The sequence below is a fragment of the Streptomyces sp. NBC_00370 genome (genome assembly GCF_036084755.1).
Classification (GTDB): Bacteria; Actinomycetota; Actinomycetes; order Streptomycetales; family Streptomycetaceae; genus Streptomyces.
Genome location: NZ_CP107968.1, coordinates 2,621,703 through 2,733,930, shown reverse-complemented (window position 1 = coordinate 2,733,930; position 112,228 = coordinate 2,621,703). Strand labels below are relative to the sequence as shown.

General features: G+C 70.5%; 104 protein-coding genes, 4 tRNA genes and 1 pseudogene (2 of these 109 only partly in view). 55 read left to right on the top strand and 54 right to left on the bottom strand.

All coding sequences use genetic code 11. From position 1 onward, the window contains the following. On the top strand, positions 1-407 hold the 3' portion of the coding sequence (locus OHS57_RS12020; protein ID WP_328581907.1) for an NADPH-dependent FMN reductase. It extends 196 nt beyond the left edge of the window; the window shows 407 of its 603 coding nt (coding positions 197-603); the start codon falls outside the window, past its left edge; the stop codon is at positions 405-407. Between the two features lie 66 nt (positions 408-473). Next, complete coding sequence (gene cutA / locus OHS57_RS12015) at positions 474-800, top strand: divalent-cation tolerance protein CutA (protein WP_328581906.1); 327 nt, start codon at positions 474-476, stop codon at positions 798-800. A gap of 4 nt (positions 801-804) precedes the next feature. On the opposite strand, the gene OHS57_RS12010 is transcribed toward cutA, so the two are convergent. Then, entirely contained in the window at positions 805-1,488 is a 684-nt protein-coding gene (locus OHS57_RS12010; RefSeq protein ID WP_328581905.1) for a SanA/YdcF family protein, read from the bottom strand. Between the two features lie 464 nt (positions 1,489-1,952). Between OHS57_RS12010 and OHS57_RS12005 the strand changes: the two genes are divergently transcribed. The 4 genes from OHS57_RS12005 (at position 1,953) to OHS57_RS11990 (ending at position 8,077) form a co-directional block, all read left to right on the top strand. Further along, positions 1,953-3,293 carry a deoxyguanosinetriphosphate triphosphohydrolase gene (locus tag OHS57_RS12005; RefSeq protein WP_328581904.1) on the top strand — a complete coding sequence of 447 codons (1,341 nt, stop codon included), beginning with the start codon at positions 1,953-1,955 and terminating at the stop codon, positions 3,291-3,293. Between the two features lie 168 nt (positions 3,294-3,461). Then, complete coding sequence (locus OHS57_RS12000; protein WP_041990049.1) at positions 3,462-4,736, top strand: NAD(P)/FAD-dependent oxidoreductase; 1,275 nt, start codon at positions 3,462-3,464, stop codon at positions 4,734-4,736. 86 nt (positions 4,737-4,822) lie between these two features. Continuing rightward, positions 4,823-6,754, top strand: a complete 1,932-nt coding sequence (gene dnaG / locus OHS57_RS11995) for a DNA primase (RefSeq protein WP_041990052.1) — start codon at positions 4,823-4,825, stop codon at positions 6,752-6,754. 240 nt (positions 6,755-6,994) lie between these two features. Continuing rightward, complete coding sequence (locus OHS57_RS11990) at positions 6,995-8,077, top strand: RNA polymerase sigma factor (RefSeq protein WP_443042877.1); 1,083 nt, start codon at positions 6,995-6,997, stop codon at positions 8,075-8,077. A 94-nt stretch (positions 8,078-8,171) separates the two neighbouring features. On the opposite strand, the gene OHS57_RS11985 is transcribed toward OHS57_RS11990, so the two are convergent. From OHS57_RS11985 to OHS57_RS11970, 4 genes are all read right to left on the bottom strand, one after another. Next, positions 8,172-10,103 carry an ABC transporter ATP-binding protein gene (locus OHS57_RS11985; protein WP_041990053.1) on the bottom strand — a complete coding sequence of 644 codons (1,932 nt, stop codon included), beginning with the start codon at positions 10,101-10,103 and terminating at the stop codon, positions 8,172-8,174. Beyond that, positions 10,103-11,836, bottom strand: coding sequence for an ABC transporter ATP-binding protein (locus OHS57_RS11980; protein WP_041990054.1), 1,734 nt, complete (start codon positions 11,834-11,836; stop codon positions 10,103-10,105). Before OHS57_RS11980 ends, OHS57_RS11985 begins: the two co-directional genes overlap by 1 nt. Positions 11,837-12,026: 190 nt before the next feature. Beyond that, positions 12,027-13,505, bottom strand: coding sequence for an FGGY family carbohydrate kinase (locus OHS57_RS11975; RefSeq protein ID WP_328581903.1), 1,479 nt, complete (start codon positions 13,503-13,505; stop codon positions 12,027-12,029). Positions 13,506-13,596: 91 nt separating this feature from the next. Next, complete coding sequence (locus OHS57_RS11970; RefSeq protein ID WP_328581902.1) at positions 13,597-13,911, bottom strand: YtxH domain-containing protein; 315 nt, start codon at positions 13,909-13,911, stop codon at positions 13,597-13,599. 198 nt (positions 13,912-14,109) lie between these two features. Between OHS57_RS11970 and OHS57_RS11965 the strand changes: the two genes are divergently transcribed. From OHS57_RS11965 to OHS57_RS11955, 3 genes are all read left to right on the top strand, one after another. Further along, positions 14,110-14,182, top strand: a tRNA-Asn gene (locus OHS57_RS11965). A 5-nt stretch (positions 14,183-14,187) separates the two neighbouring features. After that, positions 14,188-14,260: transfer RNA gene (locus tag OHS57_RS11960), tRNA-Asn, on the top strand. Positions 14,261-14,425: 165 nt separating this feature from the next. Further along, positions 14,426-14,499, top strand: a tRNA-Ile gene (locus OHS57_RS11955). Between the two features lie 232 nt (positions 14,500-14,731). Here OHS57_RS11955 and OHS57_RS11950 read toward each other — a convergent pair. The 3 genes from OHS57_RS11950 to OHS57_RS11940 are packed head-to-tail and all read right to left on the bottom strand — an operon-like array spanning position 14,732 to position 16,172. After that, positions 14,732-15,130, bottom strand: coding sequence for a hypothetical protein (locus tag OHS57_RS11950; protein WP_328581901.1), 399 nt, complete (start codon positions 15,128-15,130; stop codon positions 14,732-14,734). Between the two features lie 2 nt (positions 15,131-15,132). Beyond that, positions 15,133-15,840, bottom strand: a complete 708-nt coding sequence (locus OHS57_RS11945) for an RraA family protein (RefSeq protein ID WP_328581900.1) — start codon at positions 15,838-15,840, stop codon at positions 15,133-15,135. Between the two features lie 32 nt (positions 15,841-15,872). Next, positions 15,873-16,172, bottom strand: a complete 300-nt coding sequence (locus OHS57_RS11940; RefSeq protein WP_041990062.1) for a trypco2 family protein — start codon at positions 16,170-16,172, stop codon at positions 15,873-15,875. A gap of 154 nt (positions 16,173-16,326) precedes the next feature. On the opposite strand from OHS57_RS11940, the gene OHS57_RS11935 reads away from it, so the two are divergent. The 8 genes from OHS57_RS11935 (at position 16,327) to OHS57_RS11900 (ending at position 28,998) form a co-directional block, all read left to right on the top strand. After that, entirely contained in the window at positions 16,327-17,994 is a 1,668-nt protein-coding gene (locus OHS57_RS11935; RefSeq protein ID WP_328581899.1) for a serine protease, read from the top strand. Next, positions 17,991-20,450: a serine/threonine-protein kinase gene (locus OHS57_RS11930; protein ID WP_328581898.1), complete on the top strand. Its 2,460-nt coding sequence runs from the start codon at positions 17,991-17,993 to the stop codon at positions 20,448-20,450. The genes OHS57_RS11935 and OHS57_RS11930 overlap by 4 nt, the downstream gene beginning before the upstream one ends. A 41-nt stretch (positions 20,451-20,491) precedes the next feature. Further along, positions 20,492-22,000: a VWA domain-containing protein gene (locus tag OHS57_RS11925; RefSeq protein WP_328581897.1), complete on the top strand. Its 1,509-nt coding sequence runs from the start codon at positions 20,492-20,494 to the stop codon at positions 21,998-22,000. Next, the gene (locus OHS57_RS11920; RefSeq protein ID WP_328581896.1) at positions 21,997-22,932 is read left to right on the top strand and encodes a hypothetical protein; all 936 of its coding nucleotides are present in this window, start codon (positions 21,997-21,999) and stop codon (positions 22,930-22,932) included. Before OHS57_RS11925 ends, OHS57_RS11920 begins: the two co-directional genes overlap by 4 nt. Continuing rightward, positions 22,929-24,206: an ABC transporter substrate-binding protein gene (locus tag OHS57_RS11915; protein WP_328581895.1), complete on the top strand. Its 1,278-nt coding sequence runs from the start codon at positions 22,929-22,931 to the stop codon at positions 24,204-24,206. Before OHS57_RS11920 ends, OHS57_RS11915 begins: the two co-directional genes overlap by 4 nt. Before the next feature lie 46 nt (positions 24,207-24,252). After that, on the top strand, positions 24,253-25,092 hold the full coding sequence (locus OHS57_RS11910; protein ID WP_328581894.1) for a hypothetical protein: 840 nt from the start codon (positions 24,253-24,255) through the stop codon (positions 25,090-25,092). Positions 25,093-25,318: 226 nt separating this feature from the next. After that, a complete protein-coding gene (locus tag OHS57_RS11905; protein WP_078863663.1) occupies positions 25,319-27,802 on the top strand; it encodes a PQQ-dependent sugar dehydrogenase in 2,484 nt (827 codons plus the stop codon). Next, complete coding sequence (locus OHS57_RS11900) at positions 27,802-28,998, top strand: ThuA domain-containing protein (protein ID WP_328581893.1); 1,197 nt, start codon at positions 27,802-27,804, stop codon at positions 28,996-28,998. Before OHS57_RS11905 ends, OHS57_RS11900 begins: the two co-directional genes overlap by 1 nt. Before the next feature lie 78 nt (positions 28,999-29,076). Here the strand turns inward: OHS57_RS11900 and OHS57_RS11895 are convergent, their stop codons facing one another. The 3 genes from OHS57_RS11895 to OHS57_RS11885 all read right to left on the bottom strand — a co-directional run bounded on the left by OHS57_RS11895 (position 29,077) and on the right by OHS57_RS11885 (position 32,619). Further along, the gene (locus OHS57_RS11895; protein WP_328585049.1) at positions 29,077-30,525 is read right to left on the bottom strand and encodes a GAF domain-containing protein; all 1,449 of its coding nucleotides are present in this window, start codon (positions 30,523-30,525) and stop codon (positions 29,077-29,079) included. Between the two features lie 67 nt (positions 30,526-30,592). After that, positions 30,593-31,636 carry a rod shape-determining protein gene (locus OHS57_RS11890; RefSeq protein ID WP_041990082.1) on the bottom strand — a complete coding sequence of 348 codons (1,044 nt, stop codon included), beginning with the start codon at positions 31,634-31,636 and terminating at the stop codon, positions 30,593-30,595. Positions 31,637-32,055: 419 nt separating this feature from the next. Beyond that, positions 32,056-32,619, bottom strand: a complete 564-nt coding sequence (locus OHS57_RS11885) for a hypothetical protein (protein WP_328581892.1) — start codon at positions 32,617-32,619, stop codon at positions 32,056-32,058. A 98-nt stretch (positions 32,620-32,717) separates the two neighbouring features. Between OHS57_RS11885 and OHS57_RS11880 the strand changes: the two genes are divergently transcribed. Next, positions 32,718-33,533 carry an SCO2400 family protein gene (locus OHS57_RS11880; RefSeq protein ID WP_328581891.1) on the top strand — a complete coding sequence of 272 codons (816 nt, stop codon included), beginning with the start codon at positions 32,718-32,720 and terminating at the stop codon, positions 33,531-33,533. Between the two features lie 37 nt (positions 33,534-33,570). Here OHS57_RS11880 and OHS57_RS11875 read toward each other — a convergent pair whose 3' ends face one another. After that, a complete protein-coding gene (locus tag OHS57_RS11875) occupies positions 33,571-34,017 on the bottom strand; it encodes a MarR family winged helix-turn-helix transcriptional regulator (protein ID WP_041990087.1) in 447 nt (148 codons plus the stop codon). 119 nt (positions 34,018-34,136) lie between these two features. Between OHS57_RS11875 and OHS57_RS11870 the strand changes: the two genes are divergently transcribed. The 3 genes from OHS57_RS11870 (at position 34,137) to OHS57_RS11860 (ending at position 36,665) form a co-directional block, all read left to right on the top strand. Continuing rightward, positions 34,137-35,150 carry an NADP-dependent oxidoreductase gene (locus tag OHS57_RS11870; protein WP_328581890.1) on the top strand — a complete coding sequence of 338 codons (1,014 nt, stop codon included), beginning with the start codon at positions 34,137-34,139 and terminating at the stop codon, positions 35,148-35,150. A 109-nt stretch (positions 35,151-35,259) separates the two neighbouring features. Next, complete coding sequence (locus OHS57_RS11865; protein WP_041990093.1) at positions 35,260-35,688, top strand: organic hydroperoxide resistance protein; 429 nt, start codon at positions 35,260-35,262, stop codon at positions 35,686-35,688. A 122-nt stretch (positions 35,689-35,810) separates the two neighbouring features. Then, on the top strand, positions 35,811-36,665 hold the full coding sequence (locus OHS57_RS11860) for an EI24 domain-containing protein (RefSeq protein ID WP_328581889.1): 855 nt from the start codon (positions 35,811-35,813) through the stop codon (positions 36,663-36,665). Here OHS57_RS11860 and OHS57_RS11855 read toward each other — a convergent pair. Continuing rightward, on the bottom strand, positions 36,625-37,209 hold the full coding sequence (locus OHS57_RS11855; protein ID WP_041990099.1) for a TetR/AcrR family transcriptional regulator: 585 nt from the start codon (positions 37,207-37,209) through the stop codon (positions 36,625-36,627). The genes OHS57_RS11860 and OHS57_RS11855 overlap by 41 nt on opposite strands. Positions 37,210-37,324: 115 nt before the next feature. Between OHS57_RS11855 and OHS57_RS11850 the strand changes: the two genes are divergently transcribed. Beyond that, positions 37,325-39,811 carry a glycoside hydrolase family 3 protein gene (locus OHS57_RS11850; RefSeq protein ID WP_328581888.1) on the top strand — a complete coding sequence of 829 codons (2,487 nt, stop codon included), beginning with the start codon at positions 37,325-37,327 and terminating at the stop codon, positions 39,809-39,811. Between the two features lie 103 nt (positions 39,812-39,914). Here the strand turns inward: OHS57_RS11850 and OHS57_RS11845 are convergent, their stop codons facing one another. Together OHS57_RS11845 and OHS57_RS11840 are read right to left on the bottom strand one after the other, a co-directional pair. After that, positions 39,915-40,901, bottom strand: coding sequence for an aldose epimerase family protein (locus tag OHS57_RS11845; RefSeq protein ID WP_328581887.1), 987 nt, complete (start codon positions 40,899-40,901; stop codon positions 39,915-39,917). 9 nt (positions 40,902-40,910) lie between these two features. After that, a complete protein-coding gene (locus OHS57_RS11840) occupies positions 40,911-41,828 on the bottom strand; it encodes an SGNH/GDSL hydrolase family protein (RefSeq protein ID WP_328581886.1) in 918 nt (305 codons plus the stop codon). Positions 41,829-42,073: 245 nt separating this feature from the next. On the opposite strand from OHS57_RS11840, the gene OHS57_RS11835 reads away from it, so the two are divergent. After that, positions 42,074-42,568, top strand: a complete 495-nt coding sequence (locus tag OHS57_RS11835) for a DUF3145 domain-containing protein (RefSeq protein WP_328581885.1) — start codon at positions 42,074-42,076, stop codon at positions 42,566-42,568. A gap of 57 nt (positions 42,569-42,625) precedes the next feature. Beyond that, positions 42,626-43,501 (top strand): NAD(P)-dependent oxidoreductase, encoded by an 876-nt coding sequence (locus tag OHS57_RS11830; RefSeq protein WP_328581884.1) that lies wholly within the window; start codon positions 42,626-42,628, stop codon positions 43,499-43,501. Positions 43,502-43,580: 79 nt separating this feature from the next. Here the strand turns inward: OHS57_RS11830 and fabF are convergent, their stop codons facing one another. The 5 genes from fabF to OHS57_RS11805 all read right to left on the bottom strand — a co-directional run bounded on the left by fabF (position 43,581) and on the right by OHS57_RS11805 (position 48,454). Continuing rightward, on the bottom strand, positions 43,581-44,843 hold the full coding sequence (gene fabF / locus OHS57_RS11825) for a beta-ketoacyl-ACP synthase II (protein WP_328581883.1): 1,263 nt from the start codon (positions 44,841-44,843) through the stop codon (positions 43,581-43,583). A gap of 77 nt (positions 44,844-44,920) precedes the next feature. Further along, a complete protein-coding gene (locus OHS57_RS11820) occupies positions 44,921-45,169 on the bottom strand; it encodes an acyl carrier protein (RefSeq protein ID WP_041990116.1) in 249 nt (82 codons plus the stop codon). Positions 45,170-45,233: 64 nt separating this feature from the next. Next, positions 45,234-46,232, bottom strand: coding sequence for a ketoacyl-ACP synthase III (locus OHS57_RS11815; RefSeq protein WP_041990118.1), 999 nt, complete (start codon positions 46,230-46,232; stop codon positions 45,234-45,236). A gap of 12 nt (positions 46,233-46,244) precedes the next feature. After that, positions 46,245-47,183 carry an ACP S-malonyltransferase gene (locus tag OHS57_RS11810; protein ID WP_328585048.1) on the bottom strand — a complete coding sequence of 313 codons (939 nt, stop codon included), beginning with the start codon at positions 47,181-47,183 and terminating at the stop codon, positions 46,245-46,247. Between the two features lie 89 nt (positions 47,184-47,272). After that, positions 47,273-48,454, bottom strand: coding sequence for a PucR family transcriptional regulator (locus tag OHS57_RS11805; protein ID WP_041990122.1), 1,182 nt, complete (start codon positions 48,452-48,454; stop codon positions 47,273-47,275). Positions 48,455-48,512: 58 nt separating this feature from the next. On the opposite strand from OHS57_RS11805, the gene OHS57_RS11800 reads away from it, so the two are divergent. Continuing rightward, the gene (locus OHS57_RS11800) at positions 48,513-49,169 is read left to right on the top strand and encodes a pirin family protein (protein ID WP_443042876.1); all 657 of its coding nucleotides are present in this window, start codon (positions 48,513-48,515) and stop codon (positions 49,167-49,169) included. Positions 49,170-49,198: 29 nt separating this feature from the next. Here OHS57_RS11800 and OHS57_RS11795 read toward each other — a convergent pair whose 3' ends face one another. Together OHS57_RS11795 and OHS57_RS11790 are read right to left on the bottom strand one after the other, a co-directional pair. Continuing rightward, entirely contained in the window at positions 49,199-50,020 is an 822-nt protein-coding gene (locus OHS57_RS11795) for a serine hydrolase domain-containing protein (protein WP_328581882.1), read from the bottom strand. A 20-nt stretch (positions 50,021-50,040) separates the two neighbouring features. Further along, the gene (locus OHS57_RS11790) at positions 50,041-50,508 is read right to left on the bottom strand and encodes a GNAT family N-acetyltransferase (protein WP_328581881.1); all 468 of its coding nucleotides are present in this window, start codon (positions 50,506-50,508) and stop codon (positions 50,041-50,043) included. Between the two features lie 86 nt (positions 50,509-50,594). On the opposite strand from OHS57_RS11790, the gene OHS57_RS11785 reads away from it, so the two are divergent. After that, the gene (locus OHS57_RS11785; protein ID WP_041990128.1) at positions 50,595-51,062 is read left to right on the top strand and encodes a MerR family transcriptional regulator; all 468 of its coding nucleotides are present in this window, start codon (positions 50,595-50,597) and stop codon (positions 51,060-51,062) included. Positions 51,063-51,068: 6 nt separating this feature from the next. Beyond that, on the top strand, positions 51,069-52,085 hold the full coding sequence (locus OHS57_RS11780) for an aldo/keto reductase (protein WP_328581880.1): 1,017 nt from the start codon (positions 51,069-51,071) through the stop codon (positions 52,083-52,085). Between the two features lie 42 nt (positions 52,086-52,127). On the opposite strand, the gene OHS57_RS11775 is transcribed toward OHS57_RS11780, so the two are convergent. From OHS57_RS11775 to OHS57_RS11755, 5 genes are all read right to left on the bottom strand, one after another. Then, a complete protein-coding gene (locus tag OHS57_RS11775; protein WP_328581879.1) occupies positions 52,128-53,171 on the bottom strand; it encodes an alpha/beta hydrolase in 1,044 nt (347 codons plus the stop codon). A 118-nt stretch (positions 53,172-53,289) separates the two neighbouring features. Beyond that, the gene (locus tag OHS57_RS11770) at positions 53,290-53,970 is read right to left on the bottom strand and encodes a response regulator (RefSeq protein WP_041990136.1); all 681 of its coding nucleotides are present in this window, start codon (positions 53,968-53,970) and stop codon (positions 53,290-53,292) included. Between the two features lie 165 nt (positions 53,971-54,135). After that, on the bottom strand, positions 54,136-55,044 hold the full coding sequence (locus OHS57_RS11765; protein WP_328581878.1) for a DUF4429 domain-containing protein: 909 nt from the start codon (positions 55,042-55,044) through the stop codon (positions 54,136-54,138). Between the two features lie 63 nt (positions 55,045-55,107). Further along, positions 55,108-56,325 carry an alpha/beta hydrolase gene (locus OHS57_RS11760; protein ID WP_328581877.1) on the bottom strand — a complete coding sequence of 406 codons (1,218 nt, stop codon included), beginning with the start codon at positions 56,323-56,325 and terminating at the stop codon, positions 55,108-55,110. Between the two features lie 88 nt (positions 56,326-56,413). Next, a complete protein-coding gene (locus tag OHS57_RS11755) occupies positions 56,414-57,091 on the bottom strand; it encodes a TetR family transcriptional regulator (RefSeq protein ID WP_328581876.1) in 678 nt (225 codons plus the stop codon). Positions 57,092-57,220: 129 nt separating this feature from the next. On the opposite strand from OHS57_RS11755, the gene OHS57_RS11750 reads away from it, so the two are divergent. Together OHS57_RS11750 and OHS57_RS11745 are read left to right on the top strand one after the other, a co-directional pair. Further along, positions 57,221-58,828: an MFS transporter gene (locus OHS57_RS11750; protein ID WP_041990148.1), complete on the top strand. Its 1,608-nt coding sequence runs from the start codon at positions 57,221-57,223 to the stop codon at positions 58,826-58,828. Between the two features lie 176 nt (positions 58,829-59,004). Next, positions 59,005-59,400 carry a peptidase inhibitor family I36 protein gene (locus tag OHS57_RS11745; RefSeq protein ID WP_328581875.1) on the top strand — a complete coding sequence of 132 codons (396 nt, stop codon included), beginning with the start codon at positions 59,005-59,007 and terminating at the stop codon, positions 59,398-59,400. A gap of 206 nt (positions 59,401-59,606) precedes the next feature. Here the strand turns inward: OHS57_RS11745 and aceE are convergent, their stop codons facing one another. Continuing rightward, the gene (gene aceE, locus OHS57_RS11740; RefSeq protein WP_041996452.1) at positions 59,607-62,354 is read right to left on the bottom strand and encodes a pyruvate dehydrogenase (acetyl-transferring), homodimeric type; all 2,748 of its coding nucleotides are present in this window, start codon (positions 62,352-62,354) and stop codon (positions 59,607-59,609) included. A 491-nt stretch (positions 62,355-62,845) separates the two neighbouring features. Between aceE and OHS57_RS11735 the strand changes: the two genes are divergently transcribed. The 6 genes from OHS57_RS11735 (at position 62,846) to OHS57_RS11710 (ending at position 67,550) form a co-directional block, all read left to right on the top strand. Further along, the gene (locus OHS57_RS11735) at positions 62,846-63,283 is read left to right on the top strand and encodes a DUF3052 domain-containing protein (protein ID WP_041990154.1); all 438 of its coding nucleotides are present in this window, start codon (positions 62,846-62,848) and stop codon (positions 63,281-63,283) included. 197 nt (positions 63,284-63,480) lie between these two features. Next, a complete protein-coding gene (locus OHS57_RS11730; protein ID WP_041990158.1) occupies positions 63,481-63,945 on the top strand; it encodes a peroxiredoxin in 465 nt (154 codons plus the stop codon). Between the two features lie 120 nt (positions 63,946-64,065). Beyond that, positions 64,066-64,641, top strand: a complete 576-nt coding sequence (locus OHS57_RS11725) for a TerD family protein (protein WP_041990162.1) — start codon at positions 64,066-64,068, stop codon at positions 64,639-64,641. Between the two features lie 178 nt (positions 64,642-64,819). Then, positions 64,820-65,395 carry a TerD family protein gene (locus tag OHS57_RS11720; protein WP_041990167.1) on the top strand — a complete coding sequence of 192 codons (576 nt, stop codon included), beginning with the start codon at positions 64,820-64,822 and terminating at the stop codon, positions 65,393-65,395. Positions 65,396-65,446: 51 nt separating this feature from the next. After that, positions 65,447-66,592: a DUF475 domain-containing protein gene (locus tag OHS57_RS11715; RefSeq protein ID WP_041990170.1), complete on the top strand. Its 1,146-nt coding sequence runs from the start codon at positions 65,447-65,449 to the stop codon at positions 66,590-66,592. A 217-nt stretch (positions 66,593-66,809) separates the two neighbouring features. Then, positions 66,810-67,550 carry a TerD family protein gene (locus OHS57_RS11710; RefSeq protein ID WP_041990173.1) on the top strand — a complete coding sequence of 247 codons (741 nt, stop codon included), beginning with the start codon at positions 66,810-66,812 and terminating at the stop codon, positions 67,548-67,550. A 13-nt stretch (positions 67,551-67,563) separates the two neighbouring features. On the opposite strand, the gene OHS57_RS11705 is transcribed toward OHS57_RS11710, so the two are convergent. Then, the gene (locus OHS57_RS11705; RefSeq protein WP_041996455.1) at positions 67,564-68,469 is read right to left on the bottom strand and encodes a TerD family protein; all 906 of its coding nucleotides are present in this window, start codon (positions 68,467-68,469) and stop codon (positions 67,564-67,566) included. Between the two features lie 198 nt (positions 68,470-68,667). Here OHS57_RS11705 and OHS57_RS11700 point away from each other — a divergent pair, with 198 nt between their 5' ends. From OHS57_RS11700 to OHS57_RS11690, 3 genes are all read left to right on the top strand, one after another. Next, entirely contained in the window at positions 68,668-69,831 is a 1,164-nt protein-coding gene (locus tag OHS57_RS11700) for an HpcH/HpaI aldolase/citrate lyase family protein (RefSeq protein ID WP_041990176.1), read from the top strand. A gap of 143 nt (positions 69,832-69,974) precedes the next feature. Beyond that, on the top strand, positions 69,975-72,467 hold the full coding sequence (locus OHS57_RS11695; protein ID WP_328585046.1) for a phosphoribosyltransferase: 2,493 nt from the start codon (positions 69,975-69,977) through the stop codon (positions 72,465-72,467). A 68-nt stretch (positions 72,468-72,535) separates the two neighbouring features. Continuing rightward, complete coding sequence (locus OHS57_RS11690; RefSeq protein WP_328585045.1) at positions 72,536-73,351, top strand: HAD family hydrolase; 816 nt, start codon at positions 72,536-72,538, stop codon at positions 73,349-73,351. A gap of 9 nt (positions 73,352-73,360) precedes the next feature. On the opposite strand, the gene OHS57_RS11685 is transcribed toward OHS57_RS11690, so the two are convergent. From OHS57_RS11685 to OHS57_RS11675, 3 genes are all read right to left on the bottom strand, one after another. Then, entirely contained in the window at positions 73,361-73,582 is a 222-nt protein-coding gene (locus OHS57_RS11685; RefSeq protein WP_328581874.1) for an FmdB family zinc ribbon protein, read from the bottom strand. Between the two features lie 61 nt (positions 73,583-73,643). Beyond that, a complete protein-coding gene (locus OHS57_RS11680; protein WP_328581873.1) occupies positions 73,644-75,029 on the bottom strand; it encodes a hypothetical protein in 1,386 nt (461 codons plus the stop codon). Between the two features lie 72 nt (positions 75,030-75,101). After that, the gene (locus tag OHS57_RS11675) at positions 75,102-75,875 is read right to left on the bottom strand and encodes a DUF4097 family beta strand repeat-containing protein (RefSeq protein ID WP_157874364.1); all 774 of its coding nucleotides are present in this window, start codon (positions 75,873-75,875) and stop codon (positions 75,102-75,104) included. A 165-nt stretch (positions 75,876-76,040) separates the two neighbouring features. Between OHS57_RS11675 and OHS57_RS11670 the strand changes: the two genes are divergently transcribed. Continuing rightward, positions 76,041-76,112 (top strand) — tRNA-Val (locus OHS57_RS11670). 76 nt (positions 76,113-76,188) lie between these two features. Here the strand turns inward: OHS57_RS11670 and OHS57_RS11665 are convergent. After that, positions 76,189-76,380 (bottom strand): annotated as a pseudogene (locus OHS57_RS11665) (transcriptional regulator); the annotation flags it as partial. Positions 76,381-76,624: 244 nt separating this feature from the next. Here OHS57_RS11665 and OHS57_RS11660 point away from each other — a divergent pair. Continuing rightward, the gene (locus tag OHS57_RS11660) at positions 76,625-77,164 is read left to right on the top strand and encodes a flavoprotein (protein ID WP_328581872.1); all 540 of its coding nucleotides are present in this window, start codon (positions 76,625-76,627) and stop codon (positions 77,162-77,164) included. 231 nt (positions 77,165-77,395) lie between these two features. After that, positions 77,396-78,175, top strand: a complete 780-nt coding sequence (locus tag OHS57_RS11655; RefSeq protein WP_328581871.1) for a hypothetical protein — start codon at positions 77,396-77,398, stop codon at positions 78,173-78,175. A 295-nt stretch (positions 78,176-78,470) separates the two neighbouring features. Here the strand turns inward: OHS57_RS11655 and OHS57_RS11650 are convergent, their stop codons facing one another. Genes OHS57_RS11650 through OHS57_RS11630 form a run of 5 tightly spaced genes read right to left on the bottom strand, consistent with a single transcriptional unit; the run spans position 78,471 to position 81,317 of the window. Continuing rightward, entirely contained in the window at positions 78,471-79,274 is an 804-nt protein-coding gene (locus OHS57_RS11650) for a RipA family octameric membrane protein (protein ID WP_328581870.1), read from the bottom strand. A gap of 3 nt (positions 79,275-79,277) precedes the next feature. Next, positions 79,278-79,661, bottom strand: coding sequence for a TIR domain-containing protein (locus OHS57_RS11645; protein WP_041990193.1), 384 nt, complete (start codon positions 79,659-79,661; stop codon positions 79,278-79,280). Positions 79,662-79,692: 31 nt separating this feature from the next. Beyond that, positions 79,693-80,334 (bottom strand): HAD family hydrolase, encoded by a 642-nt coding sequence (locus tag OHS57_RS11640; protein ID WP_328581869.1) that lies wholly within the window; start codon positions 80,332-80,334, stop codon positions 79,693-79,695. Positions 80,335-80,393: 59 nt separating this feature from the next. After that, the gene (locus OHS57_RS11635; protein WP_328581868.1) at positions 80,394-80,756 is read right to left on the bottom strand and encodes a hypothetical protein; all 363 of its coding nucleotides are present in this window, start codon (positions 80,754-80,756) and stop codon (positions 80,394-80,396) included. 42 nt (positions 80,757-80,798) lie between these two features. After that, complete coding sequence (locus OHS57_RS11630; protein WP_041990196.1) at positions 80,799-81,317, bottom strand: GNAT family N-acetyltransferase; 519 nt, start codon at positions 81,315-81,317, stop codon at positions 80,799-80,801. Positions 81,318-81,549: 232 nt separating this feature from the next. On the opposite strand from OHS57_RS11630, the gene OHS57_RS11625 reads away from it, so the two are divergent. Both OHS57_RS11625 and OHS57_RS11620 read left to right on the top strand, forming a co-directional pair. Next, a complete protein-coding gene (locus OHS57_RS11625; protein ID WP_328581867.1) occupies positions 81,550-82,098 on the top strand; it encodes a siderophore-interacting protein in 549 nt (182 codons plus the stop codon). A gap of 65 nt (positions 82,099-82,163) precedes the next feature. After that, on the top strand, positions 82,164-82,436 hold the full coding sequence (locus OHS57_RS11620; RefSeq protein WP_041990201.1) for a DUF4873 domain-containing protein: 273 nt from the start codon (positions 82,164-82,166) through the stop codon (positions 82,434-82,436). A 40-nt stretch (positions 82,437-82,476) separates the two neighbouring features. On the opposite strand, the gene OHS57_RS11615 is transcribed toward OHS57_RS11620, so the two are convergent. From OHS57_RS11615 to OHS57_RS11585, 7 genes are all read right to left on the bottom strand, one after another. Next, positions 82,477-83,046 (bottom strand): peroxiredoxin-like family protein, encoded by a 570-nt coding sequence (locus OHS57_RS11615; protein WP_328581866.1) that lies wholly within the window; start codon positions 83,044-83,046, stop codon positions 82,477-82,479. Then, positions 83,043-84,017, bottom strand: coding sequence for an RNA polymerase sigma factor SigJ (gene sigJ, locus OHS57_RS11610; protein ID WP_328581865.1), 975 nt, complete (start codon positions 84,015-84,017; stop codon positions 83,043-83,045). The genes OHS57_RS11615 and sigJ overlap by 4 nt, the downstream gene beginning before the upstream one ends. Before the next feature lie 75 nt (positions 84,018-84,092). Beyond that, a complete protein-coding gene (locus OHS57_RS11605) occupies positions 84,093-84,872 on the bottom strand; it encodes a helix-turn-helix domain-containing protein (protein ID WP_328585044.1) in 780 nt (259 codons plus the stop codon). Between the two features lie 311 nt (positions 84,873-85,183). Beyond that, complete coding sequence (locus OHS57_RS11600; RefSeq protein WP_443042874.1) at positions 85,184-87,631, bottom strand: beta-glucosidase family protein; 2,448 nt, start codon at positions 87,629-87,631, stop codon at positions 85,184-85,186. Then, positions 87,628-88,467: a carbohydrate ABC transporter permease gene (locus OHS57_RS11595; RefSeq protein WP_328581864.1), complete on the bottom strand. Its 840-nt coding sequence runs from the start codon at positions 88,465-88,467 to the stop codon at positions 87,628-87,630. Before OHS57_RS11595 ends, OHS57_RS11600 begins: the two co-directional genes overlap by 4 nt. Continuing rightward, on the bottom strand, positions 88,464-89,438 hold the full coding sequence (locus tag OHS57_RS11590) for a carbohydrate ABC transporter permease (RefSeq protein WP_328581863.1): 975 nt from the start codon (positions 89,436-89,438) through the stop codon (positions 88,464-88,466). The genes OHS57_RS11595 and OHS57_RS11590 overlap by 4 nt, the downstream gene beginning before the upstream one ends. Positions 89,439-89,469: 31 nt before the next feature. Further along, positions 89,470-90,768 carry an ABC transporter substrate-binding protein gene (locus tag OHS57_RS11585; protein WP_328581862.1) on the bottom strand — a complete coding sequence of 433 codons (1,299 nt, stop codon included), beginning with the start codon at positions 90,766-90,768 and terminating at the stop codon, positions 89,470-89,472. A gap of 141 nt (positions 90,769-90,909) precedes the next feature. Here OHS57_RS11585 and OHS57_RS11580 point away from each other — a divergent pair, with 141 nt between their 5' ends. Together OHS57_RS11580 and OHS57_RS11575 are read left to right on the top strand one after the other, a co-directional pair. Beyond that, the gene (locus OHS57_RS11580; RefSeq protein WP_078863666.1) at positions 90,910-91,944 is read left to right on the top strand and encodes a LacI family DNA-binding transcriptional regulator; all 1,035 of its coding nucleotides are present in this window, start codon (positions 90,910-90,912) and stop codon (positions 91,942-91,944) included. A 103-nt stretch (positions 91,945-92,047) separates the two neighbouring features. Beyond that, positions 92,048-92,278, top strand: a complete 231-nt coding sequence (locus tag OHS57_RS11575; protein ID WP_041990216.1) for a DUF2277 domain-containing protein — start codon at positions 92,048-92,050, stop codon at positions 92,276-92,278. 40 nt (positions 92,279-92,318) lie between these two features. Here OHS57_RS11575 and OHS57_RS11570 read toward each other — a convergent pair whose 3' ends face one another. The 3 genes from OHS57_RS11570 to OHS57_RS11560 all read right to left on the bottom strand — a co-directional run bounded on the left by OHS57_RS11570 (position 92,319) and on the right by OHS57_RS11560 (position 95,623). After that, on the bottom strand, positions 92,319-93,005 hold the full coding sequence (locus OHS57_RS11570) for a DedA family protein (protein ID WP_041990218.1): 687 nt from the start codon (positions 93,003-93,005) through the stop codon (positions 92,319-92,321). Positions 93,006-93,161: 156 nt separating this feature from the next. Then, positions 93,162-94,841, bottom strand: a complete 1,680-nt coding sequence (locus OHS57_RS11565) for an alkaline phosphatase D family protein (RefSeq protein WP_041990220.1) — start codon at positions 94,839-94,841, stop codon at positions 93,162-93,164. 101 nt (positions 94,842-94,942) lie between these two features. After that, positions 94,943-95,623 carry an HNH endonuclease family protein gene (locus OHS57_RS11560; protein WP_041990222.1) on the bottom strand — a complete coding sequence of 227 codons (681 nt, stop codon included), beginning with the start codon at positions 95,621-95,623 and terminating at the stop codon, positions 94,943-94,945. Between the two features lie 363 nt (positions 95,624-95,986). On the opposite strand from OHS57_RS11560, the gene OHS57_RS11555 reads away from it, so the two are divergent. Then, positions 95,987-96,571 (top strand): TMEM165/GDT1 family protein, encoded by a 585-nt coding sequence (locus OHS57_RS11555; RefSeq protein WP_041990225.1) that lies wholly within the window; start codon positions 95,987-95,989, stop codon positions 96,569-96,571. A gap of 61 nt (positions 96,572-96,632) precedes the next feature. Here OHS57_RS11555 and OHS57_RS11550 read toward each other — a convergent pair whose 3' ends face one another. Further along, on the bottom strand, positions 96,633-97,235 hold the full coding sequence (locus tag OHS57_RS11550; protein ID WP_328581861.1) for a TetR/AcrR family transcriptional regulator: 603 nt from the start codon (positions 97,233-97,235) through the stop codon (positions 96,633-96,635). 103 nt (positions 97,236-97,338) lie between these two features. Between OHS57_RS11550 and OHS57_RS11545 the strand changes: the two genes are divergently transcribed. Together OHS57_RS11545 and OHS57_RS11540 are read left to right on the top strand one after the other, a co-directional pair. Then, positions 97,339-98,271: an NADP-dependent oxidoreductase gene (locus tag OHS57_RS11545; protein ID WP_328581860.1), complete on the top strand. Its 933-nt coding sequence runs from the start codon at positions 97,339-97,341 to the stop codon at positions 98,269-98,271. Between the two features lie 253 nt (positions 98,272-98,524). After that, entirely contained in the window at positions 98,525-99,454 is a 930-nt protein-coding gene (locus OHS57_RS11540) for an RNA polymerase sigma-70 factor (protein ID WP_241778609.1), read from the top strand. A 138-nt stretch (positions 99,455-99,592) separates the two neighbouring features. Here the strand turns inward: OHS57_RS11540 and OHS57_RS11535 are convergent, their stop codons facing one another. Beyond that, positions 99,593-100,501 carry a class I SAM-dependent methyltransferase gene (locus OHS57_RS11535; protein ID WP_328581859.1) on the bottom strand — a complete coding sequence of 303 codons (909 nt, stop codon included), beginning with the start codon at positions 100,499-100,501 and terminating at the stop codon, positions 99,593-99,595. A 47-nt stretch (positions 100,502-100,548) separates the two neighbouring features. Between OHS57_RS11535 and OHS57_RS11530 the strand changes: the two genes are divergently transcribed. Further along, positions 100,549-101,124, top strand: a complete 576-nt coding sequence (locus OHS57_RS11530; RefSeq protein WP_041990240.1) for a helix-turn-helix domain-containing protein — start codon at positions 100,549-100,551, stop codon at positions 101,122-101,124. On the opposite strand, the gene OHS57_RS11525 is transcribed toward OHS57_RS11530, so the two are convergent. Next, a complete protein-coding gene (locus tag OHS57_RS11525; RefSeq protein ID WP_443042873.1) occupies positions 101,114-101,779 on the bottom strand; it encodes an HAD-IA family hydrolase in 666 nt (221 codons plus the stop codon). The genes OHS57_RS11530 and OHS57_RS11525 overlap by 11 nt on opposite strands. A gap of 190 nt (positions 101,780-101,969) precedes the next feature. Between OHS57_RS11525 and OHS57_RS11520 the strand changes: the two genes are divergently transcribed. Beyond that, positions 101,970-102,533, top strand: coding sequence for a class I SAM-dependent methyltransferase (locus OHS57_RS11520; protein WP_328581858.1), 564 nt, complete (start codon positions 101,970-101,972; stop codon positions 102,531-102,533). Positions 102,534-102,635: 102 nt separating this feature from the next. Here OHS57_RS11520 and OHS57_RS11515 read toward each other — a convergent pair whose 3' ends face one another. Continuing rightward, a complete protein-coding gene (locus tag OHS57_RS11515) occupies positions 102,636-103,304 on the bottom strand; it encodes a TetR family transcriptional regulator (RefSeq protein ID WP_107070102.1) in 669 nt (222 codons plus the stop codon). 101 nt (positions 103,305-103,405) lie between these two features. On the opposite strand from OHS57_RS11515, the gene OHS57_RS11510 reads away from it, so the two are divergent. Further along, on the top strand, positions 103,406-104,389 hold the full coding sequence (locus tag OHS57_RS11510) for a quinone oxidoreductase family protein (RefSeq protein ID WP_328581857.1): 984 nt from the start codon (positions 103,406-103,408) through the stop codon (positions 104,387-104,389). Between the two features lie 43 nt (positions 104,390-104,432). Here OHS57_RS11510 and OHS57_RS11505 read toward each other — a convergent pair whose 3' ends face one another. Then, the gene (locus OHS57_RS11505) at positions 104,433-105,398 is read right to left on the bottom strand and encodes a peptidoglycan-binding protein (protein WP_328581856.1); all 966 of its coding nucleotides are present in this window, start codon (positions 105,396-105,398) and stop codon (positions 104,433-104,435) included. A gap of 187 nt (positions 105,399-105,585) precedes the next feature. On the opposite strand from OHS57_RS11505, the gene OHS57_RS11500 reads away from it, so the two are divergent. The 3 genes from OHS57_RS11500 to OHS57_RS11490 all read left to right on the top strand — a co-directional run bounded on the left by OHS57_RS11500 (position 105,586) and on the right by OHS57_RS11490 (position 109,557). Next, positions 105,586-107,652, top strand: a complete 2,067-nt coding sequence (locus OHS57_RS11500; protein WP_328581855.1) for an MDR family MFS transporter — start codon at positions 105,586-105,588, stop codon at positions 107,650-107,652. Between the two features lie 295 nt (positions 107,653-107,947). Next, a complete protein-coding gene (locus OHS57_RS11495) occupies positions 107,948-108,571 on the top strand; it encodes a hypothetical protein (RefSeq protein ID WP_041990251.1) in 624 nt (207 codons plus the stop codon). Continuing rightward, positions 108,571-109,557 carry a hypothetical protein gene (locus tag OHS57_RS11490; protein ID WP_328581854.1) on the top strand — a complete coding sequence of 329 codons (987 nt, stop codon included), beginning with the start codon at positions 108,571-108,573 and terminating at the stop codon, positions 109,555-109,557. The genes OHS57_RS11495 and OHS57_RS11490 overlap by 1 nt, the downstream gene beginning before the upstream one ends. A gap of 106 nt (positions 109,558-109,663) precedes the next feature. Here the strand turns inward: OHS57_RS11490 and OHS57_RS11485 are convergent, their stop codons facing one another. Then, positions 109,664-110,347, bottom strand: a complete 684-nt coding sequence (locus OHS57_RS11485; protein WP_041990254.1) for an O-methyltransferase — start codon at positions 110,345-110,347, stop codon at positions 109,664-109,666. A 177-nt stretch (positions 110,348-110,524) separates the two neighbouring features. On the opposite strand from OHS57_RS11485, the gene OHS57_RS11480 reads away from it, so the two are divergent. Further along, a protein-coding gene (locus OHS57_RS11480) for a bifunctional glycosyltransferase 87/phosphatase PAP2 family protein (protein WP_443042872.1) crosses the window boundary here: on the top strand, positions 110,525-112,228 show its 5' portion. 405 nt of this gene lie beyond the right edge of the window; the window shows 1,704 of its 2,109 coding nt (coding positions 1-1,704); it begins with the start codon at positions 110,525-110,527; its stop codon lies off the right edge, out of view.

Sequence of the window (112,228 nt, the reverse complement as noted above, 5' to 3'; positions counted from 1 at the left end):
CCCAGTCACTGGCCGAGCTCGCCAAGGTCACCTCGCGGCTCGCTTCCGCCGACGCCTTCGCCGTACTCACCCCCGAGTACAACCATTCCTATCCCGCCTGCCTCAAGGCGCTGATCGACTGGCACTTCGCCGAATGGCAGGCCAAACCCGTCGGGTTCGTCTCGTACGGCGGGATGTCCGGCGGCCTGCGCGCCGTCGAACACCTGCGCCAGGTCTTCGCCGAACTGCACGCCGTCACGGTCAGGGACACGGTCTCCTTCCACAACGCCGGCGCCCTCTTCGACGCGGCGGGCAGCCCCAAGGACCCCTCGGGCCCGGACGGCGCCGCCAAGGCGATGCTCGACCAACTGGCCTGGTGGGCCCTGGCCCTGCGCGAGGCGAAGTCCGTACGCGCGTACGCCGGTTGACGAAGGGCCCCTGACGGGCACCCGGCCGGTACGGTGGATCGCGCCGCCGACCGTAAGGGAGCCCCGATGGGCGCCGACCACCTGACCGTGCTGACCACCACCGACACCGCAGAGAAGGCCGAAGCCCTCGCACGCGGCGCCGTCGAGTCCCGACTGGCCGCCTGCGCCCAGATCTCGGCGCCGGTCACCTCGGTCTACCGCTGGCAGGGCGAGATCGAGACGGGGCGCGAGTGGCAGATCCTCTTCAAGACCACCCAGGCCCGCTACCCCGAACTGGAAGCCCATCTGCTGGCGGCGCACGACTACGCGACACCGGAGATCATCGCGACGCCCGTCGTGGCGGGCAGCGAACCGTACCTGCGCTGGCTCACCGAGGAGACCGCCGCCGGGTGACCCGTCAGTGGGCGGCCAGCACCGACGTCACGCCCGGCTCGCGCGGGCCGAGGAAGTGCGGATCCGGCCGTACCGCAGCGTCCAGCGCGGCCTTGCCCGCCGCGAACACCTCGCGCACCCCGCCGTAGTACCAGGTCACATCATGCGGCTCGGCGACCCCGACCCCGTACGACTCGACGCCCGCCGCCTGGCACAGCGCGACGGCGCGCCGGACATGGAAGCCCTGCGTCACGAGCACCGCGTGCTCGACGCCGAAGATCTTCTTCGCGCGGACGCAGGAGTCCCAGGTGTCGAACCCCGCGTAGTCGCTGACGATCCGTCCGTCCGGCACCCCCCGCCCGGTGAGGTACGCGCGCATCGCGTCGGGCTCGTCGTACTCCACCCGGCTGTTGTCGCCGGTGACCAGCACGACCTTCACCTTGCCCGTCCGGTAGAGCGTCACGGCCGCGTCCAGCCGGTGGGCCAGGTACGGCGTGGGCCGCCCGTCCCGCAGCCCCGCACCGAAGACCACGGCCACATCCCTCGCCGGCACGTCGGCGACGGTCCGGACCCGGCTGTCGGCGACGGCGTGCATCCAGGCCGCGGGAGCGAGCGCCAGGACACAGCCGGCCATGACGATCTGTACGGCACGCCGCTGCCCGCGCCGGGTACGGGGCAGCGTGATCTTCGGCAGCTTGAGTCGGCGCATGCCTATCAGGACGTGCCGAGACGCAGAACAGTTCGCTCGGGGAGCTGCCCGGACCGGGATGCGCCGAAAGACGCGCCTAACGCAACCACTGACGCAAAAGGCGCGAGACGACCGCCACAGCAACCACCCCAACCCCAGCAGTCACACCAGCACCCGGCCAGGCACACCACGAACCTCCCCCGCCCGGGCAGCCGCACCCGGCCAAGCACCCGCCACCACAAGCCCACCGTGCCCGTGGAGCCCCCCCCGGCCGCCCCCCTCAAAGAAGCCACTTGCGGTGGAGGGCCGGGGGTCAAGGGTGGAGCGAAGCGGAATCGGCGTAGCCGACGCGACGAAGGAGCGCCCTTGACGCCCGGACCGGAGCCGCGACACTCAAACCCCAGGGGCGGCCCGACAGCCGCCCTCGACTCCCGTTCGCCCAGCCTCGGGCTCACGACCCCACCGCTTCCGGTTACCGTCGGAGCATGGCAGGCACCACCGGCATCACTGTTCACCACCCCTCCGACTCCACCGGCAGCTACGACGAAGCCGCCACCGAGCGCTGGGCTCCCGAGCCCGACAAGCGCCCGGGGCGTACCGCGTTCCAGCGCGACCGGGCCCGGGTGCTGCACTCGTCGGCGCTGCGCAGACTCGCCGGCAAGACCCAGGTCGTGACCCCCGGGTCCAGCGCCCGGCAGTGGGACGCCAGCCCGCGCACCCGGCTGACGCACTCGCTGGAGTGCGCCCAGGTCGGCCGGGAACTGGGCGCGGCGCTCGGCTGTGACCCGGATCTCGTCGAGACCGCCTGCCTGTCCCACGACATGGGCCACCCGCCCTTCGGGCACAACGGCGAACAGGCGCTGAACGACTTCGCCGCCGACTGTGGCGGCTTCGAGGGCAACGCCCAGTCGCTCCGCCTGCTGACCCGTATCGAGCCGAAGCGCTTCATCATGTCTTCTGAGTCCGAGCCGACCGGCGACCTCATCAGCGTCGGCCTCAACCTCACCCGCGCCGCCCTCGACGCCGCCACCAAGTACCCCTGGCCGCGCGGCCGCCACCCCACCGACCCCACGTCCGTGAAGTTCGGCGTGTACGAGGACGACCTGCCCGTCTTCGACTGGGCCCGCAAGGGCGCCCCCGACGGCAGGACGTGCTTCGAGGCGCAGGTCATGGACTGGTCCGACGACGTGGCGTACTCCGTCCACGACTTCGAGGACGGTCTGCACGCCGGCCACGTCGATCCCGCAGCCCTCGCCTCGCCCGACGAGCGCAGCGAGATCTGGGCCGTCGCCATCGGCCGTTACGTACCCGCCGACACCGACCCGCAGGAGCTGGCCGCCGCGCTCGACCGCCTGATGGACCAGGAGTGGTGGCCGCACGGCTACGACGGTTCGGCCGTCGCCCTCGGCCGGCTCAAGGACGCCACCAGCCAGCTCATCGGCCGGTTCTGTCTCGCCGCCGAGAGCGCCACCCGCGACGCGTACGGCACGGGCCCGCTCACCCGCTACACCGCCGAGCTGGTCGTACCGCGCGCCGCGCGCCACGAGTGCGCCGTGCTCAAGGCGGTCGCCGACCGGTACGTCATGCAGCGCGCCGAGCAGGAGGCGCTCCGCCTCGACCAGCGGATCGTACTGGCCGAGCTGGCGAGCGTCCTGACGGACCGTGCGCCGGAAGGGCTCGACCCGCAGTTCCGCGGGCTGTTCCTCGCGGCGCCCGACGACCGGGCGCGCAAACGCGTCATCGTCGACCAGATCGCGTCGCTCACCGACGCGGCGGCCCGCGCCCTGCACGGCGGACTCACCGGTGGCGCACGCCTCTCCAGGTGACGGCGTCCGCGTACGATCGGCCTGCACGCCTCGGGCCTCCCGGCGCACGCTTGGATGAAGGCAGCCGGATCACGACAATCAGGCACGCGCACGGAGCGCCCCCTCTATCGCCATCACGCTCCGTGCGGGACGCTCGCAGATGGCGGCAGCGCAACGAGGAGGCATCAAGTGGTCGACGCACATCGCACATTCGTCATTGTCGGTGGAGGTCTGGCGGCGGCGAAAGCCGCGGAAACCCTGCGGGCGGAAGGGTTCACCGGCCGGGTGATCCTCATCGGCGACGAGCGCGACCACCCCTACGAACGTCCTCCACTGTCGAAGGGCTATCTCTCCGGCAAGGAGGAGCGCGACACCGTCTTCGTCCACGAACCGGCCTGGTACGCGCAGGCCGAGGTCGAGCTGCACCTCGGCCAGACCGTCACCTCCGTGGACCGTGAGGCCCGCTGTGTGCATCTGGGCGACGGCACGTCCGTGCGCTACGACAAGCTGCTGCTCGCCACCGGCGCCGAGCCGCGCCGGCTCGACATCCCGGGCACCGACCTGGCGGGCGTGCACCATCTGCGCAGGCTCGCGCACGCCGACCGGCTGCGCCAGGTGCTCGCTTCGCTCGGCCGCGACAACGGCCATCTGGTCATCGCGGGCGCCGGCTGGATCGGGCTCGAAGTGGCGGCAGCGGCCCGCAGCTACGGCGCCGAGGTCACCGTCGTCGAGTCGGCGGCGACCCCGCTCCACCAGGTCATCGGCCCCGAACTGGGCCAGATCTTCACCGAGCTGCACCGCGAGCACGGCGTGCGCTTCCACTTCGGCGCCCGGCTCACCGAGATCGTCGGCCAGGACGGCATGGTCCTGTCCGCCCGTACCGACGACGGCGAGGACCATCCGGCGCACGACGTGCTGGCCGCGATCGGCGCCGCGCCGCGCGTCTCCCTCGCCGAGGCGGCGGGGCTCGAACTCGCCGCCCGCGCCGAGGGCGGCGGCGTCGCCGTCGACGCCGGGCTGCGCACCTCCGACCCGGACGTCTTCGCGGCGGGCGACGTCGCGGCCGTCCCGCTCGCCTGGGGTCCTGACGCGGGCTCCCGGATCCGGGTGGAGCACTGGGCCAACGCGCTGAACTCGGGCCCGGAGGCCGCCCGCGCGATGCTCGGCCAGGACGTCGTCTACGACCGCGTCCCGTACTTCTTCTCCGACCAGTACGACCTCGGACTCGAATACTCGGGCTGGGCGCCGCCGGGCACGTACGACCAGGTGGTCGTGCGCGGCGACGCCGGAAAGAGGGAGTTCATCGCCTTCTGGCTGAAGGACGGCCGGGTGCTCGCCGGGATGAACGTCAATGTGTGGGACGTCACCGAGGACATCCAGCGGCTGATCCGGTCCGGCGTGAGCCTGGACGTGAACGCCCTCGCCGACCCGGGCGTACCGCTGTCCGGCCTCGGGAACGGCTGACGGGACGGCCGCCGCGCAGCCTCCCGGGAGACGGAAGAGTCCGTCCGGGGAGAGGGAGTGTCCCTCCGGCCCCGTAGAATTCATCCGTGGCCGGCAGGATCAACGATGACGACGTGAAGGCGGTTCGGGACGCGGTCCCGATCGACGCCGTCGTGTCCGAGTACCTTCAGCTGCGCAGCGCCGGAGGCGGCAATCTGAAGGGGCTCTGCCCCTTCCACGACGAGAAGTCCCCGTCCTTCCAGGTCAGTCCGAGCAAGGGTCTCTTCCACTGCTTCGGCTGCCAGGAGGGCGGAGACACCATCGCCTTCGTGATGAAGATCGACCATCTCTCGTTCTCCGAGACGGTCGAGCGCCTCGCCGCCCAGGCGGGCATCACCCTGCGCTACGAGGAGGGCGGCTACAACCCGTCGAGCCAGCGCGGCGAGCGCACCCGCCTGGTCGAGGCGCACAAGATCGCGGCGGAGTTCTACGCCGAGCAGCTCGGCTCGGCGGAGGCCGAGATCGGCCGCAAGTTCCTCGCGGAGCGCGGCTTCGACCAGGCCGCCGCCGAGCATTTCGGTGTCGGCTACAGCCCGGTCGGCTGGGACCACCTCACCCGCTTCCTGCGCGGCAAGGGCTTCAGCGACAAGGAGCTGATCCTCTCCGGGATCTCCCAGGACGGCCGCCGCGGCCCCATCGACCGCTTCCGCGGCCGGCTGATGTGGCCCATCCGCGACATCTCGGGCGAGGTCGTCGGCTTCGGCGCGCGCAAGCTGCGCGACGACGACAACGGCCCCAAGTACCTGAACACCCCCGAGACGCCGATCTACAAGAAGTCCCAGGTGCTGTACGGCGTCGACCTGGCGAAGAAGGACATCGCCAAGGTCAGCAGGGCCGTGGTGGTCGAGGGGTACACCGATGTGATGGCCTGCCATCTCGCGGGCGTCACCACCGCCATCGCCACCTGCGGCACGGCGTTCGGCGGCGACCACATCAAGATCCTGCGCCGGCTCCTGATGGACAACGGCAGCGCGCGGGTGATCTTCACCTTCGACGGTGACGCGGCGGGCCAGAAGGCCGCGCTGCGCGCCTTCGAGGACGACCAGAAGTTCGCCGCCGAGACGTACATCGCCATCGCCCCCGACAACATGGACCCGTGCGAGCTGCGTCTCGCCAAGGGCGACGAAGCGGTCCAGGACCTGGTCGAACCGCGCACGCCGCTCTTCGAGTTCGCGATCCGCCAGATCGTCTCGCGCTACGACCTGGAGACCCCGGCGGGCCGCGCGGCCGCGCTGGACGAGGCCGCGCCGATCGTCGCCAGGATCAAGAACGGCTCGTCGCAGCACGAGGTCGCGGTCCAGCTCGCCGGCATCCTGGGCATCCTCGACACCCAGTTCGTGGTCAAGCGCGTTTCGCAGGTGGCGCGCTGGGCCCGCGACCGCGGCGGCCGGGGCCCGGCCCAGGGCGGTCAGGGACAGGCAGGATCCGGCCGCGCCGGGCAGCAGCAGGGCGGTGCGTACGACACGGCGGCGCCGCAGGGGCCCCGGGGGCCCGCGCTCCATCTGCGCAGCCCCGCCCATCGCACCGAGCGTGAGCTGCTCAAACTCGCGCTCCAGCGGCCCGAGTTGGTCTCCCCGGCCTTCGACGCCTACGGGGCCGACGAGTTCACGGCCCCGCCGTACGCGATGGTGCGCCAGTGCGTCGAGGAGGCGGGCGGCGCCGAGCAGGGCGTGGCCGACGGGCGCGCGTATCTGGCGCGGGTGCTGGAGACCGTGCCGAACGACACCGTGCGCCATCTGGTCACGGAGCTGGCCGTCGAGGTGTTCCGCGGCAAGGCCATCGACGAGATGTACGCGGGCCAGCAGCTCGTCCAGGTCCGGCTGCGGGCCGTCGACCGCCGCATCCACGAGGTGACGGGCACCCTGACCCGGCTCGGCGGACAGGCCGACCCCGAGCAGTTCAACGCCGTGCAGAACGAGTTGTGGGTGCTCCAGCAGTACAGCCAGGCCCTGCGCAACAGAGGCGCCGACGCGCTCTGACGGGCTCCGGCACGCTCCGACGCGGCGCTCCGGGTCCTGCGTCCCCGTACGTCGTACGGTAACGGCCCGGTTACGTACCGGACTCAGAAAGTGGTCGCACGCCCCTCGTGGCAGCCCTGTGTCGTACCCCACACTGGTGAGCGGTGCCTGAGTTTCCGGAAGCGCGGCCGGCCCACGACAGGTGGGCGCCAACTCCCGCGGATCCGCTCGTAGTGCAGCGATCACCTGGAGGTCGCCCCCGTGCAGACCCAGACCCTGACCGAGCCCGTGACCGAGTCCCTGTCCGAGCCCCTGACCAGGCTCTTGACCGACACGCCGCAGACGGTCGTGGAAACCGTCACCGAGGCCCCCGTGGACGATTCCGCCCCCGACTCCCCGCAGAGCCGCAGCCGCAGCCGTGCGGACGCCGCCGGGGCGTCGTCCGACCTCTTCCGCCAGTACCTGCGGGAGATCGGCCGGATCCCGCTGCTCACCGCCGTCGAAGAGGTGGACCTCGCGCGCCGCGTCGAGGCCGGTCTGTTCGCCGAGGAGAAGCTGAGCACGTCTGCCGACCTGGACTCCCAGCTCGCGCTCGACCTCGACAAGCTCGTCGTCATGGGCCGGATGGCCAAACGGCGGCTGATAGAGGCGAATCTGCGGCTCGTCGTTTCCGTCGCCAAGCGCTACATCGGGCGCGGCCTCACCATGCTCGATCTCGTCCAGGAGGGAAACCTGGGCCTGATCAGGGCAGTTGAGAAGTTCGACTACGCGCGCGGCTACAAGTTCTCGACGTACGCGACCTGGTGGATCCGGCAGGCGATGTCCCGTGCCCTGGCCGACCAGGCGCGCACCATCCGGGTCCCGGTCCATGTGGTCGAGCTGATCAACCGGGTGGTACGCGTCCAGCGCCGGATGCTCCAGGAGCGCGGCTACGAACCGAGCCACGCCGAGGTCGCCGCACACCTGGAGCTGGCCCCCGAACGGGTCACCGAAGTGCTGCGCCTCGCCCAGGAACCGGTGTCGCTGCACACCCCGGTGGGGGAGGAGGACGACGTCGCGCTCGGCGACCTGATCGAGGACGGCGACGCCGCGTCCCCGTCCGAGTCGGCGGCCTTCCTGCTGCTGCGCCAGCACCTGGAGGCGGTGCTCTCGACGCTCGGCGAACGCGAACGCAAGGTCGTCCAGCTGCGCTACGGCCTCGCGGACGGCAGGCCGCGCACGCTGGAGGAGATCGGCAGGATCTTCGGCGTGACCCGCGAGCGGATACGCCAGATCGAGTCCAAGACCCTCAACAAGCTCCGCGACCACGCACTCGCCGACCAACTGCGCGGCTACCTCGACTGAGACGACGGAAGCCGGGGAGCGCCGCACCCGAAGGCGCGGCGCTCCCCGGCTCAGGACCCTGCCCAGCCGGACCCCGCTCGGCCGGACCTCCGGCTCAGTCGACCTCGGCCACCGCCTGCGCGAACTGCGCCGCGTACAGCCGGGCGTACGCGCCTTCCGCCGCCAACAGCTCGTCGTGCGTGCCCTGTTCGACGATCGCGCCGTCCTCCATCACCAGGATCACATCGGCGTCCCTGATCGTGGAGAGCCGGTGCGCGATCACGAAGCTCGTACGGCCGTGGGCGAGCCGCGCCATCGCCTTCTGGATCAGCACTTCCGTACGGGTGTCGACGGAGCTCGTCGCCTCGTCGAGCACCAGTATCACCGGGTCGGACAGGAACGCCCGCGCGATGGTGATCAGTTGCTTCTCACCGGCGCTGACGCCCGAACCCTCGTCGTCGATCACCGTGTCGTAGCCGTCGGGCAGCGTACGGACGAACCGGTCGGCGTGCGCGGCGCGCGCCGCCTCCTCGATCTCCTCGCGCGTCACCTCGCGGGAAGCCCCGTAGGCGATGTTCTCCGCGATCGTGCCGCCGAACAGCCAGGTGTCCTGGAGGACCATGCCTATCCCGGACCGCAGTTCCTCCCGGGACATGTTCCGCACGTCCATGCCGTCCAGCAGGATCCGGCCCGACGTCACCTCGTAGAACCGCATCAGCAGATTGACCAGCGTGGTCTTGCCGGCGCCCGTCGGGCCGACGATCGCGACCGTCTGGCCCGGCTCCACCGACAGCGACAGGTCCTCGATCAGCGGCTTCTCCGGGTCGTACCGGAAGGCCACATGCTCCAGCGCGACCCGGCCCTGCGGCTCGCGCAGCCGCTCGACGGCGGGGGCGTCCTTCTCCTGCTCCTCGGCGTCGAGCAGTTCGAAGATCCGCTCCGCGGACGCGACGCCCGACTGGATCAGGTTCGCCATCGAGGCGACCTGGGTCAGCGGCTGGGAGAACTGCCGTGAGTACTGGATGAAGGCCTGGACGTCACCGATCGACAGCGCGCCCGAAGCGACCCGCAGCCCGCCGATGACCGCGATCAGCACATAGTTGATGTTGGAGATGAACAGCATCAGCGGCTGCATCATCCCGCTGTTGAACTGCGCCTTGAACGCGGCCTCGTACATCTGCTCGTTGTGCTCGGCGAACGCCTCCGCCGACTCGTCCTGCCGGCCGAAGACCTTCACCAGGGCGTGCCCGGTGTACATCTCCTCCACGTGCGCGTTCAACTTGCCCGTGGACCTCCACTGCTGCACGAACTGCGGCTGCGACCGCTTGCCGACCCGGGTCGCGACGAAGACCGACAGCGGCACCGTCACGAGCGCGACCAGCGCCAGCAGCCAGGAGATCCAGAACATCACGATCAGCACGCCGAGGATGGTCAGCACCGAGTTGATCAGCTGGCCCATCGTCTGCTGCATGGTCTGCGAGATGTTGTCGACGTCGTTCGTCGCCCGGCTCAGGACCTCGCCGCGCGCCTGCCGGTCGAAGTACGACAGCGGCAGCCGCGACAGCTTGGCCTGTACGTCCTCGCGCATCCGGTACACGGTGCGGTTGATCACCCGGATGGACAGCCGCGACGACACCAGCTGCAGCAGCCCGGCGCCCAGGTAGATCACCAGGGTGATCAGCAGGACGTTGCCGACGGCGCCGAAGTCGATCCCGTCACCGGGGGTGAAGTCGACGCCGGACAGCAGGTCGGCCATCGACCCGTCGCCCTTCGCACGCAGCGCCGCGATGGCCTGCGCCTTGGAGGTGCCGGCGGGGAACTGCCGGCCGACGACACCCGCGAAGATCAGGTCGGTGGCCTTGCCCAGTATCTTCGGGCCGGTCACCGAGAGCCCGACGCTCAGTATCCCGGCCGTGACCATCCAGATCAGGGTGGCCTTCTCCCGCGCCAGCCGGCGCAGCAGCCGCTTGCCCGACCCCTTGAAATCCATGGACCGCTGCGTAGGAGCGCCGGCCCCGGCCGCCATCATGCGTCCCGCACCGCTCATCAGGCCGCCTCCGCCTCGGTCAGCTGGGAGAGCACGATCTCCCGGTACGTCTCGTTCGCCGCCATCAGCTCGTGATGGCGGCCCGTACCGACGACCCGGCCCTCGTCGAGGACGACGATCCGGTCGGCGTCACGGATGGTGGACACCCGCTGGGCCACGATGACGACCGTCGCCTGCGCCGTCTCCCGCAGCAGCGCGCGGCGCAGCGCCGCGTCCGTCGCGTAGTCGAGCGCCGAGAACGAGTCGTCGAACAGATAGATCTCGGGGCGCTGCGTGAGCGTGCGCGCGATGGCGAGCCGCTGCCGCTGGCCGCCGGAGACGTTGGAGCCGCCCTGCGCGATGGGGGCGTTCAGACCGCCTTCGAGCGCGGTGACGAAGTCCTTCGCCTGCGCGACCTCCAGGGCGTGCCACAGCTCGTCGTCGGTCGCGTCGGGATTGCCGTAGCGCAGATTCGTGGCGACGGTCCCGGCGAAGAGATACGGCTTCTGCGGCACCAGGCTCACCGTCTTCGCCAGCAGCACCGGGTCGAGTTCCCGTACGTCCTGGTTGTCGACGAGGACCTCGCCGCCCGTCGTGTCGATCAGCCGGGGGATCAGATGCAGCAGCGTCGACTTACCGCTGCCGGTCGATCCGATGATCGCCGTCATCTCGCCGGGCTTCGCCGTCAGCGAGATGTTCTTGAGCACGGACTCCTCGGCACCGGGGTAGTGGAACTCCGCGTCCCGTATCTCCAGATGGCCGTGCCTGCGCAGCTCCCGTACCGGGTTCTCCGGCGGCACCACGCTCGACCTGGTGTCCAGCACCTCCTCGATCCGCTCGGCGCACACTTCGGCGCGCGGCACCATGATGAACATGAAGGTGGCCATCATCACGGCCATCACGATCTGCATCAGGTACGAGAGGAACGCGGTCAGCGCGCCGATCTGCATGCCACCGCTGTCGATGCGGTGCGCGCCGAACCAGACGACGGCGATCGACGACAGGTTCACCACCGTCATGACGGTCGGGAACATCAGCGACATCAGCCGTCCGGTGGCCAGCTGGAGGTCGGTCAGCTCGGTGTTGGCCTCCTTGAACCGCCCCTTCTCGTACTCGTCCCTGACGAAGGCCCTGATCACCCGGTTGCCGGTGATCTGCTCGCGCAGCACGCGGTTCACGCTGTCGAGCTTCACCTGCATGGCGCGGAACAGCGGGCGCATCCGCCGGACGATGAGCGAGACGGAGACGGCGAGGACCGGCACGACGGCCAGCAGCACCGTGGACAGCGGGACGTCCTGGCCGAGCGCGGCGATGATGCCGCCGACACACATGATGGGCGCGGACACCATCAGCGTGAACGACATCAGCACCAGCATCTGGACCTGCTGGACGTCGTTGGTGGTGCGGGTGATCAGGGTCGGCGCCCCGAACTGCCCGACCTCGCGGGCGGAGAAGCTCTGTACGCGGGAGAAGACGGCGGCCCTGACGTCCCGGCCGAGGGCCGAAGCGGTCCGCGCGCCGTAGAACACGGCGCCGATGTTGCAGATCACCTGGACCACGCTGACGCCGAGCATGATGCCGCCGAAGCGCAGGATGTATCCGGAGTCACCGGCCACGACACCGTTGTCGATGATGTCCGCGTTGAGGCTGGGCAGATAGAGCGTGGCGACGGTCTGGAGGAGCTGCAGCACCACAAGGATGGATATGGGTCTTTTGTACGGTGCGAGATGGGATCGCAGGAGTCGAATGAGCACGCGTAGTCTCTCGGAGTCGGCAAGATCAGGGGTCCGACCCCATCTTGCGACACGCGGCCCGTTGATTCCCAAGGGTTAATGTCCAAGGACGGGTCAAGAAGTAAGGGACGGGACACGGCTGCGCCGATGACCCACCGCACACCCCCGGTCACCCCGCGCCGGTCACTCCGCGCCGCTTACCGTGCGCCGTTCACTCCGTGCCGCTCCCGTCGGTCCCGCTCGGCTGCTGCCGGTTCTCGAACGCGCCGGGGTGGATCTGGTCGCGCGTGGCCCCGTACTGCTGGCGCACCGCGGCGCCGACTGCGGCGTCCTCGCCCGGCTCGAACACCTGCGCCGCCGCGCCCTGCCAGGCCGGCGGGGTGTGCGGGGCGAGCGAGCCCTGCGAGACGCCGAGCGCCCAGGCCGCCTGCCGGGCGGCGCCGAGCGCCGCGTAGTCGGCGGGCTGCGGTACGACGACCTGCGCGCCGAAGATCGCGGGTGCCACGGTCTGAACGGCGGGCAGTTCGGCGGCGGCGCCCAGCAGGAACACCCGCCGCACCTCGACGCCGCGCCTGCGCAGGACGTCCAGCGCGTCGGCGAGCGAGCAGATCATGCCCTCGAAAGCGGCCCTCGCCAGATGCTCCGGCTTCATCGACTCACGGCGCAGCCCGGTCAGGGTGCCCGCGGTGTGCGGGAGATGCGGGGTCCGCTCGCCCTCCAGATACGGCAGGAAGACCAGCCCCGACGCGCCGGGCGTGGACTTGAGCGCCAGCGTGGACAGTTCGGCCAGATCCTCGGTGCCCAGCAGTTCGGCCGTGCCGCGCAGGGCCCGTACCGCGTTCAGCGTGTGGACGACCGGCAGGTGCATGCCGGTGGCGTCGGCGAACGAGGTGATCGTCCCGGACGGGTCGGAGAGCGCGTCGGGATGGACGGCCATCACGGAACCGGAGGCGCCGAGGGAGACGACCGCGTCGCCAGGACCGACACCCAGCCCGAAGGCGGCGGCCATCGTCTCGCCCGTACCGGCCGAGATCAGCAGCCCCTCGGGGGTGGTCCCTGCGGCCTCCGAAGGACCGAGCACCTCGGGCAGCGCCGCCGGGTGGCCCAGCGCCAGTTCGACGAGTTCGGGGCGGTACGAGCCGGTGCGCGCGGACCAGTAACCGGTTCCGGAAGCGGCGCCCCGGTCGGTGGTGCGGCGCGCCGGGCGGCCCAGCAGCTGCCACACCAGCCAGTCGTGCGGCTGCATCACGAACGCGGTGCGCCGCGCGGCCTCGGGATCGTTTCGGGCCATCCAGCGCAGCTTGGCGACGATCTGCCCGGACTGCGGTACGCCCCCGACCGCCTCGGCCCAGGGCTGCCGGCCGCCGAGCGAGTCGATGAGGTCGGCCGCGGCGACCTGGGCGCGCTTGTCGTTGCCGAGCAGTGCGGGACGTACGAGATTGCCCTGCCGGTCCAGCGCCACCATGCCGTGCTGCTGCGCGGAGACGCCGATGGCCTGCACGCCCTCCAGCAGCCCGCCGGACGCGGCCTCGCCGAGGGACAGCAGCCAGACCTGTGGATCGACCTCGGCGGTCTTGGCCTCGACCGGATGCGGCGCGTAACCCTGCCGCAGCACGGCACCCGTGTCCGTGTCGCAGACGACGATGCGTGTGGACCCGGACGAACTGTCCAACCCGGCGACTATTCCCATGCCACCCGATTCTGCCGCACGCGCGGCGCGACGTGCGCTGCCGGTACGGCTCGGGTGCGCACAGGAACGTCTGGTACTGCGCGGTTCGGGGTCAGGTGGCGCTGGTACCCCAGTCGTCCTGCCCGTTGCTGTGGCTGCGGTCACGCAGCGAGCGCACCCGCTGGGCCACCGAGGCCGGCACCCTGTCCCCGACCTTGTCTCCCACCTTGTCGCTGACCGAGTGATACGCCTTGCCGGCGAACTCCCGGCCGGTCTGTGCCGCCGACTCTGCGGCGTTGCGCACCGCGGGGTTCTGCGACACCTGCCGGGCCGATTTCTTCAGCTTCTCGTAGCGCTCGCGTCCGGCTCGCGTTCCGAGAACGTAACCGAAAGCCAGCCCCGCGATGAACGTGAGGCGGTACCGCATGGCTGCCATCCTTACCTAGCGTCGAAGCGTTGGGCCGTGTGCTCTGCGCCTACCCCGATACGGACCAGGATCACCCGACGTGACCCGGGACGATACCGATTGGCGGAGCACCCCCCTGCTTGCGCTAATGTATGTGTCGCAGCGAACGCGCGCCGCCCGGGAGACCCGGGGTAGGTACGTTCGGTGCAGACGCAGCAATCCCCTGTAGCTCAATTGGCAGAGCAGCCGGCTGTTAACCGGCAGGTTACTGGTTCGAGTCCAGTCGGGGGAGCGCGATCCCCTGTAGCTCAATTGGCAGAGCATTCGGCTGTTAACCGGAGGGTTGCTGGTTCGAGTCCAGCCGGGGGAGCAGCAACGAAGAGGACCCTTCGGGGTCCTTTTTCGTGTGCCCTGGAACCGGGCGGCGCGAAGGACAGTCCTCAAGGTCAGCGATGCCGACCATCCGAGGCAGGAGATCGTATGAGCGGCTATGCTGCGGCAGACGGCGCGCACAAATGTGCGCGACGCGCCGTTAGGGGCGGTAGCTCAGCCGGTTAGAGCAGCGGACTCATAATCCGTCGGCCGTGGGTTCGAGTCCCACCCGCCCCACCGGGACGCTTGTCAGCAGGATCGTTTCGACCTGCACGACAAGCGTGCACCCTGCCCGGGTGCCCTCCCCGCACGACACGCCGCAACGGCCACGCCCGCCCCCCGCCCGCCCCAATGACCACCGGTCACGGGGTGACGGGCCATCGGATACGTGTACGGCCGGATGGGCCAATCGTGGCGCCGGGTGACCGCCGGCCTGCTTGGCTCAGGACCGTGGGCCCGCCCGTCAGGTTCAGCTCGGCTCGCTCCGTGCGGGCTTCTGAGGTGGTGGCAGAGTCAACGGCGTCCACGGCAGCGCCTCGCGCCAGCCCGGGCGGGCGAAGGCCCAGTCCTGCAGCAGCTTGGCCACCGGTTCCACGGAGAACGGGCCCTGGCCGGCCGGCACGTGAGCCTGGAAGTGGCGGTCAGGGCCGTCTTCGCGGTACTCGACCTGGTAGCTCAGGTCGTCGTTGAGGTAGACCTGCATGTAGTGCTGACCGGGAGGTTCCGGGCCGAGCCGTTCGACGACGACGAACCTCCAGGTGAGGCTCATGTCGGCCAGCAGGTCGTGCAGTTGGTCCTCGGACGGGTCGTCCCAGGACGTCCCGTCCCACTCGATCGCCCGCAGCGCCGGCGTACCTCCGGTCGGCACGGCTATTCCTCGATCGCCCCGCCGACCGCGCGCAGATGCTCGCGGAACGTCAGCGACGGGTTCTCGCGCCGGGCGGCCAGGTACCTGTCGAACCGCACCTGGGCGCGCAGGGAGACACCGGAGCGGATCCGCTCCGCCTGCCGCCGTTCGGTGTCGCGGATCGTCTCCGCCAGGTCGAGGACGTCGGCCGCGTTCGAGGACGGTACGAAGACGACCCCGTCCTCGTCGCCGAAGGCCAGGTCGGCGCGGGTCACCGTCCAGTCGCCGACGACCGCCGACTCCAGCGCGTTCTCCGGCTGCGCCTCGATGCGCTGGGGGCCCGTCGAGAGCGACCCCGTACTGAACACCGGCAGGCCGATCGTCCGGATGTCGGCGGTGTCGCGGTGGAGGCCCCAGATGACGATGCCGGACACGCCGGCGGTCTCGGCCTCCAGCGCCACCAGGTCGCCCACGCAGGCCTCGTCGGTGCGCCCGCCGTTGTCGACCACCAGGACGTCACCCGGCTCCGCGTCCTCGAACGCCTCCAGGAAGACGTCGACGCTGCCGACGTGCCGGGCGGGCAGGGCCCGTCCCGCGACGCGGGTGCCCGGGACGACGGCCTGGAGTGCCGAAGGGGCACAGCGGACGGGGACCTGGGCGCGGATGCAGGCATCCGTGAGGTGGGCGGTGGTCAACGCCGCGAACCGGCGTCGCAGTTCCTGGGAGTCCATGCTCGGCATAGCTCCCGAAGCTAGCAGAGCGGCTATCGGGGCTGACGGCTGATCTTCGTCCGGCCGTCCTCCCACTCCGGCTGGAGATCCACCTGGACGCGGTGCGTGGTCCCGCGGTCGAGGCTCGCGCCGAGTTCGGCGGTCACCACACCGATCCGCAGGCCGCCTTTGCCGGTGCCGGTGCGGTGGACCTGCACGGTGAACTCCAGGCTGACGCGCTCCACGTTGAAGCCCAGGGGATGCGTGTCGCCCTCGTCCCGCGCCCGCTCCAGTTCGCTCCGTACCTGCCGGACCACCTCGGCCAGTCCTACGAAATCAGGCTCGCTCGCCATTCCGCTCCTCCCCGTCACCCACCCCGTCGCGACGAGTGTCGGCCATTCGTTCGCGGCCTCCGAGTATGGCAGCGGAGTCAGGGACACGGCCAAGGCGCAAGCGTATGATGTCCGGGCATGACGACCGATGGGGGAATCGGTGTCGAAACCTACGATGGGTACGCCTCGTTGGGCGGCCCGGATTCGGCGGAGCGACGGGGAGATCGTCGGCAGCGGGATCCTGCTGAGCCCTGACCGTGTGCTCACCTGCGCCCATGTGGTCCGTGAAGGCGAGCCGGTCACAGCGGAGTTCGTCGGGGCCGAGGGAGTCGACGTCCCGTCGGTCACGGCGCATGTGATCGACGGCATGTACAAGCCGGAAGAGCTGGACGCCGACCTCGATCCGATCGGCGACGTCGCGTTGTTGAGCCTGGACACCCCGCGCCCCGCCGACGAGGCAGTCCAGCTCCACCGGCTCTCGTCCCCCGGCAGGCCCGTGCGGATGTACGGCTTCCCCGAGGCGCACAACGGCGGCATCTGGCTGCCCGCCACCGTCCTCGGCGGCTGCGGACGCGACGGGCAGGTCCAATTGACGCCGCTGGGCCCGGGGTTGTTGGCGAGCCCCGGATTCAGCGGCGGCGGTGTGGTGGACACCGAGACCGGCGAAGTCGTCGGGATGGTGCTGAGCAAGTCCGAGGCCAGGCACGGCAGCGGGTTCACCTTCATGAGCCCAGCCGAGACCATCGTCCAGCATCTCGAAGACGTCGCCGACTGGACCACAGGGCTGGAAGCGGTCGACGTGCGACTGCGTTCCGGCGCTTCCGACGCCGACGAGGCCCTGCTCGACACCTTGTTCGCGGAGCGGCTCGCCACGTGGTTCAGGGACGACGGCCGGCAGGTGAAGATCAGTCTGGTGCCGGACGGTGACTCCGCGCGGGCCGCGACGCTGCGCCGCGCGATCACCCTGGCCGACCGGGAGTTACGCACCTGGGCCTCCACCCGGCGCGCCTCGCTCGACCCGCCCGGGACGGTGCCGTCGGCCGGTGGCCATGACCTCGCCGTGGTCGCCGACGGGCTGACGGCGGCCGAAGCGGCCGATCTGATCGCCAACCGGCTGGGGCTGTGGAAACCGCCCGACGCCCCCGCGATCGACCGGATCCGCGCGGCGAAAGCCACCCTCACCCTCGTCGTGGTGGGCGTCGACAAGGCCGCGGAACCGGACCGGTTACTCGATCTGCTGGCGCTGCTCAGGACCCGGGGCAGCAGGTTGCTGCTGGTGTTCGGTGAAGCCGGCGCACACTTCAGACGCGCCCAGTCCGAACTGGTGATCGAGCCGACCCAGCGGCAACACGACGCGCTCGTAGCGCTGTTGGACGAGATCACCGGACCGCTGGCGTCCGCGTTACGGCAGCGGATGGCGGCCGTGCACTCCGACACGGCGAAGCGCGCGCTGAGCGCCCTGGTGCGGGCGTACGCCATACAGCAGGAGTTGGCAGGGACGCACGGTTTCGTCGCGGGGCTCGGCCAGAACCACGACCTCGGGGTGTTCGGCGAGAGCGCGGCCCGGTCCGCCGACCGGATACGGTCCGCCATCGGCACGCACGACGAACTCGTCGCACGGCGCGACGAGTTACGCGGCCGACTCGCCGCCTACGGCGACCTCTACCAGGCGGAGGCCGACCACGAGGACCTGGACATGGCCGACCGCTACCTCGCCGCACACCAACTGCTGCAGGCCAGGCCGTGCGACGTACCGGCCGCCGAGGCCGCGGTGCTCCACTACATCCGCTCCGTCGAGGAGCCGGACGCGAGCCCGGCGCAGGAAGGTGAGCCGCCACGATGACACCCGCCTCCGACACCACGAGAACGGGCTGTCCCCGGCCCGGCTGCCCGGGGCACGTCATGGTCACCGGGTTCTGCGACACCTGCGACGAGAAGGCCCCGGACGGCAGCCCCACCGTCGCCGCCCCGCGGCCGGGCCCCCGTCACAACAACCTGCCGGGGCAGCGCCGGCCCGGTCGGGAGCAGCAGGAGCAGCAACGGCCTGACGCACCGTCCGCGAACCCGCCCGCCGACGAACTCGACGTCGACGGCGTGGTGTTGCTGCCCGACATCCCCAAGCCCAGGCCCGCCGACGTCGTCAGTACCACCGCACACGCACCGACCGGCAGCCGGCGGTGCGGTGTCGACGGCTGCACCGGCACCATCGGCGTCGGTCACGCCGGCCGGCCCGCGCCCGACCACGGGTTCTGCCCCGAGTGCGGGTCGCCGTACTCCTTCAAGCCCCAACTGTCGCCCGGCGACGAGATCGGCGGCCACTACCGGGTCGTGGGCTATCTCGCGGCCGGCGGCCTCGGCCAGGTGTATCTCGCCGAGGACACCCGGCTGAAGGACAAGTACGTCGTCCTGAAGGGCCTCATCAACACCCATGACGCCGCCGCCCGCCGCAACGCGGTCGAGGAGCGCCGGTCGCTCACCACCCTGCACCACCCGGACATCGTCGCGATCTTCTCCCACATCGAACACGAGGTGCCGGGCGAGGAGGAGCCGACCGGGTACATCGTCATGGAGTACATCGGCGGACGGCCGCTGGACAGTTACCTGTTCGCCTCCGACGAGGAGCTGGAAGGGCTTTTCGGCAAGCCGTTCGGGCTCGACCATGTCCTCACCTACGGCTGCAAGATCCTCAGCGCGCTGGAGTATCTGCACGACCAGGGTCTCCTGTACTGCGACATGAAGCCCGAGAACGTCATCCAGTACGGCCACGAGATCAAGGTCATCGACCTGGGCGCCGTACGCCCCATCGGTGACCAGACATCAGATCCCGTCTACACCAGGGAGTACGCGCCGCCCAGGAGGGAGCGGGAAAGCCGGGGCTTCCACGTCGACACCGATCTGTACACCGTCGGCAGGACCCTCCAGGCGCTGGCGACGCGCGCCGCCCCGGCGAAGGGGCTGGCCGCCCAGTCCTTCACGCGCCTGGTCGCGCGCGCCACGCACCAGGAGCCGGCGGCGCGCTTCACCTCGGCCGCGCAGATGTCCCGGCAGCTCTGGGAGGTGCTGCGGGAGTACCGGTCCCTGAGCAAACACGAGCAGTACCCGGAGCGGTCGACCCGCTTCGAGCCCGTCGCCGAACTCATCGGACCCGGCCTGGGCAGCATTCCCACGCTGGCGCACTGGTCGGCCCGCACCGGCCCGCCGCAGGATCTGGACATCGCGCCGCCCGGCCCCCGCGAGGCGGCATCGGGGCTGCCCCTCCCCGTCCCCGACCCGCAGGACCCGTCGGCCGTGCTGATCGACGGACTCGCCGCCGACAGCCCCGACCGGATCGCCGAGCGGGCGAAGGGCGACCGCGCGCTGGACACCGTCGAGGTCGCCCTGTGGCTGTGCCGCGCCTATCTGGAGGACAGCGGCGAGCCGAAACCGGAGGACGGCGCGGCCCCGCGGCGGACCGAGGCCGCGAACTGGCTGGCCAGGGCCACCGAACTGCTGGACCCCGACACGGCGGGGTACGACTGGCGGCTGGCCTGGCACCGGGGGCTGCTCGCGCTGGCGGGGGACGAGCCCGACCTCAAGGCGGCCCAGGAGATGTTCATGGCCACCTACGACACCCTGCCGGGCGAATGGGCGCCGAAACTGGCCCTCGGCTACTGCGCCGAGGCGCTCACCGTGCACGCCCTGGCCGAGCGGGCACTCGCCGAGCAGGCCGCCGCCGCGACGCCTCCCGGCACGCCGGTCACCGACCCGGAGGTGGTGCGGATCCCCGACCCGAAGGGGACCCAGACCGTCGAGTACTACGACGCCGTCTGGCAGCGGGACAGAACGCGCGGCAGCGCGGCCTTCGGCATGGCCAGGGTGCATCTGCGCCGTGGCGACCGCGCGGGCGCCGTCAAGGTGCTCGACGCGATCCCCACCACCTCGCGGCACTTCGACGCCGCCCGGATCGCCGCGATACGGGTACTCGCCGGCCGGCTCGGAGGTACGGCTCCGACCGCGGCGCAGCTGGCCCAGGTCAACGCCCGGCTGGGGCAGCTCCGGCTGGACGACGTCGGGGCCAGGGACCGGCTGGTCACCGAGATCCGGGAGAACGTGCTGGCGGGAGCGGCCGACAGCGAGCACCCCTGGGGGGCCGAAGGGCTCCCGGAAGGTGAGCTGTTCGAGGGTGCCGTGACCCGGCCCGCCCTGGCCGGGCTGCTCTACCAGTCACTGCGGAAGCTCGCCGACCAGGCCGTGACCGTCGAGGAGCGCGGCGAGCTGCTCGACCGGGCGTACGACGTCCGGCCGGAGACCCGCTTCTGACGGCGTACGACGATTCCGACCGCACAGGAGGGGGATACGACATGGACGCTCACGCGCGGAACGGCGGCGGCGACCCGTACGACGACGGCGACCCGGACAGCGACCCGTACGGGGACGACGACAGCGAGACCGGCACCGCGGCCGTCAAGCTCACGGTCAGCCAGCAGAAGTATCTGGCGGCGGGGAAGCAGAAGCAGGACATGCACGCGATCCTGACCGTCGAGGTCGAAGGGGTGGGCGGCGCCGCGGGGCCGGGGCCGGGGTCGATCCTGGCGCAGGTGCTGGTCATCGACTGCTCAAGCTCGATGAACGCGCCGCCGGAGAAGTTCCGGGCGGCGAAGGCCGCAGCGATAGCCGCCCTCCGCATGCTGCCCGACGACACACCGTTCGCCGTCGTCAGAGGCGCCCACGACGCGACCATGGCCTACCCGGCGACCCCGACCATGGTCCGGGCCACGCCTCGACTGCGCGCCGAGGCCGAACGCGCCGTGCACGGGCTGCTCGCGGCCGGCGGCACGGCTGTCGGCACGTGGCTGGATCTGACCCGCCGGCTCCTGACGGAACAGCCGGCGCCCATCCGGCACGCCCTGCTGCTCACCGACGGCAGGAACGAACACGACGAGCGGATGCCGCTGGCGTGGGTGCTCGACCGCTGTGAGGGACAGTTCATCTGCGACGGCTGGGGCATCGGCTCCGACTGGGACGCCCAGGTGCTGTTGCAGATCAGCAGCAGGCTGCACGGCGCGAGCAGCGCCGTACGCAAGCACGCGGATCTGCCGGGCGAGTACGAGCGGCTGATGCGCGGGCTGCTCGCCAAGGCGGTGCCCGAACTGGTCATCGAGGTGGCGCCGCGGCCGGGGAACACCGTGCGCTATCTGAAGCAGGTCGAGCCGACCGAGGTCAGCCTGGTCGACACGGGCCCCGAGAAGGGTCCTTCCGCGTTCGTCACCCGGGCGTGGGGCAACGAGCTGCGCAGATACCAGCTGTGCGTCAGCGCCGATCCCACCGGGCGCCGGACGCGGGTGGATCTCCAACTGGCCGTCGTCGGCGTCGCGATGCCGGCCGGCGGCGAGGCGCTGCTGCCCACACCGCTGCCGTGTCTGGTGCACTGGACCGACGATCCGGCCCTCAGCTCACGCACCGACAACCAGAACGACTTCTTCAGCCGCCATCTGGAGCTGGGCAAGACCCTGACCGCCGCTTCCGACGCCTTCCGGCGTGACGAGAAGGACCGCTCCGAGCAACTTCTCGGAAAGGCGGTCCAGTTGGCGCAGCAGGTCAACGACCAGAGCCAACTGGCCAAGCTGCGGCGGCTGGTCGAGGTGCTGGACGCGACGGCCGGCCGGGTGAAACTCCATCCGGGCCTGAAACCGGTCGACTTCCAGCATCTGATCACCGCGAGCAGCCGCAGTGCCTTCCCCGGGTCGTCCGGCGGTGAGACCGAGGCGCCGCCCGACGTCACGGCGCCGTGCCCGTCCTGCGGCGAACCCGTGGCGACCGGGGCCAAGTTCTGTACGTACTGCGGCGCCCGCAAGGCGGCGGCGACATGAGCGGTACGGCACAGGATCTCGCGCGCCGGCTGTGGGTGCTGCTGGCTCTCGGCGCCGTCTCCACCCTGGCGCTGTTCGGCGCGTACCGGGGGGTGCACGCCGACGCCGTACCGCTGGCCTCGGCGAGCACCCCGGGGGTGGTGGCCGTCGTCACCGCGCAGAACGCCCTGCAAGAGGCGCAGGAGAGCGCGGTGCAGAGCGGCGTGGCCGGGGTGCCGGGGACGAGCGATGCCTCGATCAAACTCGCGGTCGCCAACCAGAGCCTCGGCGTGGCGGCTTCGGAGCGCGTGACGGGGCTCGACGGCCAGCAGACCCTGGCGACCGTCGACGGACTGCTCACCGTCTATTCGGGCTGGATCGAGAAGGCCAACAGGGAACCGGCCGGATCGCCGCTCCAGGACGCGTACTTCCACACGGCGGCGACCGTGCTCGACGGGAACTCGCAGGCGCACCCGACGAATGACTCCCTCCTGGGCCGGCTCGCCGAACTCCAGCGCCGGCAGGAGCAAGTGGTCGACCAACAGGCGGAGTTCGGCTGGCCGCTGTGGATCGGCTGGGCTGCGGTGGTGCTGATCTGCGGCAGCTTCTGCCTCGCGCTGGTGGAGACCCAGCGCTTCACCCGGCGGCGCTTCCGGCACCGCTGGAACCGGCCGCTCGCCGCCGCCACCGTCCTGCTGGTCGCCGGGGTGCTCGTGCTCGCGCTGTTCACCTGGTGGACGCACGACGGGCTGACGGACTCCGCCGCGCTGCTGAACGGAGCGGTGGACGGGAGACTCCCGAACCCCGCGACGGTGAAAGGACATATGAGCGGCGCCGGGCCGCGGGCCGCCGTGGCCAACTGGATTCTCGCCGGGGGAGTGGTGTTGATGGTGCTGATCGCCGCAGGACTTGTGCCGCGGATCAGTGAGTACCGGCTCAGGTCGTCCCGGTGAGCCGCCCGCCGCGCCGCCCGAGGACCCGCACGCTCGTCGTGGTCGGCGTCTGTATCGCCGTCCTCGCGGGACTCGCCGTCGGCGTCAACACGCTCCGCTGGAAGGGCTCGGTGACGCTGCTCGCCAACTGGAGCGGCGCGAACGAGCAGAACCTGCGGGACAGCGTGATCGAACCGTTCGAGGACAAGTACCGCATCCATGTGGTCTACCAGGGCAGTTCGGCCGAGAGCCAGGTGCTGGCTGCCGACGTGGAGAGCGGTACGCCGCCCGACGTGGTCGTCATGCCGGGCCCCGGGGAGCTGGCCGACTACGCGAGCCAGGGCCGGCTCAAGTCCCTGGACGGGCTGGTAGGCACCAAGGACTTCGGCCCCACCTGGATGCCGGCCGTGCGGGGCGCGAAGAGCACCGGCGACCACACGTACTGGGTGCCGGTGGCCGCCGACCTCAAGAGCATGGTGTGGCACCGCGGGGATCTCCCGAAGGCGCGGCTGGCCGCCGTCGCCGCCGAGCCCGCCTCCTGGTGCCTCGGCATGGGCAACGGCGCGACCTCCGGCTGGCCGGGCACCGACTGGCTGGAGGACATCCTGCTGCAACAGGCGGGCCCGGACGCGTACCAGCGGTTCGCGAACGGCGATTTCTCCTGGAAGGGCGACGACATAGAGCGGGCCTGGCAGACCTGGGGCAAGCTGGTCGGCGCCGGCACGCCCCGGGCGGCGAAGGCGCTCATGACCGACTACGACAAGGCGTCCCAGGACGTCGGGCAGTCCACGTCGGGGTGCGGTCTCGAACACCAGGCGTCCTTCGTCCGCCACTTCCCCTCCTGGACGAAGGCCGAGGGCGCGTATGTGGCGTCCTCGGAGGTCATCCCGGGCGCCAGGCAGCAGAACACCTGGGAGATCTCCGGGGACCTGGCCGCCATGCTGACGAACACCCCGCAGGCCAGGAAGCTCATCCGGTACATGGCGTCGGCCGAGGTCCAACAGCGCTGGAACACCACGAAGTCGGGCTTCTCGGCCAACCGGAAGGTGCTGCGAACGGCGTACGCGGGCGACAGCACGGCGGAGACCATCGCGAGGACACTGAGCGACCCGACAGCGACGCAGTGCTGGGACGCGTCCGACGCGATGCCGTCGCAGATGCGGGACGCCTTCAGCGACTCGGCGCAGCGGTACCTGGCGACGGGAGAACTCGACGCGGAGCTGCACGACCTGGGCCAGGTCAAGGCGGGTCTGAAGGGGCAGTGGCCCCAGTTCGCCGTCTGCGGCTCCGGCTGAGCGGCGCGGGCCGACGCGTCCGCACGCCGTGTCCTACGATGCGACGATGTCAGCCCTCCCGCCCCGCGTCCTCTACGTCACCGACCTCGCCTACGAGGCCGCCGGGCGGCGGTACGGCGACGAGGACGTCTGGCTCTCGTCCCGGCTGCGGCGTGACTTCACCGTCGCGTTGTGCCACCCCCTGGACGCGGTACGGCTGATGGCGGACTTCGACGTGGTCCTGGTCCGCAACAGCGGTCCCGTCCTCCACTACCAGGAGCGGTACGACGCGTTCCGCGCCGCGGCCCTCGCCGCGGGGACGCGGGTCTACAACCCGCTGAGCGGGCGGGCCGACATGCGCGGCAAGCAGTATCTGGTGGAGCTGAGCGCCGCCGGGCTGCCGGTGATCCCGACCGTCGACAGCGCGGCCGGGCTGGGCAGGCTGCCGGCCGCCGACGAGTACGTCGTCAAGCCGAAGGCGGGCGCCGACTCGATCGGCATGCGGTTCGTGCGGGACCCCTCGGCCGCCGGTATCGCCTTCGGCGACGTCCTCGTACAGCCGCGGATCGCCTTCCGGTACGAGGTCTCGTTCTACTTCGTCGACCAGGACTTCCAGTACGCCCTGTACGCGCCCGACCCGGCGCGCCGCTGGGAGCTGGTCCGCTACGAACCGGCCCCCGCCGACCTGGACTTCGCGCGCCGCTTCGTCGAGTGGAACGACATCAGCCACGGCATCCAGCGCGTCGACGCCTGCCGCGCCCCCGGCGGGGAGCTGCTGCTCGTCGAGCTGGAGGACCTCAATCCGTACCTTTCGCTCGGGCTGCTGGACGCCGCGACCCGCGAGGCGTTCAGCACGCGGCTGACCACGTCGATCAATTTGTTCACGCAGTCAACCATCTCGGGATGAGGGTCTTCGCCCGCCCCTGCGGTCGCTAACTCCAGCCGCAGTCCCGCCCGTTAGAGATTTTGACACGACCTTGACAAATTAATTTCGTGTTGCCAGCATGCAATCGCTCACTGCGTTGACAGAGAACTCGACCCCACCCGAAATCCCTCTGTGACACACAAGCAAAGCGCGACGGCGCGCGCCTTGCCTGACACACCCCCCACCGCAGGGTCAGGAAGGAAGCTTCATGTCATCAAGTCCTCCAGCATGGTCCAGATTGGCGACGGCGCTCGTGCTCGCGCTCTCCGGCGGCATCGGGATCAGCACGGCGGCGACAGCGGCCCCCGCACCAGTGGCGAAGGCGGCTCCGGCGGCGAAGGCGGCACCGGCCGACATTCCGGCAGGCGACTACCAGCAGGTCCAACTCGCCTCCGGCGGCGCCGAACTGGGCGAGGCCATGTCCCTCGCCGTACTGCCCGACCGGGCGGTCGTACACACGGCGCGTGACGGCACACTCCGGTACACGGACGCCGCGGGCAACACCAAGACCTCGGCCAAGCTGAACGTCTACACCCATGACGAGGAAGGTCTGCAGGGGGTCGCCGCCGACCCCGACTTCGCGACCAACCACTATCTGTACCTGTACTACTCGCCCAAGCTGACGACCCCGGACGGCGACGCCCCGGTGAACGGGAGCGCGGCCGACTTCGAAGCGTTCAAGGGCCACTTGAACCTCTCACGGTTCGTCCTCAACACCGACGGCACCCTCGACACGGCCAGCGAGAAGGTCCTGCTCGAAGTGGCCAACGACCGTGGCCAGTGCTGCCACGTCGGCGGTGACATCGACTTCGACGCGCAGGGCAACCTGTACCTGTCGACCGGTGACGACACCAACCCGTTCGAGTCGCAGGGCTTCGCGCCGCTCGACGAACGGACCGACCGCAACCCGCAGTTCGACGCCCAGCGCTCCGCGGGCAACACCAACGACCTGCGCGGCAAGGTCCTGCGGATCCACCCGACGGCCGACGGCGGCTACACCATCCCCGACGGCAACCTCTTCGCGCCCGGCACGGACAAGACCCGTCCCGAGATCTACGCGATGGGCTTCCGCAACCCCTTCCGGCTCGCGGTCGACAAGCCCACCGGCATCGTCTACGTGGGTGACTACGGCCCGGACTCCGGTGTCACGGACGCCAACAGGGGCCCCGGCGGTCAGGTCGAGTTCGACCGGATCACCTCGGCGGGCAACTTCGGCTGGCCGTACTGCACCGGTACGAACACCACGACCGAGTCGTACAACGCCTACACCTTCCCCGACGGCCCCTCGGGCGCCAAGGCGGACTGTGCGGGCGGCCCGGCCAACAACTCCCCCCACAACACCGGGCTCAACAAGCTCCCCGCGCCCAAGGCCGCCTGGATCAAGTACGGCGGTGACGAGGGCTCCCCGCCCGAGTTCGGCGGCGGCTCCGAGTCCCCGATGGGCGGCCCGGTCTACCACTTCGACGCCAACCTCAACTCGGACGTGAAGTTCCCCGAGTCGCTCGACGGCAAGTTCTTCGCCGGCGAGTACGGCCGCCAGTGGATCAAGGCCATCACGGTCAACGCCGACGGCAGCCCCGGCACCATCGACGACTTCCCGTGGACCGGCACCCAGGTCATGGACACCGCCTTCGGACCCGACGGCGCGCTCTACGTCCTCGACTACGGCACCGGCTCCGACAACCAGGCGCTCTACCGCGTCGAATACGTCGCAGGCACCAACCGCAGCCCGATCGCGAAGGCGGCGGTCGACAAGACCTCGGGCCAGGCGCCGCTTGAGGCGACGTTCTCCTCGGCCGGCAGCTCCGACCCGGAGAACGGGGCGCTCAGCTACTCGTGGGACTTCGGTGACGGCGCGACGTCCACGGACGCCAACCCCACCCACACGTACACCACGACGGGCACCTTCCAGCCCACCCTCACCGTCAAGGACCCGGAGGGTCTGTCCGGCACCGCCAGCCTGGTGGTGACGGTCGGCAACACCGCCCCGACGGTCAAGCTCAGCACCCCCACCAACGGCCAGCTGTTCGCCTTCGGCGACACGGTCCCGTTCAAGGTCGAGGGCAGTGACCCCGAGGACGGCGCGATCGACTGCACCAAGGTCAAGGTCACGTACCTGCTCGGCCACGACAGCCACGAGCACCAGATCACCTCGGCCAACGGCTGCGAGGGCTCGCTGACCGTACCGACCGACGGTGAACACGACGCGGCGGCCAACCTGTACGGGGTCTTCGACGCCGAGTACACCGACGCGGGCGGCCTGACCTCGCACAGTGTCAGCAAGCTCCAGCCCAAGCACCGGCAGGCCGAGCACTACTCGACCCAGTCCGGCATCGAGGTGGCCAACCACGGCACCGCCGAGGGCGGCAGCACGGTCGGCTTCACCGACGACGGCGACTGGATCACCTTCACCCCCTACGAGCTGGACAAGGCCACCCAGCTCTCGGCCAGGGTCTCGTCCGCGGGCCCCGGCGGCACCATCGAGGTACGGGCGGGCTCCGCGACCGGCACCCTGCTGGGCACCGGGACCGTCACACCGACCGGTGACTGGGAGACCTTCGCCAACGTGACGGTCGACCTCAGCAATGCGCCGGCCGGCTCGACCGATCTGACCCTTGTCTTCAAGGGCCCGACGGGCCAGGGCAACCTGTTCGACCTGGACGCCTTCACCTTCACCACCGGAGGTGCCTGATGGAGCGTCAGACCACCAGCAGACTGCGGAAGTTGTCGTGCGCCGTGGCCGTGGTCCTGGGGGCGGCCCTGCTGACCCCGGCAACGGCGGCGCAGGCCGACGACCCGTACCAGGTGCTCGTCTTCTCCAAGACCGCCGGCTTCCGGCACGACTCCATCCCGGCGGGCATCGCGGAGATCCAGGCACTCGGCGCCGACAACGGCTTCAGTGTCACGGCGACCGAGGACGCCACGGCGATCAGCACGGAGAACCTCGCGCAGTACGAGGCCGTGGTCTTCGTCAGCACGACGGGTGACTTCCTCGACGACACCCAGCAGAACGCGCTGTTCGGTTACGTCGACGGCGGCGGCGGATTCCTCGGGATCCACGCGGCTGCCGACGCCGAGTACGAGACCCCCGCGTACGAACAGCTCGTCGGGGCCTGGTTCTCCGGCCACCCGGCCATCCAGGCGGCCACGGTCCGCACCGAGGACCTGACCAACCCGGCCACCTCGCAATTCGAGCCGGCCTGGACCCACACCGACGAGCTGTACAACTACAAGACCGACCCCCGGCCGAACGTCCACGTGCTGCAGACTCTCGACGAGTCGAGCTACGAGGGCGGCACCATGGGCGCGGACCACCCCATCACGTGGTGCCACCCGCAGGGCGAGGGACGGTCGTTCTACACCGGGCTCGGCCACACCGTCGAGACGTACGCCGATCCCGACTTCCAGCAGCTGCTGCTCGGCGGGATCGAGTACGCGGCAGGCCAGGTCACCGCGGACTGCGCACCGCCCGTGGGCGGTGGCGGCGACGAACCCACCGCAGTGGAAGGGGAGTCGTACTCCTCGTCGTCCGGCGTCCAGCCGGCCGGACACGGCGGTGCCAGCGGCGGGCAGACCCTCGGCTACATCGAGAACGGTGACTGGGCCGGCTACGCCTCCGTGGAGACGGAGGGCGCGACGACCTTCACCGCGTCCGTCGCCTCCGCCGGCGCCGGCGGCACCATCGAGATCCGTTCGGGCTCGGCCACCGGCACCCTGCTGGGTTCCGTGGCCGTGCCGTCCACCGGCAGCTGGGACACCTTCAGCACCGTGTCCACGCAGCTGACCGGCACCGGCAGCGGACCGCTGTTCCTGAGCTTCACCGGCGGTGCGGGCTCCCTGTTCGACATCGACACCTTCACGCTGGGGGGTGCGACGGCAGCGCGCTGAACCGGCAGGTGAAGCCGGTCGTGTCATGACAGGTGGCGTTGCCCCCGTCCCCCAGCAGGGGCGGGGGCAACGCCACGTTCACAGCGGCGCCTGCCACGTCGTCGTCGTACCCCGCCCGCCGTCCTCGCGCCGCCCGTCGTCGGTGACGGTCAGCCGCACACCGGACCGGCCGTCCGGCAGCCGGGCGGCGGCGTCGACCTCCACATCGACCGCGGTCACCTCGCTGCGCCGGTGCGCCGCTGCCAGCGCGCCGCGCAGCGCGGCGAGCAGCTGCTCGCCGACCGGCTCCTCGACGACGGTGTCCACCGGGCCCGTGAACTGCACGGACGGCCGCAGCCCCAGCAGCACCCCGGCGCCGCCCGCCTCGCGCAGCACCTTCCCGCGCAGACTCGTCGGCGCGTCGGCGGGCGGCTGCTGGAGCGCGAAGATCGCCGTCCGTACCTCCTGGATGGTGGAGTCCAGCTCGTCGACGGCCCGCCCGAGCAGATCGCCGAGACCGGCCTCGGCCCGCCGTCTGGTCGACTCCAGCATCATCTCCGTGGCGAAGAGCCGCTGGACGACCAGATCGTGCAGATCGCGGGCGATCCGGTCGCGGTCCTCGTACACCGCCAGCTGCTCCCTGTTGTGCTGCGCGTCGGCGAGGACCAGCGCGAGCGCGGCCTGGGAGGCGAACTGCGAGGCGAGCAGCCGGTCGACGGCGGTGTACGGCCGGCCGCCGCGCACCCGTGGCAGGGCGAGCGTCCCGATCAGCTTGCCGCCGCTCTGCAGCGGCAGCATCATGCTCGGCCCGAACCGCACCCGCACCCGGGTGGTCATCCGCGGGTCCGAGGCCGAGTCGTCGATGAACACCGGCTCCCCACCGAGCAGTTGGCGCAGGACCGGTGAGCCGGGCTCGATGGAGGCGCCGATCATGCCGGCCGGGTCGTTCTCGGACGAGGCGGCGACGATCTCCATACCGCCCGCGTCGGTGGGCAGCAGGATCACCCCGGCGTCGGCGTCCGCGAGGGTACGGGCCGACTCGGCCACCGTCATCAGCGCGTCGGCCGCCGTCTCACCCGTGAGCAGCGCCGTCGTGACGGCCGCCGCCCCCTGGATCCACCGCTCCCGCTGGCGTGCCGTCCCGTACAGCCGGGCGTTGCCGATCGCGATGCCCGCCTGCGAGGCGAGCACCCGCAGCAGGACCTGGTCCTCCTCGGTGAACGGGCCCGTGCGCTTCTGCGTCAGACACAGCTGGCCGAACCGCTCGTCCTCCACCTGGATCGGTACGCCGAGATGGCCGCCGTCGCCGCCGTCCAGGCCGTCCCCGCCGTCCCCGTCGGGCAGCCGCCGGACCCGGCCGAACTCGGCGCGCTGCTCGTCGTCGAGACCGGCCGAGAACAGTTCGGTGAGCATGCCGTGCTCGGGCTCGACCACACCGAGCGCCGCGTACCGCGCCCCGAGCAGATCGGCCGCCGTGTCCACGATGTGCTGGAGGGTGGTGCGCAGTTCGAGATCGGTGCCGATGCCGAGCACGGCTTCGAGCAGCATGGGCAGCCGGGGCGCGACGGAGTCACCCGCCGCCCACCCCGGGTCCCCGTACTCGCACACCGCGCCGTCAGCGGACTTCGGACAGCGGGGCGAGGACCAGCGGCTGGATCTTGCCCTCCAGCATCGCGCCGAGACCGAGGACCGTGCAGATGTCGGGGCGCTCGGCGATGGCCACCGGCATGCCCGTCGCCTCCCGCAGCATCTGGTCGAGGCCGGGCAGCAGCGCGCTGCCGCCGACCATCATGATGCCGCTCTCCGCCAGATCGGCGACCAGGTCGGGCGGGCAGTCGCGCAGCACCTTGCCGATGCCGTCGAGGACGGCGGTCAGCGGGGTGTAGATGGCGTCCCGCACGGCAGCCGTGTCGACGGTCACCGAGCGCGCGATCCCGGTGGCCACGTCACGGCCGTGGATCTCGGTGGACGAGGGGCCGTCCTCCGAAAGACCGTTGTTGCGCAGGGCCAGCTGGAGCGGGCGCACGGACTGGCTGGGCAGCATCAGCTCGTGGTGGTGGCGCAGGTACTGGATCACCGCGTGGTCGATGGCGTTGCCGCCGACCGGGATCCGCTGGGCCGTGACGATGGAGCCGAGCGACAACACGGCGACCTGCGTGGTCGCTGCCCCGCACACCATGATCATGGTGGCGGTCGGCTGCTCGACGGGCAGCCCGCAGCCCACGGCTGCCGCGATCAGCGTGTCGACCAGCTCGACCCGCCGGGCACCGAGCCCGACCAGCGTCTCCACGGCGGCACGCTGCGCCAGCGGGTCGCTGTCGTGCGGCGTGGAGGCGGCGGCCCGCAGCCGGGGCTTGCGGCGCAGCTGGCGGCGGAGCTTGTCGCCGATGAGATGGCGCAGCATCCGCTGCGCCATGTCGATGTCGACGACGGTGCCACCGGTGACCGGGCGTGCGACGCGGATGTAGTCGGGGGTGCGGCCCGTCATCTGTTCGGCGAGCGCGCCGACGGCGATGAGCGCGCCGGTGCGGGTGTTGACGGCGGCGCAGCTCGGCTCGTCGACGACGAGCCCGGCTCCCTTCACAAAGACCCGGGTTCTGGCGGCCCCCAGGTCGACGGCGATATGGCAACGTCGCAACTGCTCAAGACTGACGGTCACGGCAGGTTCTCCCGAGAGCGCTGAAAGTGGTCCACCGGCGGCCGCCGGCCCTGTTGGCATCGTCCGCCCGCGAGGGCCCCGGCGCGCGCTGGGCTGAGCCGGTCGGGGGAGGGCGGCGGGAGTGCGGAGCTGACGGGCCGCCAGATGGGGCGTGGCCGGCCCGATCCCCGTACAACCAGTACGGGGATGATCCTCCGCCTTGCGACGCACCGCACCGGACGCCGCGGGCTGATCCGCGAAGACCGACCGGACACGACCTAGGGCCTCTCGTTCGGATCTTGCCGGGCTCGCGGGCGCTGGTGCCGCGCCTCGCGGCGTTGTCGTCGGTCGGCGACGCTCCGCGTCGCCTCCCTCCTCCGCCTGGCGATCCACGACACCAGCGCCCGCTCCCTGATCCGGCCTGATCCGAACGACAGGCCCTAGGCGGCGGACCAGCGTTGCAGCAGGCCCCAGGTGAACTCCGCGACCGCCGCGCGGCCGTCCGGCAGGGTGAAGCCGAGGCCGAAGCGGGTCGGGGCCGTGCCCTCCAGCGGCCGGGCCGGCGGGAACGCGCGTGCGACCTCGTCCACCGTGCAGGACCAGGGCCGCAGGTCGTCGGCCGTACGCGGCTCGGGGCCCGCCGCGCCCGGCGCCCTCACCAGCCACTCGTTCCACACGGCCGAGCCGTTCGCCACCATGACCTCGAAGCGCAGGTCGGGCCAGAGCGGTACCGGCCAGAGCAGCGCCTCGCACGCCAGATCGCCGATCTTCCGCTGTTCGACCCGCTCGGGCGGCCCCAGTACGGAGCGGTAGCGGGACAGCGAACCGCGCCCGCGCGGCGAGCGCACCATCGCCTGCCAGCGGCGGTTGGCCTCGCGCATCTCGGCAAGTGACACACCGAGTTCACGGCGGGCGTCGTCGACGAGCTCCGGCTGGTGGTCGGCCATCCGGCGCAGCAGCACCAGCTGGAATTGGAGCGGTCCGAAGGACCCCGGAGATGTCATGGGAGCCATCCTGCCCATCCGCCGCGCGGTACTCCACACAAGATCTTTACAGCCCTGCCCGCCTGTGGCGACGTCCGATTGCATAATCTGCGAGCGCCATGGACTACTGCTACCAGTGCCGTCGGCACCTCAACGGCGCGTTGACCTGCGCCGGATGCGGCACAGCCGCGGAGGAGCTGCGACAGCACACCCCCCACACACCCCCGCAGCCCGGCGCCGAAGCAGCCGACGACGCCGGCCACGAAGCCGCCCACGAAGCCGCTGACGGCACCGGTGACGACGCCGGCGACGACGACCTGCTGGTGGCCGGCCACGAGCGTACGGACGGTGCCGAAGGACAGGACGTACGGACGCACCGCCGCCGGCGCACCGGACCCCGCAGGAAGCGCAGCAAGCGCAAGCGCCGAATAACGGCCGGCGTGCTCGGGCTCGTCCTGGCCGCGGCCGGGCTGAGCCTCGCCCAGCTCGCCATCGAGTCGTCCGCCGAGCGCTCCGCCACCTCCGTCAAGGAGGAGAACCCCGTCGACTTCGACGGCGGCCCCGACGCCTCGGACGGCCCGGTGGATCCGGCGGAGCCGGGCGACCCCGCCGCCACGGGCGCGGGCGGTACGGCCGAGGCTCCGGACGCGTCGGCGTCGCCCGGCGCGAGCGGCGACCCCGGCGCATCGGACTCCGCCGACGCGTCGGACGACGCCTCCGCCCCGGCGGACGACACGTCCGCCGACCCCGGTACGTCGGCCACGCCACGTCCCACCGGCACCCCCGCTCCCGGCGAGTCCGCACCGGAGAGCCCCGGGGCCACGACACCGGCGGACGAGCCGACCTCGCAGGCGCCACCCCCGCCGGACCCGGACCCGGAGCCGACCCCGTCGGAGACCGACGACTGCACCCACATCCTCTGGTGGTGCGCCTAGAGCGGCTCGGCCGCAGCGACTACACGCGCCGCGGCGACTACAGGGCCGACACGGCGACGTCCATGCCGAGCATCCGCTTCAGCAGGTCGCGCAGGACGGCGCGCTCCGCCGTGGAGAGACCGGCCAGCGGCTCGCGTGCGAAGTCCAGCGACTCCCTGAGCTGCCGCGCCGTCAGCCGCCCCTTCTCGGTCGGCGCCGCGAGCTTCACCCGGCGGTCGCCCGCGTCCGGACGGCGCTCGACGAGCCCCCGGGTCTCCAGCCGGTCCACGATGCCGGTGACGTTGGACGGCTCGCACTTCAGCTTCTGCGCTATCCGGCGCATGGGCATCGGTTCCAGGGACAGCAGACCCAGGACGCGTGCCTGCGCGCCGGTGAGTGAGTGCTTGGCCGCGGCCAGCTCGTACTCCTCGTAGTAGCGGGCCACGACATCGCCGATGAGCTGGACGACCTCAAGGGTCAGCGGGTCTGTACGGGAAGCGGCCATGGCATCAGGATACCCATTTGCTTGACAGCATGAAATATCCAGGTGCATGGTTGTTTCAGATGGTGAAGCTTATCGGTACGGTTCATCGTCGTTGATCTTTCTTGAGGAGGCCCCGCCCCATGACCGCACTTCCCACGTCCGGCCGCGCCTGGTATCTGGTAGCCCGCCCCCACGGCTGGCCCGAGCCGTCGGTCGTCGAGCTGCGCGAGGTCCCGGTGACCGAGCCGGGGGAGGGCCGGATCCTGGTCCGCAATCTGTTCTTCTCGGTCGACCCGGCGATGCGCGGCCGGATGAACGACGTGAAGTCGTACGCCCCGCCGTACGAGCTGGACAAGCCGATGCACGGCTCCGCCGTCGGCGAGGTCATCGCGTCGAAGGCCGAGGGCTTCGCCGTGGGCGACCACGTGCTGCACGGCCTCGGCTGGCGTGAGTACGCGGAGTTCCCCGCCGACCGCGCCACGAAGATCGACACCGCGCTCGCCCCGGCCTCCGCGTATCTCGGGGTCCTCGGCATGACGGGACTGACCGCGTACGCCGGCCTGTTCGACGTCGCGGGGCTCAAGAAGACCGACACGGTCTTCGTCTCCGGCGCCGCGGGCGCCGTCGGCAGCCAGGTCGGCCAGTTCGCCAAGATCAAGGGCGCCGCCCGGGTCATCGGCTCGGCTGGCAGCGACGAGAAGGTCAGGCTCCTCACCGAGGAGTACGGCTTCGACGCGGCGTTCAACTACAAGAACGGCCCGGTCAGGGACCAGCTCAAGGCGGCGGCCCCCGACGGGATCGACGTCTACTTCGACAATGTCGGCGGCGACCACCTCGAAGCGGCACTCTCCTCGTTCAACCTGCACGGCAGGGCCGTCATCTGCGGGATGATCGCGCAGTACAACTCCACGGAGCCCACCCCGGCGCCGCGCAACCTCGCGCTGGTGATCGGCAAGCGGCTGCGCCTCGAAGGCATGCTCGTCGTCGACCACTTCGGGCTCCAGCCGCAGTTCGTGAAGGACGTCGCGGGCTGGCTCGAATCCGGCGAGCTGAAGTACCACGAGACCGTCGTCCAGGGCATCGAGAACGGGTTCGACGCGTTTCTCGGCATGCTCCGCGGCGAGAACACCGGAAAGATGGTCGTCGGCCTCTGACGTCGGCCCGTCAGCTCACTCCTGAACTCCCACGCGTTAGGCTCGGACCCAGGCCGGCACGGTCCGTGGGCGCGAGCCGTGGCGTACAAGCAGAAGGAAACGCACCAGTATGAGCATCCAGAACATCGACGTGCTGTACACCGCGACCGCCACGGCGGAGAACGGCCGTGACGGCCGGGTCGCCAGTGACGACGGCAACCTCGACGTGACCGTCAACCCCCCGAAGTCGATGGGCGGCAGCGGCGCGGGCACCAACCCCGAGCAGCTGTTCGCGGCCGGCTACAGCGCCTGCTTCCAGAGCGCGCTCGGCGTCGTCGCCCGCCAGGAGAAGGCCGACATCAAGGGGTCGACCGTGACCGCCAAGGTCAGCATCGGCAAGACCGACGCCGGCGGCTTCGGCCTCGCGGTCGAGCTGATCGGTTCCTTCCCGACGCTCGACGAGGCCACGGCCAAGGACCTGCTGGAGAAGGCGCACCAGGTGTGCCCGTACTCGAACGCGACCCGCGGCAACATCAAGGTCGACCTCTCCGTCGCCTGACCCCGCCGCACCAGGCACAGCGCGACGCCGCGACACCACGCGGGGGCCCGGCCGGATTCCGGCCGGGCCCCCGTCCCGTTCGTCAGGAGCCTGTCAGGCACCGAGCCGATAGGCTTTGACGTATGCATGATCTCGGGGCGGGTTTCGGGTACTTGATGAAGGGCCAGCGCTGGGTCCTCGGCCACGGCCGGTGGTTCGGCTTCGGCCTGCTGCCCGGTCTGGTCACGCTCGTGCTGTACGCGGGCGCCCTGATCGGGCTCGTCTACGGCGCCGACGACCTGGCGGCCTGGGCCACGCCCTTCGCCGACGACTGGTCGTCGCCCTGGCAGGGCCTGTTCCGTGACGCCTTCACCGTGCTGATCTTCGCCCTCGTCCTGTTCCTCCTCGTGGTGACCTTCACCGCGGTCACGCTGCTGGTCGGCCAGCCCTTCTACGAGTCGCTGTCCGAGGCCGTCGACCGCGCCGAGGGCGGCGACGTGCCCGAGTCGGGGCCGTTCTGGCGGGAGTTGTGGATCTCGGCGCGGGACAGCCTGCGCATCCTGGTCCGGGTCGCGCTCTACGGCATCCTGTTCTTCGGCCTCGGCTTCATCCCCGTCGTCGGCCAGACCGTCGTCCCCGCGATCGGCTTCTGCGTCTCGGGCTTCTTCCTCGCCGAGGAGCTGACCGCCGTCGCGCTCCAGCGCCGCAGGATCGAGCTGCGGGAACGGCTCCGGATGCTCCGGGGTCGCCGGATGCTCACCCTCGGCTTCGGCGTCCCGCTGACGCTCGCCTTCCTCGTCCCGGTCGTCGCGGTCTTCCTGATGCCCGGCGCCGTGGCGGGAGCCACCCTCCTCGCGCGCCGTCTGACCGGCGAGACGTCCGAAGGCGACCCCGCGCGCGGCGAGACGTCCGCCGGCGAGCCCGCGCCCGGCACGGCGCCCGCCGCCGGCGCCCCCGTCACGCCGCAGGCCCTGAACCTCCCGCCCGCAGCAGGGTGAGGAAGTCGCGGAACGCGCCCGGCATGTCCACCGAGTCCGGGTCCAGCAGCCACTGGTACTGAAGCCCGTCCATCACCGCCGTCAGCAGCGGCGCCGCCTGCTCCGGGGTCAGTCCGCCCGGCAGCCGGTCGCCGAACTCGTCGCGCAACACCGCCGTCATGTTGCCCCGCACCTGGTCGTAGCGGTGCGTGAAGAAGTCCCGCGCCGGGTGGTCCTCCGTGACGGACTCGCCGAGGAGCGCGGAGAAGGTCTGCACGATGCCGGGCCGCATCGCGTTGTAGTCCACCAGTGAGGTGAGCAGTTCGAGCCGCCACCCCTTGCGGTCGCTGCCGCCGCCCCCCGTGTCCCAGGTGTCCCGGTCCTCCAGGACCGCGACCAGCAGGGCCTCCTTGGTGGGGAAGTGGTGCAGCAGCCCCTGCTGGGTGAGGCCCACCCGCTCGGCGACAGCGCCCAGCGTGGTGCCCCGGTAGCCGCGCTCGGCGATCACCTCCAAGGCCGCGCGGAGGATCTCGGCGCGCCGCTCCTCAGTCCTGGCTCTCGCCATCCAGCTCGGTCCTTCCCGCCATTAATGTAACGAAAGAATTACGAACCCTACCCACTTACAGGCAGCAGGTTCACCATGTAACCATCATTCCGGACGTTCACGAGGAGGTACGGCCGTGGCAGGCGCACCCAGCACAGGGGCCGACGAGGCACGTAACGACGCCGTGGAGGCGGCGCTCGGCAAGCTCGACCTGGACGCCAAGACACGGCTGCTCGCCGGGCAGGACCAGTGGTCCCTGCCGGCGCTTCCCCAGATCGGCCTCGCCTCACTGGTCATGTCCGACGGGCCCGTCGGGGTACGCGGCGTCCGCTGGACGGCCGACGACCCGTCCGTCGCGCTCCCCTCGCCGACCGCGCTCGCCGCGGCCTGGGACCCCGGTCTCGCCCGCCGGGCCGGCCGGCTGCTCGCCCAGGAGGCCCGCCGCAAGGGCGTGCACGTCCTGCTCGCGCCGACCGTCAACCTGCACCGCTCGCCGCTCGGCGGCCGGCACTTCGAGGCGTACAGCGAAGACCCCTTCCTCACCGGCGCGATCGGCACCGGCTACGTCCAAGGCGTGCAGGACGGCGGAGTCGGTACCACCGTCAAGCACTTCGTCGCCAACGACGCCGAGACGGACCGCTTCACGGTCGACAACGTCGTCACCCCCCGGCCGCTGCGCGAGCTGTACCTCGCGCCGTTCGAGGCGATCGTCGCCAACGCCCACCCCTGGGGCATCATGGCCGCGTACAACACGGTCAACGGCACGAGCATGACCGAGCACCGCTACCTCCAGCGTGAAGTCCTGCGCGGCGAATGGGGGTTCGACGGGTACATCGTCTCCGACTGGCTGGCGGCGCGCTCCACCACCGGCGCCCTCATCGGCGGCCTCGACGTCGCCATGCCGGGTCCCAAGACGGTGTACGGCCCCGCGCTCGCCGCCGCCGTCAGGGCCGGTGAGGTCGAAGAGGCGGCGGTCGACGAAGCCGTACGCAACGTCCTGCGGCTCGCCGCCCGCGTCGGCGTCCTGGACGGCGCACCCGCCGTCGTGACCGAGCCGCCCGCGACCGTCGACGGCGACGCGCTGACCCGCGAGATCGCCCGCCGCTCCTTCGTGCTCGTACGCAACGACGTACGGGACGGGCGCCCCGCGCTGCCGCTCGACCCGGCAGCCGGCACGATCGCCCTCAGCGGCGCCGCGGCGCGCGACGCCCGTATCCTCGGCGGCGGTTCGGCGACGGTCTTCCCCGACCATGTCGTCTCGCCGCTCGACGGGCTCACGGCCGCGCTGCCCGAAGGCGCCCTGACCTACACCGTCGGAGCCGACCCCAGCACCGAACTCGCCGTCGCCGAGAAGGGGTTCGCGCTGGCGGCCGTCTGCACGGCAGCCGACGGTCGGGTGCTGGCCAGTGACCCGCTGCCCAACGGCCGGGTCCAGTGGGTCGGCAGCGACCTGCCCGACGGCGTCGCGTTCGACGAGCTCCACACGGTCGAGATCCGCGGCACCTTCACCCCGCGCGAGAGCGGCGAGCACACCTTCGGTACCCGCGGCGTCGGCGGCCTCACGCTCGCCGTCGGCGGCGAGACCGTCTTCGAGGGAGAGCAGGGACGGGGCACCGACTCCGACCCGTTCGCCGCCTTCTTCGGCACGCCCACCGAGCGCGCCCGGGTCGAGCTGGCGGCGGGCGTGCCCGTCGAGGTCTCGCTGCGCGACGTCGTCCACAAGGCCGACGACCTCCCGATGGCCGCCGTCAGCTTCTCGCTGCTCCACCTCGGGCCGCAGTTCGACCCGGACGAGCTGATCGCCGAGGCCGTCGAGGCGGCCCGCGCCGCAGACACCGCTGTCGTCGTGGTCGCCACCACCGACGCCGTCGAGTCCGAGGGCTTCGACCGCAAGGACCTCAAGCTCCCGGGCCGCCAGGACGACCTCGTACGGGCCGTCGCCGCCGTCAACGCCAACACCGTCGTGGTCGTCAACACCGGCTCGCCCGTGGAGCTGCCGTGGCGCGACGACGTGGCGGCCGTCCTGCTGAGCTGGTTCCCCGGCCAGGAGGGCGGCGCTGCGCTCGCCGACGTCCTGCTCGGCGCCGAGGAGCCCGGCGGCCGGCTGCCGACCACCTGGCCCGCCGTGCTCGCCGACGCGCCCGTGTCGGACACCACCCCGACGGCCGAGGGCGAACTCCACTACACCGAGGGCGTCTTCATCGGCTACCGGGCCTGGGAGCGGGCCGGTACGACCCCCGCGTACCCGTTCGGCCACGGGCTCGGCTACACCGAGTGGAGCTACGAGACGATCGAGGCCACCGGCACCGAGGTGCGGGTGCGGCTGACCAACAGCGGGCCGCGCGCGGGCCGTGAGGTCGTCCAGATCTATCTCGCGCCCGTCACGAGCGCGGACGGCGCGCCGACGGTGGAGCGGCCCGCCCGCTGGCTGGCCGGGTTCGCCTCGGTCGAGGCGGCGCCGGGGGAGAGCGTCGAGGCGCGGATCCCGCTGCCGCGCAGGGCCTTCGAGATCTGGGACGAGGAGTCCGGTTCCTGGACGTACGTCGCGGGCAGATATGAGATCCAGGCCGCCCGTTCCGTCGCCGACCGCCGGTTGAGTGCCGTGGTGGATACCGAGGCATAGCCGGGGGTAGGGGGAGAAAACGTGTACGGCCCCGAGGCGGAACCTGACACCGCCCCGGGGCCGTACACATACGCGCGGCCCCCGGAGCACCTGAGGGTCCGGCTCAGCGGATCCCGAAGGCGTACGTCGTCGAGGACGTGTACACCTCGCCCGGCCGCAGCACCGTGGCGGGGAACTCCGGGCGGTTGGGCGAGTCGGGGAAGTGCTGTGTCTCCAGCGCGACACCGTCACCCGGCCCGAACGGCTTCCCGTCGAAGCTGTCGCCGGTGTACAGCTGCATCCCCGGCTCGGTCGTGGTCACGATCAGCAGCCGCCCCGAGACCGGGTCGTACAGCTCGGCCGCCACCTCGTCGGGACCCGCGGTGTCCAGCACGAAGTTGTGGTCGTACCCCTGGCCCACGGCCCGCGCCTCGCGGAAGTCGAACCGGGTCCCGCCGACCGGCGTCAGCTCGCCCGTCGGGACGGTACCCGGGCCCACCGGCGTGATGTGCCCGGCGGCGATGCGCAGTTCATGGCCGCCCGCGGGGCCGCTGCCGGCGCCGCCGAGGTTCCAGTACGTGTGGTTGGTCAGACAGACCGGCGTCGGCGCGTCCGTCACCGCCCGGTAGTCGATCCGCAGCGCCCCCGCGGCCGTCAGCGTGTACGCCGCCGATACGTCCAGCCGGCCGGGGAAGCCCTCCTCGCCGTCCGGGCTGGTCCGGGACAGCCGCACGCCGTCCTCGACGGGCTCCGCGTCCCACACCCGCCGGTCGAAGCCGTACCCGCCGCCGTGCAGGCAGTTGTCCCCGTCGTTGGCCGGCAGCCGGTACGTCCGGCCGTCCAGGGTGAAGGCCGCGCCCCCGATCCGGTTCGCGTACCGGCCGATCAGCGCGCCGAAGTACGGGCCGCTGGACGTCAGATAGTCCGCCAGGGCGGGCAGCCCCAGCACCACGTCCGCCCGCGTACCGTCCCGGCCGGGCACCTGGAGCGACTGGATGACACCGCCGTACGTCAGCAGCCTGACCCGGGTACCGGCCCGCTCCAGCGTCCAGGCGTGGACAGGGGTGGAGTCGGCCGTCGTACCGGCTTCTTCGCGGCGTATGTCAGTCACGGCGAAACCCTACGCCGGGGCTCTGAGAGCGGTGACATTGCGGTACGCGATCTCCGCCAGCTCGCCCTGGCCGTCCTTGCTGGGATGGAACCAGTCCCACGGGCTCAGCTGCTCGCCGGTGAACCGGAAGTCGAAGACCGCCCCGCCGTCGTAGCGGCAGCGCACATCCTTCGCGCACACGTCCTTCAGCACGCCGTTGTACGCCACGACCCGGTCGTACACCGTCTCCCTGCGGCGCTGCGCCGCCGCGCCGTCGTCCTGCGCATCGCCGAGCATCGACGCGCAGATCCCCAGCTTCCAGATCTGCCGGCCCAGCGGGTTGTCACGCCCCGTCGACCACAGCCGCTTCAGGTCGGGCACGCTCGACACGTACACCTGCGCCTTGGGGGCGCCGGTCCGCAGCCGGCGCATGGCGGCGGTGAACGACGTACGGAAGTCGGCCACCGGCGTCATCAGGTCCACCGAGTCCTGACAGGCGTCGTTGGCGCCGACCATGACCGTCACCAGATCCGGCACGCGCCGCGCCGCTTGCGCCATCTGGCCCGGCAGATCCGCCATCCGGGCCCCCGACCGCGCCTCGTTCCAGCTGCGTTTCGCGGCGGTCGGCGCGCCGACGAGCCGGGTGGCGAGGCTGTCCACACCGCTGTCCGTGCCGGTCGCCCAGGACACCTCGGGGCAGTCGCTGAACGGCACACACGCGTCGAAACCACGGGTGATCGAATCGCCGACCGCGGCCACCGAGCGCGGGCTGCGGTTCCAGACCGGGACGGGCTTCGGCGCCGGGCTTGCCCGCCTCGACGCACCGCCGTCCGGCGGTCCCCCGGACGAGCCACAGCCGGCCAGCGCCCCGCTGCCCGCGAGCACGGCCGCTGTCACGACCGTCGCGGCGCAGAACCGTACCCGGCCCTTCCGGCGTCCTACCCCCATGAACACGCTCCCCTGAGTCCTGGCGAGTGAAAGCTTCGCGTGAATCGGCCCCCGGACCGACCGTACGACACCCCCGGCCCTCCGCCGCACGGTAGCTTTTGCCACGTCGAACCAGAGGCGCCCGTTCCGCAGGCTCCGGTAAATTACATCACGTCACATGCTGTCCCTTTTGCGGAGTTTAACTCCCGATGATGTTTACTGAGGCCGCTGGGAAAGGCGAACCTCGTCCCACACTGGAGGTCCCGGTGACGACACGTGGAGTTCTGTACGTTCACTCCGCACCACGCGCGATGTGCCCGCACATCGAATGGGCGGTAGCAGGCGTGCTCGGCCTGCGGGTCCAGCTCGACTGGATCCGCCAGCCCGCGTCCCCCGGCACCTGGAGATCCGAGTTCTCCTGGCAGGGCCGGGCGGGCACCGCGTCCAAACTCGCGTCCGCCCTGCGCGGCTGGCAGATGCTGCGCTTCGAGGTGACGGCCGAGCCCTGCCCCACCGCCGAGGGCGAGCGCTACAGCGCCACGCCCGACCTGGGCATCTTCCACGCCGTCACCGGGATGCACGGCGACATCCTGGTCCCCGAGGACCGGCTGCGCGCCGCCCTCGCCCGCTCGCAGCACGGTGAGACGCAGCTGGAGGCGGAGATCGCCAAGCTGCTCGGCAAACCGTGGGACGACGAGCTGGAGCCCTTCCGCTACGCCGGTGAGGGCGCCCCGGTCCGCTGGCTGCACCAGGTCGTCTGACAGATCGTCCGACCGCCGTCCGCAGCCGCGCCACGGACCGCCCTTACGGTAGGTCCCATGGCTGAACATTCGACAGTAGCTGTCCTCGGTACCGGCATCATGGGCACGGCGATCGCCCACAACCTGCTCCGTACCGGCCACACCGTACGGGTCTGGAACCGCACCGCCGCCAAGGCCGAGCCGCTGGCCGCCGAAGGCGCCGAACTCGCCGCGACCGCGGCGGAGGCCGTGACCGGCGCCGACACCGTCATCACCACGCTGTACGACGGCCCCGCGGCCCTGGAGGCCGCCACGGCCGCGGCGCCGGGGCTGCGGCCCGGCGCCGTCTGGCTGCAGGCCACCACCGTCGACCTCGGCTCCGTCACTGAGCTGGCCGAGCTGGCCCGGCAGGCGGGCGTCCTGTTCGTCGACTCCCCGGTGCTCGGCACGAAGGGCCCCGCCGAGGCTGGACAGCTGACGGTGCTCGCCGCGGGCCCCGAGGAGGCGCGCGCCAAGGTCGGCTCCGTACTCGAAGCGATCGGCCAGCGCACGATCTGGGTCGCCGACGACGCCACGACGGCGGCGGCCACCCGGCTCAAGCTCGTCTGCAACAACTGGGTGCTGGCCCTCACCCACGGCACGGCCGAGACGCTGGGCCTCGCGAAGGGGCTCGGCGTCGACCCGCAGAGCTTCTTCGACGCGGTCGCCGGCGGGGGCATCGACTGCGGCTATCTCCACATCAAGTCCGACGTGATCCTGTCCGACGGCTACGAGCCGCCGAGCTTCGCCCTCTCCACGGCCGCCAAGGACGCGCGGCTGATCGTCGAGGCGGCGGAAGCGGCGGACGTACGGATGGACCTCACGGCGGCGGGCGCCGAACGCTTCCGCCGCGCCGAGGAACAGGGCCACGGCGACAAGGACATGGCGGCCTCGTACTTCGCCAGCTTCGACTAGAGCCTGCCGTCAGGCCCGGAACGCGCAGGTGCCCCGCCCGGAAACCGGGCGGGGCACCTGGCGTTGCGCTGTCGCGTCGTCAGACCGTACGGAACGCCACGACCACGTTGTGGCCGCCGAAGCCGAACGAGTTGTTGATCGCGCCGATCGTGCCCGAAGGGAGCGCGCGGGGCTTGTCGCGGACGATGTCCGCCTCCACCTCTTCGTCGAGCTCGTCGATGTTGATCGTCGGGGGAGCGGTGCGGTGGTGCAGCGCGAGGACCGTCGCCACCGTCTCGATACCGCCGGCGCCGCCCAGCAGATGGCCCGTCATCGACTTCGTCGCCGAGACGGCCACATGGTCCAGGTCGTCGCCCAGCACCTGGCGCAGCGCCCTGATCTCCGCGATGTCGCCCTGCGGGGTCGAGGTGGCGTGCGCGTTGAGGTGGACGACCTCGGCCGGCTTGAGGTCGGTCGAAGCCAGCAGGTTCTCCAGCGCCTTGGCGATGCCGCGGCCGGTCGGCTCGGGCTGCGCGATGTGGTGCGCGTCCGAGGAGACGCCCTGGCCGAGGATCTCGCAGTAGACCTTCGCGCCGCGCGCCGCCGCGTGCTCGGCCGACTCCAGGATGACGATCCCGGCGCCCTCACCGATGACGAAGCCGTCACGGCTCTTGTCGTACGGGCGGGAGGCCACCGTCGGGTTGTCGTTGTTCTTCGACATGGCCATCATGCTGGCGAAGGCGGCGACGGGCAGCGGGTGGATGCACGCCTCCGTGCCGCCGGCGACGACCACGTCGGCGCGGCCGGTACGGATCATCTCGACGGCGTACCCGACCGCCTCGGCGCCCGAGGCGCAGGCGGAGACGGGAGTGTGTGCGCCCGCGCGGGCCCCCACCTCGATGGAGACGTTGGCCGAGGGGCCGTTCGGCATCAGCATCGGCACGGTGTGCGGGGAGACGCGGCGTGCGCCCTTCTCGCGCAGTACGTCGTACTGGTCGAGCAGCGTGATCACACCGCCGATGCCGGAGGCGACGACGGTACCGAGCCGGTCGGGGTCGACAGCGGCGTCCTCACCGGCCTTGCCCGTGTAACCGGCGTCCGCCCACGCCTCACGGGCCGCGATCAGCGCGAACTGCGCCGAGCGGTCCAGTCGGCGGGCGAGCGGGCGCGGCAGGACGTCACCGGGGTCGACCGCGGCGAGGGCGGCGAACCGTACCGGCAGGTCGGCGAACCGCTCGTCCTCGATCGTGCGGGCGCCTGAGCGGCCCGCGAGGAGACCTTCCCAGGTCGATGCGCTGTCGCCACCCAGTGGTGTGGTTGCGCCGATACCGGTGACGACCACGGTGCGATTGGTCGGGCTCACTGGAATTCTTTCTCCACGTGTAGAGGGTGCTGAATTTTTACGGCGCCACCGCCGGGTGGCGTCACGCACGAACTGGATCAGTCCTGGTGCTTGGCGATGTAATCGGCAGCATCGCCGACCGTCTTGAGGTTCTTGACGTCGTCGTCCGGGATCTTGACGTCGAAGCGCTCTTCGGCGGCGACGACGACCTCGACCATGGACAGCGAGTCGACGTCCAGGTCGTCGGTGAAGGACTTGTCCAGCTGGACGTCCTCGACCGGGATACCGGCGATCTCGTTCACGATCTCGGCGAGACCGCTGACGATCTCTTCCTGGGTGGCGGCCATGTGGGCGCTCCTTCGATGTTGGGCTGAGGGAAATGTGGTGGCACGGTCCGGAAAGATCCGGTGCCTAGGGGAGGGTAACGACCGTCGCGGCGTACACGAGACCCGCCCCGAAGCCGATGACGAGCGCGGTGTCGCCGCTCTTCGCCGCTCCGGTCGCCAGGAGCCGCTCCATCGCGAGCGGAATCGAGGCGGCGGAGGTGTTGCCTGTCGTCTCCACGTCACGTGCGACCGTGACGCTCTCCGGCAGTTTCAGAGTCTTCACCATCGAGTCGATGATCCGCATGTTCGCCTGATGCGGAATGAAAACGTCCAGGTCGGCGGGGCTGACCCCGGCCGCGTCGAGCGCCTGCTGGGCGACCTTCGCCATCTCGAAGACGGCCCAGCGGAAGACCGCCTGGCCCTCCTGCGTGATGGCGGGGAACTTCTCGCCAGGGCCGCCCCACTCGGTCCAGGAGACCGTCTGCTTGATGGTCTCGGACTTGTCGCCCTCGGAGCCCCAGACGGTCGGGCCGATCATCGGCTCCTTCGCCGGGCCCACGACGACGGCGCCGGCGCCGTCACCGAACAGGAACGCCGTGGCGCGGTCGCTCAGGTCGGTCAGGTCGGACAGCCGCTCCACGCCGATGACCAGGACGTACTCGGCCGAGCCGTCGACGATCATGCCCTTGGCGAGGGTCAGCCCGTAGCCGAAGCCCGCGCAGCCCGCCGAGATGTCGAAGGCCGCCGGGCGGCCCGCGCCGATCTTGTCGGCGATCTCGGTCGCGATGGCCGGGGTCTGCTTGAAGTGCGAGACGGTCGAGACGATCACGCCGCCGATCTGCTCGGGGGTGATCCCGGCGTCGGCGATGGCCTTGCCCGCGGCCTCCACGGACATGGCGGAGACGGTCTCCTCGGGCGACGCCCAGTGCCGGGTCGCGATGCCGGAGCGGGAGCGGATCCACTCGTCGGACGAGTCGATCGTTTCGAGGATCACCTCGTTGGGCACCACGCGCGTCGGGCGGTAACCGCCGACGCCCATGATGCGCGCGTGCGCGGCGCCCCTGCTGGGCTTGATCTTCGACATGCTCTCTGGCTCCTATTCGGCCGTGGAGGAGTGCTCGGCGATCAGCGCGCGGGCCGCGTCGAGGTCGTCGGGGGTCTTCAGCGCGAGCGTCTTGACCCCGGGCATCGCACGCTTGGCGAGGCCGGTCAGCGTACCGCCGGGGCAGAGTTCGACAAGGGCTGTGGCACCCCGGTGCGTGAACGTTTCCATGCACAGGTCCCAGCGGACCGGGTTCGCGACCTGCCCCACCAGCCGGGTCAGGATCTCCTGGCCCGTGGCGACGGTCTCGCCGTCCTTGTTCGAGACGTACGGCACGACGGGGTCGGCCGGGTCCAGCGCGGCTGCCGCCGCCTCCAGCCGCTCGACCGCGGGTGACATGTGCCGGGTGTGGAACGCCCCGGCGACCTTGAGCGCCACGACACGCCGGACGCCCTCCGGCTTGTCCGCCTCCAGCGCAGCGAGCTGTTCGAGCGTGCCGGCCGCCACGATCTGCCCGCCGCCGTTCACGTTGGCGGGCGTCAGACCGAGCTTCGCCAGATGCGGGAGCGTCGTCTCCGGGTCGCCGCCGAGCAGCGCCGACATGCCCGTCTCCGTGACGGCTGCCGCGTCGGCCATGGCCATGCCACGCGTACGGACCAGACCCATCGCGGCGTCGTCCGACACCACGCCGGCCAGCGCGACGGCGGCGATCTCGCCGACGCTGTGCCCGGCGACGGCGCCGACGGCGGACGCCAGGTCACCGGCGGGGAAGAGCTGACGGGCCGACAGCAGCGCGGCGGCCACCAGCAGCGGCTGGGCCACCGCCGTGTCGCGGATCTCGTCCGCGTCGGCCTTCGTTCCGTAGTGCACCAGATCGAGGCCGATGGCGGCCGACCAGTCCCGCAGCCGGTCTTCGGTACCGGGGAGGTCGAGCCAGGGAGTCAGGAAGCCGGGCGTCTGAGCGCCTTGGCCGGGAGCGACGAGTACGAGCACCCTCACACTCTCTCTTGTGGACGGTCGTTGGCGCCCCTGGGGACAGGGACCAAGAACCGTGAAGCTAACTGTAAGAGTCCTACAAAAGCTTAGGACTTCGACTCCAAGGCGGCCAGCCTCCCCAGGATCAGGGCGATTCGCAGCGTGAACGCGGAGCGCACATCGGAGGGTGACCACCCGGTGACGTCAGTCACACGTCGTAGCCGGTAGCGGACGGTGTTGGGGTGGACGAAGAGCATCCTGGCCGCGCCTTCGAGGCTGCTCGCCTGCTCCAGATAGACACTCAGAGTCTCCAGGAGCGCGGAACCCGCTTCCTCCAGCGGTCTGTAGATCTCCTCCACCAATTGGACACGAGCGGCCGGGTCCGACGCGATGGCGCGCTCCGGCAGGAGATCGTCGGCGAGCACCGGGCGGGGGGCGTCCTGCCAGGCGGCGCACGCCTTGAGACCGGCAGCGGCGGCCTGCGCGGACTTCGTCGCTGCCAGCAGATCGGGTACGACGGGTCCCGCGACCACGGGCCCCGCCGCGTACGGGCCGATCAGCGCCTTCGCGACCTGCAGCGGATTGTCGCTGCCGCCCGCGATCACCACGAGCCGGTCCCCGAGCACCCCGGTGAGCACCTGGAGCTTGGCGTGCCTGGCGGCCCGCCTGATCGCCTCGACGGTCAGCTCGCTGTCCCCGTCGGGCGCCGTGCCGAGCAGCACGCAGACATGCTCCGGGGAGTTCCAGCCCAGCGCCGCCGCCCGCGAGACGGCGCCCTCGTCGGCCTCGCCCGACAGCACGGCGTTCACGACCAGGGACTCCAGCCGCGCGTCCCACGCCCCCCGCGCCTCGGCGGCCTGCGCGTAGACCTGGGCCGTCGCGAAGGCGATCTCCCGGGCGTAGACCAGCAGCGCCTCGCGCAGCACGGACTCGTCGCCCGGTGCGGCGACCTCCTCGATGGCGGTCTCCATGACCTGGATCGTGGTCCGCACCATCTCCACGGTCTGCCGCAGCGTGATGGCCCGGGTCAGCTCGCGCGGCGCCGTGCCGAAGACGTCGGTCGAAATGGCCTGCGGCGCCTCCGGATGCCGGAACCACTCGGTGAAGGCGGCGATACCGGCCTGGGCGACGAGACCGATCCACGAGCGGTTCTCCGGCGGCATCGCCCGGTACCACGGCAGCGTCTGGTCCATGAGCGCGATGGCGTTCGCGGCCAGCCGGCCGGAGGACTGCTCGAGGCGGCGCAGCGTCGCGGAGTGCTCATGGGCTTCGTTCGCGGGTTCAGGCACGGGGACAAGACTGCCTTATCAGGGCGAGTACCTGGCCGGGCGGGGCTACGGTAGTCCGGTGATTACTGTGCGGTACGCAGAGGACCGTTATCTCGGAGGCGATGCGGACCGGGGCATCGAGACCCTGCACGCCTTCTCCTTCGGCCGTTTCTACGAGCCGGACAATCTCCGCTTCGGCGCCGTGCTCGCCTGCAACGAGGAATGGCTGGCGCCGGGCGCCGGGTTCGACGAACACCCGCACAGCCACACCGAGATCGTCACCTGGGTCGTCGAAGGGGAGCTGACCCACCGGGACTCGGCGGGCAACGCCACCGTCGTACGGCCGGGCGACGTCCAGCGGCTCAGCTCGGGCGGCGGGGTACGGCATGTCGAACGCAACGACGGCACGGGCCAGTTGGTCTTCGTACAGATGTGGCTCGCCCCGCTGGAGCCGGGCGGCGCACCGGCGTACGAGATCGTGCGCGGCATCGCCGACTCCACGCCGTACGCACTCCCGCAGGCCGGTGCGATGCTCCACGTACGCCGGTTGCAGGAGGGCGAGCGGGCGGCCGTGCCGGACGCCGCGTACGTCTACGTCCATGTCGTGCGCGGCAGTCTGTGGCTGGGCGAGGAGGAGCTGGAATCGGGCGACTCGGCCCGGATCACGGACGCGCGGGGCATCGAGGTGACGGCCGGTGCGGCGGCCGAGGTGCTCGTCTGGGAGATGGCGGGCTGATCGTCGGGTGGGTGGTGCCGGGCCGACTCTCAGGCGCCTGCGGCCAGTTCGGCGAGCACGGCGTCGGTGAACGACGGCCAGGCCTGCACCGCCCACGGCCCGAAGTCCCGGTCGGCCAGCGCCACGCACGCGGCGCCCGCCTCCGGGTCGGCCCACAGGAACGTACCGGACTGGCCGAAGTGCCCGAAGGTGCGCGGCGAGGACGAACTGCCCGTCCAGTGCGGGGACTTGGCGTCCCTGATCTCGAAGCCGAGCCCCCAGTCGTTGTTCTTCTGGTTGCCGTAACCCGGCAGCACCCCGCTGAGCCCGGGGAAGACGACGGTCGTCGCCTCCAGGACCGTACGCGGATCCAGCAGCCGGGGCGTCTGGAGTTCGGCGGCGAAGCGCACCAGGTCGTCGACGGTCGAGACGCCGTCCTTGGCGGGGGAGCCGGCGACGGACGTCGACACCATCCCGAGCGGTTCGAGCACCGCCTGGTGCACATAGTCGGCGAACGGGATCTCGGTCGCCTTGGCGATGTGGTCGCCGAGGACTTCGAAGCCGGCGTTCGAGTAGAGCCTGCGGGTGCCCGGCGTGCTCGTCGCGCGGTGCTCGTCGAAGGCCAGACCGCTGCTGTGCGCGAGCAGATGGCGGACGGTCGACCCCTCGGGCCCCGCCGGTTCGTCCAGCTCGACGGCACCTTCCTCGTAGGCGACCAGCGCGGCGTACGCGGCGAGCGGCTTCGTCACGGAAGCGAGCGGGAACGCCCGCGACGTCGGACCGTGCGTCCCGACGACGGTGCCGTCGGCCCGTACGACGGCCGCCGCCGCGTTCGGCACGGGCCAGTTCTCGATGAGTGCCAGGCTCTCCATGGCCACGAGCCTAAAGGACGCTAGAGCGTCAGCCGCATGGCGGGAGCCGGGGTGCGGGCGAAGCCCAGGGAGGCGTACAGCGGCTCGCCCTCGGGTGAGGCGTGCAGATCGATCCTGCGGACGCCGCGCTCCTCGTACCACCCCAGCAGCGCCCGCATACAGGCACGTGAGTAGCCGCGCCTGCGCATCGCCGGGTCGGTGGCGACGCTGAAGACGTGGCCGGTGGTGCCCGCGGGGTTCTCGGGGCTGCCGAGCCGGTGCTCCACCACCCCGACGGCGCACGCGGCGAGCACCCCTGTACGGTCCGGACCGTCCACGACGAACGCGGCGAGATCCCCGGCCGGGTCGGCCAGTCGCTCGCGCAGCGCCCGGACGGCGGCCGGCTGCCAGCCGGTATCGGTCGAAGGCTTCAGCGAATTCAGCATGATCGTGCGCAGACGTACCAGTTCCCCGGCGTCCGCCGGATCCGCGCGGCGTGCAGCAGTCATGGTCGGCACGCTAGTCGCGCAAGCTTGGAAAGCCGTACCCGATTTCGCTTGCTTGGAGTGCACTCCAAGGATTTAGCGTGGAGGGTATGACGTTGATCGAGAGCAGCCCCGCGCCGACCCAGGACCGGACCGACATCTGCGTATCGGCGCCCCTCGCGCATCCGCGCCCGGACGGCCAGGACCGCTACACGATCAGCGAGGTCGCCGCGATCACCGGACTCACGGCGCACACCCTGCGCTGGTACGAGCGGATCGGGCTGATGCCGCACGTCGACAGGTCCAACACCGGCCAGCGCCGGTTCAGCAACCGTGACCTGGACTGGCTCGCCTTCGTCAGCAAACTCCGGCTGACCGGGATGCCCGTGGCGGACATGGTCCGTTACGCCGAGCTGATCCGGATCGGCGAAGACACCTTCGAGGAGCGGCAGGAACTGCTGGAGCGGACCCGGCGCGACGTACTGCACCGGATCGCCGAGCTGCACGACACCGTCGCCGTGCTCGACCACAAGATCAGTTTTTACGCGGGCGCGCGCACCGCGCCGGAGAGGGTCTGAACCCTGATGAGCGACAACAAGCTCCCCACCGTACGGCTCGGCACCGATGGTCCCGAGGCCGGCATCCAGGGGCTCGGCTGCATGGGCATGAGCCAGTCCTACGGCCCGACCGACGTCGAGGAGGCGCGGGCCACCCTGGAGCGCGCCCTGGAACTGGGTGTGACGCTGTACGACACCGCCGACGCCTACGGCGCGGGCGAGAACGAGAAGTTCATCGCGCCGTTCGTCCAGGCGCACCGCGACGAGATCGTCCTCGCGACGAAGTTCTCGCTGGGCACCGACCCGACCGACCCGACGAAGCGGACCATCCGCAACGACCGGCCATATCTGCGCCAGTGCGTCGAGGGCAGCCTCAAGCGCCTGGGCGTGGAGGCGATCGACCTGTACTACATGCACCGCAGGGACGTGAACGTCCCGATCGAGGACACCGTCGGCGCCATGGCCGAGCTGGTGGCCGAGGGCAAGGTCAAGCACTTGGGGCTGAGCGAGGTCACCGCCTCCGAGCTGCGTACGGCGCAGGCCGTGCACCCGATCGCCGCCCTGCAGTCCGAGTGGTCGCTGTTCAGCCGGGACATCGAGGACAGCGTCATCGGTGCGGCGGTCGACCTCGGCGTCGGGCTCGTGCCGTACTCGCCGCTCGGCCGCGGCTTCCTGACCGGCTCGTTCGTCAGCGCCGACAAGGAGCTGGGGGCCGACGACTTCCGCCGGCAGCAGCCCCGGTTCACCGGGGACAACGCGGCGGCGAACGCCGCGCTGCTGGCGCCGGTGCGCAAGGTCGCCGAGGGGCACAACGCCTCCCTCGGGCAGATCGCGTTGGCCTGGGTGCAGCAGCGGGCCGCGCGGTACGGGCTGGCCGTCGTCCCCATCCCGGGGACGCGTAAGCGCAGCCGGATCGAGGAGAACATCGCCGCCACCCGGATCGTCCTCACGGAGAGCGAGCTGGAGCTGCTGGAGCCGATCGCCGGGCAGGTCGTGGGCGGCCGGTACGCCGACATGGCGTTCACGTCGGCGGGCCGCGAGTAGCGGCCGGTACGGCGAGCCGGCCGGTGAGCGAGGGGGGCGTCCTCATCGGACGTGCCCCTCGGCGATGGCCGCGAAGGCCCTGAGCGACGCGGTGCCCGGCGCCAGATAGCCGGTGTGCCCGTGCGCGTCCGACGCGTCGACCCTGCGGGCGCCGAAGTCCGGGTCCGTCGGGTCGGCGCCGTGGCCGAGCCCGGCCAGTTCGACGTTGGGCACCTTCGAGATCCAGTCGGACGGGTCCTTGGCGGCCCACACCCGGGCGCGGGTGTGCAACTGCGCCTCGTTGTGCGCCCGCATGCCGGGCGAGCCGAACACGACGATGTCGCTGACGCGCACCTCGTGGGCGGCGAGGCCGCAGACGACCGAACCGTAGCTGTGGCAGAACAGCGCGGGTTCCGCCACGCCCGCCGCTTCGAGCCCCCGGGTGAACCGGGTCAGCCGGTCGGCGCCCGCGTCGGCGAGCCGGCCGGTCGCCGCGTCGAGACCCAGCCCCACCGGCGTCGTATAACCGGCCCAGGCGACCACGGCGGTACGGTCTCCCGTCGCGGCCCGCAGCGAGCGCGCCATCCCCGCCAGCGCGCCGTCGCGGTCCTTCGTACGGTCGAAGGTGGACGCGTCGATGTCGGATCCCGGCACCACCACCGACACATGCTGAATCTTCGTCAGGTCGCCGAACACCTCGGCGACTTGACCGCGACCGCGCGGGTCGAAGGCCAGGATCTGTCGGCCCGCAGCGGCCAGGTGCCGGTAGCGCGGGTCGTGACCGGCCCTGATGGCAAGGGCGTTGGCCTCGTAGCGCAGGGCGGGCGGCGCGCCGTCGAGATTGCCGACGACCGACGCGTGCCGCCGTACCAGCTGCTGCCGCTGTGCGGCCGTCAAGTCCGCGAAGAACGCGGCCGTCTGACGGGGCGTCGAGGTGACGGGGTCGGGGAGCGCCCTGCCGAGCGAGGTGTCGGCGCGCCATGAAGCAGTCCCGGGAGGCGGGCCTGTCACCGGGGTCTGCGTGCCGGTGAAGGCCCATCCGGCCGTACCCCCGACCACGATCGCCGTCAGTACGGCGGCGGCCAGTGTCCTCGTGCGACGGCGCATGTCCTGCTCCTTCTTCCGCTGCTCGTCCGTGGCGTGCGGCAGAAAGGTAGGAAGAGGACACCGGCGCGGACATCGCACCGGGGAGCCAACCGCCGGGTGATACCCGGGTAGGGGAGGGTCAGTTCGCGGCGCCGGGGGTGACCAGTCCCGACTCGTAGGCGAACACGACGGCCTGGGCGCGGTCCCGCAGATCCAGCTTGGCCAGGACCCGGCCGACATGGGTCTTCACCGTCTGCTCGGCGACCACCAGATCGGCGGCGATCTCCAGGTTGGAGAGCCCCCTGGCGATCAGCTCCAGCACCTCGGTCTCGCGCGGGGTGAGGCCGTGCAGCCGCAGGGCCGGGTCCTTGCGCTGGACGGGGCGCCGCTGGGTGAAGTCCGCGATCAGCCGCCGGGTCACGGACGGCGCGAGCAGCGCGTCACCGGCCGCCACGACCCGTACGGCGGCGATCAGATCGGCGGGCGGCGCGTCCTTCAGCAGAAAGCCCGAGGCGCCGGCGCGCAGCGCCTCGTAGACGTAGTCGTCCACGTCGAAGGTGGTCAGCATCAGCACCTTCGGCAGATGGACCACCCCGGCCGGCGGGTCCAACAGCTCCCGTGCGGCGGCGAGTCCGTCCAGCTCCGGCATCCGCACGTCCATCAGCACCACGTCCGGGTGGGTGGCACGGCTGACCTCGATGCCGCGCCTGCCGTCCGGCGCCTCGCCCACCACGTCGATGTCGGCCTGCGCCGACAGCAGCGCGGCGAAACCGGCGCGCACCATGGCCTGGTCGTCGACGATGATCACGCGAATGGTCAAAGGGGCTTCCTCAGCTGCGGGGTCCGGACCGGAGTCATGGCCTGCCCAGCCTAGGCAAGGCGCCGCGCCCCCGCCTCATCCGGGAGACCCGGTCCCGCCGTCGTACCCAGGTGCTACGCGTCACGGCGCGTACGCTCCATGGCCACGCTCCACGGCTCGTACGCGTCACAGCTCGGCGAGCAGTTCGGCCTTCTTCGCGCTGAACTCGGCGTCCGTCACGAGCCCCGCCCGGTGCAGCTCGCCCAGATGCCGGATCCGCTCGGCGACAGCGGCGGGGCCGCGCGCGTTGCCCGCCGTCGCGGGGACGGGCACCGGGCTGCGGCCCGCGCCCCGTACGGCGGCCAGTACGGCGGCGGCGAACGGCAGCGACTCGTGGACGGGGCCGTAGCCGAGCCCGAACACCACCGCCGCCGGGTCGTGGTCGGCCTGGCCCGGCCGTTCGGGGTCCGGCGCGTCCGCCTCGCCGTCGCCGCGCCGCAGCAGCCGCAGATGGCCGTCGAAGACCTCGGGGGAGCGCCACTCGACCCCGCGCAGTTCGGCGACGTGGAAACTCTGGTCGCCGGCTTTCCACTTGGCGGACGAGGCGCCCGTCCAGAACCACCGGAAGGTGACCCGGCTGCCGTCGAAGGAGGCCTTGCCGTCGTACGCCTTGAACAGCAGCGGCGCTTCGGGCGCCGTCACCAGATAGCGCTCGGCGGGCTCAGGCTCGTCCGTACCCGGGTCCGCCGACCCGGCGGTCCTGGTGAGCACGGCCCGCAGCTCGTCGGCGTAGTACTCGGCGAGCGTCTCGCGCCCCGCGGGGACCACCAGCCGGTACGGGTCGCAGCTCTCCTTGAGCTGCCCCGCCGCCGCGTCCATCAGCGGGTCGGCGCCCGGCCGTGGCACGGCGTGCAGTACGACGGTTCCGCGTTTGCCCGGGGAGAGGGTGACCGACGACAACGCCTTGTGGGGGATGCGGCGTTCGCGGAGGGTCTGGAGGAGCTTCGGCGTGCGTATCCCTCTTTCGAAGCGGACGAGCACGGAGTCGCCCTCGAACTCCCAGGTGGTATGAATTCCGGCCAGCACATCACCCATGTGGTGCATCTTAGGCGGCGTGCGCCCGCGCGTCTGCTGCCGAAGCAGGAAAATCTACGCGCGTCAGCTCTCTCCCGCACCACGGATTCCACTGCGGCACGCGCTGCCTCCGTGGGCACATGTCACCGCCGCGTACGCGCCGACGCCGATCTCGGCGAAGTTGCCGACGCTCTCCGTACCGGGTTCGAAGTAGCCGCCGTGACCACGCGCGCCGGCCGCCGAGATGACCCGGGCGCCGAAGCCGCGTGCCATCGGGTCGGCGCCGTGGCCGAGCCCGGCGAAGTCCAGGTGCGGCACGTCCTCGATCCAGTCGTCGCTGTCGCGCATGGCCCAGACCCGGGCGTCGGTGTGCAACTGGCGGGCGTCCGCCACCCGCATCCCCGGGCTGCCGGCCACGGCCACGTCGGCGACCCTGGACGGCAGCTGGTCGGCCGCCACGCCGCACACCACGGAGCCGTAGCTGTGGCAGAACAGCGAGACGCTCGACCGGCCAGGCAGCGCGCCGGTGAGCGCCGACAGCCGTACCGCGCCGTTCTCCGCGAGCTTGCCGGTGGCCGCGTCCATGCCGAGCCCGGCGGGCGCGGTGTAGTCGCCCCAGGCGATCACGGCGGTGTGCGTGTCGGGCGCCGCGGCGCGCTCGGCCGCGTACAGCGACTCGGCCATGCCCACGGGCGCCGTGTACTTCTTGTCGTTGAACTTCTCGAACGACAGCAGGTCCGTGTCGACACCGGGGACAACGACCGAGACGCGCCGGGCGCTGTCCAGGTCCCCGAAGACCTCGGCGGCCCGGCCCTTGCCGGAGGGGTCGAAGGCGAGGATCTGCCGCTTGCCGCGCAGCAGCGACTCGTAGCGGCGCATCGTGCGCCCGGCGTCGCTGCGGCCGTCGGCCGACAGCCTCGCGTCGCGCATCCGGCGCGTCTCGATCCTGCGTGCCTGGTCGAGGGCGCGCCGGTTGGCGCGGTAGCGCAGGGTGACGGGAGCGCCGTTGAGATTGCCGACGACCAGCGGGAAGCGGTCGGCGAGTCGTGTCTGTTCGGCGGCGGTCAGGGAGCCGAAGAAGGCCGCGAGGCGCTTCGGCGGGGCGGCGGGGTCGGGCAGCCGCTGGCTGCCGCCGGCCGTCGCCCTGCGCCACGCGGCCAAGGCGGCCTCCAAGGGTTCACCAGGGCCGCGTTGCTGCTGTACAGCGGTCCAGCCGGTCGTTGCCAGCATCACGAACACCACGGCGAGCGCGAGCAGGGTGCGCCACACGGTGAGGGCGGAGGTGGGGCTGAAGGAAGTCACTGACAGACCACCCTAGAAGACACGTGGCACCCCTCACGACAAGGGTGAAGCAGATCACGGCATACGTGGGAATGAACCGACGGTAACGCTACGACGCCTGTCCGCCGCGCATATACGGCTTCGGCCGGGCATGTCCCCACTCGCCGGTGAGCGAGGGGGCCAGCTGGTCCAGATAACCCTCCGTCAGCGCGCGCAGCGCCTCCAGACTCGGATCGCTGCCCTGTCCCCAGAGCCGGCCCGCCAGTCTGAGCACGCCGGTGAAGGCGGCGACGGCGACCCGTGGCCGCGGATCGGTGTCCATGTCGAGACCCGCGCGGTCGGCGACGAGCCGGGCGATCTCGTCCTCCAGCACGCTGGCGCGGCGCAGATGGATGGCGAGCAGCGCGGGCGTCGACTCGATCATCTGGTACGTCCGCATGTACAGCTCGACCGGGACGACGGCCATGATCGCCTCGTCCACGCGGTCCCAGCCGACGGCGACGGCGTTGCGCATCGCCTCGAACGGGCCCTCGTGGGCGGGCCGTTGCCGCAGCGCCGCGACGAACTCCCCCTCGACCGTCGAGACGACGTCGAAGGCGACCTCCTCCTTGCTGGCGAAGTAGCGGAAGAACGTACGCTGCGAGACCTCGACGGCATCGGCGATTTCATCGACCGTTGTCTGTTCGTACCCGCGGGTGGTGAAGAATTCGAGCGCGGCGCGCAGCAGGGCGTCGCGAGTGCGCTGCTTCTTGCGGGCGCGCAGCCCTACAGGCTGCCCGACAGTCACTACCTGAGCCTCATTCCGGTCTGCTTTTCCCCTGATCAGCGTACCTGTGCGTGACATGTGAGCTACATGACAGTTACCGGCTTGTGAATTGGTTTGTCAACTGTCAGTGGCTGACACTAACTTGTCGGTATGACTAGTCAGACCACCGTCGAACAGGCGCCACAGTCCCCGGAATCCCCGGCTTCGGCGCCTTCCAAGGGACTGCGCGGCCACCCCTGGCTGACGCTCTTCTCCGTGGCCATCGGCGTCATGATGGTGGCGCTCGACGGCACCATCGTCGCGATCGCGAACCCAGCCATCCAGAAGGACCTCGGCGCGTCCTTCGCGGATGTCCAATGGATCACCAACGGATACTTCCTCGCACTCGCGGTGGCGCTGATCACCGCGGGCAAGCTCGGTGACCGCTTCGGCCACCGCCAGACCTTCCTCATCGGCGTCACCGGCTTCGCCGCCGCCTCCGGGGCCATCGGCCTCTCCCACAGCATCACCCTGGTGATTGTCTTCCGCGTCTTCCAGGGCCTCTTCGGCGCGCTGCTGATGCCGGCGGCGCTCGGCCTGCTGCGTGCCACCTTCCCGGCCGAGAAGCTCAACATGGCCATCGGCATCTGGGGCATGGTCATCGGCGTGTCCACCGCCGCCGGGCCGCTGCTCGGCGGGCTGCTGGTCGAGCACGTCAGCTGGCAGTCCGTGTTCTTCATCAACGTCCCGGTCGGCGCGCTCGCGCTGGTGCTCGGTCTGCTGATCCTCAAGGACCACCGCGCGGAGAACGCTCCGAAGTCCTTCGACATCCTCGGCATCGCGCTGCTCTCCGTCGCCATGTTCTGTCTCGTCTGGGCCATCATCAAGGCCCCGACCTGGGGTTGGGGTGACCTGCTGACCTGGACGTTCATCGTCGTCTCGCTGGTCTGCTTCGGACTCTTCGCCTTCTGGGAGACCAGGGTCAAGGAACCCCTCATCCCGCTGGCGCTCTTCCGTTCCGTACCGCTGTCGGCCGGTGTCGTGCTGATGGTGCTGATGGCCGTCGCCTTCCTCGGCGGGCTCTTCTTCGTGACGTTCTACCTGCAGAACGTGCACGGTATGAAGGCGGTCGACGCGGGTCTCCATCTGCTGCCGCTCACCGGCATGATGATCGTCGCCTCGCCGCTCGCCGGCATGGTGATCACGAAGGTGGGCCCGCGGATACCCCTGGCGGGCGGCATGATCTTCACCGCCGTCGCCATGTTCGGCATGTCGACGCTGAAGGTCGACACGGGCACGGTCGAGATGTCGATCTGGTTCGCGCTGCTCGGCCTCGGCCTCGCCCCCGTCATGGTCGGCGCGACCGAAGTCATCGTCGGCAACGCCCCGATGGAGCTGTCCGGCGTCGCGGGCGGTCTGCAGCAGTCCGCCATGCAGATCGGCGGCAGCCTCGGCACCGCGGTGCTCGGCGCCGTGATGGCGTCGCGGGTCTCCAGCGAACTGCCGGGCAACTGGGCCAAGGCGGGCCTTCCCCCGCTCAACGGCGCGCAGTCGGGCCAGGCGGCCGAGGCCGTCCAGGTCGGTATCGCCCCGGTGCAGAAGGGCATGCCGGCCGAGGTCGCCGCGAAGATCACGTCCGTCGCGCACGACACCTTCATGTCGGGCATGGGTCTGGCCTGCCTCGTCGCCGGCATCGTGGCGACCGTCGCGGTCTTTGTCGCGCTGCTGACGAAGCGCGGCGAGAACGCGGACGCCGCGGGCGGAGCGGCGCACATCTGACGTCAACCCGGAGCTGACCCGACGTCAATTCCTCACATACGACAGCCCTGCCGGAACGTTCCGGCAGGGCTGTCGCCTATCCGGGTGGGCATCCCCGGTGGATCTTCCGCAGCCGGTCCGTCGCAGGTCAGAGTGGTGGCAACGAAAACCTGACCGATTCACGGGGGCCGATTCCTATGCGTACGACCATCACCACCACCCTCGGCGCGCTCGCCGTCGCCTTCGCCCTCGCGGCAGCCGGACTGCTGCCGCAGACGGCGGCCACGGCCGTGGCCGCCGCACCTCCCCGGCTCGGGGCGTGCGCACCGGGCGAGCTGTGCCTCTGGGACCAGGGCGACTTCACCGGCGTCCGGCGGACCCATGAACTGGCCGACACCGGCATCGAGAGCTGCGTACCCCTGCCGCCGGGCACCTCGGCGCAGTCCCTGGTCAACCGCACCGGACGGCCCGTCACCACCTACCAGTCGGCGGAGTGCGCGGAGACCGGCGAGTTCGAGACGTACCCCGGCGGCGGCACCTGGGTCCCGCACTCGCCGTACCGGGTCCGGGCCTTCAAGGTCTGGGAGAGCTGAAGCGGGGTAGTCGGGGTGCGGAAGGCCCGTACGCGCAGAGCCCCCCGCTCACGCGGCCGGAAGCGGTCGCGGGCCGGGCAGGACCGCGCGCGACGCCGGAGAGAGTCCGTTCCGGCGACGGGCCTGAGCAAGGGTGATGCGGAGAAGGGCGGCGGAGCCCCCTCGGGGTTCCGCCGCCCTCCGTCACTCCGGTGACCTGCGCGCTGTTACGCGTCGCCGCCCGCGGCGCCCGGGTGGGCCGCCGACACGTCGAGCAGCTGGTAGCGGTCCAGCGCCTGCTTCAGTGCCGACCGGTCGATCTTGCCTTCCTTCGCCAGCTCCGTGAGCACACCGAGGACGATCGACTGCGCGTCGATGTGGAAGAAGCGCCGCGCGGCACCCCGGGTGTCGGCGAAGCCGAACCCGTCGGCGCCCAGCGACTGGTAAGGACCCGGCACCCAGCGGGCGATCTGGTCCGGCACCGAACGCATCCAGTCGGAGACCGCGACGAACGGGCCCTCGGCGCCCGACAGCTTCCGCGTCACGTACGGGACGCGCTGCTCCTCCTCCGGGTGGAGCAGGTTGTGCCGCTCCACCTCGACGGCCTCGCGGCGCAGCTCGTTCCAGGACGTCGCCGACCAGACGTCGGCCTTGACGTTCCAGTCCTCGGCGAGGATCCGCTGGGCCTCGATCGCCCACGGCACCGCGACGCCCGACGCCATGATCTGCGCCGGGATGGAGCCGCCGGCCGCGCCGCTGAGCCGGTGGATGCCCTTGACGATGCCCTCGGCGTCCACGTCGGCGGGCTCGGCCGGGTGCTGGATCGGCTCGTTGTAGACCGTCAGGTAGTAGAAGATGTTCTCGCTGTCCGGACCGTAGGCGTCGGGGCCGTACATCCGGCGCAGCCCGTCCTTGACGATGTACGCGATCTCGTACCCGTAGGCCGGGTCGTAGGCGACGCACGCCGGGTTGGTCGACGCCAGCAGCTGCGAGTGGCCGTCCGCGTGCTGCAGGCCCTCACCGGTCAGCGTGGTCCGTCCCGCCGTCGCGCCCAGGACGAAGCCGCGCGACAGCTGGTCCGCCATCTGCCAGAACTGGTCGCCGGTGCGCTGGAAACCGAACATCGAGTAGAAGACGTACACCGGGATCAGCGGCTCGCCGTGCGTGGCGTACGCGGAACCCGCTGCCACCAGCGAAGCCGTACAGCCGGCCTCCGAGATGCCGTCGTGCAGCATCTGGCCCGTCGGCGACTCCTTGTACGACAGCAGCAGCTCGCGGTCGACCGACTCGTACTGCTGGCCCAGCGGGTTGTAGATCTTGGCGCTCGGGAAGAACGAGTCCATGCCGAACGTGCGGTACTCGTCGGGGGCGATCAGCACGAACCGCTTGCCGATCTCCTTGTCCCGCATGAGGTCCTTGAGCAGCCGGACGAAGGCCATGGTCGTCGCGATCGACTGCTGGCCCGAGCCCTTCTTCACCGCCGCGTAGGTCTTGTCCGCCGGCAGGGCCAGCGGCTTCGCCCGTACGACACGCGTCGGTACGTACCCGCCGAGGGACTTGCGGCGGTCGTGCATGTACTGGATCTCTTCCGAGTCCCGGCCCGGGTGGTAGTACGGCGGCGCGCCGCCCTCCAGCTCCTTGTCGGCGATCGGCAGGTGCAGCCGGTCACGGAAGCGCTTGAGGTCGTCGGCCGTGAGCTTCTTCATCTGGTGGGTCGCGTTACGGCCCTCGAAGTTCGGCCCGAGCGTCCAGCCCTTGACGGTCTGCGCCAGGATCACCGTCGGCTGGCCCTTGTGGGCCTTGGCCGCCGCGTACGCCGCGTAGACCTTCTGGTGGTCGTGACCGCCGCGGCCCAGGTGCAGGATCTGCTCGTCGGTCATGTTCTCGACCATGGCGCGCAGCCGCTGGTCGTCGCCGAAGAAGTGGTCGCGGATGTAGGCGCCGGTCTCCGTCGCGTACGTCTGGAACTGGCCGTCCGGCGTGGTGTTCAGCCGGTTGACCAGGACGCCGTCCCTGTCCTGCGCGAGCAGCGGGTCCCAGGAGCGGTCCCAGACGAGCTTGATCACGTTCCAGCCGGCGCCGCGGAACTGCGACTCCAGCTCCTGGATGATCTTGCCGTTGCCGCGCACCGGGCCGTCGAGGCGCTGCAGGTTGCAGTTCACCACGAAGGTCAGGTTGTCCAGGCCCTCACGGGCCGCGATGGAGAGCTGGCCGAGCGACTCGGGTTCGTCCATCTCGCCGTCGCCCAGATAGGCCCACACGTGCGAGTCGGAGGTGTCGGCGATGCCGCGCGCCTCCATGTAGCGGTTCATCCGGGCCTGGTAGATCGCGCCGAGCGGGCCGAGGCCCATCGACACGGTCGGGAACTCCCAGAAGTCCGGCATCGAGCGCGGATGCGGGTAGCTGGACAGCCCGTAGGGCGCCTTGGACTTCTCCTGGCGGAAGCCGTCCAGCTGGGCCTCGCTGAGCCGGTCCAGCAGGAAGGCGCGGGCGTAGATGCCGGGGGAGGCATGGCCCTGGAAGAAGATCTGGTCGCCCCCCTTGCCGTCGTCCTTGCCCCGGAAGAAGTGGTTGAAGCCCACGTCGTAGAGGGAGGCGGACGAGGCGAAGGTGGCGATGTGGCCGCCCACGCCGATGCCCGGCCGCTGTGCGCGGGACACCATCACCGCGGCGTTCCACCGGGTGGCGTTCAGGACCTTGCGCTCGACCTCCTCGTTACCGGGGAAGAACGGCTCGTCCTTGGTGGCGATGGTGTTGACGTAGTCCGTACTGCGCATCTCGGGCACAGCCACACGCTTCTCGCGCGCCCGCTCGATCAGTCGGAGCATCAGGTAGCGGGCGCGCTCGCGCCCCCGCTCGTCGACAGCGGCGTCGAGCGAGTCGAGCCACTCCTGGGTCTCTTCGGGATCAAAGTCCGGGACCTGGCTGGGAAGGCCGCCAATGATGATCGGGTTGCGATCGGATCCGGAAGCCACGCTGTTCCTTCGCTGTTTGGTCGTGTCGTGCCGCTGCACGCGATCGATGCAGTGCACGCCGTCGGGATACTGCTTCTTCGCGGGATCGGCACGTACGCCGCCTCCATCGTGTACTGCGACCGACGGAAACGTCATCTCTACCGAGGGGTAACCCGCACTCTCCGGAAAAACGCACCCCGAGCCCGGACCCCGCTGAGGTCAAATCGCAACCTTACGCCCACCCCGTCCACGCGTTTCGTTCGACAGTTCGGGCTCGAATGGCGTAGCGATGCGGCATAGCATGGCAAAAATGGAGGAACGGAGTGACACACGCCCAGGGAGGGGATGCCGAAGTGCCCGCAGATGCTATGAAGCGGCCCGGAACGTCACCGTTTAGGCGGTCTCGGCCGTCGGGTACTTGCGCGATCCGTCCCGCCCGTGTGGACTACGGCCAATGCCCCGCGTACGCGCGCGGCTGAAGCATTTCCCGAAACATGATCAGGAGGCAATCCGTGAGCGCGACCGCGGACCACGCGGAGGAACGGACCAACCAGGCGGCACGGCTGGGGTTCGAGCCCGGACAGGTGGTCCAGGAGATCGGCTACGACGACGACGTCGAGCAGGAACTCCGTGAGTCCATCGAGGCTGTCATCGGCCAAGAGCTTGTCGACGAGGAATACGAGGACGTGGCCGACGCCGTCCTGCTGTGGTTCCGCGACGAGGACGGCGACCTTACGGACGCGCTGGTGGACGCCATCGGTCTGATCGACGAAGGCGGGGTGGTCTGGCTGCTGACACCCAAGACCGGCCGTGACGGCTACGTCGAACCGAGCGACATCAACGAGGCCGCACAGACGTCAGGGCTGTCGCAGACCAAGAGCGTCAACGCCGGCAAGGACTGGACCGGCAGCCGGCTCGTCACCCCCAAGGCGGCGAAGTCCAAGCGCTGACACCGAGCGCCGCGTCCGAGCGCGCAAGCCTCAGCAGCCAGTAGCAAGCAGCCTTGAGCGGGCCCTCGCCGACACCGGTCGGCGGGGGCCCCTCGCATGCCGGTGCGTAGGGTGGGCGTCATCTGTCGAGCCCCGGGAGGGCGCAGGGCCTTCTCCGTGGCGCCTTCCCGCCGGGCACTGCGAAAGGACGAGCATCCATGGCGATCGAGACCGGTGCACTCGCTCCGGACTTCGAACTGAAGGACAACCACGGCAGGAGCGTCCGGCTCGCCGACTTCCGTGGCGCCGACGGCAAGAACGTGGTCCTCGTCTTCTATCCGTTCGCCTTCACCAGCACCTGCGCGGGCGAGCTCCAGGCCCTCAACGCGCGCTTCGACACCTTCGTCAACGAGGACACCCAGCTGCTGGCCGTCTCCAACGACTCCGTCGCCAGCCAGCGCGTCTTCTCCGACCAGGAGGGCCTGGAGTATCCGCTGCTCTCCGACTTCTGGCCGCACGGAGCCGTGTCGCGCGCCTACGGCGTCTTCGACGAGGAAAAGGGGTGCGCCGTGCGCGGCACCTTCATCATGGACAAGGAGGGCGTCGTGCGCTGGAGCGTCGTCAACGCCATCCCGGACGCCAGGGATGTCGACGCGTACGCCAAGGTGCTCGAAACCCTCTGAACGCCGGACGCACTCCGACTGAGCCGTACCCACCGAAATCGCACAACGGCCGGGAACCGGTCACTAGGATCCAGTCGTTGATCCGATGCCAACGTATGTCCCGAAACCTAAGGAGGACTCGTGGGAGTCAGCCTCAGCAAGGGCGGAAACGTCTCGCTGACCAAAGCCGCGCCCAACCTGACCGCGGTCACCGTGGGTCTGGGCTGGGACGCGCGCTCCACCACAGGAGCCGACTTCGACCTCGACGCCAGCGCACTGCTGACGAACACCGAGGGCAAGGTGGCCACGGACGGCAACTTTGTCTTCTTCAACAACCTGAAGAGCCCCGACGGATCCGTCGAGCACACCGGTGACAACCTCACCGGTGAGGGCGAGGGCGACGACGAGGTCATCAAGGTCAACCTCGCCGCCGTACCGGCCGACGTCGACAAGGTCGTCTTCCCCGTCTCGATCTACGAGGCGGAGAGCCGCCAGCAGTCCTTCGGCCAGGTGCGGAACGCGTACATCCGCGTGCTCAACCAGGCCGACAACAACGAGCTGGCGCGGTACGACCTGACCGAGGACGCCTCGACGGAGACCGCCATGGTCTTCGGCGAGCTGTACCGCAACGGCGCCGAGTGGAAGTTCCGCGCCATCGGCCAGGGCTACGCCTCGGGTCTGCGCGGTATCGCGCAGGACTTCGGCGTCAACGTCTGAGCCGTCTCGTCACTCTGAGCCGTCCCGCATCTCCCGTCCGGCGCCGCACTCAACAGTGCGGCGCCGGACGCGATAGCACCGTACGGACGGCATGAACAGAGCGCGACTGGGCATGACGACAGGCGCGTCGTGCCTGGGCATCAGCGCATCATTTTCACCTAGGGGAGGACACACGATCATGGGCGTCACACTCGCCAAGGGAGGCAATGTCTCCCTCTCCAAAGCCGCACCGAATCTCACCCAGGTGCTGGTCGGGCTCGGCTGGGACGCACGGTCCACGACGGGGGCGGACTTCGACCTCGACGCCAGCGCGCTGCTCTGCCAGAACGGCAGGGTGCTGGGCGACGAGTACTTCATTTTTTACAACAACCTCACCAGCCCCGAAGGTTCCGTCGAGCACACCGGCGACAATCTGACGGGCGAGGGCGAAGGCGACGACGAGTCCCTGATCGTCGACCTCACCAAGGTGCCCGAGCACTGCGACAAGATCGTATTCCCGGTGTCCATCCATGACGCCGACAACCGGGGCCAGACGTTCGGCCAGGTCAGCAACGCCTTCATCCGGGTCGCGAACCAGGCCGACGGCCAGGAGCTGGCGCGTTACGACCTCACGGAAGACGCCTCGACGGAGACGGCGATGATCTTCGGCGAGCTGTACCGGTACAACGGCGAGTGGAAGTTCCGGGCCGTAGGACAGGGGTACGCGTCCGGACTTCGCGGGATCGCTCTAGACTTCGGGGTCAACGTTTCGTAAAGCAGTGCTCTACACGGGGGAAAAACCCGTATTCACCAGATGGGGTAGCCAGTGATCCTGAAAACCTTCGGCTGGTCGTTCGCCATCACGGCGATCGGCCTAGCCTTCGCGGCCTGGCAGTGGGGGTGGGAGGCGTTCGGGGTCGTACTGATCCTGTCGATCCTTGAGATCTCGCTGTCGTTCGACAACGCGGTCGTCAACGCCGGGGTCCTGAAGAAGATGAATGCCTTCTGGCAGAAGATCTTCCTCACCGTCGGCGTCCTCATCGCGGTGTTCGGTATGCGGCTGGTCTTCCCGGTCGTCATCGTCGCCATCAGCGCCAAGGTCGGTCCTATCGAGGCCGTGAAACTCGCGGTCAACCAGCCCGACCGGTACGAGCACCTGGTGACCGACGCCCACCCGGCGATCGCCGCCTTCGGTGGCATGTTCCTGCTGATGATCTTCCTCGACTTCATCTTCGAGGACCGGGACATCAAGTGGCTGCAGTGGCTGGAGCGCCCGCTGGCCAAGCTCGGCAAGATCGACATGCTGTCGGTCTGCGTCGCGCTGATCGTCCTGCTCGTCACCGCGCTCACCTTCGCCACGCACGCCCACACCAGCACGGGCACGGCGGACAAGTCGTCGACCGTGCTGCTCGCCGGGGTCGCGGGTCTGATCACGTATCTCGTCGTCGGCGGTCTCTCCGGGCACTTCGAGAACAGCCTCGAAGAGGCCGAGGAGCGCGAGGAGGAGGAACAGCAGGCCGCGAAGGCCGAGGGCAGGCCCGTCTCCATGGTCGGCCTCGCCGGCAAGGCGGCGTTCTTCATGTTCCTGTACCTCGAAGTCCTGGACGCCTCGTTCTCCTTCGACGGGGTCATCGGCGCCTTCGCCATCACGAACCACATCTTCTGGATGACGCTCGGCCTCGGTATCGGCGCCATGTACGTCAGGTCCCTGACCGTCTATCTCGTGCGCCAGGGCACCCTCGACGACTACGTCTACCTGGAGCACGGCGCGCACTACGCCATCGGTGCGCTGGCCGTGATCCTGCTCGTCACCATCCAGCACCAGATCAACGAGATCATCACGGGGCTGGTGGGCGTCATCCTCATCGCGGCCTCGTTCTGGTCCTCGGTACGCCGAAACAAGGCGCTGGAGGCGCAGGGCGGGGACGGCGAAGGGAAGGACTCGGAGGACAAGGCGTCACTGCCCGTCTGACCCGTTCCCGCAGGGGCGGACGCGGACGACTGCGCATGGTTGTGCACGAGTACGCATGGGTGCGCCGGGGCAGTGACTCCGGGCGCCCTGCCTCGCGGGTGGTGGACGTGGCGTTGTGGGGGGCACGCTCTGGACGGGGCAGCCGAAGGCGGAAGCCTGTTGGCTGCCCCGTTGTTCCGTGTGATGTCGCGTGGGAGACGAGAGAGGCGGGGCGGGCATGGCCTTCTGGGACAACCTGTGGCAGGGAGGGAAGGCGGCGCAGTTCGACTCGGGCAGCGCTGCCACCAACTCCATCGAGCTGACCAAGCGTCATCCGTCGGTCTCGCTCTCCAAGCAGGGGGCGGCCAACGGCAATCTGCGGGTGAATCTGTCCTGGCGGATGCGGACGTCGGACATCGAGGGCAGGTCCAAGCAGAGCGGCCGGCTGCTGCGGCACCCGTTCAAGCTCTTCCAGCCGGACGTGGTGCAGGCGCACACCCAGGGCGTGGTCAACGTCGACCTGGACCTCGGCTGCATGTACGAGATGACCGACGGCAGCAAGGGCGTGGTGCAGCCGCTGGGCGGCTTCTTCGGCGACCTGAACGGGGCGCCGTACATCAAGCTCAGCGGTGACGACCGGTTCGGCGCCCCGTCGGGGGAGACGGTCTTCGTCAACCTCGACCATGCCGACGAGATCAAGCGGCTGCTGTTCTTCGTCTACATATACGACCAGACGCCGGCCTTCGACCGCACGCACGCCAAGGTCACGCTGTACCCGAGCAACGGGCCGCGCGTCGAGATCGAACTGGACGAGCGGGCGCCGCAGGCCAGGTCGTGCGCGGTGTTCTCGCTGGAGAAGGTCAAGGGCGAGCTGACCGTGCACCGCGAGGTGAAGTTCGTCTACGGCTTCCAGGCGGAGCTGGACCGGCTGTACGGCTGGGGGCTCCAATGGGGTCGCGGCTACAAGACGAAGGCGTGAGGCGCCTTTCCGCCTACGGCCGGACGAACTGCGGGCCCATCGGCGGCAGCCGGAAGTTCGGGTCAGGGGCGGGAGCGGCGGCCGCGGCCGGCTGCGGATAGCCGTACGCCGGCTGGGGCGACGACGCGGGCTGCGGGTAGCCGTAGCCCGGCTGCGGCGCCGGTGACTGCGGATACCCGTAGGCGGGCGGCTGCGCGGGGACCGGGGGCAGCACGGGCGGATGGGGCGGCAGCGGGGGGTGCTGGGGCGTGGTCGCGGCCGAGGGGCCGGCGGACGTGTCGGTGCCGTTGGGCGCGAAGCCGCCGTTCCCGTTGGCCGTGGAGCTGCCGGTCCCGGGAGTTCCCGCGTCCGTGGCGTGCTCCGGGTCCACGCCCTCCGTCTCGTCCACGGAAATGCCGAAGGCCGTGGCGAGCCCCACCAGCCCGGTGGGGTAGCCCTGGCCGACCGCGCGGAACTTCCAGCCGTCCCCGCGCCGGTACAGCTCCCCGCAGATGATCGCGGTCTCCTCGCCCGTCTCGGGCAGTACGTCGAAGACCACCAGCGGCTCGGCGTCGGCCGCCGTCGCGTCGTACAGCAGTATCCGCAGGTCACCGACGTTCCGGAAGGTGGCACCGTCCGAGGAGGCGGCCAGTACGACCTGGTCGACGGAGGCGTCGAGGGTGCCGAGGTCCGCCTCGACGGAATCGGTGTACCCGTCGGCGAGCTGCTTCTTGGAGAGCCGCCTGACCAGGCCCGACGGATGGCGCGGCTGGTTGTAGAAGACGAAGTCCTCGTCGGAGCGCACGCGCCCGTCCTGGCCGAGCAGCAGGGCTGACGCGTCCACGTCCGGTACCCCGGCCCCGGGGGACCAGCGCAGCACGGCCCGTACCGCCGTGGCGTCGAGCGAGACGTTGGAGCCCTTCACCATCGCGTGCGTCATGCGGGCCATCCTGCCTTCCAGCTGCCGGTCCCGACAACGTGGGTATCAGTCGTCACGTGCATGACATAGGCGCGAAGCGGACGAGTTACCAGAATTTCATGCGAGCAGGGAACCGTTGACAGGTGTCCATACGTACTATTACCGGCCACATGACCCAATGGCCAACAGCGGGCGACACCGGCAGTACGGGGGCATTTCATGCGTCATTTCGGGCATATATCGCCTCGCAGCCGGGAGATCCTGTTCCACCAGGAACCGGCTGAGTTCACCGCTGGCGCCCCGAGCCGCATCCTTTCGGCCGCTCTCGGCGCCACGCTGTACAGCCCGGCGACCCGGCCGCAGCTCGCGGACGACGTGGTCAAGCAGGCCGGCGCGGGAGTCGTCTCCATGGTCCTGTGCCTGGAGGACTCCATCAACGACTCCGAGGTCGAGGAGGCCGAGGCCAATCTGGTCCGGCAGTTCGCCGACCTCGACGCGCGCGACGGCGAGCTGCCGCTGCTCTTCATCCGGGTCAGGGAGGCCGGCCAGATCCCCGATCTCGTACGGCGGATCGGCCCCGCCGTACGCCTGCTGTCCGGATTTGTGCTCCCGAAGTTCACCGCTGAGCGCGGCATACCGTTCCTGGAAGCCGTCGTGGAGGCGGAGAGCACCTGCGGCCACCGGCTGTTCGCCATGCCCGTCCTGGAATCGCCTGCCCTGCTGCATCTGGAGAGCAGGGCAGAGACGCTCGCCGGGATCGCTTCGGCCGTCGACAAGTACCGCGACCGCGTGCTCGCGCTGCGCCTCGGCGTCACCGACTTCTGCTCCGCCTACGGGCTGCGCAGGGCGCCCGACATGACCGCGTACGACGTGCAGATCGTCGCCGGGATCATCGCCGACGTGGTGAACGTACTGGGCAGGGCCGACGGCACGGGCTTCACCGTCACCGGACCCGTCTGGGAGTACTTCCGGCTCCAGGAGCGGATGTTCAAGCCGCAGCTGCGCAGCAGCCCGTTCCGCGCGGGACGGGCCGAGGAGCTGCGCACGGCCCTGATCGAGCACGATCTCGACGGGCTGCTGCGCGAGATCGAGCTGGACCGGGCCAACGGCCTGCAGGGCAAGACCTGTATCCACCCCTCGCACGTCATGCCCGTGCACGCGCTGTCGGTCGTCAGCCACGAGGAGTTCAGCGACGCCCAGGACATCCTGCGCCCGGAGCGGACCGGCGGGGGCGTGCTGCGGTCGTCGTACACGAACAAGATGAACGAGGTGAAACCGCACCGCGCCTGGGCCGAGCGCACGCTGCTGCGCGCCGAGGTGTTCGGGGTCGCCCGCGAGGACATCGGCTTCGTGGAGCTGCTCGCCGCCGGACTGGCCCCGTGACGGCGGAGCGCGCGAAGATAGAGGTCAGGGTCGTCACGACCGACACGGGTGACAGCTCCGAGCGCTCCCGGGGCTTCAAGGGCCCCGAGGGCTCCCTGGGTTCCCAGGGCTCCCAGGGCTCCGACAGGAAAGAGACGGCCGGCATGGTGTGGTCGGGATCGTGGGTCGCCGAGCGGCTCGGCGTACGGCTCGACGGCGACCAGCGGCTGCGGGAACTGCTGGGCATGGCCCTGCGCCGCAACCCCAAACGGGCCCATCTGCTGGTCTCCAACGTGCTGGGCAAGCATGTGCCGCAGAGCCCCGCGCTCATACACGGCACGGGAGTGGAGCTGGGCGAGCGCGTACGGGAGCTGCTGGGCGCCGATGTGCGCCGGGCGGTGATCCTCGGGTACGCCGAGACCGCGACGGGGCTCGGCCACTCCGTCGCCGACGGGGTGCGCGAAGCGCCGTACCTGCACTCCACGCGCCGCCCGGTGGCGGGCGTCGCGCGGGGGGGCGGCTTCGAGGAGGCGCATTCGCACGCCACCTCCCATCTGCTGCTGCCCGAGGATCCCGCGCTGCTCGCGGGCGACGGGCCGCTGGTGCTCGTGGACGACGAGTTCTCCACGGGGAACACCGTCCTGAACACGATCCGCGCGCTGCACGCCCGCTACCCGCGCACCTGGTACGTCGTCGTGGCGCTCGTCGACATGCGCTCGGCGGCGGACCAGGGGCGGCTGGCGGCGTTCGCCGAGGAGATCGGGGCGCGCGTCGACCTCGTCACGCTGGCGGCGGGCACGGTCGAGCTGCCGGACGGGGTCCTGGAGAAGGGCCAGGCGCTGGTGGCGGCGCATGAGGCGGCGCCGGACGGCGCGGGTGGCCCGGGGAGCGGGAGCCGGGCGGCCCCGGTGACGGTCGAGCTGGACTGGCCGGCCGGGGTCCCGGACGGTGGCCGGCACGGCTTCACCCATGACCACAGGACCCGGCTGGAGGCCGCCCTGCCCGCCATGGCGGACGCTGTCGCCGCCGAGCTGGGCGGTGCGCGGCGGATCCTCGTCCTGGGCTTCGAGGAGCTGATGTACGCGCCGCTGCGGCTGGCCGAGCAGCTGGAGCGCACGGTGGGCGCGGGCGGGGGCGCGGGCGCTGATGTGCGGTTCTCGACGACGACCCGCTCGCCGGTGCTCGCCGTGGACGACCCCGGTTACGCGATACGCAGCCGTCTCGTCTTCCCCGCGCACGACACGGCGGCCTACCCGGACGGCGACGGATCCACCGGCGAGCGGTACGCCTACAACGTCGCGGGCGGCGGCTTCGACGCCGTGGTCGCGGTCGTCGACTCGCTGGCCGACTCGCCCGAACTGCACGCCCCTGACGGCCTGTTGGCGCAACTCGCGGCCCACGTCCCGCGCGTCGTACTGGCCGTCGTCCCCTCGTACGTCCCGGAACCGTCGCACGTCCCCGAGCCTCAGCTCGTCCCAGAACCGTCGTACGTCCCCGAACGGCAGGACCCCGTCATGCTTCCCGAGCCCCTTCGCGGCCCCGCCTTCTCCTCCTACGCCGCCGACGAGGTCGGCTGGCTGCTCCAGGACCTCTCGGCCGTGGAGCTTGAGGCGCCGACCGAGGAGCGCGAGGAGGCGATCCAGAGCGGCGGCGCGCACTACGCCGAGTCCCTGCCCGTCGAGTACCAGCCCGACGAGCGCTACCAGCAGCTGTTCATGGCGGCGCTCGACACCTCGGCGGCCCGGATCGCGCGGGCGGTCGGCACGGTCACCGAGACGGTCCTCGCCGAGCGCTCGCCGCGCCCCGTCCTGGTCTCCCTGGCGCGGGCCGGTACCCCCGTCGGTGTCCTGATGCGGCGCTGGGCCCAGCAGCGGCACGGCCTCGACCTGCCGCACTACGCGATCTCCATCGTGCGCGGCCGCGGCATCGACACCAACGCGATCCGCTGGCTGGCCGAGCACCACGACCCCGCCGATGTCGTCTTCGTGGACGGCTGGACGGGCAAGGGCGCCATCACCCGCGAACTGGCCGACGCCCTGGCCCCGTTCGCCGGCTTCAACCCGGACATCGCCGTCCTGGCCGACCCGGGCGGCTGTGTGCGGACCTACGGCACCCGTGAGGACTTCCTCATCCCGTCCGCCTGCCTCAACTCGACGGTCTCCGGGCTCATTTCACGTACGGTCCTGCGCTCCGACCTGGTCGGTCCGCACGACTTCCACGGCGCAAAGTACTATCGCGAACTCGCCGGAGCCGATGTCTCGGCCCACTTCCTCGACACCGTCGCCGGCCGCTTCGAGGACGTGACCGACGCGGTGGACACCGAGGTCAAGGAACTGCTCGCCGCCGACCGCGCACCGACGTGGGAGGGCTGGGCGGCGGTGGAGCGGATCAGCGAGGCGTACGGGATCCACGACGTGAACCTCGTCAAGCCGGGGGTCGGTGAGACGACCCGGGTCCTGCTGCGCCGGGTGCCCTGGAAGATCCTCGCGCAGCGCGGCGCCGGCTCCGACCTCGACCATGTGCGGCTGCTCGCGGAACAGCGCGGCGTGCCGGTCGAGGAGGTCGACGGACTCCCGTACAGCTGCGTCGGCTTGATCCACCCGCAGTACACGCGCGGCGCGACCGGCGCTGACGGCAAGGCGGTGGCGGGCCAGTGAGCGCCACCGTCCCGCAACGCACCCCGCAGCTCGCCGAGCCGGCAACCACGCCGTCCGCCACGTCGCGCGTGCTGGTCGCCAGCGACCTCGACCGCACCCTCATCTACTCGGCGGCGGCCCTCCAACTGCCCATGCCCGACGCCGAAGCGCCCCGGCTGCTCTGCGTCGAGGTGTACGAGGGCAGACCGCTCTCGTATTTGACGGAGACCGCCGCGGGGCTGCTGGACTCCCTCGCCCGCGCCACCGTGTTCGTACCGACGACGACCCGCACCCGCGAGCAGTACGGGCGTATCCATCTGCCGTGCCCGCAGCCGAAGTTCGCGATCTGCGCCAACGGCGGCCATCTGCTGGTCGACGGGGTCTCCGACCCCGACTGGCAGCGGCAGGTGGCCGCCAGGCTCGCCGACGAGTGCGCGCCGCTCGCGGAGGTACGCGCCCATCTGCTCGCCGCGGCCGACCCGGGCTGGCTGCTCAAGGAGCGGATCGCGGAAGACCTGTTCGCGTATCTGGTCGTCGACCGGGCGTTGTTGCCCGACGGCTGGGTGAAGGAGCTGGCTGACTGGGCCGACGGCCGCGGCTGGACCGTCTCCCTCCAGGGCCGCAAGATCTACGCGGTGCCCCGGCCGCTCACCAAGAGCGCGGCGATGCGCGAGGTGGCGCGCCGTTCAGGCGCCGAACTGACCCTGGCCGCAGGGGACTCGCTCCTCGACGCCGACCTGCTGCTGGCCGCCGACCACGCCTGGCGCCCCGGCCACGGCGAACTCGCCGACAGCGGCTGGACCGCGTCGCACGTCGACGTACTGGCGCAGACGGGTGTCCTGGCGGGCGAGGAGATCCTCCGTCGCCTCAGCCACGCGACCCCCTCGCCCCCGCACGCGGTCTGACCGCCGGCGTCAGCCGCAGCAGCCGCCACCGCAGCAGCCCCCGCCGCCACCTCCGGCCGCAGGGGCGGGCGCGCCGCCCTTGGCGGAGCCGCCGACGGCGACGGTCGACAGGAGCTTCACGGTGTCGTCGTGACCGGAGGGGCAGGCGGCGGGGTCGGAGGACTCCGCCATCGGACGGCTGAGCTCGAAGGTGTCACCACAGGAACGGCAGCGGTACTCGTAGCGAGGCATGGCGCCAGGCTATCGGTACGCGACCGTGCGACCGGCGCCCCTCGGACGAGCGCCGCCCTTGTCAGCCGCCGTGGCCCGACCCGCGCTCCTCACGGATCTCCGAGACCACCCGGGCCGCCGTGTTCCGTACCGCCTCGGTCTCGGTCAGGAAGTGCCAGTAGTCGGGATGGCGCCCCTCAAGACCCGCCACGGCCCGGTCCAGCCGGGCCACGGAGTCGTCGAGCGGGCGGGCATGGCGCGGGTCGGGCGTACTGCGGCCGGTCATCGCCAGCCGCTGGGCGTCCCGGATCGCGAACCTCGTACGGTCGATCTCCTGCTGCGGGTCCTTCGCGACGGCGTTCAGCCGCTGCAACCGGTCGCCGGCAGCCGAGACCGCCTCGTCCGTGGTGTTCAGCAGGGCCCTGGCCGTGCTCAGCAGGGACGTCGCGTCCGGCCACCGCTGCTCCTCGCGGGCCTTGCCCGCTTCCTTCAGCTTCAGCTCGGCCTGCCGGACGCTGTCGGCCGCCTGGTCCGGAACATGCTGCAGATCCTGCCAGCACTCGGCGGAGAAGCGCCGCCGCAGCTCGCTCAGCACCGGCTCCACGGTGCCCGCGCGGGTGGTCAGCGCCTGCGCGCGGGTCCGCAGCGACACCAGACGCTTGTCGATCTCCTTCGCCCGCTCCGGCAGCCGCTCGGCCTCGGCCCGTACGGCTTCGGCGTCCCGCAGCACCCGGTCGGCACGCTGCAAGGTGTCCGTGACGCCGTGCTGCCCCGCGCCCTGGTTGAGCTTCGTCAGCTCGGGCCCGAGCTGGGCGAGCCGCAGGGCGAGATCGTCCGCGCGCAGTCCTGTGCCCCGTACCGCGTCGAGAGCGTTGCTCGCGGCGAGGAGCGCCTGGCGGGCCCGCTCTATGGCCGGTGCGAGCCGCGCGAGCTGCGTCTCGGCCTTGTCGAGCAGCGGTCCGAGCCCCTGCTCGAACTTGTCGAGATCGGCCTTGACGCGGACCAGCTGGTCCTTGGCCTTCGTCAGCTCGCCCCGGGCTGCCGAGGCCGCCGACGGCTCAAGATCGTGCCGGTCGAGATCATGGGCGTCGACGGCGGTGATGTACCCGCTGCTCGCCTCGTCGATCCGGCGCCCCAGCGCCGCGAAGCCCTCCACGGCCCTGCGCGCGCCCGGCGAGCTGTCGACGGCCGTGATCGTCTCGATCGAGATCCGCAGATCGCGCTGGGCCGTGTCCAGCTCGTAGAAGGCGGCAGCCGCCGCGTCCTTGGCGGCCTGCGCGTCGGCCCGCTGGCTCTCGCCGCCCCGCCCGCCGCCGAACCAGCGCCGCGTACCGCCGCCGCCCGCGCCGTTGAACGCGGCGGGCAGCGCCGCGACGAGCAGCGGCACAGGCAGCAGCATCACCGCGATCACGTCACGGACAGCACTCGCCTTGGATCCTGAGTGCGGTTGCGCGCGCGTCGCCGTCACATGCCTCTCCCGTGCTGAGTCCACCCTGCCCGGTACATTCTCCCACCTGGTAGGGACGAACACACGGGCCGATCAGTTCGCGGTTCGCACCGCGATTCGCCCGTTGCTGCTGCGCGCCTTCACCACATGGGCGCTGCTCTTGTCCGTCGGCACGCCCACATCGACCTTGCCGTTGTGGCTGCGGGCCGTCACCGCGTACGCCGAGCCCGCCTTCGGCAGCTCGATCGTGATGCCGCCGTTGTCGGTCTCGACGTCCACCTTGTCGGGCTGCGCGGAGAGCCCCAGCCGGACCGACCCGTTGTTGGAATGCGCGGAAACGGACTTCGCTGACGCCCGCTGCGTGGTGATCGACCCGTTGTCGGTGTTCAGATCGAGCGGACCGCTGGAGTCGCGCACGGTGATGGACCCGTTGTTCAGCTCAAGACTCAGCGGACTGCTGAACCGGGACGCGGTCACCCCGCCGTTGTTCCCGTTGAGCTTCACCGCGACGCCGCGCGGCACCTTCACCGAATGCCGCGACTCGCAGTTGCTCACCACGGCCTTGCACTTCACCTCAAGCTTGAGCGTGTCGCCCGACATCTTCCAGGACGCGTCCGGCCCGCTCCCCATGAACACCCAGCCGTCAACCTGCCGCGACACCTGCACGTCCCGCACATCGGCGGGCACGAGCGTGATCCGCGAGTTCGTGGCGTCGATGGTCAGCGTGTGCCCGCCGAGCGGGAACGCCTTCTTCTCCACCGGCGCGTCGGACGCGTCGCTGCCACCACACCCGCTGACGGCGACAGCGACAAGCACGGCCCCGCCGGCGGCGAGAAGGGTCCTGGTGCGGTTACGGATTGCGGCCACGGTGATCGTTCCCCCAGAGATTCCGCCGGCAGTCCCGCCGACACGTCTTGGCTGTGCCCTCACCGTACGAACGACCACCCCCCGAAGCCGATCCGGCCGCCCACCGTCTCCGGGTGGGGTTACCCCCCGTACCCCGCGGGCCATGTACGCTGTTCTTCCATCCACGGGTGCGTAGCTCAGGGGTAGAGCGCTGCTCTTACAAAGCAGATGTCGGCGGTTCGAACCCGTCCGCGCCCACCGATGGAACGGCCCCCTCGCGATCACGCGAGGGGGCCGTTCCGCACACGGCCCAGACGAGCTTGCCGACCCCGGCGCGCCCGCTCAGGTGCACCAGGCCGGAGATGGTCTCGCGCGCGCCAGGGTGATATCGAGTCTGTTCGGGCGCTGCGCGGCGGGCGGCAAAGAGACTCTTCAGCGCGGCATCCGTGCGGCCGGTCTCCATTTCGGAGCGCGCCCGGTCGATCAGGAAGTGGGCGCGGCGTGACGTAGGAACGGACGCCGGTAGCTCCTTCATGGCGTGTGCTTGATCCGTGCTGGCCGCGCGGGCACCGCACTCGACTTGGTTGAGAAGGCTGTACGAGAACGAGATCCGAGCGGCGAGCTGACGCTGAGTGAGATGGGCCAGCTTCCGCTGCTCCCTGATGCGAGTGCCTGTGTGCTCCTCGTCGGGCATAGGCATGCGGGGCCTCCGTTCCTGACGCGTCATCCGAAACGGTACTCGGGCCGACTTCATGTGGTGCGATACGCCAATGACTTCACGGACGCTGTACCTCTTCGGGTCGGCCGCCCCGCCCGTATTCGATGTGGCGCAGGTGATCACCGATGCGCAGACGAAGGGCTGGGACGTACGGCTCGGACTGACTCCGACAGCGGCCCGCTGGCTGAACCCACAACTGACGGAGCTGGAACGACTGACCGGCGGCCCGGTCCGGTCCGAGTACAAACTGCCGGGCGAACCGGACGTATGGCCCCCCGCCGACGCGATCCTCGTAGCGCCGGCGACCTTCAACACGATCAACGAGTGGGCACTCGGACTGACAAGCAAGTTCGTGGTCGGCGTGGTCGCGGAGGGCATCGGAAAGGGCATCCCGATCGTGACGATGCCATGCGTGAACTCGGCCTACGTACGCCACAACCAATTCGACCGAAGCGTGGCCGAGTTGCGGGACATGGGCGTGACGGTCCTGTACGGCGAGGCAGGCTTCAAGCCGCACGACTCGGGCGAGAAGAACCCCTACCCCTGGCCCACAGCCCTGACCGCGCTCGACGGCCTCGGCAGCCGTCGCTGAGCGGCTGTCATCGCGATAGTAGGTCGCACGCCAGTGCACCGATGTTGCGTCTCTCGGTAGTGCGTGCCGTCTGCATAGCTGGCAACTTGCAACCGGCCAAAAGCGACGGTGGGTCAGAATTTTCTGACTTCGTCAAGGCGTCGCGCAAGTGCGGCGCGTGCCGCAGCTCCCGGTCAGTGACTGACCGCAAACCTCATGCACTCGGGCCTACACCCCTCGTATCGTCGTGCCATGCCGGGACAGAAGACGGACGTCGCCGCTCAGCTTGCCAGTAGGTGCATCAGTCGCACGCTGGGCGTGCAGGTCGAGCTAAACGACACAGGCGGCCGACAGGGAGCGTGCGACCTGCTCCTGACCTACGAGAGACGGATCATCGCTGTTGAGGTCAAACTCATCGTGGACCCGAGCCACCGCGCTGCCGACAGCAAGTCGAGCCAGCTCGGGTACACGCTTCGTTCGGACCTGGCTTATTCGTGGACCGTCCATCTCGTACGAGAGAAGAAGTGGAAGCGCGCGCTGGTGCGCATTCCCTCGCTACTCGTTGAGCTGGAGACAAGTGGGGCCACCCCAAGTACGGCGCATCACTTTTGGCAGCACGATGTCGCGCTGCTCCTGGAGTTCGAGCAACTCGGAATCGACGCGGTGTTCTGCGTACCTCAGACAGAGAAGCATCCACTGGGCTACTACGTGATGCCGGCGGCGTGGGGCGGAGGCGTACCAGAGATAGACCAGGCTGTTTCATCTGCTTGTGAGCTGATATGCGGACGGGCTATGGCCAAGCTACGCAAGCAGCTGGCAGCAGCGGACGCTGACGAAAGGCACGCCTTCCTCATCTACGGGTGGGAGTACATGGAAGCGCTCCCTTTGAGCCATGGAGTAGTACTTCCATCGTTTGCCCCTACCTTGCCGTCGGGCATTGACGGAATATGGCTGTCGACAACGGCAAGCGACAGCTCGGTCATCGTGTGGACATCATCGGCTGGCTGGGTCCGGGCCGCGCCGATGGGATGACCACAGAAGCGGGGCACCTGCGCTTGCCGGCCCAGGAGAACGTCCGCCTGACGTCCAACGTTGATGGCAGTTCGCACGAAGTGAGATCGAATCTCGGAAGCGGAGTTGGGGCTGCCCGTCCGGGGTGGAGTGGGACTCGCAGCAGTAGCTCGTCTGTCGCTGCCACGCGTGACCGGTGGTGCGTTCGTAGGCAGGCACGAACAGAAGCGACTCACAGCCATACGTGGTTGCGACGTAAGGGGCGAACTTGGTGGAGCCGAGGAAGACGGGCCCGGGAGGCGGGGGCGGTGGTCCGTTAGATTTTCCAGACACCGCCGGCCACCAAAGAGGAGCCGATGGCGGCCAGCCCGTAGAGGGCCATGAGTAGCTTTGGTGCCCAGATCTCCCGTGACGTCGAGGCGCGGTATACGCGGGGATTCTCTCCTCTTTCGAGTGCCTCCCACTCGGCGTAGAAGATGGAGGCAGGTAGATATCTTTCGATGCGGTTTATCACCGCGAATTTTCCGGTGTTAAGTTGACCGTAAGACGAAATTAAGCTTCTCCATGCGTGGGCCAGAATGAGTCCTGTTATGGAAATCAAAAGAACGCCGACAGCCTTGAGCTCGGCTTCACCGCCGGCCTTGATGAAGAATCCGAGACCGGTCAGGATGGCGCCGTTCACGGTGAGGAAGAACGTGTTGACGCCTTGCCTGCGGTCCACGAGGGTCTCTGAGCTTTGCACCATGATCTTGTACAGCTCGAAGAGTCGCTCGGTTTCCTCCGGCGTGGACGGGGCTCCGTACGGAAGCAGGGCGTTGCCGACTCGGTCGACCGAGGTGGTACGGCTCGCCACGGTCCGGATGGCCCGGACGAAGACGGCGTCCTGGCCTTGTACGGCGACGGTGAGCTGGTCGAAGGGCGTGATGGATGCGTGGGAGGGATCTCGTCGTATCTGCCACGAAGACCATGCGTCATGGACGTCCGACGCGGTGACATCGACGCCCTTCGCCAGAGCGAGAACTGCGTAGAGATTGAACAGGTCGTCCAAGTCGCCCGAGGGAAGGGCCGAGGCGGGTATCTCGGACCTGATGGCTGTGGCGATGTTCTCCAGGTAATTCATGCGTCACACCCAAGTGGCCAACAGGGAAGAGATCTGCGAGAAATCCCATCGGATGACGTTCGAGGCGGGGAGGCCGTGCGGAATCCTGTGTGTTGCGTCGGCGTTGATCTGGATTCCGAAAATATGGTGATTTTGATCATTTGATTCCTTGATCTCCCACTCGACAGCCTCGGACTCGTAGGTCGTTGGTCCGACCAGGACGATCGTGCCCATGGATTGAGCGATTCTGAGCTTGCACTGGGTTTTCCATGAGGAATCGAACGGGTCTTGCACCGAGAAGTCGATAAATTCAACCTCGTTGTTGAGGTTGCGGGCGTGCTCCTTCAGGAAATCGCGAGCCCAGCGATCTTCCATCTGGAAACTGATGAACGCCCTGGGGCGTGCCATGTACAGTCCTCTTTTCTTGCTTTGCAACGGCTCAGGGGGTGAGGGCGGGGACTAGTTCGGTGAGGGTGTTGATTCGCCAGTCGGCCGACGCGATCACGTCGGGGTCGTCGGCCCAGAGATGGCCTAGGGCTCCCCGCCGGATGTGGGCTGTTCGTAGGCCCGCTTGGATGGCCGGGGTGAGGTCGTTCTGGGGGTGGTCACCCACGTAGACCGCTTCGTGGGGCGGTACTTCTGCTGCGGCGATGGCTCGGGCGAAGAACTCGGGGTCCGGTTTCGCGCATCCCCAGTCGCCGGATGTGGCGATGACGTCGGCGGGCAGGTCGAGGGCGCGGAGCAGCTTGCCGGCTTTGACTGTTTGGTTTCCGGCGAGGACGACACGGATGCCGAGGGCCTGGAGGCCTGCCAGGGCCGGGCGTACGTCCGGGTAGAGGTCCGACTCGTCGAGGTACTCGCCTCGGCCTGCTGCCTCCCGGGCTTTGTACTCGGCATTGACGTCGATGCCCGGCTTGATCATGCGTAGTGCGTCCGAGTTGTCGCGGCCCTGGGCTACGACGGCCCCGACGAGGGCCGACATCGTGTGGTGGGGGACGCCGAGCCAGTCGGCCCACGATGCCCAGTAGCGGGTGTCACTGATGAGGGTCTCGCCGATGTCGAAGATGGCTGCTCGGATCACCCCGTCAATGTATGCCGGGGTTCGCCGTTCTTAACGGTGGGCGGATCGATTGCGTCGGTCTACGCCGTGACTACCGCGTCGAAGTACGGCCAGCCGTCCGCTTCGATCACCGGACCGGACGCGAAGACGTCGATGGTCGGAGTCGCCGCGTCCAGGAGGCGGCGAACTGTGCCGGGGGCGTGGAGGTTCAGGTAGCTGCGGTCCGGGAGACGTATCAAGGCGCCGGAATCGAAGTACGAGTTCGAGATGATCCGGTCCGCGCTCGGTCGAAAGACCAGGGCCAGTCGGCGCCGTGTGCCCTCGGGGTACAGCGAGAGTGTGAGGCGGCAATCCTCGTAGTGGGGCTTGACCCGCTGCCGGACCGTCCAGAGCCAGGTGATGTCACCTACGACGAGGCGGCGCATGCGGTGGTCGTCGCTCATACGCACACGGTACGTGGCCAACTGGGGCCGGGCACATGCCATTCAGAGGGCTGTCGAGTACAGGCGGACCGGGAGGCCTGAGCGGGAGATGGCGTCGCGTTCGTGGGCCAGGCCTGTTTTCTCGGCCACCCGTTGGGACGGGGTGTTGGCCGGATGGATGATCGCGATGAGCCGCTTCGTGCCGAGGGCGTCGCGGGCGTGGTCGCGGCAGGCTGCTGCCGCTTCGGTGGCGTAGCCGCGGCCCTGGAGGTCCGTGCGGATGTGGTAGCCGATCTCGATGTCGGTCGTTCCCTCGATCAGTTGGGGCGTCAGTCCGCATTCGCCGACGAATGCGCCCGTGTCGCGGTCCGTGAGCAGCCAGAGCCCGTGGCCCACCTCCCGGTAGAGGCGTTCGTTCCACTCGATCCAGGACAGTGCTTCGGCACGGTCCTTGGGGTGCGGGTAGTAGCGCATCACGAACGGGTCGCCCAGGAGTGCGGCCATGTCGTCGAGGTCGTCCGCCGTCATCCGGCGGAAGGTGAGACGGGCGGTGGGGGCCGGGGTGTTGGCCTGCTCATGCATCAGGTCATCGTAGGGATCGGCTGCCCGTCTCGGCGTCGTTCCCTACTCTGGGCGCATGCCGAGCGAGCGAGTACGGGTGCGTCAGCGGGTTCTTGGGTTGGTCAGTGTGCGGGGCGTTGTTACGGAGGTTGAGGTTGTGGCCGCGCGGATGCGGCGGGTTCGGGTTTCGGGGGGTGGGTTGGTGGGGTTGGCTTATCGGGCCGGGCAGCAAGTGCGCGTTCACGTGGACGGGTTGACCACCCGGCGTACCTATTCGGTCTGGCGGTACGACCCCGAAGGGGTCGTTCATCTCTGCGTGTTCGACCACGGCGGTGACGGGCCCGGGGCGCGGTGGGGGCGGGGGGTGGAGGTGGGGGAGACGGTGTACTTCGGGAAGCCCGAAGGGCCGTTGGTGCTTCGGGACGGCGCTTCGCACCATGTCTTCGTCGGCGAGGAGACCGCGTCCGTGGCCTTCGGGCCCATGCTTGCCGCCCTGCCGGACGCCGATGTCGTCCACGGCTGTATAGAGACGGCCACCGAGGCCGACCGGCTGCCGCTCGCGCATGCCGGGCGGTTGTCGTGGCTCGTGCGTGGTGACGCCGGCGCCGCCGGGTCGGCGGCGCTTGTCGATGCCGTTCGGCGGCTGCAGCTGCCTGATCCGGCGGGTGGCGCCGCCTATGTCGCCGGGGAGGCCCGTACCGTCCAGCTGGTGCGGCAGGTGCTCGTCCGGGAGCGGGGCTGGGACCGGCGGGCCGTGCTCACCAAGCCCTTCTGGGCACCCGGTAAACGTGGCATGGAATGACGGCCGGGGGTGTTCGGCGTCGTCTTGCGTGCCTGGGCCGCTTTCCGAGAGCGCACACTTACGGTATGAGCAACTACCAGGGCCCCGCGACACTCGTCGCCGGCGGCTCCGAGATGTCAGTCCACGCCACGCTCAGCGCCAGCCTTTCGGGGCAGGTCCAGCAGTGGGGCGGGAGCGTGCAGACCGACGACACCGCCGACGACTTCTTCATGCATATGGAGGAGGACGACGTGACGATCCGGCTCCCCGACGGGCGCGAGGGGGCCGTCGTCGCCACGCACACCGCCATCGGGAGCGGACGGCTGCGGGTCTCCGGGAGTGGGGCCACTCCCTTCTAGGCACTCTCCCTTCCAGGGCCAGGGCCAGGGCAGGGGTGCGTCAGCGGTGGGCCGCCGCCAGGTTCAGTAGTTCCTCCACCCCCCACTGGTCGTTCGCGTGCTTGCCGTAGTGCGCGGCGCGTACCCCGCCGTCCGGCGCAATCAGGAAGTCCGCCGGCAGACCCAGGATCGTCTCGCCCTTCGCCGGTCCGGGGCGGCGGCCCGCGCGCAGGCCGCGTAGGACGGAGCGGGTGGCCAGTACGCCGCCCAGCCAGACCTTGGGGTGCAGGACCGCCCTCGGCGACGCCTCGACGCCGAAGGCGGCGTACAGCTTCTTCTCCGGGTCCGCGACGGCAGCGAACGGGAGGCTGCCCTGGTGGGGGAGCATTTCCTCGACCGTGGAGTGGAACACCACGATCTCGTGGATTCCCGCAGCGCTGATCTCGTCGTGGCGCTGCGCCAGCGCGTGCAGATGCAGATTGCAGACGGGGCAGCCGGCGAAGCGCCGGAACTGCAGATGGGTCAGTCCGTCGGCGGCCGGCAGTGGCGCGGCGGCGCCGAGGATCGTGGTCAGTTCGCGTGGTGCGACCCTGTCGCCCGGGGCGAGTCGCCGTGCGGTCGTGGTGGTCATGAGGCGGGCCCTTCTTCGGCTTCCACTCCGGAAAGCTTGTCGGGGTTGCTGATGTTGTAGATGTCGCTCACCTGCGCGCCGTCCTCCGTCAGATCGAGGACCATCACGGCGAACGGCATATCGCCGTGGAACACCAGCGCCGACGGGTCACCGTTGACCTGCCGATAGCTGACGCGGGTGTTGTCCGCCGCCTTGCGGGCGCCCGCGAGCAGGACCCGGGCGACCTTGTCGCGGCCGTGAACGGGCCGCGGGCCGCCGGCCGAGGACTTGCCGCCGCCGTCGCTCCACAGCGTCACGTCGGGCGCGAGCATCTGCAGCAGTTCTTCCAGATCGCCGCCGAAGGCAGCCGACACGAACCGCTCGGTCACCTGCTGCCGCAGCCGGGGATCGGCCCGGTAGCGGGGACGGCGGGCCTGGACGTGTTCCCGTGCGCGGTGGGCGAGCTGGCGTACGGCGGCGGGCGTGCGGCCGAGGATCTCGGCGGTCTCCGCGTGCTGGTACCCGAACACCTCGTGCAGTACGAAGACCGCCCGCTCAAGCGGCGTGAGGGTCTCCAGAACCACCAGCAGCGCCAGCGACACCGACTCGGCGCGTTCGACGGCTTCCGCCGCGTCGCCCGCCGCCACCGGGTCCTTCGGCTCGGCGAGGGACGTGACGAGCGGCTCGGGCAGCCAGGGGCCCACATACGTCTCGCGGCGGCGCTTGATCGCCGCCTGTCGGGCGAGGGCTCCGTTCACCGCGATCCGCACCAGATAGGCGCGCGGGTTCTCGATGGGCTCGGCGTCCGGCGCCGTCGATCTGGCCACCCACGCCAGCCAGGCCTCTTGCAGCACGTCCTCCGTGTCGGCGACGCTGCTGAGCATGTTGTACACGAGCGAGAACAGCAGCTCCCGGTTGTCGACGAACACCGAGGTCGCCGCGTCCGCGGCCCCTTCGTGGGTGTGGTGGTCCGCCGCTGGAGTCTCGGACATCGGGTCCTCCCTGTCGCCGTGGTCGCTTGACACACCCTGAGAGTGTCCCGGGGCCGGGAGTGTGACATCCGGTCCTCACAAGGTTTCGGGCAGCCGTACCTCCCGCAGATACGCGGCCGTCGCCTCGTCCGCCGGCAGGAACGCCTCCAGCTTCAGCTCGGCGACCGTCACGTCGTCCGCCGTTCCGAATCTGGTCAGGGTCGTCAGCAGGCGCAGCTCCCCGGCGCTCCTCCCCTCGACCCCCGGCCGTATTCGCAGCGGTACCGCCGCACCCAGATACCCGGGGCCCGGCCCCGCCGGCCGGTCCGGCACCAGGGCCGTCAGCTCCTCCGTGAGCGCGTCGAGCCGGTCGTCGGGGTTCCGTATCGCCTCGCCCGCCAGGGCGTCGATCACATGCCACGCCCACTCGTCGAGATTGACGATCCGACCCGCCAGCCCGCGCGGGTGCAGCATCAGCCGGGGCACGCTCACCGGCGGTACGAGCAGGTCGGGCGCCACGCCCGCGATCAGCGCGTGGAAGGCGGCATTGGCCGAGACCAGGTCGAAATGCCGGTCGGCGAGCACGGCCGGACACGGCAGATGCCCCTCAAGGATGCCCTCCAGCGCCGTACGCACCGGGTCGAGCCGGGGATCGTCGAACGGCGTCTCCCGGTACGCCGGGGCGTAACCGGCGGCGAGCAGCAGGCCGTTACGCTCGCGGAACGGCAGGTCAAGCGACTCCGCCAGCCGCACCACCATGGCCCGGCCCGGTACGGAACGGCCGCTCTCGATGAAGCTCAGATGACGCTGGGTCGTCCCGGCGCGCAGGGCGAGCTCCAGCTGGCTCAGCCGCCTGCGCGCACGCCACTCGCGCAGGGCGCCCGCGAAGCCCTCCCGAGCGGTGTCATGAGTGCCGGTGCCATGAGCCCCGGGGCCACGAGTGCCAGGGCCATGAGCGCCGGTGCCGTGCCCGCCGGGGGCATGTCCGTGTTTCGACTGGTTGATCACACCTCCGGTCTACCCGACCCGCGGCCCCCGGACGATTCCCCGCAGGGAATTGTCGAGTATTCGCCACGGCGGCAGTTCGCCGTAACGCTCGCCGCACGAGGCGTCGGGGCGACGGATTGCCGGTTCCCGCGCTGAGGCCCATGGAACGACCCCAGCGCGGCAACGGCGTTACACGTCCCTCAGCTCTCGACCGTGATGCGCGTGTGCAGTTCGCGCGTGTGGTCCACCCGCCGTACCGGCCCGCTCAGCAGCCAGCGCGCCGTGAGCCGTACGTCCGCACTCGACGCGCCGAGCCGCAGCTCCAACTCGCCCGGCTCCACGATCCGCCGGCCGTCGCGCCCGGTGAAGGACGCGAGGTCGGCGGGGGCGCGTACGCCGATCCTGGCCGTCTGTCCCGGGGCCAGCTCGACCCGCGCGTACCCGACCAGCCGTTGCACCGGCTGGACCACCGACGCCACCGGGTCGTGCAGATACAGCTGGACCACCTCGACGCCCGTCCGCTCACCGGTGTTGCTGACCGTGAAGGCCAGCTCCAGCGCGCCGTCCGTAGCGGTCGTCCCCTCCGCGACCGTCAGGTCCGACCAGGCGAACGAGGTGTACGTCAGCCCGTGCCCGAAGCCGAAGGCCGGCGTCGGGTCGATGTTGGAGACCCCGCCCGCGCGCCCCAGCGGCGCCGCGAGGTACGTCGACGGCTGGGCGCCCGCGAGGCGCGGGACGCTCACCGGCAGCCGGCCCGACGGGTTGATCCGGCCGCCGAGCACCCCGGCGACGGCGGGCGTGCCCTCCTGGCCCGGGAAGAACGACTGGACGATCGCCGCCGCCTCGTCCGCCGCCCGGCCGAGCGCGTAGGGCCGGCCGGCCAGCAGCGTCACCACCACCGGCGTACCGGAGTCCAGCAGCGCGTCCAGCAACTGCTGCTGTACGCCCGGCAGTTCCAGACTCTCGGCGTCGCATCCCTCACCGCTCGTGCCCCGGCCGAAGAGCCCGGCCCGGTCGCCCAGCGCCGCGATGACCACATCGGCGTCGCGCGCGGCCTCGACGGCGGCGGCGAAACCGTCCGTCTCGGGGGTGTCGATGCCGGCGCCCGGCGCGGTGACGAGTTCGCTGCCGGGGAACTCGGCCGCCAGCGCCTCACGCAGCGTGGGCAGCGCGATGCCGGCCGGTGTTCCCGGGTGCTGGGACCCGATGTGGACGGGGAAGGAGTAGCAGCCGAGCACCGCCGTGGGGACCTCGGCCTGCGGTCCCACCAGCGCGATCCTGGCGGGGCGGTCCAGCGGCAGCGTCCCGTCGTTGCGCAGCAGGATCACCGCCTGTTCGGCGAGTCGGCGGGCGATGTCCTGGTTCGCCGGGCTGTCGAGACTGACGGTGCCCCGCAGCCGCTCGGCCGCCTCGGTAACGGCAGCCGTCACACCCGTCTCCGTACCGGCGGCCGTCTCTCCAACGCCCGGATCCCCCACCGCGCCAAGAAGCGACGCGTCCGCGTCCCCCAGCGCCGCCGGCACCGGGCTCCAGTCCGGGTCCAGCAGCCCCAGCTGCGCCTTCTGCGTCAGCACCCGCCGCAGCGCCCGGTCCACGAACTCCGTCTTGAGCCCGCCCTCCGCGATCGTGTCCCGCAGCGGCTGCCCGAAGGCGCTCACCGTCGGCAGCTCGACGTCGACGCCCGCCGTCAGCGCGGTCGCGGCCGCGTCGCCGAGGCCCGCCGCCACACCGTGCAGGCTGTGCAGGAACGCGACGCCGAAGTAGTCCGCCACGACCGTGCCTTCGAAGCCCCAGGTGTCCCGGAGCAGCGTGGTCAGCAGTTCCTCGTCGGCCGCGCTCGGGATCCCGTCCGTGTCGCTGTACGAGTGCATGACGGACCGTACGCCGCTCTCCCGTACCGCCATCTCGAACGGCGGCAGGATGACGTCGGCCCGCTCCCGCGCGCCCATGCTGACCGGCGCGAGGTTACGTCCAGCGCGCGACGCCGAGTAGCCGGCGAAGTGCTTCAGCGTCGCCACGATCCCGGCGGACTCCAGGCCCTGGACGTACGCGGTGGCGGTCGTCCCCACCAGGTACGGGTCCTCGCCGATCGTCTCCTCGACCCGGCCCCAGCGCGCGTCCCGTACGACGTCGAGCACCGGCGCGAGGCCCTGGTGGACGCCGACCGACCGCATGTCCGTGCCGATCGCCGCCGCCATCTCCCTGACCAGCGCGGGGTCGAAAGCGGCGCCCCAGGACAGCGGTACGGGGTAGGCGGTGGCCCCCCAGGCGGCGAAGCCCGCGAGACATTCGTCGTGGGCCAGCGCCGGGATGCCGAAACGATTCTGTGCGGCGATCAGCGTCTGGGTGCGCAGCAGCGACAGCGCGCCGAGCGCCGGGTCGACGGGCAGCGTGCCGAACGGCCTGGTCAGCTGTCCGAGCCCGGTCGGCAGCAGATCGTCGAGGGCGGGCGGCTCCTCCATGTTGTCGTGCTGGTGCGGGGCGACCTCGGCGCCGTCGCCGGAGGCGCCCGCCCACAGCCCGTACAGCTGGGCGAGTTTTTCCTCCAGTGTCATGGCGGCGATGAGCTCCTCCACTCGCGCGGCCCGGCGCGCGGCGACGGACTCGGAGGGGGTGCGGCGGATGTCAGTGGTCACGTTGTCGTTCACTTTCCTCCGACGCCCATGAGCCCCTGGACCAGGGCCCGGCGGGCGAAGAGATAGACGAGCAGGACCGGCAGGGTGGAGAGCACCACTGCGGCCAGCAGCCCGGGGATGTCGATGCCGTACTGGGTCTGGAAGTTGTAGAGCCCCAGGGTGAGCACCTTGGTGTTCTCGGACTGGGTCAGTACGAGGGGGAAGAGGAAGCCGTTCCACGCCTGGAGCGCGGCGAACACGACGATCGTCGCGAGCCCGCTCCTGGACAGCGGGACGACCAGCTCGAAGAAGACGCGCCGGGTGGTGGCCCCGTCGATGGCCATGGCCTCGAAGAGCTCCCCGGTGATGTCACGCATCACGCCGGTGAGGATGAGCGCGCAGATCGGCATGCAAAAGGCGGCAGTTGGCAGGATGACGCCGATGAGGTTGTCGTAGAGGCCGACCTTGCTGATCACGTAGAACATCGGGACGATCACGGCCTGCGCGGGGATGGCCAGGCCCAGCAGGAAGAGCCGGAAGACCCGCGAGGTGGCCACGCCCCTGTTGCGGACGATCGCGAAGGCCAGCGGCGGTACGAGCAGCAGCACGATGGCCACGACGCTGGCCGTGACGATCGCGGTGTTGAGGAAGTACTGGCCGAAGCCGCTGGAGAAGTCGTCGGCGTAGTTGGACAGGGTGAAGTGCTTCGGGAAGGCGAAGGCACCGTTCGCGCTGTAGTCCGGGCGGGTCTGGACGGTGGCGCCGAGCATCACGTAGATCGGCAGACCGACCACGCACAGCCAGAGCAACGCACCGAAGCCCGCTGCGTAGTTGGGGCGGCTCAGCGAGCCGCGGCGGCTTCGGGTCACAACCCCTCCTGGGTGCCGGCCATTTTGTCGTAGCCCGAAATCCGCACCACGATCAGCGAGATGACCGTGGCGACGACGACCAGCAGCAGGGCGATGGCGGCGCCCGCGCCGAAGTCGAAGCCCTTGAAGGCCTTTTGGTACATGTAGAAGGCGCTGATGGTGGTGTCGGTGCCCGGACCGCCCTGGGTGAGGATCAGTACGGTGTCGAAGGTGGTGAGCCCGCCGACGATCATCAGGATCACCGACGTGAGGATGGAGTTGCGCAGCTGCGGCAGCGTGATGTGGAAGAACTGCCGCAGCGTGCCGGCCCCGTCGATCGCCGCCGCCTGGTAGAGCACCTGGGGGATGGCCTTGGTGGCGCCCTGGTAGATCAGCGTGTGCAGCGGCGTGAACTGCCAGGCGCCCACGAGCACCAGCACCCCGATGGCGCCGGTGCGCGACCCCAGCAGATTGCCGTCCCCGAACAGCCACTTGGCCTGGGCCGGCACCCCGAAGTTGGGGTCGAGCAGCGCCCGCCACAGCACGGAGACGGCGGTGGCGGACAGCAGCAGTGGTACGAAGAAGATCGCGGCGAGCACCGCGCGGTTACGCTGCGGCCCGGCGGCCCACACGCCGAGCAGCAGACTCAGGGGTGTCTGTACGGCGGCGCCGAGCACGGTGAGCAGCACACTGAGCCACAGGCTCTTGATCATCACCGGGTCGTGGAAGAGCGTGACCCAGTTGTCGAAACCCGCGAACTCCGGTGCGCCCAGGCCGTTCCAGCGGGCGAAGGACAGCACGGCGACCAGCACCAGCGGGACGATCGCGAACAGTCCGAAGAACAGCACGGCGGGCAGCGCCCAGCCGAGGCCGGGGCGGGCCGTCCGCGAACCGCCCCCGCCCGCGCGGGATTTGGCCGTCCTGCGCCCGGCGCCCCCGCCCCCCGCCGCCGACACCACCGTCAGCGGTGGAACCTCTGTCGTCTCGGTCATTTCGGTAGCCTCACGTCGCTCGCCCCCGCGCTCAGCCGCTGGTCTTCAGGGCCTGCATGGCCTTGATGAAGCCGCCAGAGTCGAGCCGCCCGTTCACGAACTGCTGCACGGCCTGGTGCAGCGGGGTGCTGTTGTCCTGGGTGTACGCCTGGTCCCAGGAGAGCTGGAACGCCGGTGCCTTGCCCACGAGATCGAGCTGGTACTTCAGGTAGCCGGGGTCGCCGCCGGTGCTGAGGAACTTGTCGGTGTTGGTGGTGGTCGGCAGGTTTCCGACGGCCAGCTGCGCCTTGACGAACTCGTCGGAGTACATGAGCTTGAGGAACTTCGCGATGTCGTCGGCGTGCTTGGTCTTCTTCAGCACCGAGTAGAAGTTGTTCGTGTTGCCGACGAGGTCCGCCGCGTCACCCTTGCCGCCCGGCACGCTCGGGAAGTTGCTGTATCCCAGGTCGTTCTTGGCGAAGTCCGGAGCCGCGTTCTGCTGGGTCGAGTACTCCCACGAGCCCATCAGCTCGAAGCCCGCCTTGCCGCTCGCCAGCAGTGCCGGCGACCCGCCGTCGGTGAACTTCACCGAGTCGTAGTTGGTGCCGAAGCCGCCCGCGTCGACCAGCTCCTTGAGCATGCTGAGCGCCTTCTTGCTGTCGGCGCTGTCCCAGACGCTCTTGTCGCCCGACAGGGCCTTCTCGATGAGGCCGGGTCCGGCTATCCGGTCGTAGAGGTACTCGAACCACATCAGCGTGGGCCACTGGTCGCCGCCGCCGAGGGCGATCGGGGTGACCCCCTTGGCCTTGAGCTTCTTCACCGCGGCGATCAGCTCGTCCCACGTCTGCGGCGGCTGGACGCCGGCGTCGGCGAGCACCTTCTTGTTGTTGAACAGCAGGACGGGCTGGGTGCCGCGCATGGGCACGCCGTACGCCTTGCCGTCGATCGCCGCACTGTTGAACACCGACGGCAGGAAGTTGGCCTTGAGCGCCGGGTCCTGCTTGATCATGTCGTCGAGCGGGAGCAGCAGGTCCGCCTTGACGAACGGCTGGATGCTGCCGCCGCCCCAGTTGAAGAAGACGTCGGGGGCCTGCGGGGTGTTGATGATCGTTTGCAGCTTCTGCTGGTAGTCGGCGCCGGGGATGGTGTCCAGCACCGCCTTGACCTTGGAGGTCTTGTTGAAGGTGGCGACGATCTGCTTCTCCACCTTGTTGCCCGCGTCGCCGTAGACGAGTACGTGGAACTCGTCCTTGCCGCCGGCGGAACCGCTGCCGCCGCCGCACGCCGCCAGGCTCAGTGCCAGCGCCAGGACGGCGCCGCTTGCGACAGTTCGAGAAAACCGTGACTTCATCGATCGACCCCTCGAAAGTATCGGCCTCTTTGCCGAAAGTCTTCTTGGCGAGTGACCGTAAGGTCCGGCCGTGGATGGGTCAACAGCCTTGTTCCTGTGCGTTCAAACCGTTACAGGGCTCGGTGCCTTATCCTTCAGCCCATGCGTGAAGACAGGAGTGCAGGTCGAGTCACCCTCGCCCAGGTGGCTTCCCAGGCCGGGGTGTCGCTTTCGACAGTTTCGAAAGTTCTCAACGGACGGACCGATGTGTCGGCGCCGACCCGGGTCAAGGTCGAGGAGCTGCTCGACGAGCACGGCTACCGGCGCTCCGCGCCCACGCCCCCCGAGGCTCCGCTGATCGAGATCGTCTTCCACGAGCTGGACAGCACCTGGTCCATGCAGCTCATCAGGGGTGTGCAGAACGTGGCGCAGGCCAACGGCATGAGCGTCGTGCTCACCGAGACCGGCACCCGCCACTCGCCGGGCGCCGACTGGGTCGAAGGGGTGCTGCGGCGCCGGCCGCTCGGCGTGATCCTGGTCTTCTCCACGCTCCCCGACGAACAGAAGAAGAAGCTGTGGTCCCGGGCCATCCCGTTCGTCATCGTCGACCCGGCGGGCGACCCCGAGCCCGACGTACCGTCCGTGGGCTCGGCGAACTGGGCCGGCGGCCTCGCGGCGACCCGCCATCTCATCGAGCTGGGCCACCGCAGGATCGCCGTCATCACAGGCCCCGAGGACATGCTCTGCTCCCTCGCGCGGCTCGACGGCTTCCGCTCGGCCATGAGCATGGCCGGACTTGAGACCGATCCCGCGCTGGTCAGATTCGGTGACTTCCACGTACGGGCGGGACACGACCACGCGCTCGAACTGCTGCGGGGTCCCGACCGGCCGACCGCGATTTTCGCGGGCAGCGACCTCCAGGCGCTGGGGGTGCTGGAGGCGGCCCGGGTGCGCGGACTCCAGGTGCCGGGGGACCTGTCGGTCGTCGGGTACGACGACATTCCGCCCGCGCGGTGGTCGAGCCCCGCGCTGACGACCGTCGACCAGCCGCTGGTGGCGATGGCGGAGGAGGCGGTACGGATGCTGCTGCGGCTGCGCAGCTCCGAACACACCGAGTCCAGCATCGAGTTCGGCACCCGGCTGGTGGTACGGGACAGTACGGCGCCGCCGGCGGCGGTCACGGCGCCGGGGAAGTGATCCGGCGGACGGCCCGGCCGTTCGCGACCCGTGCCGGGCCCGTCATGACAGCGGCGGCGCACGCGTCATGACAGCGGAGGCGCATGCGCGGCACACTGGAGGTATGTGCCGCAGCATCAAGACCCTCCGCCCGCCCGTACTCCCCGAAGAGGCCACCGAGGAGGAGATCAGGGCCGCCGCCCTGCAGTACGTACGTAAGGTCTCCGGCTTCCGCGCGCCCGCGGCGCACAACCGCGAGGTGTTCGACCAGGCCGTCGAGGAGATCACGGCGGCGACGGAGCGACTGCTCGCCGGGATCGAGGTACGGGGCGCGACGGCGAAAGCCGCGTCGTAGCAGCCCGGCCCACCCGGGCCGGTTCGGGGCCGGACAGGGCCTAGGCGACCGGCGCCGTCGCCAGTTCGGTACGTGCCGCCTGCGCCGCTCGCGCCGCCGGGCGGCGCATGACCAGGCCCGCGATGGTGCCCGCCGCGAACAGCGCCAGTACGGAGATGGCCGTGCCGACCCAGCTCGCACCCAGCCACTGACCGCCGAAGTAGCCGAGCCCCACGCTGTACGCGGTCCAGGCCACCCCCGCCAGCACCGACCAGGGCAGGAACTCCCGCACCTTGCGATGGGCCGCACCGGCCCCCAGGGACACCACGGAGCGCCCCGCGGGGGCGAACCGGGCGATCACCACCAGCAGACCGCCGCCCGCGCTGAGCGCCGCACCGAGACGTTCCTGCGCGCTGGTCAGCCGGCGTGAGCGGGAGATGGCCCGGTCGAGCCGGTCGCCACCGATCCGCGCGAGCCGGAACGCCACCAGATCGCCCAGCACGGAAGCACTGACCGCGCACAGCACGAGTATCAGCAGCGAGGGCACTTCGTGCGGCACCCGCGCCACATGCGAGACCTTGTCGGCCGCGACGGCGACGGTGTCGGACCCGGCGGCGGCCGCCGTGGCCGCCGTCACCACCAGGACGCCGCTGGGCAGTACGGGCACGAACACATCGAGGAGTACGGAGACGGCAACGACCGCGTAGATCCATGGGCTGCCCGTCAACGGCCCCAAACTGTCCAGCACTTTCCGTCTCCCCGATCCCGTCACAGTGCCGCGATGTCGCAGGAGCGGCAGGGACGGCTTACCAGCCATACAGCGTACGCCTGTGTGAATAGGCCGAGATCACCCGGTGGGATGATGTTGTCCACCTCACAGGGCTTTCACACGGCGGCGCGCGGTTCAGGAGCCTGAGGTGAGGGACCTTTCGTCCACGGTGACGAGTTCGGCGCTGCCGCCGGTGCCGTCGCTGTCCTTGCCGTCGTCGTGGCCACGGGCCTGGTCGAGCCGCAGCCCGGCCGAACGGCCGCTCAGGGTCAGCGTCATGAGCTGGTTGCCGAACCAAGGGCCGCCCGTCTTGCGCCAGTTCACCGACGTGTCCGGCACGCGGCCGTGCCGCTTGAACACCCGCCCCAGCCGCCTGCCGAGCCCGCTCCAGCCGAACCGGAAACCGAACTTCATATAGCTGGGTACGGAGTTGTGCACCGGCGAACACGTCAGCTGCACGACGTGCGCGTCCGGCTGGCCGCCCGGCCACTTCGGCTCGGCGATGTACGCGTGGTGCACGTCGCCCGACAGGACGGACACCGTCGCAGGCGCGTCCGGTCCGCTGCCCACCTCGGCTATCAGCGCCGCCAGTTCCTCGAACGAGCGGGGGAAGGCCGCCCAGTGCTCCAGGTCGCCCGTCCTGCGCATCCATTCGCCGACCCGCGCCCACCGCGCGCCGCGCTCGCCGCCGGTCAGCGCCGTCGCCCAGCTCTCCACGTCGTGGATGGCGGGCGGCAGCAGCCACGGCAGCGACGTACCGAGCAGCAGGTGGTCGTAGGAACCGCGCGCGTCCAGCGCCTGTTCCCGCACCCAGCGGGACTCGCCGTTGTCGAGCATCGCGCGGTCCTCCTCGGCCAGTACGCGTGCCGCGCGCGAGTCCACCATCAGCAGCCGGGTGCGCCCGAAGTCCCGCCGGTAGCTCCAGCGCACGCACTCCGGGTCCCGGTCCGCCTCGGAGGCGAACTCCCGCAGCAGACCGGTGCCGTCGGGCGCCGCCCGCACGGCCGCGTACAGCTCGTCCGCGGCCAGTTCGTCCGGTGAGAGGTTGCCCAGGTGCTGGTAGACCCAGTACGACATGAGGCCGCTCAGCAGCCGCTCCTGCCACCAGGCCGTCTCGCGCATCTCGGCGAGCCAGGAGGCGCTGGTGTTCCAGTCGTCTATCACGTCGTGGTCGTCGAAGATCATGCAACTGGGCACGGTCGACAGCAGCCAGCGCACCTCGGGGTCGCACCAGGACTCGTCGTACAGATGCGTGTACTCTTGGTAGTCGGCCACCTCCGCACCCGGCGGCTCGTCGAGGTCGCGGCGCTTGGCCATCCACTCCTGGGTGTGCTGCGACGTCTCGTCCGCGTAGACCTGGTCGCCGACGAGCAGCAGCACATCAGGCCTTTGCGCCGCCGGATCGGCGGCCAGCTTCGCCGCGAGGGTGTCCAGCGCGTCGGGGCCCACGGGGTCGTGCGCGTCCTTGGCGGGCGCCGCCCAGCGGCAGGAGCCGAAGGAGACGCGCAGCTCGGCGGCCGGCACCTCGGGCGTACGGATCGCGCTCGGCGGGAACGGCGAGTCCGGCGGTGGCCAGACGGGCTGCTCGTCCAGCAGCACCTCGTAGGGCGTGGTGGTGCCCGGCGTGAGGCCGGTCACCGGGATCAGCGCGTAGTGATGGCCGCCGATCTGGAACGTACGGGACGATCCGCCCGCGCCGTCGGCGCAGCGCACTTCGGCCGTGCACGGCCGCTCGGCCTCGATCCATACGGTCGCCGTGCCCGCGGCGTCCCAATCGACGTACCGCAGCAGTGGTCCCAGGCGTAGCCCGGTCATAGGTGGCCCTCCTCCGTCGCACGAAGCACCGTACGGTACGAAGGAGGACCCCCGGGAGGGCGGCAGTCGCCCGGATCGGCAGCTCGGATGAACAGCCGGTGTCAGCAGCCGCTGAGGACCGACTGCAGCGCGCTCTTCTCCGCCGAGTCCACCGTCATCGCGTAGTAGTGCTTGACCTGCACCCACATCCGGACGTACGTGCACCGGTACGCGGTGCGCGACGGCAGCCAGCTCGCCGGGTCCTGGTCGCCCTTCGACTGGTTCACGTTGTCGGTGACCGCGATGAGCTGCGGCCGGGTGAGGTCGTTGGCGAGGGCCTGGCGCTGCGCCGTGGTCCAGCCGCTGGCCCCCGACTTCCACGCCTCGGAGAGCGGCACGATGTGGTCGATGTCCACGTCGGACGCGGCCGACCAGGTGGCGCCGTCGTACTCGGAGTACCAACTGCCGCTGGTGGCCGAGCAGCTGGAGCTCTGCACCACGTTGGTGCCATCGCGCTTGAGGACCACCTCGCGGGTGTCGCAGGCGCCGGACTGGGTGATCCAGTGCGGGAACTTGTCGCGGCTGTACCCGCTGGACGAGCCTTCGGCCTGCACGGTCAGCTGGCCGAGGTAGGTGCGGGCGGTGGACGCCGCGATGGGGGTGGGGGGCGCGGCCTGCGCCGAGGGTGCGGAGAGCAGGGTGGCCGAAGCGGCGAGGGCGGCGGAGGCGGCGAGGACGGCGGTGCGGGGTATTCGACGTGCTCCACGAGCTTCACTGACTCGACGCGCGTAGACACCGAACATGCGAACTCCCTTGGCGTGGGGGCGATGTGGGGGGAATCTGTCCGTTCAGGGGCAAGCGTGGCGGCGCCGGGTTTCCGCGAGATGGGCGCCAGGTAACAGCGTGACGACATGGACACGTCAGTTCAAGAGGGCGGACATGACGTAAGCTGTTCAGCGCAGAAGGGGAGTAGCTCTTCGCCGGAACCGTCGACATACTGCTGGGCCTCGCGCCCGGCCGGCGCCCGGAGGCGGCCGCGACAGCGGCTCGCCAGCGAGACCTTCGGCCAGCAGTGTCCGTTTGACGACGCTGCCGTGCCGAAGTGACCCCTTTTTCACGGTCGGTCTCTCGGTGCGGCACGCCCGACCGATAGAGGAAATCGACCAGTGATCAGCTTCACTGTCATGGCAATTGTCTTCGGCGTCGTGTTTCTTGCCGAGCTACCCGACAAGACCGCTCTCGCCGCCCTGATGCTGGGGACGCGGTACCGCGCGTCCTACGTCTTCGTCGGCATCGCCGCCGCCTTCGTCGTACATGTCGCGCTCGCCATCGCGGCCGGCAGCGTACTGACCCTGCTGCCGCACCGGTTGGTGGAGGCGGTGGTGGGTGTGCTCTTCGTGGCGGGCGCCGCCGTCCTGCTGTTCAAGAAGGACGACGACGAGGAGGAGAAGATCAAGGCCCCCGCCGACCAGTCGTTCTGGAAGGTCTCGGGGGCGGGCTTCATGCTGATCCTCGTCGCCGAGTTCGGCGATCTGACCCAGATCATGACGGCCAACCTGGCGGCCCGCTACGACAATCCCGTCTCGGTGGGCATCGGCGCCGTACTGGCCCTGTGGGCGGTGGCGGCGCTCGGCATCCTGGGCGGCAGGGCGCTGATGAAGCGCGTTCCGCTGCGGCTGATCACCAAGATCGCGGCGGCCGTGATGCTGGCGCTGGCGGGCTTCAGCATCTTCGAGGCGATCACGGGCTGAGCGAGTTCTTCGACGCGGTCACGGGTTGAGCGGGCGCGGGTTGAGTGCGTGCGGCTGACGATCACGGGATGCGCGGCGAGGGCCGTTCGTCCCCCGCGGGGTCACGTTCCGCGGCGAGACCGGCCAGGAGGAGGTTCACCAGGCGCTGGGTCGAGGCCGCCGCCTTCTCCGGCCGGAGCGCGCGGAACGTGACGATGGCCGTCAGCCCGACCCGTACGTCCTCGACCGACAGCCCCGCGCGGACGGCGCCCGCTCGCCGCGCCCGGTCGACCAGCTGCTCCAGGCCGCGGGCGTGCGCGCGGCGGTCTTCGGCGAACGCGGCAGCCGCCTCGTGCGAGCCGAACAGCGCCTCGTTCAGCCCCCGGTCCCGCACCTGGCGCTGCGCGAAGCGGTTGATCGTGCCGCTCAGCGCCCGCCAGGCGTCGGGCTCGGCGAGCGCGGCCCGCATGTCGGCCCGGCATCCGGCCACATGCTCGGCGAGCGCGGCGGTGACCAGATCCGTGCGCGTGGGGAAGTGCCGGTAGAGGGTCGCGACGCCAAGCCCCGCCCGTCGCGCGATCTCCCGCATCGGCAGCTCAAGTCCCTCGTCGGCGAAGGCCGCGCGGGCGACCGAGACGAGGTGCCGGCGGTTGTTCTCCGCGTCCGTCCGGGGATTCCGAGTCATTGTCGTCCGCGCGCCTCTCACTTCGCCGTAATCCGGAACAGCTGTTCCGTATCCATGGCTACCGTAAGGCGGCGCCCGGGACCACCGGGCAGGAAAGGCAGTCATGTGGGCAGTGCAATTTGATCGATTCGGGCCGCCGGACGTCCTCGGAATCGGCAGCGCGGCGGAGCCGCACGCGGGCCCTGGTCAGGTCCGGATCGTGGCGAAGGCCGCCGGGGTGTCACCCGTCGATCTCGCGCTGCGGGACGGTTCGTCGCCCTCGCGTGACCATCTCGGCCTGCCGCACATCCCGGGGGTGGACGCGGCGGGTGTGATCGATGAAGTCGGGCCCGGAGTCGACGGGTTCGACGTCGGGGACGAGGTGTTCGGCGCGGTCGACATCGCACGGCTGGGCGGCGCGAGCGCCCAGTACGCCGTCCTCGCGTTCTGGGCCGGGAAGCCGGACTCGATGTCCTGGCCGGAGGCGGGTGCGGCGGGTACCGGGACCGAGACGGCGACCCGCGCCCTCGACCTGCTCGGCGTGGCCGAGGGGGCGACCCTCGTGATCGACGGGGCGGCGGGCGGCGTCGGGAGCATCGCCGTACAGCTCGCTACGGCACGTGGCGCCCGGGTGATCGGTACGGCCAGGGCCGAGAGCCACGGCTTCCTCGCGGACCTCGGCGCGACGCCCGTCGCGTACGGTCCCGGCCTGGCGGCGCGGATCCGCGCGCTCGGCGGCTCGGACGTCGACCTGGCGCTGGACGTCGCGGGCGCCGGCTCGCTGGAGGAACTGATCGACCTCACCGGCGAAGCGGCGGCCGTGGTCACGCTCGCCGACTTCACGGGACCGGAGCGCGGGGTACGGCTCTCGCGCGGCCGGTACGCCGGAGAGCCGGACGGACAGCACGGCCTCGCCCTGGCCGCCGCCCTCTCGTCGCGGGGACGCTTTCGCGTGCCCGTACGGGAGGTCTTCCCGGCGACACGGGCGGCCGACGCGCACGCTGCGGCGGCCCGGGGGCCCAGGCGGGGGAAGATCGTTCTCGACCTCGCCGGGTAGGCGTTACGGCGGGGGCGCGGACGTCGTGTCGACGGATGTCACAGCGGGCGGGGCTGTCTCGTCCCAGGTTCTGGAGACACGAGAAAGGTGCGGGCCATGCGGCTGGGGCTGGGAGCAGCGGGGTGACGGGAACGAACGCGGAGCGGGGGGCGGCTGTGGAGCAGGGAACAAACGTGGAGCCGGGGACGGCCGTGGGCCGCCCTGTTGGATGCGGGCGGCACGCGCGGCGGCACGGCTTCCGGGAGGTGGCGGTGTGAGCCGGGCGCGGGCCGAGGAGTTCGAGGAGCTGCGGCCGCTGCTGTTCTCCATCGCCTACCGGGTGCTCGGCAGTGTCAGCGAGGCCGAGGACGCCGTGCAGGAGACGTGGCTGCGGTACGAGGCGTCCCCGACGCCGCCCCGGTCGACCAGGGCCTTCCTCTCGGCCGTGGTGACCCGGATCTCGATCGACGTGCTGCGCTCCGCGCGCGTACGGCGGGAGGAGTACGTCGGGGAGTGGTTCCCCGAACCGCTGCTCGCCGACCCGTACGAGGATCCCGAGCGGGCGGCGGAGCTGTCCGACTCGGTCTCGATGGCGGCCCTGTTGCTGCTGGAGCGGCTCAGCCCGCTGGAGCGGGCGGTCTTCGTGCTGCGGGAGGTGTTCGGGTTCGGCTTCCCCGAGATCGCCTCGGCGGTGGGGCGTTCGGAGTCGGCGTGCCGCCAGCTCGCGGTACGGGCGCGGCGCCACATGGACGCGGGGCGCCCCCGGTTCGAGGCGGACCGCACCGAGCGCGCGGAGCTGGCGGCGCGCTTTTTCGACGCGCTGCGCGAAGGTGACGTCGAGAGCCTGCGGGAGCTGCTCGCCGCCGACGTCCATCTGGTCGGGGACGGCGGCGGCAAGGTCCCGCAGTGGAGCGCCGGCGTCTTCGGCGCCGAGAAGGTGGCCCGGGTGCTCGGGGCCACCTTCCCCTGGCTCTTCCAGATCGGGGTGGAGATGGAGCGGCACGAACTGAACGGCCACCCGGGCGTGATCCTCCGCGACCGGGACGACAAGGTGATCAACACGATGACGTTCGAGGTGCTGGACGGGCAGATCCAGACGATCCGCTCCGTGATGAACCCCGACAAGCTCGGGCATGTGGGACCGGTGGCGGACGCCTGGGCGGTGCTGCGTGAGGTGAACGAGGCGCGCCGCCCGACGGATTGAGGCGGCGGCCGGGGACGGGCAGCCCTTGACCCGCGGTCCGGGGCCTGATGCCCGGGCCCGGGGTTTCGGGCCCGGGATCTGGGTCTGGTGCCCGGGGGAGTCGTCGCCCCGGGCCGGTCGCCGGTCGCCGGTCGCGGGTCAGACGGTGGGGCGCCGGACCAGCCACGCGGGCCGCTCGGTGCGTACGGTCAGGTCGCCGCGGTGCGTGACGCTGTCCGGACCGTGGCTGTCGAGGAGGGTGTCCAGTACGGACCGGTCGTCCGCGCCCAGCCGGTCGGCGAGAGCGTCGCGGAGCCGTCGTAGCATCGCCTGCGCGTAGCGGCCGGTGGCGGCCGGGAGCGGCGGCAGCAGGTCCACGGCGAACCGCCGCTCGGACTCGACGGTGAAGCCGGCGGCAGTGAGGCGCGGTCCCCAGTCGGCGCCGAGATGGGGGACGCGCTCGGCGTGCTCGTGGGAGGTCAGCTCGTGCAGCCGGGCCTCAAGACCCGGCTTGCCGATGCCGAGATCGTCGGGCAGGAAGCGCGGGAAGCCCTCCATCTCGACGACGGCCAGCAGGCCGCCGGGCCGCAGCGCGGCGAACACCTCGCGCAGGGCGCCGTCGGGGTCGGCCATGTGGTGCAGGGCCGCCGATGTCCAGACCAGATCCACGTCGCCGAAGTCCGGCCAGGCCTCGTCCAGGTCCGCCTGGACGGTACGTACCCGCTCTGCCACGCCCTGCGCCTGGGCCTTGTCCCGCAGCCGGTGCAGCAGAGGGGCCGAGGCGTCCACGGCGACCGCCTCGGCGTCCGGGAACCGCTGGAGCAGGGCGAGGGTGCCGGTACCCGTGCCGCTGCCGAGGTCGAGCAGGCGGCGCACGGGGATGTCCCCGGCGGCCCCGGCGGACGTGGCCAGCCAGGCGGTCACATCGGTGAGATGCGCGTGCAGGACTTCCGCGTCGAGGTCCAGCAGCTCGGCCATGTCCGGCTCGTCGAAGCCGCCGGCGTTGTCGTGGTGCCGGTGACCGTGGTGACCGTGGTGACCGTCGTGCTCGGGTGAGAGGGATGTCATGCCTTGAACGTACAAGGCTCTTGCGGCAGTGGCATAAGGTCTTGCGTATGACGCAAGAAGATGGGGATCTCGACGTTCTGGTGCGCAAGCGCATCAGGGGGCTGCGGGTGGCCATGGGCTGGTCGCTCGACGATCTGGCCGCCCGCTGCTATCTGAGCCCCTCGACGCTGAGCCGCATCGAGACGGGCCACCGGCGTATCAGCCTGGACCAACTGACGGTGATCGCGCGGGCCTTGGGCACCACGCTGGACCAACTGGTCGACTCGGCCGACGAGAACGTCGTCATCAGGCCGCACCACGACGCCGCGCGCGGGCGCACCACCTGGATGCTGAAGGGGGAGGCCGGGGTGAGCGTGGCCAAGATCCGGTTCACCAAACCGGCCCCGACAGACGCTTCGGCGCTGAAGGTTCACCCCGGCACCGACTGGTTCACGGTCCTGTCAGGAACGCTCGTGCTGGTGCTCGGAGACCGCAGGATCCTGGTCAAGACGGGCGAGGCGGCGGAGTTCTCCACGATGGTCCCGCACGCCTTCGGCGCGCACGGCGGCCGCCCGGCGGAGGCGCTGGGCATCTTCGACCACGATGCCCGGCACACCCGTGGGTCGGCCGCTGTCAGGCGATGACGTGAAGGACGAACTCCCCGGTCCCGGTGGGCGCGACGGTCACCTGGGTGAGGTCCTGCACATGGGCGTCCGTGCCGAGTGTGGCGGCGCGCGGGCCGATACCCAGCACCTTGGCGCCGGCCGCGCGGGCGGCGGTCACCCCGGCGTCCGAGTCCTCAAGGGCCAGGCACTCCGAAGCGGCGAAGCCCAGTTCGGCGGCGCCCTTCAGGAAGCCCTCCGGATCGGGCTTGCTCGCCGAGACGTCCTCCGACGTGACGCGCACCTGCGGCATCGGCAGCCCGGCAGCCCCCATCCGCGCCTCGGCCAGAGCGACGTCCGCCGAGGTGACCAGAGCGTGCGGAAGCGCCGCAACGGCGGCCAGGAACGCGGGCGCGCCGTGCACGGGCACGATCCCGTCCGTGTCGGCGGTCTCCTCGGCCAACAGGAGCCGGTTGTCGGCGTAGTTCTGTTCCATCGGCCGCTCGGGAAGCAGCACGGCCATCGTCGCGTGCCCCTGCCGCCCGTGCACGACCTTCAGTACCTCTACGGGATCCAGGCCGTGCCCAACAGCCCAACGCCGCCAGCAGCGCTCCACAACGGCGTCGGAATTGACCAGGGTCCCGTCCATGTCCAGCAGGAGGGCCTTGAAGGGGCCGAGTGTCGTCGGGCTGGGCAAGACTGCCGTCCTTCGTCGTGGGTGGAACGAGCGATTTGTTCACCCACGATACAAAGCGCGCCCAGGTCTGGCCAATCCCGCCGCGTCGACGCCCCCTGGCGGGGGGCGCGTGGCCGGGGACCGTGGGGGTGGGGGTGTCGAGCAGCTTTGCTGGGACTGGTATCAGCGCACCGGGCCCGGTGGGGAGATCTTGGGTGACATCGCCGGGCGGACGGTGGCCGACCTCGGGGCGGGGACGGGGCGGCAGGCCGCTCGCGTGGCGCGGACGCTCGGGCCTGCGCGGGTCGTCGCCGTGGACAACTCCGCGTCCCGGACCGAACGGGCGCGTGCTCTGTACGGTGGCGTGCGGGAGCTGGAGCTCGTGCACGCCGACGCCGCCGCCCATCTCGGTGCGCGGCCGGGCCGGTACGACGTCGTCTACTCCGCCTTCGGCGCCCTTGACTTCAGTGACCCCCGGAATCTCCTGCCAGCCGTCGCGGCCGGGCTGCGCCCTGGGGGAATGCTGCTTGTCGCGACCCTCGCCCACCACCGGGAGGGCAGTCCTCCTGCCTCCGCCGTACGCCCCGTCGACATTCCCGTCCGGACGGCGGACGGCGACGATGCGATCTTGTCGCGTTGGGTCCTCGACCGGTCGGTCTGGGAGAAGTTGCTTGTCTCGGCGGGGTTTTCGGGGGTCACGGTCGATACGGTCCTGGACGACGGCGCTTACGCGGGCCCGCCGATGGCCACGTACATCATCCGCGCGCGTACCTGAGTGCGGGAAGAACAAGAGTGGCCCCGCCCGCCGGTCAGGGAGTGCGGGCGGAACCACTTTGTTCCCGCACTATACAAACATCCGGGCGGGTCGCGCCAGCCCTCAGGGTGTCGCGTCCGGGGCGGGTGTCGTTTCCGTGAGGCCGATCGCGCACGCCGTCAGTGAGCGGTTGAGGCGGGGGGCGAAGTCGAGGGCCGCGTGGCCCCAGCGGGGGACCTGTCTGTACAGCTCCGCCAGGGTGGGCGTCGGGTGGGAGACCTGCCAGAAGCCGGCGGCCAGGGTGATCGCCACCGCCAGCAGGCTGCCGATCTGTTCGACGGTCATGGTGCTCGCGCGGGCGAGGGCGGTCGCGATCTCGTCGTGGGCGGCGAAGGCGTTGGTCTTGTAGCGGCGGGCCCGCTCGATGTCGACGTCGCCTTCGAGGTTCAGCGGGACATGCGTCAGCAGGTCGCAGAAGACCGGGAGCGCGACCAGCGTCTCGCCGACCAACGCCGCCGTCTGCTCGGGGCCCAGTCCGGAGCGGCCCGCGGCCTCGGTCTTGATCGCGTCGCGCCACTGGCCCCAGCCCCGCTCGGCCAGTTCGAGGAACAGCTCCTCCTTGCTGGCGTAGTAGCGGCGCACCCCGGTGCGGTGCAGTCCGGCGCGTTCGGTGACCGGCGCCAGCGTGACGTACCGGACGCCGCCCAGTTCGAGGGCGAGCGCCTCCGCCGCTTCCAGGAGGTCTTCCGAGCGGCGTGTCTTGTCCTCGGTCGACCGGGCTCTCTGGCGCATGTCCGGAATCATAACGCACTCCGAGATGCGTTATGCCGGTGCGCGATGTTAGGGTCTAGTTAGCGCATCACGAGGTGCGTTATTGACGAAGGGGGATCACCATGAAGGCCGTACAGGTCAGCCGATTCGGTGGGCCGGACGTGCTCGCACTCACCGAGCTGCCGGATCCGGAGCCGGGGCCCGGCCGGATCGCGATCGACGTCACGCACGCCGCCGTCGGGCTCATCGACGTCTACATCCGGCAGGGGCTGTTCAAGGACGCCGAAGGGGTGCCGCAGCCGCCGTACGTGCCGGGGCTCGAAGTCGCCGGTACCGTGCGCGCGCTCGGCGAGGGGGTCACCGGGTTCGCCGTCGGCGAGAAGGTGGTGGCGCTGCCCGGCAACGCGTCGGGCGGGTACGCGTCGGTGTACGTCAGCGACGAGGCGCGGGTCGTGTCGACGGAGCGCCACGACATCGATCCGGCCCTCGCCGCCGCCGTCGTGCCCAACGCGATCATGGCGCACGTCGCGCTCACCCGCGCCATCCACCTGTCGGCGGGCGAGAGCGTCCTCGTCCACGGCGCGCTGGGCGCGTTCGCCGCCACCTTCCCCGGTGTCGCGCGACAGCTCGGCGCTTCACGGGTGGTCGGTACGGTCCGCGCCGGGCGGCTGGCGGCGGCGGCCGCCACCAAGCTGCCGTACGACGCCGTCGTCGACTCCGCCCGACTGCCCGACGTCCTCGACGGCGAGAAGTTCGACGTCGTCGTCGACCCGGTGGGCGGCAGCGTCCGTACGCAGAGCCTGGACCTGCTCGCGCCGTCCGGCCGGCTCCTGCTGGTCGGCAACGCGGGCGGCGACTGGGGGGCGGCGGGTATCGACGGCAACCAGATCTGGCTCCGCAACGTCACCGTCGCCGGGTTCAACGCCGGCGCCTATCTGCCGGCCCACCCCGAATCGATCCGGCCGGCGGCCGAGGTCGCGCTGAAGGCGGTCGCCGACGGACTGGTCGACACCGAGGTCGAGATCCTTCCCCTGGCGGAAGCGGCGACCGCGCACGAACGGCTGGAGAGCCACACGGCCAACGGCCGTATCGTCCTCACCCCGTAGCCCGTAAGTCCGTAACCGGTGAGTCCGTAACCGCGTAGAACGGTCAGCGCCGGTGGCCGCCACGGCCGGGGAAGCCGTTGTGGCCGCCCGAATCCGAATCCGAACCCGCCCCCGCGCCTGAACCAACCCCCGGGCCCCCCGCCGTCGGCGGCTGTTCCGCCTCCAGCGCACGCTGTGTGTACGGCCCGTAGACGCCCTGCGGATCACCGTCGATGTGGCGGTACATCTGGTAGATCCGCACGGAACTCGCCACGCCCTGGTCGTACTGGCCGTCGGCCTGGCCCTGGTAGAGCCAGAGCGACTTCAGTCGCTGCTGCAACGCCACGACCTCGGGCCCGCTGTCACCCTCGCGCAGCCCCGCCCCGCTCTGCGCCCGGGCCGCCGGGGTCTTCGCCTCGCGGGACGGCGGCGCCGGGGCCTTGGGGGTGGCGCGCGGGGTCTTCGGGACCGCGCGCGGGGTGGTCGCCGCAGCCGAGGGGGGAGTCGTCGGCGATACGGAAGGGGACGGGGACGCCGAGGGCGTGGCCGCCGCCGGCTGGGTGTCGAGGCCGTCCGGCACGCCCGTACGCGTACTGTCCGCCAGCGCCTCGTCTGGGTCGTCACCGCCCGAGAACAGGCCACCCGCGAACGCGGCCGTGCCCAGCACCGCCACCGCCGTGAGGCCGATCGCGACCGCCTTCAGCGGCCGGCGCTGCGGGCGCCGCTCGTCGGGGAAGGGGGCCGAAGGCGGCGGGACGACCGGGCGGCGCGCTGCGCCCGCCGTCTCGGGGGCCAGCGGCGGCAGCGGGCCCGCTGTACGGAAAGCGCCCGGCGGGGCGTCACGGGAGTCGAGTTCCACGTACGGCCGTATCCGCAGCGGGTCGAAATCCTCGGCGCGGGCGATCTCCATCGTCCGTTCCACCGAGCGCTCCGCCTGCACCGCCTGTACGGCGCGCGCGGCGCAGCCGCAGGCCGGTCCTGCGCCCGTCGCCCACGGCGTACCGCAGCGCACGCATATCTGTCCGTTCAACGTGGATCCCCTCCCCTTGAACTGCCAGTGATTATGCAGGCCCCCCGCGCCCGGCGTACGCCCGCCCGACCCGTTCGTGGCGCATCGGAGCGCTTCGGCCCACATTCGGCAGGCCATAACCGGACATTGCGGCCAGGATGGGGGTCGCGGACGAGAGGTCACGAGGAGCAGTCGCGAGGAGAACTCCATGGCTCAGGAAGTCGACGCCCCGGCCGTGGAACCCGTGCCGGGCGAGGGGCAGAAGCAACGGACCGTCGTCGTCGCGATCGGCGCGCTGCTGCTCGGTCTGCTGCTCGCCGCACTCGACCAGACCATCGTGTCCACGGCACTGCCGACCATCGTCAGCGACCTCGGCGGCCTGGACCATCTCTCCTGGGTCGTCACCGCGTACCTGCTGGCGTCGACGGCCGCCACCCCGCTGTGGGGCAAGCTCGGCGACCAGTACGGCCGCAAGAAGCTCTTCCAGACCGCCATCGTCATCTTCCTCATCGGCTCGGCGCTCTGCGGCATCGCCCAGAACATGCCGCAGCTCATCGGCTTCCGCGCGCTCCAGGGGCTCGGCGGCGGCGGGCTCATCGTGCTGTCGATGGCGATCGTCGGCGACATCGTCCCGCCGCGTGAGCGCGGCAAGTACCAGGGTCTCTTCGGGGCGGTCTTCGGCGCGACGAGCGTCCTCGGGCCGCTGCTCGGCGGGCTGTTCACCCAGCATCTGAGCTGGCGCTGGGTCTTCTACATCAATCTGCCGATCGGTGTCGTCGCGCTGCTCGTCATCTCCGCCGTGCTGCACATCCCCGTGCGCTCGACGAAGCACACCATCGACTACCTCGGCACCCTCCTGATCGCCACCGTCGCCACCTGTCTGGTGCTGGTCGCCTCGCTCGGCGGTACCACCTGGGCCTGGGGCTCGGCCCAGATCATCGGGCTCGCCGTCATCGGCCTGGTCCTGCTGGCGGTGTTCGTACGGGTCGAGCGGGGCGCCGCCGAACCCGTACTGCCGCTGCGGCTGTTCCGGGTACGGACGTTCACGCTCGTCGCGCTGATCAGCTTCATCGTCGGTTTCGCGATGTTCGGCGCGATGACGTACCTGCCGACGTTCCTGCAGATCGTGCAGGGCGTCAGTCCCACCCTGTCCGGTGTGCACATGCTGCCGATGGTGGCGGGGCTGCTGATCGCCTCGACCACCTCGGGGCAGATCATCAGCCGGACCGGGCGCTGGAAGGTCTTCCCCATCGCCGGCACGGGCGTCACCGCCGTCGGCCTCTTCCTGCTCCACCAGCTGACGGAGACCAGCGGCGTCTGGGAGATGAGCGTCTACTTCTTCGTCTTCGGCGCGGGGCTCGGTCTCGTCATGCAGGTGCTCGTCCTGGTCGTGCAGAACGCCGTCGGCTACCAGGACCTCGGCGTCGCCACATCGGGCGCGACCTTCTTCCGCTCCATCGGCGCCTCCTTCGGTGTGGCGATCTTCGGCACGATCTTCACCAGCAGACTCGACGACAAACTCTCCGACGCGCTCGCCGGGAAGCAGCTGCCGTCCGGCGTCAGCGCGGGGCGGCTCGCGGCCGATCCGCGCGCCGCAGGGCAGCTGCCGGACTCGGTGCGGCCCGGGGTGCTGCACGCGTTCTCCTCGTCCATCACCGACGTCTTCCTCTACGCGGTGCCGGTCGTGCTGCTCGCCTTCGTCGTCGCGTGGTTCCTCAAGGAGGACAAGCTGCGCGGCTCGGTCACGGCCCCGGAAGCGTCCGAGACACTGGCGGTCCCTCCCGTCGAGCGTTCGTCGTACGACGAGTGCGCACGCGCGCTGTCCGTGCTCGGCACCCGGGAGGGCCGCAGGGAGATCTACGAGACGATCACGGCGAAGGCAGGGTTCGACCTGCTGCCCGCGGCCAGTTGGCTGCTGCTGCGCATCAGACGCCACGGCCTGGTCGAACCGTCCGAGCTGGCCGAGACCGTACCCGTACCGCTCGGCGTCATCGTCGAGGCGGCCCGGCAGGTGGAGGGGCGCGGGCTCGCCCGCAGGGTCGGCATCGAGCTGATGCTCACCGACGCGGGCGTCGAGGCCGCGCAGGTGCTGGCCACGGCGCGCGAGGAGTCGCTGGCCGAACTGCTCGGCGACTGGTGGGGCCCGGAGCGGCCGACCGATCTGGTGCGGCTGGTCGAGGAGTTGTGCGCCGAACTGGGCGGCTCTGACGGCGAACACCCGCACACCCCGGAGACGCACCGGGACCACACGGCCCCGGACCGGCACGGAGCCTGACGGGCAAGGGACCTGACAGGCATGCGGGCCGCGCGGGCCATGACGGGCACGGGGCCGCGCGGGTCCGGCTGACGGGCACGGGCCGCGCGAAGCCTGAGAGCCGCGCCCCTGACCCGGGCGCGTCGCTACCGGCCGGTACCGCTCATGGACACCCGTCCGTGGGCGGTACCGCCGCGTCATGGTCATCCCGCTCGCCTGCTCCGCAGCCGTTTGACCCGGCGAATACGGGCAACCCGCCGGGGAGAACGACCCGTTACGAGCAGTACCGGACGAGCCAAGAACCAGGAAGGTAACCATGTCCACAGTCCTGATCGTCATCGGTCTGATCGTGGTGTTCGTGATCATTGTCGCTGCCGTGCTCTACGCGGGACCCGGCAGGGGAGGCGAGCGGACCGGGCTGAAGCGACGGTTCGGGCCTGAGTACGACCGGGTGCTCGCCCGGCACGACGGTGACGCGAAGGCAGCCAAGCGCGAGCTGGGCGAGCGCGTCAAGCGCCACGGCGACCTGCGCACCAAGCCCCTGTCCGACGAGGCCAGGGAACAGTACGTCTCCCGGTGGGCCGGACTGCAGGAGCAGTTCGTGGACTCACCGAAGCAGGCGGTCGCCGACGCCGACCAGTTGGTCGCGCAGCTGGCCGCCGAACGTGGTTACCCCGAGGCCGGCCGGTACGACGAACAGCTCGACGCTCTGTCGGTCCACCACGCGCACCAGGTGGACGGTTACCGCAGGGTGCACCACGCGGCATCGGACGAGGGCCGCGGTACGAACACGGAAGAGCTGCGCGAGGCCATGGTCGGCGCGCGTGAACTCTTCGAGCAGCTGATCCTCGCTCGTCCGGACGGTGGCGGCAAGGGCCGCACCCGTGGTGCGGGTCGCGAACAGAACGTCTCACTGCGGCCGAAGGGAAGTGACGTGTGATGAAGAACGACGAAGCGCGTGACCAGCAGGGCTCGAACGACGAGGGCGTGACGAAGGACCCGGCGGGTACGACGCCCGAGGCCCGGCCGTCCGCCACGCGGGAGGCCCAGGACGCGCACGAGAAGCGCGAGAAGCCGGGGCTGTTCAGCGACCGGGAGCGTGCCGTGCGGACCGAGGGCGAGAAAGACGCCCAGGCCGACGAGCGGGCGGCGGGCGACACCGCCTGGCCGCAGAAGCAGGTCGGCCGGACGGACTCGCGTTCCGAGACGGGCGCCGTGACCGGCGCGGAGACCGGTACGGACACGGGCGCGACGAGGACCGGGTCAGCGACCCGCGAGACGGCCAACCCGGACCGCACCGCGCTGGGCGACGACAAGACACGTACCGACATAGGCACGACCGGCACCGACAGGACCGCCGGTACCGACAGGACCGGCGCGGACAAGGCCAGGTCGGTCGAGGACCGGGCGGACTCGGCGCGGGCCGACAAGCTCACCGCCGACAAGAGCGGCGCCGACCGCACCGGCACCGACACGACCGGCACCGACCGCACCGCCTCCGAGCGGACCGCTGTCGACCACAAGGCTCCTGTCGAGCACAAGTCCACCGTCGACCACCACTCCACCGTCGACCACAAGGCCGGCGCGACGACCGGCGCGACGGCCGGCTCCACGGCCGACACCCGGCTCCTCCCGCAGGAGGAGAGCGACAAGCTGGCCCACCGTCTCCAGGAAGCCCTCGGCGGCTTCGTGGACGGCCCCCGGCGCTCGGTCGAGGAAGCGGCCGGTGTGCTGGAGGAGGCCACCGAGCACATCACGCGCGTGCTCGACGAGCGGCGCCGTTCGATGCGGGCCGGCTGGGACGGCAAGGCGGGCAAGGACGGCAAGACCGGTACGGACGCCTCGGCGGACGGCTCGGACACCGAAGACCTGCGGCTGGCCCTGCGGAACTACCGCGAGGTGACGGAGCGCCTGCTGAAGATCTGACAGCGGCCGCGCGGCACGACGGCGGCAGCACAGCACGGCGGCGGCAGACCGGAGACGGTCCGCCGCCGCCGGCGCGTCCCGACGGCTCAGGACGGCACCCGCGGGCTCAGGACAGCACCCGCGCCAGGGCGAAACCGTCGTACCCCTTGCTGCCGACCGTCTGGATCGCCGTCGCCGACAGCCGGGGCTCCTCGGACATCAGCTCGATCATGCGCCGGGTGCCGATCACCTTCGGGTCGCCGTCGCCCGCCGGGTCGGCCACGGCGCCGCCGCGTACGACGTTGTCGCAGACGATGACACTGCCGGGCCGCGTCAGCTTCAGCGCCCACTCCAGATAGCCCGGGTTGTTGGGCTTGTCGGCGTCGATGAAGACGAAGTCGAAGGGTCCCGCACCCTCCTCGACGAGGACGGGCAGCGATTCCAGCGCCTGGCCCGTCCTGACCTCGGCGATCTTGTCGAGCCCCGCTCGCGCCAAGTTCGCGCGGGCCACGTCCGCGTGGGCCGCGTCGTACTCCAGCGAGATCAGCCTGCCGTCGGCAGGCAGCGCGCGGGCCAGCCAGATGGTGCTGTAACCGCCGAGCGTGCCGATTTCGAGAATGCTCCGTGCCCCCTGGATACCCACCAGCAGATGCAGCAGTTTCCCCTGGTTGGGTGCCACATTGATGTCAGGCAGACCGGCCGCGTCACTGGCGGTGAGTGCCGCCGACAGAGCATCGTCGGCGGGGACGAGCTGATCGGTGAAGTAGCGGTCGACCGCGTCCCACAGCTCGTGCTCTTGTCGTTGGGACATGAAAGCCTCTTCCCTGGATCATCGGCATCTGGATCATCGGCATTGAGACAAAACAAGCAAACAAGCAAAACAAGGATGACAGTCAGGCGAAGAGGGGGTTGCCTGAGTCTCCTGAATGGGGCAGTGCGAGGCTCATGGCCCCAGGTACGGCGGTTTCGGACGGAGGGTCGGCGCGGCGTGGCGAATGCAGATCACAGCGTGCGCGGCGGAGCGGCACCAGGAGGCGTGGGCACCGGTTTCGGTACGGCCCGCGCGGTCCTGTGGCTGGTCGCGGCGGTGCTCGCGGTAAGACAGGCGACAGCGGTGCTCAGGCAGCCCCCGGGGCGCCGGCTCACCGACCTGGAGACCTGGACCGGCGACAACGGAGTGCTCCACGTCGCCGGTTCGCTCTACTCGACGGGGAAATTCACCGGTACGCCGTTCGCGGGGCTGGTACTCAAACCGTTGACGCGGTCGGCCGAGGAGAGCCTCGGCATCGTCTGGACCTTCGCCACGCTGCTGCTCGTCGTCGCCCTCGGCGTCGTCGCGGCGCGCGCGCTGCCGGGTCCCGTCTCGCGCCGTACCCGCATCCTCGCCGCCCCGGTCGCGATCAGTCTGCTGATGGTGTCCCTGCCGGTGCGCAACAGCTTCCACCTGGGGCAGACCAGCATCCTGCCGGTCCTGCTGGTGCTCGTCGGCTGCTTCGTGGTGCGCGGGCCGCGGGCCCGGCAGGCGGCCGGCGTGCTGATCGGTCTCGGCGCCGCGCTCCAGCCGGGCGTGGTGCTGTTCGCGCCGCTGCTGTGGTTCACCGGCCGCAGGAAGGCGGCGGCGACCACGGTCGGCACCTTCGCCGTGTGCACGGCCCTCGCCTGGGCGGCGCTGCCGAAGGACTCGTGGACGTACTGGGTGCACCACATCGCGGGCGCCGGCCTCGGTGACAGCCCCGACAGCCTCGCCAACCAGTCCCTGCACGGCGCGCTCCTGCGGATCGGTCTTTCGGGGCCGCTGGAGATCGCGGTGTTCGTGGTCCTCGCCGCCGCCGTCGTCTACTTCGGTCTGCGGCGCGCCGTGCGCTACGCGCAGGACGGCCAGTTGCTGCTCGCCGTCGCCGTGACCGGCTGTGTCAGCGTGGCGGTCTCCCCGACGGCCTGGCAGCACCAGCTGCTGTGGATACTGCTGGCGGTGGTCGGCCGGGTCGGCAAGCGTGCCAAGGACCGGCTGGTGTGGCCCGCGGTCGTGGTGCTGGTGATGACCCTGCCGGGCACGATGCTGCTGCCCAACATGGCGATGCTCTACCCGCTGCGGGAGAACGTGCCGCTGTTCGCCGCGCTCGCCGCCGCTGTCGCCGTGCCGTTCCTGCCGAGGGCTTCGCAGTACTTCGACAGACCCGTGCCGACGGACTACGCGCAGCCCGTACCGTCACGCTGGAGCCGGGTGCCGCTCGCCGCGCCCGTCTGGCGGCGGCTGCTGAGCCGCCCCAACCTCGTGCTCGAACTGCTCGTCATCCGCGTCGGCTACTCCGTCTACTCCCACATCCGGCTCGCCGCCACGGGCGGCAGGACCGAGGCCGAGGCGCACGGCCGTCAGGTGATCTCGATCGAGCGGGCGCTCGGCATCGACATCGAGGAGTGGGTCAACCGCACGGTCGTCCATCTGGGCTGGGCGGAGAAGTTCTTCGACTTCTACTACGAGACGTTCCACTTCATCCTGCCGCTGACGGTCCTCGCCGTGCTGTACGTCCGCCGCCCCGCCGACTACCGCTGGGCCCGCTCCTCGCTCGGCTTCGCCACGATCCTCGCGCTGATCGGCTTCTGGTTCTACCCGCTCGCCCCGCCCCGGCTGATGCCGGGCCTCAGCTTCATCGACACCGTGCACGGCCCGCAGGACCTCGCCAACCCGAGC

Bases quoted from the DNA above. Each gene is read 5' to 3' on its own strand.
- cutA (WP_328581906.1), top strand. From the start codon at position 474: ATGGGCGCCGACCACCTGACCGTGCTGACCACCACCGACACCGCAGAG.
- OHS57_RS12010 (WP_328581905.1), bottom strand. From the start codon at position 1,488: ATGCGCCGACTCAAGCTGCCGAAGATCACGCTGCCCCGTACCCGGCGC.
- OHS57_RS12005 (WP_328581904.1), top strand. From the start codon at position 1,953: ATGGCAGGCACCACCGGCATCACTGTTCACCACCCCTCCGACTCCACC.
- OHS57_RS11985 (WP_041990053.1), bottom strand. From the start codon at position 10,103: ATGAGCGGTGCGGGACGCATGATGGCGGCCGGGGCCGGCGCTCCTACG.
- OHS57_RS11975 (WP_328581903.1), bottom strand. From the start codon at position 13,505: ATGGGAATAGTCGCCGGGTTGGACAGTTCGTCCGGGTCCACACGCATC.
- OHS57_RS11970 (WP_328581902.1), bottom strand. From the start codon at position 13,911: ATGCGGTACCGCCTCACGTTCATCGCGGGGCTGGCTTTCGGTTACGTT.
- OHS57_RS11945 (WP_328581900.1), bottom strand. From the start codon at position 15,840: ATGGACTCCCAGGAACTGCGACGCCGGTTCGCGGCGTTGACCACCGCC.
- OHS57_RS11940 (WP_041990062.1), bottom strand. From the start codon at position 16,172: ATGGCGAGCGAGCCTGATTTCGTAGGACTGGCCGAGGTGGTCCGGCAG.
- OHS57_RS11935 (WP_328581899.1), top strand. From the start codon at position 16,327: ATGGGTACGCCTCGTTGGGCGGCCCGGATTCGGCGGAGCGACGGGGAG.
- OHS57_RS11930 (WP_328581898.1), top strand. From the start codon at position 17,991: ATGACACCCGCCTCCGACACCACGAGAACGGGCTGTCCCCGGCCCGGC.
- OHS57_RS11925 (WP_328581897.1), top strand. From the start codon at position 20,492: ATGGACGCTCACGCGCGGAACGGCGGCGGCGACCCGTACGACGACGGC.
- OHS57_RS11920 (WP_328581896.1), top strand. From the start codon at position 21,997: ATGAGCGGTACGGCACAGGATCTCGCGCGCCGGCTGTGGGTGCTGCTG.
- OHS57_RS11910 (WP_328581894.1), top strand. From the start codon at position 24,253: ATGTCAGCCCTCCCGCCCCGCGTCCTCTACGTCACCGACCTCGCCTAC.
- OHS57_RS11905 (WP_078863663.1), top strand. From the start codon at position 25,319: ATGTCATCAAGTCCTCCAGCATGGTCCAGATTGGCGACGGCGCTCGTG.
- OHS57_RS11900 (WP_328581893.1), top strand. From the start codon at position 27,802: ATGGAGCGTCAGACCACCAGCAGACTGCGGAAGTTGTCGTGCGCCGTG.
- OHS57_RS11895 (WP_328585049.1), bottom strand. From the start codon at position 30,525: ATGCTGCTCGAAGCCGTGCTCGGCATCGGCACCGATCTCGAACTGCGC.
- OHS57_RS11885 (WP_328581892.1), bottom strand. From the start codon at position 32,619: ATGACATCTCCGGGGTCCTTCGGACCGCTCCAATTCCAGCTGGTGCTG.
- OHS57_RS11880 (WP_328581891.1), top strand. From the start codon at position 32,718: ATGGACTACTGCTACCAGTGCCGTCGGCACCTCAACGGCGCGTTGACC.
- OHS57_RS11875 (WP_041990087.1), bottom strand. From the start codon at position 34,017: ATGGCCGCTTCCCGTACAGACCCGCTGACCCTTGAGGTCGTCCAGCTC.
- OHS57_RS11870 (WP_328581890.1), top strand. From the start codon at position 34,137: ATGACCGCACTTCCCACGTCCGGCCGCGCCTGGTATCTGGTAGCCCGC.
- OHS57_RS11865 (WP_041990093.1), top strand. From the start codon at position 35,260: ATGAGCATCCAGAACATCGACGTGCTGTACACCGCGACCGCCACGGCG.
- OHS57_RS11860 (WP_328581889.1), top strand. From the start codon at position 35,811: ATGCATGATCTCGGGGCGGGTTTCGGGTACTTGATGAAGGGCCAGCGC.
- OHS57_RS11855 (WP_041990099.1), bottom strand. From the start codon at position 37,209: ATGGCGAGAGCCAGGACTGAGGAGCGGCGCGCCGAGATCCTCCGCGCG.
- OHS57_RS11840 (WP_328581886.1), bottom strand. From the start codon at position 41,828: ATGGGGGTAGGACGCCGGAAGGGCCGGGTACGGTTCTGCGCCGCGACG.
- OHS57_RS11830 (WP_328581884.1), top strand. From the start codon at position 42,626: ATGGCTGAACATTCGACAGTAGCTGTCCTCGGTACCGGCATCATGGGC.
- OHS57_RS11820 (WP_041990116.1), bottom strand. From the start codon at position 45,169: ATGGCCGCCACCCAGGAAGAGATCGTCAGCGGTCTCGCCGAGATCGTG.
- OHS57_RS11815 (WP_041990118.1), bottom strand. From the start codon at position 46,232: ATGTCGAAGATCAAGCCCAGCAGGGGCGCCGCGCACGCGCGCATCATG.
- OHS57_RS11795 (WP_328581882.1), bottom strand. From the start codon at position 50,020: ATGGAGAGCCTGGCACTCATCGAGAACTGGCCCGTGCCGAACGCGGCG.
- OHS57_RS11790 (WP_328581881.1), bottom strand. From the start codon at position 50,508: ATGACTGCTGCACGCCGCGCGGATCCGGCGGACGCCGGGGAACTGGTA.
- OHS57_RS11785 (WP_041990128.1), top strand. From the start codon at position 50,595: ATGACGTTGATCGAGAGCAGCCCCGCGCCGACCCAGGACCGGACCGAC.
- OHS57_RS11780 (WP_328581880.1), top strand. From the start codon at position 51,069: ATGAGCGACAACAAGCTCCCCACCGTACGGCTCGGCACCGATGGTCCC.
- OHS57_RS11775 (WP_328581879.1), bottom strand. From the start codon at position 53,171: ATGCGCCGTCGCACGAGGACACTGGCCGCCGCCGTACTGACGGCGATC.
- OHS57_RS11765 (WP_328581878.1), bottom strand. From the start codon at position 55,044: ATGGGTGATGTGCTGGCCGGAATTCATACCACCTGGGAGTTCGAGGGC.
- OHS57_RS11750 (WP_041990148.1), top strand. From the start codon at position 57,221: ATGACTAGTCAGACCACCGTCGAACAGGCGCCACAGTCCCCGGAATCC.
- OHS57_RS11745 (WP_328581875.1), top strand. From the start codon at position 59,005: ATGCGTACGACCATCACCACCACCCTCGGCGCGCTCGCCGTCGCCTTC.
- OHS57_RS11730 (WP_041990158.1), top strand. From the start codon at position 63,481: ATGGCGATCGAGACCGGTGCACTCGCTCCGGACTTCGAACTGAAGGAC.
- OHS57_RS11720 (WP_041990167.1), top strand. From the start codon at position 64,820: ATGGGCGTCACACTCGCCAAGGGAGGCAATGTCTCCCTCTCCAAAGCC.
- OHS57_RS11710 (WP_041990173.1), top strand. From the start codon at position 66,810: ATGGCCTTCTGGGACAACCTGTGGCAGGGAGGGAAGGCGGCGCAGTTC.
- OHS57_RS11705 (WP_041996455.1), bottom strand. From the start codon at position 68,469: ATGACGCACGCGATGGTGAAGGGCTCCAACGTCTCGCTCGACGCCACG.
- OHS57_RS11700 (WP_041990176.1), top strand. From the start codon at position 68,668: ATGCGTCATTTCGGGCATATATCGCCTCGCAGCCGGGAGATCCTGTTC.
- OHS57_RS11695 (WP_328585046.1), top strand. From the start codon at position 69,975: ATGGTGTGGTCGGGATCGTGGGTCGCCGAGCGGCTCGGCGTACGGCTC.
- OHS57_RS11685 (WP_328581874.1), bottom strand. From the start codon at position 73,582: ATGCCTCGCTACGAGTACCGCTGCCGTTCCTGTGGTGACACCTTCGAG.
- OHS57_RS11660 (WP_328581872.1), top strand. From the start codon at position 76,625: ATGACTTCACGGACGCTGTACCTCTTCGGGTCGGCCGCCCCGCCCGTA.
- OHS57_RS11655 (WP_328581871.1), top strand. From the start codon at position 77,396: ATGCCGGGACAGAAGACGGACGTCGCCGCTCAGCTTGCCAGTAGGTGC.
- OHS57_RS11650 (WP_328581870.1), bottom strand. From the start codon at position 79,274: ATGAATTACCTGGAGAACATCGCCACAGCCATCAGGTCCGAGATACCC.
- OHS57_RS11645 (WP_041990193.1), bottom strand. From the start codon at position 79,661: ATGGCACGCCCCAGGGCGTTCATCAGTTTCCAGATGGAAGATCGCTGG.
- OHS57_RS11635 (WP_328581868.1), bottom strand. From the start codon at position 80,756: ATGAGCGACGACCACCGCATGCGCCGCCTCGTCGTAGGTGACATCACC.
- OHS57_RS11630 (WP_041990196.1), bottom strand. From the start codon at position 81,317: ATGCATGAGCAGGCCAACACCCCGGCCCCCACCGCCCGTCTCACCTTC.
- OHS57_RS11620 (WP_041990201.1), top strand. From the start codon at position 82,164: ATGAGCAACTACCAGGGCCCCGCGACACTCGTCGCCGGCGGCTCCGAG.
- OHS57_RS11615 (WP_328581866.1), bottom strand. From the start codon at position 83,046: ATGACCACCACGACCGCACGGCGACTCGCCCCGGGCGACAGGGTCGCA.
- sigJ (WP_328581865.1), bottom strand. From the start codon at position 84,017: ATGTCCGAGACTCCAGCGGCGGACCACCACACCCACGAAGGGGCCGCG.
- OHS57_RS11590 (WP_328581863.1), bottom strand. From the start codon at position 89,438: ATGACCGAGACGACAGAGGTTCCACCGCTGACGGTGGTGTCGGCGGCG.
- OHS57_RS11585 (WP_328581862.1), bottom strand. From the start codon at position 90,768: ATGAAGTCACGGTTTTCTCGAACTGTCGCAAGCGGCGCCGTCCTGGCG.
- OHS57_RS11580 (WP_078863666.1), top strand. From the start codon at position 90,910: ATGCGTGAAGACAGGAGTGCAGGTCGAGTCACCCTCGCCCAGGTGGCT.
- OHS57_RS11575 (WP_041990216.1), top strand. From the start codon at position 92,048: ATGTGCCGCAGCATCAAGACCCTCCGCCCGCCCGTACTCCCCGAAGAG.
- OHS57_RS11565 (WP_041990220.1), bottom strand. From the start codon at position 94,841: ATGACCGGGCTACGCCTGGGACCACTGCTGCGGTACGTCGATTGGGAC.
- OHS57_RS11560 (WP_041990222.1), bottom strand. From the start codon at position 95,623: ATGTTCGGTGTCTACGCGCGTCGAGTCAGTGAAGCTCGTGGAGCACGT.
- OHS57_RS11550 (WP_328581861.1), bottom strand. From the start codon at position 97,235: ATGACTCGGAATCCCCGGACGGACGCGGAGAACAACCGCCGGCACCTC.
- OHS57_RS11545 (WP_328581860.1), top strand. From the start codon at position 97,339: ATGTGGGCAGTGCAATTTGATCGATTCGGGCCGCCGGACGTCCTCGGA.
- OHS57_RS11535 (WP_328581859.1), bottom strand. From the start codon at position 100,501: ATGACATCCCTCTCACCCGAGCACGACGGTCACCACGGTCACCACGGT.
- OHS57_RS11530 (WP_041990240.1), top strand. From the start codon at position 100,549: ATGACGCAAGAAGATGGGGATCTCGACGTTCTGGTGCGCAAGCGCATC.
- OHS57_RS11515 (WP_107070102.1), bottom strand. From the start codon at position 103,304: ATGCGCCAGAGAGCCCGGTCGACCGAGGACAAGACACGCCGCTCGGAA.
- OHS57_RS11510 (WP_328581857.1), top strand. From the start codon at position 103,406: ATGAAGGCCGTACAGGTCAGCCGATTCGGTGGGCCGGACGTGCTCGCA.
- OHS57_RS11500 (WP_328581855.1), top strand. From the start codon at position 105,586: ATGGCTCAGGAAGTCGACGCCCCGGCCGTGGAACCCGTGCCGGGCGAG.
- OHS57_RS11495 (WP_041990251.1), top strand. From the start codon at position 107,948: ATGTCCACAGTCCTGATCGTCATCGGTCTGATCGTGGTGTTCGTGATC.
- OHS57_RS11490 (WP_328581854.1), top strand. From the start codon at position 108,571: ATGAAGAACGACGAAGCGCGTGACCAGCAGGGCTCGAACGACGAGGGC.
- OHS57_RS11485 (WP_041990254.1), bottom strand. From the start codon at position 110,347: ATGTCCCAACGACAAGAGCACGAGCTGTGGGACGCGGTCGACCGCTAC.